This window comes from Streptomyces sp. CB00455 (assembly GCF_001905445.1).
GTDB lineage: Bacteria > Actinomycetota > Actinomycetes > Streptomycetales > Streptomycetaceae > Streptomyces.
In genome coordinates this window covers 1-115067 of the sequence record NZ_LIVQ01000009.1, presented here as the reverse complement: position 1 = coordinate 115067, position 115067 = coordinate 1, and the positions used below count along the sequence as shown (strand labels likewise).

Here is a 115067-nt window from a genome sequence, read left to right as displayed (position 1 = left end):
CATCAACAAGGGCGAGGACCGCGACCTCTTCAAGGGCGTCGTCGAAGCCGTCAAGGCCAAGATCGGCTACGGCGAGTCCGCGCGCTCCGTCATCTGCCACTCGATGGACGACGTCATCGCGGGCGTCGAGACCCTCGGCGGCTACCCCGTCGTCGTGCGCCCCTCCTTCACCATGGGCGGCGCCGGCTCCGGCTTCGCCCACGACGAGGACGAGCTGCGCCGCATCGCCGGCCAGGGCCTCACGCTCTCCCCGACCACCGAGGTGCTCCTGGAGGAGTCCATCCTCGGCTGGAAGGAGTACGAGCTGGAGCTGATGCGCGACACCAAGGACAACGTCGTCGTCGTCTGCTCCATCGAGAACTTCGACCCGATGGGCGTCCACACCGGCGACTCGATCACCGTCGCCCCCGCGATGACCCTGACCGACCGCGAGTACCAGCGGCTGCGCGACATCGGCATCGCGATCATCCGCGAGGTCGGCGTCGACACCGGCGGCTGCAACATCCAGTTCGCGATCGACCCGGTCGACGGCCGCGTCATCGTCATCGAGATGAACCCGCGCGTCTCGCGCTCCTCGGCGCTCGCCTCCAAGGCCACCGGCTTCCCCATCGCGAAGATCGCGGCGAAGCTGGCCATCGGCTACACGCTCGACGAGGTCCCCAACGACATCACCGAGAAGACGCCGGCCTCCTTCGAGCCGTCCCTCGACTACGTCGTCGTCAAGGCCCCGCGCTTCGCCTTCGAGAAGTTCCCGCTCGCCGACGCCACCCTCACCACCACCATGAAGTCGGTGGGCGAGGCCATGGCCATCGGCCGCAACTTCACCGAAGCCCTCCAGAAGGCCCTGCGCTCCCTGGAGAAGAAGGGCTCGCAGTTCACCTTCGTCGGCGAGCCCGGCGACAAGCAGGAACTGCTGGCCACCGCCGTCCGCCCGACCGACGGCCGCATCAACACCGTCATGCAGGCCATCCGCGCCGGCGCCACCCAGGAAGAGGTCTTCGAATCCACGAAGATCGACCCCTGGTTCGTCGACCAGCTCTTCCTCATCAAGGAAGTCGCCGACGACCTGGCCGCCGCCGACAAGCTCCACCCCGAGCTGCTCGCGGAAGCCAAGCGCCACGGCTTCTCCGACGTCCAGATCGCCGAGATCCGCGGCCTGCGCGAGGACGTCGTACGCGAGGTCCGCCACGCGCTCGGCGTCCGCCCGGTCTACAAGACGGTCGACACCTGCGCCGCCGAGTTCGCCGCCAAGACCCCGTACTTCTACTCGTCCTACGACGAGGAGAGCGAGGTCGCCCCGCGCGAGAAGCCCGCGGTCATCATCCTGGGCTCCGGCCCGAACCGCATCGGCCAGGGCATCGAGTTCGACTACTCCTGCGTCCACGCCTCCTTCGCCCTCAGCGACGCCGGCTACGAGACCGTGATGGTCAACTGCAACCCGGAGACCGTCTCCACCGACTACGACACCTCCGACCGCCTGTACTTCGAGCCGCTCACGCTCGAAGACGTCCTGGAGATCTTCCACGCCGAGTCGCTGGCGGGCCCCATCGCCGGCGTCATCGTCCAGCTCGGCGGCCAGACCCCGCTCGGTCTCGCCCAGGCGCTCAAGGACAACGGCGTGCCCGTCGTCGGCACCTCGCCCGAGGCCATCCACGCCGCCGAGGACCGCGGCGCCTTCGGCCAGGTCCTCGCCGAGGCCGGACTGCCCGCCCCCAAGCACGGCACCGCCACCACCTTCACCGGTGCGAAGGCCATCGCCGACGAGATCGGCTACCCGGTCCTGGTCCGCCCGTCCTACGTGCTCGGCGGCCGCGGCATGGAGATCGTCTACGACGAGACCCGGCTGGAGTCCTACATCGCCGAGTCCACCGAGATCTCCCCGACCCGCCCCGTGCTGGTCGACCGCTTCCTCGACGACGCCATCGAGATCGACGTCGACGCGCTCTACGACGGCACCGAGCTCTACCTCGGCGGCGTCATGGAACACATCGAGGAAGCCGGCATCCACTCCGGCGACTCCGCCTGCGCCCTGCCCCCGATCACCCTCGGCGGCTACGACATCAAGCGCCTGCGCGCCTCCACCGAGGCCATCGCCAAGGGCGTCGGCGTCCGCGGCCTGATCAACATCCAGTTCGCGATGGCGGGCGACATCCTCTACGTCCTGGAGGCCAACCCGCGCGCCTCCCGGACCGTCCCCTTCACCTCGAAGGCGACCGCCGTCCCGCTCGCCAAGGCCGCCGCCCGCATCTCGCTCGGCACCACCATCGCCGAGCTGCGCGCCGAGGGCCTGCTGCCCAAGACCGGCGACGGCGGCACCCTGCCGCTCGACGCGCCGATCTCCGTCAAGGAAGCCGTCATGCCCTGGTCGCGCTTCCGCGACATCCAGGGCCGCGGCGTGGACACCGTCCTCGGCCCGGAGATGCGCTCCACCGGCGAGGTCATGGGCATCGACTCCGTCTTCGGCACGGCCTACGCCAAGTCGCAGGCCGGCGCCTACGGCCCGCTGCCCACCAAGGGCCGCGCCTTCATCTCCGTCGCCAACCGCGACAAGCGCTCGATGATCTTCCCGGCGCGCGAGCTCGTCGCCCACGGCTTCGAGCTGCTCGCCACCTCCGGCACCGCCGAGGTGCTGCGCCGCAACGGCATCAACGCCACCGTGGTGCGCAAGCTCAGCGAGGGCGAGGGCCCGAACGGCGAGAAGACCATCGTCCAGCTGATCCACGACGGCCAGGTCGACCTGATCGTCAACACCCCGTACGGCACCGGCGGCCGCCTCGACGGCTACGAGATCCGCACGGCGGCCGTGGCGCGCAGCGTCCCGTGCCTGACCACGGTCCAGGCGCTCGCCGCGGCCGTCCAGGGCATCGAGGCGCTCGGCCACGGCGACGTGGGCGTGCGCTCCCTCCAGGAGCACGCGGAGCACCTGACCGCCGCCCGCGACTAACAGCTGCCCGAACAGCCCGGACACGGGGAGGGGGACACCGGTTGCACACCGGGTGTCCCCCTTTCCATGAGCGCAGAGGGACCCTCCACGACGATGTACAAACTCTTCTTCAACCTGGTCTTCAAGCGGATGGACCCGGAGCAGGCCCACCACCTGGCCTTCCGCTGGATCCGCCTCGCAGCCCGCACCCCGGTGCTGCGCACGTTCCTCGCGGCCTGGCTCGCCCCCCGCCACAAGGAGCTGCGCACCGAGGCCCTGGGCCTGCGGATGCACGGCCCCTTCGGCCTGGCCGCCGGCTTCGACAAGAACGCCGTCGCCATCGACGGCATGTCGATGCTCGGCTTCGACCACGTCGAGATCGGCACGGTCACGGCGCAGCCCCAGCCCGGCAACCCCAGGAAGCGGCTCTTCAGGCTCGTACCGGACCGCGCGCTGATCAACCGGATGGGCTTCAACAACGAGGGCTCGGCGGCCGTGGCCCGCCGGCTGGCCGCCCGTACGCCCGTCTTCCGCACCGTCGTCGGCGTCAACATCGGCAAGACCAAGATCGTCCCCGAGGAAGAAGCCGTGGCGGACTACGTCGCCTCGACCGAGCGCCTCGCCCGGCACGCCGACTACCTCGTGGTCAACGTCTCCTCTCCGAACACGCCCGGCCTGCGCAACCTCCAGGCCACCGAATCCCTGCGCCCGCTCCTGACGGCCGTGCGCGAGGCCGCGGACCGGGTCGTCACCGACCGCCGGGTCCCGCTGCTCGTCAAGATCGCCCCGGACCTGGCGGACGAGGACGTCGACGCGGTCGCGGACCTCGCCCTGGAACTCGGCCTGGACGGCATCATCGCCACGAACACCACCATCGCGCGGGAGGGGCTGGGCCTGAAGTCCGCCCCGGCCCTCGTGAAGGAGACCGGCGGCCTGTCGGGCGCGCCGGTCAAGGAGCGCTCGCTGGAGGTCCTGCGCCGCCTGTACGCCCGTGTGGGGGACCGGCTGCTCCTCGTCGGCGTCGGGGGCATCGAGAACGCCGAAGACGCCTGGCAGCGCATCCTGGCGGGCGCCGGCCTGATCCAGGGCTACAGCGCCTTCGTCTACGAGGGCCCCTTCTACGCCCGCGCCATCCACAAGGGCCTGGCCGCGCGCCTGGCCGACAGCCCGTACGCGACGCTCGCCGAAGCCGTGGGCGCCGAGACCCGAAAGGCCGCGCAGTGACCGTGACCCCCTTTGGCACCCGTCTGCGCGAGGCGATGGACGCCCGCGGCCCGCTCTGCGTGGGCATCGACCCCCACGCGGCCCTGCTGGCCTCCTGGGGCCTGGAGGACGACATCGCGGGCCTGGAACGCTTCTCGCGCACCGTGGTCGAGGCGCTCGCCGACCAGGTGGCCGTCTTCAAGCCGCAGGCCGCCTTCTTCGAGCGGTTCGGCTCCAAGGGCGTCGCGGTGCTGGAGCGGACCGTCGCGGACGCGCGGGCGGCCGGCACGCTCGTCCTGATGGACGCCAAGCGCGGCGACATCGGCTCGACGATGGCGGCCTACGCCGCGGCCTTCCTGGATCCGTCCTCGCCGCTCTTCTCGGACGCGCTGACGGTCTCCCCCTACCTCGGCTACGGCTCGCTGAAGCCGGCCGTCGACCTCGCCCGCGCATCGGGCGCGGGGCTCTTCGTGCTCGCCCTGACCTCGAACCCGGAAGGCGCGGAGGTCCAGCGCGCGGTGCGGGAGGACGGCCGCACGATCGGCGCGACCATGCTGGCGCACCTGGCGGCGGAGAACGCGGGCGCGGCGCCGATGGGTTCCTTCGGCGCGGTGGTCGGCGCCACGCTGGGCGACCTCTCCTCCTTCGACCTGGAGATCAACGGACCGCTCCTCGCCCCCGGCATCGGGGCGCAGGGCGCGGCGGCGGCGGACCTGCCGGGGGTGTTCGGCAAGGCCGTGCGCAACGTCGTCCCGAACGTGTCGCGCGGCGTGCTCGCGCACGGACCGGACGTCGCGGCGCTGCGCGCCTCGGCGCGGGAGTTCGCGGACGGGATCCGCGAGGCCGTCAGCGGCTAGTGCTCGTGACCGGAACGGTTCGCAGCACCGGAGGATCGTTCGGGCGGGCCGCCGGAGGGGCACTTCGCGCGGCCTGACGAAATTCGACCGGCCTTCACCGGACAAAACCGGGGTATTTTGTCCGTGATGTACGTTTCAGTGGAGGCTGACCAGGACTTTTCGTCCGTTCTCGCTGACTGGAGCCGTGATGGCCGCTAGTCTCCGACCAGAGTGAACGCGCAGCGAAGGAGTTCCATCGCTGTTCGGGAGCTCGCCTGGTGTGGTGCCCTTGGGTTCCCCACCGGTCCGTATCCGACAGTTCGACATCCGAGGTGACGTAGGCGTGGCTCTTCCGCCCCTTACCCCTGAACAGCGCGCAGCCGCGCTCGAAAAGGCCGCCGCGGCTCGCCGGGAGCGGGCCGAGGTGAAGAATCGACTCAAGCACTCCGGCGCCTCGCTCCAAGAGGTCATCAAGACAGGCCAGGAGAACGACGTCATCGGCAAGATGAAGGTCTCCGCCCTGCTGGAGTCCCTGCCTGGCGTGGGCAAGGTGCGCGCCAAGCAGATCATGGAGCGCCTCGGCATCTCCGAGTCCCGGCGTGTCCGAGGTCTCGGTTCCAACCAGATCGCCTCTCTGGAGCGCGAGTTCGGCAGTACCGGCGCCTGAGGCGCCGCCTGAAGTTCTCCCGGCGTTCTCAGGCAGTCCTGGGAACCTGGATAATCGCTCTATGGCAGCAGAGGTTCGTCCGCGGCTGACCGTGCTCTCCGGCCCCTCGGGGGTCGGCAAGAGCACGGTCGTCGCGCATATGCGCAAGGTCCACCCCGAGGTCTGGCTCTCGGTGTCGGCCACCACCCGCAAGCCGCGGCCCGGTGAGCGACACGGAGTCCACTACTTCTTCGTCGGCGACGACGAGTTCGACAAGCTGATCGCCAACGGCGAGCTGCTGGAGTGGGCCGAATTCGCGGGCAACCGCTACGGCACACCGCGCAGCGCGGTGCTGGAGCGCCTGGACAAGGGCGAGCCGGTACTGCTGGAGATCGACCTCCAGGGCGCACGGCTCGTCCGCGAGTCCATGCCCGACGCCCAGCTCGTCTTCCTGGCCCCGCCGAGCTGGGACGAGCTGGTCCGGCGCCTGACCGGCCGGGGCACCGAATCGGCCGAGGTCATCGCGCGCCGGCTGGAGACTGCCAAGGTCGAACTGGCTGCCGAATCCGAGTTCGACACCACCCTTGTCAACACCTCCGTCGAGGATGTAGCGCGTGAGCTGCTAGCCTTGGTGGAAGTTGTCTGATCGTTTGGTCGATGTTTTTGAATCGTCCGATCAACACCTGATCGTCTCAGTTTTTCCCCCATCTTCGGAAGGTAGAGCGTGTCCTCTTCCATTACTGCGCCCGAGGGCATCATCAACCCGCCGATCGACGAGCTGCTCGAGGCTACTGACTCGAAGTACAGCCTCGTGATCTACGCGGCAAAGCGCGCGCGTCAGATCAACGCGTACTACTCGCAGCTCGGTGAGGGCCTGCTCGAGTACGTCGGCCCGCTGGTGGACACCCACGTCCACGAGAAGCCGCTTTCGATCGCGCTGCGCGAGATCAACGCGGGTCTGCTGACCTCCGAGGCCATCGAGGCCCCGGCTCAGTAAGGCACCGAGAATTCCTTTCACCACAGGCCCGGCAGAAGATCTGCCGGGCCTGTGGTGTGTCATGGGTGAGTACGACGATCAGAGCCGAACGCGTCGGACGTGTCGAAGGGGAGTGCGTGGTGGGTAAGCCGAAGGTCGTGCTGGGGGTCAGCGGCGGCATCGCCGCATACAAGGCGTGCGAGCTGCTGCGCCGGCTGACCGAGTCCGGGCACGAGGTGCGGGTGGTGCCCACGGCGGCCTCCCTGAACTTCGTGGGCGAGGCCACCTGGTCCGCCCTGTCGGGGAACCCGGCCTCCACCGCGGTCTGGGAGAGCGTCCACGAGGTGCCGCACGTGCGCATCGGACAGTCCGCCGACCTCGTCGTGGTCGCCCCGGCCACCGCCGACATGCTGGCCAAGGCCGCCCACGGGCTCGCCGACGACCTGCTCACGAACACCCTGCTCACCGCCCGCTGCCCGGTGGTCTTCGCGCCCGCCATGCACACCGAGATGTGGGAGCACCCCGCCACCCAGGAGAACGTCGCCACGCTGCGGCGCCGCGGAGCGGTCGTCATCGAGCCCGCCGTGGGCCGGCTCACCGGCAAGGACACCGGCAAGGGGCGGCTGCCCGACCCGGAGGAGATCTTCGAGGTGTGCCGCCACGTCCTGCGCCGGGGCGCCCCCTCGGGCGCAACGGCCGGACCGGACCTCGCCGGCCGGCACGTGGTGGTCAGCGCGGGCGGCACACGCGAGCCCCTGGACCCCGTCCGCTTCCTCGGCAACCGCTCCTCCGGCAAGCAGGGCTACGCGCTGGCCCGCACGGCCGTCGCGCGTGGCGCCCGGGTCACCCTCGTGGCCGCGAACACCGCGCTGGCCGACCCGGCCGGGGTGGACGTCGTACGGGTGGGCACCGCCCTGCAGCTGCGGGAGGCGGTACGGGAAGCGGCGGCCGGGGCCGACGCCGTGGTGATGGCCGCGGCCGTCGCGGACTTCCGGCCCGCCGAGTACGCGAGCGGCAAGATCAAGAAGAAGGACGGGGAGGAGCCCGCGCCGGTCGCCCTCGTACGCAACCCCGATGTCCTCGCCGAGATCTCGGCGAGCCGGGCCGGAGAGGGCCGGATCGTGGTCGGATTCGCCGCCGAGACCGACGACGTCCTCGCCAACGGGCGCGCGAAGCTCCGGCGCAAGGGCTGTGATCTCCTCGTCGTGAACGAGGTCGGCGAGGCCAAGACTTTCGGATCGGAGGAGAACGAGGCCGTCGTCCTTGGCTCCGATGGGACCGAGACCCACGTGCCCCATGGTCCGAAGGAAGTGCTGGCGGACGTCATTTGGGACCAGGTGGTGGCCCGCCTTCCCGCGCGACGCGCCTGAGCAGGTCCCTATCCATGGTCACATCCGTGCGCCAGAATGGAGTGCCGCAGGTCACACGGCTCCCACAAGGCGAGACGGGTGGTCCGGCAAACGGTGGCGACCGATAAACTGCAGTCGGAACGTGACCGGGCGCAGCCCCCGGTGTGGTTCCGCCAAATGATCAGCCAGCAGCCGCTGCAACCCCAGGGAGCGTTGTGTCCCGTCGTCTGTTTACCTCGGAGTCCGTGACCGAGGGCCACCCTGACAAGATCGCTGACCAGATCAGCGACACGATCCTCGACGCGCTCCTCACCGAGGACCCGACCTCGCGCGTGGCCGTGGAGACCCTGATCACCACGGGTCTGGTGCACATCGCGGGCGAGGTGACGACGAAGGCCTACGCGCCGATCGCCCAGCTCGTGCGCGACAAGATCCTCGAAATCGGCTACGACTCCTCGAAGAAGGGCTTCGACGGTGCCTCCTGCGGCGTGTCGGTGTCCATCGGCGCGCAGTCCCCGGACATCGCCCAGGGCGTCGACACGGCCTACGAGAAGCGGGTCGAAGGCGACGAGGACGAGCTCGACAAGCAGGGCGCCGGCGACCAGGGCCTGATGTTCGGCTACGCCTGCGACGAGACGCCCGAGCTGATGCCGCTGCCGATCCACCTCGCGCACCGGCTCTCCAAGCGCCTGTCCGAGGTCCGCAAGAACGGGACCATCCCCTACCTGCGCCCCGACGGAAAGACCCAGGTCACCATCGAGTACGACGGCGACAAGGCCGTCCGCCTGGACACGGTCGTCGTCTCGACCCAGCACGCGGCGGACATCGACCTGGACTCGCTGCTCGCTCCCGACATCCGCGAGTTCGTCGTCGAGCACGTGCTGGCCCAGCTCATCGAGGACGGCATCAAGCTCGACACCGAGGGCTACCGGCTGCTGGTCAACCCGACCGGGCGTTTCGAGATCGGCGGCCCGATGGGCGACGCCGGCCTGACCGGCCGCAAGATCATCATCGACACCTACGGCGGGATGGCCCGTCACGGTGGCGGCGCCTTCTCCGGCAAGGACCCCTCCAAGGTCGACCGCTCCGCGGCGTACGCGATGCGCTGGGTCGCCAAGAACGTGGTCGCCGCCGGGCTGGCCTCGCGCTGCGAGGTCCAGGTCGCCTACGCGATCGGCAAGGCCGAGCCCGTCGGCCTGTTCGTCGAGACCTTCGGCACCGCCAAGGTCGAGGTCCAGAAGATCGAGGACGCCATCGGCGAGGTCTTCGACCTGCGCCCGGCCGCCATCATCCGCGACCTCGACCTCCTGCGCCCCATCTACGCCCAGACCGCCGCTTACGGCCACTTCGGCCGCGAGCTGCCCGACTTCACCTGGGAACGCACCGACCGCGTCGACGCCCTGCGCGCCGCCGCCGGCCTGTAGGACCGCGCCCGCCCGCGCGAACGGCTCCGGACCAGCTGGTCCGGAGCCGTTCGCGCGCCCGCGCCGCCCTCGTGCCGCAGGAACCCCACCGGCGCCGGCCAGGGGCGGGGGAGCGCCGCCGGGCCCCGCCGCTGTCGGTGGCATTTGGTAAGAATGCTGATGTGAGCAGCGCGAACGATTCCCCGCCGGAGCAGCTGGCNCCGGCCGCCATCATCCGCGACCTCGACCTCCTGCGCCCCATCTACGCCCAGACCGCCGCTTACGGCCACTTCGGCCGCGAGCTGCCCGACTTCACCTGGGAACGCACCGACCGCGTCGACGCCCTGCGCGCCGCCGCCGGCCTGTAGGACCGCGCCCGCCCGCGCGAACGGCTCCGGACCAGCTGGTCCGGAGCCGTTCGCGCGCCCGCGCCGCCCTCGTGCCGCAGGAACCCCACCGGCGCCGGCCAGGGGCGGGGGAGCGCCGCCGGGCCCCGCCGCTGTCGGTGGCATTTGGTAAGAATGCTGATGTGAGCAGCGCGAACGATTCCCCGCCGGAGCAGCTGGCGCTGATCCGGGAGATGGTCGCCGAGGCGAAGGCCAAGGCGCCCAAGGCAAAGCCCCGCACCTGGCGCGGGGCCGCGCTCGCCGACGAGCTGCCTGTCGCCCGCGTCCTCGTGAACAAGGGCGTGCTCCACCTCGACCAGCTGTGGGACTACGCCGTCCCCGCCGACCTCTCCGAGGCCGCCCAGCCCGGCGTCCGCGTCCGGGTCCGCTTCGGGGCCGGATCCCACCAGGTGCACGGCGGCCGCCGCGAGGGCGGCGGTCTCATCGACGGCTTCATCGTGGAGCGCCGGGCCGAATCGGACTACGCCGGAGCGCTCGCCGCGCTCGCCCACGTCGTCTCGCCCGAGGTGGTGCTCGGTCCCCGGATGCTGGCCCTGGCCCGGGCCGTGGCCGACCGGTACGCCGGCAGCCTCGCCGACGTCCTCCAGCTCGCGCTGCCGCCGCGCAACGCCCGCGCCGAGGCCAAGCCCTCGCCCGAACCGCTGCCCGCGCCCGCCGCGCCCGAGCCGGGCGGCTGGGAGCGGTACGGCGCCGGGCCCGCCTTCCTGCGCGCCCTGGCCGGCGGCGGTACCCCGCGCGCCGTCTGGACGGCACTGCCGGGCCCCGGCTGGGCCGACGAACTCGCCCGCGCCGTGGCCGCCACCCTCGCTTCCGGCCGCGGCGCCCTCGCCGTGCTCCCGGACGGGCGCACCGCCGCCCGCGTGGACGCCGCGCTCACCGCCCTCCTCGGGGAAGGGCGGCACGCCCTGCTGACCGCCGAGTCCGGTCCCGAGAAGCGCTACCGCGAGTGGCTCGCCGTGAACCGGGGCTCGGTGCGGGCCGTCGTCGGCACCCGGGCCGCGATGTTCGCCCCCGTGCGGGACCTCGGGCTCGTCGTCATCTGGGACGACGGGGACTCCAGCCACAGCGACGACCGCGCCCCCTTCCCGCACGTACGGGAGGTGCTGGAGCTGCGCGCCGTCAGCGACGGCTGCGGGTTCCTCGCCGGCAGCACCAGCTGCACCGTGGAGGCCGCCCAGCTGGTCGAGTCGGGCTGGGCGCGGCCGCTGGTCGCCGCCCGGGAGACGGTGCGGGAGCACGCTCCGCGGATCCGGACCGTCGGCGACGAACTGCTGGCCCGCGACGGGGCCGCCCGGGCCGCCCGGCTGCCGAGCCTGGCGTGGGAGACCGTACGGGAGGGACTCAAGACCGGGCCCGTACTGGTCCAGGTGCCGCGGCGGGGCTACGTACCCAGGCTGGCGTGCGAGCGGTGCCGCACCCCGGCCCGCTGCACCGCCTGCGCGGGGCCCCTGGAGGCTCCCGACGCGCGGGACCTCCAGTGCGGGTGGTGCGGGCGGCCCGAGCCGTCCTGGCACTGCGAGGAGTGCGGTTCGTTCCGGCTGCGGGCCCAGGTGGTCGGCGCCCGAAGGACGGCCGAGGAGCTGGGACGGGCGTTCCCGGCCGTGGCCGTACGGACCTCCGGGCGCGACCACGTCCTGGACAAGGTCCCCGACCGGCCGGCGCTGGTGGTGTGCACCCCCGGGGCGGAGCCCGTCGCGGCGGGCGCCGGCTACGCGGCGGCGCTGCTGCTCGACGGCTGGGCGATGCTGAGCCGGCCCGACCTGCGGGCCGGGGAGGACGCGTTGCGCCGGTGGATCGCCGCCGCGTCGCTGGTCCGGGCGGACGGACAGGTGGTCGTGGTGGCCGAGCCGACGCTGCGGCCGGTCCAGGCGCTGGTGCGCTGGGACCCGGTGGGGCATGCCGTACGGGAACTCGCCGAGCGGTCCCAGCTCGGCTTCCCGCCGGTCTCCCGGATGGCCGCGGTGGCCGGCCGGGGGGAGGCGGTGGAGGCGTTCCTGGCGGGGGCCGGGCTGCCGCCGGATGCGGAGATCCTGGGCCCGGTGCCGATGGCGGGGCGGCGGGGGGAGGCGTCTGCCGGCGAGCGGGCGCTGGTGCGGGTCCCGCCCGGCAGTGGGGCGGCGCTGGCGGCGGCGCTGAAGGCGGCGCAGGCGGCGCGCATGGCCCGGGGCGGGCCGGCGTCGGAGTCCGTGCGGGTCCGGATCGACCCGCTGGACATCGGCTGACGCTCCCGCTGCGCGGGGCTCGTCCCCGGGAAGCCGCCGCCCCCGCGTGGGGCGCGCCCTTGTGCCCTCAAGCGCCGGGCGGGCTGGGTCGGCGGCGGCGGCGGCTCGGCCCCGGGCCCCCGCGTGGGCCGGGCCCCTGTGCCCTCAAGCGCCGGGCGGGCTGGGTCGGCGCGGCGGCTCGGCCCCGGACTGCCGGGTGGGTGGCGCGTCTGACGGCTCAAGTGCCGGGCGGGCTGGTTCGGCGGCGGCGGCTCGGCCCCGCTCTCCCGGGTGGGCGGGGCCCCTGTGCCCTCAAGCGCCGGGCAGGCTGGGTGTCGTGGCGCGGCCTGGGCCCTCAGGGGCCGGGTGGGCCGGGGCTGGACGCCGGACGACCCCGGCGGGGGCCCTGGGGCTTGTCCGGCGCGGTCGGGGGGCCGTGGGGCCGTCGGGGGTCGGCGTCCCGGCGGAGGATCCTGGTCAGCCGCCCCGCGGGCCCGGAAAGGCCGGTGAGCGGGGGGCCGAGACGGGGGGCGGGACGGCGACCTGCGACTCCTCGCGCGGCGGCTGCGGCGGCGCCGAGCGCGCCGCCGGGACCGTCGGGAGCGGGCCCAGGGGCCGGGTGGTCGTCCCGTCGGCCGGCTGCTCCGCCGGTTCGGCGGCCTGCGCGCGCCGGGCACCGTAACGCCGGTGCACGGCCTGCTTGGTGACGCCCAGCGCCGATCCGACGGCGTCCCACGAGAAACCGAGCGAGCGGTCGAAGTCCACGGCGGCGGTGACCAGGGTCTCGACGCTGTCCCGCAGCTCCTGCGCGAGGCGGACGGTCGGCGCGGGCGCCCGGCCGTAGACGACGAAGCCCGTGGAGGGACCGGAGCGGCGCGGGCGGTACACGTTGCCGAGCTGGGCGGTGAGCGTACGCAGAGCATCCACCTGCCGGCGAACCCGCTCGATGTCCCGCACCAGCAGGTGCAGGCTGGCCCGGGCTTGGGCGTCGTGGGTGGCGTGGTCGGCCATGAAGAAGCCTCTCGAACCGGTGCTGAAGGGCGGATCGGGCCGCAGACACCGTTCACGACGCGGCCCGTTTCGGTCAATCTCTCTTGACCAACGCGTCACCCGGCGCCCAGGTCACGCTCGGGGGGCGTGTCGGCATATGCGAGAGGCGCGCGCGTGTACGTACGCCCCCTCGACACCGCCGGAGGCCGCCCCGGTGCCCGCCCCATAGACTGGTGCGCTGCTGACAGCCGAGAGAGCGAGGTAGGACCCAGTGAAGCTCGTCTTCGCAGGCACCCCCGAGGTCGCCGTGCCCGCCTTGGACGCCCTGATCGCCTCCGGGCGGCACGAGGTCGCCGCCGTCGTCACCCGGCCCGACGCTCCGGCCGGCCGCGGCCGCAGGCTCGTCGCCAGCCCGGTCGCCGAGCGCGCCGAGGAGGCCGGGATCGAAGTCCTCAAGCCCGTCCGGCCGCGCGACCCGGACTTCCAGGCCCGGCTGCGCGAGATCGACCCGGACTGCTGCCCGGTCGTGGCGTACGGGGCGCTGCTGCCCAAGAGCGCCCTGGACATCCCCCGCCGCGGATGGGTCAACCTGCACTTCTCCCTGCTGCCCGCCTGGCGCGGCGCCGCCCCGGTACAGCACTCGATCATGGCGGGGGACCAGCTCACGGGAGCCTCCACCTTCCAGATCGAGGAGGGCCTGGACTCAGGTCCCGTCTACGGCGTCCTCACCGAGGAGATCCGCCCGACCGACACCAGCGGCGACCTGCTGACCCGGCTCGCCTTCGCCGGGGCCGGACTGCTCTGCGCGACCATGGACGGCATCGAGGACGGCACCCTGCGCGCCGTCCCGCAGGCCCCCGAGGGGGTCTCGATCGCCCCCAAGATCACTGTCGAGGGCGCCCGGATCGACTGGACGGCCCCGGCGATGCGCGCCGACCGGGTCGTCCGCGGCTGCACCCCCGCCCCGGGCGCCTGGACCGTCTTCCGCGGCGAGCGGCTCAAGCTGATCTCGGTGGGCCTGGTGTCCGACCGTACGGACCTGGCGCCCGGCGTGCTCGCCCCCGCGAAGAACAACGTCCACGTCGGCACCGGCTCGCACGCCCTGGAGCTGCTGTGGGTACAGCCGCAGGGCAAGAAGCCGATGCGCGGCGCCGACTGGGCCCGCGGGGTGCGGATCGCGCCCGGCGAGCGTCTCGGCGGGACCGACGTAGGCTGAGGCGTCCGGTCTCCTCCACGGACCGGCGACACCGCAGCACGCACTCCCCGCCCCCCAGCACTCCCGGCCCCCGCGGGACCACGTACCCGCGGGACCGCGCGACCACAGCCCCGGGCGCCCCGCGCAGGCGTGGCGTCCGCCCTACTCGTCGTACCCGAAGCACTCGTACATCCGGAGCACCTTTCACGTGAGCGAACAGCCCCGCCAGCCCCGTCGCAAGCCCGCCGCCGAAGGCGCGGGCGGCCGGCAGTCCAAGCCGGCCAAGCCGTACCGCCGGCCCCAGAAGGACCCCGTCCGGATGCTGGCCTTCGAGGTGCTGCGGGCGGTGGACGAGCGCGACGCCTACGCGAACCTGGTCCTGCCGCCGCTGCTGCGCAAGGCGCGCCAGGACGAGAGCTTCCAGGCGCGCGACGCGGCGCTGGCCACCGAGCTGGTCTACGGGACGCTGCGCCGCCAGGGCACTTACGACGCCGTCATCAAGGCCTGCATCGACCGCCCGCTGCGCGAGGTCGACCCGCCGGTGCTGGACGTGCTCTCGCTCGGCGCGCACCAGCTGCTCGGCACCCGGATCCCCACGCACGCGGCCGTCTCGGCGAGCGTGGAGCTGGCCCGGGTGGTGCTCGGTGACGGGCGCGCGAAGTTCGTGAACGCCGTCCTGCGCAAGATCGCCGCGCACGACATGGACGGCTGGCTGGAGCGGGTCGCGCCTCCCTACGAGGACGACGCCGAGGAACACCTCGCGGTGTACCACTCGCATCCGCGCTGGGTGGTCAGCGCACTGTGGGACTCGCTGGGCGGCGGCCGCGCCGGGATCGAGGACCTGCTGGAGGCCGACAACGAGCGTCCCGAGGTCACCCTGGTGGCGCGGCCCGGGCGGTCCACGCCGCAGGAGCTGCTGGAGGCGGTCGGCGAGGACTCGGCGCTGCCGGGCCGCTGGTCGCCGTACGCCGTGCGGATGGCCGAGGGCGGCGAGCCGGGCGCTCTGGAGGCCGTGCGCGAGGGGCGCGCCGGGGTCCAGGACGAGGGCAGCCAGCTGGTGGCGATGGCCCTGGCGGCCGCACCGGTCGAGGGCCGCGACCAGCGCTGGCTGGACGGCTGCGCGGGCCCCGGCGGCAAGGCGGCCCTGCTGGCCGCGCTGGCCGCGGACCGGGGCGCCTTCCTGCTGGCCTCCGAGAAGCAGCCGCACCGGGCGCGCCTGGTGGAGAAGGCGCTGGCCGGCAACCCGGGGCCGTATCAGGTCATCACGGCGGACGGCACGCGGCCGCCGTGGCTGCCGGGCTCCTTCGACCGCGTCCTGATGGACGTGCCGTGCACCGGTCTGGGCGCCCTGCGGCGCCGGCCGGAGGCCCGCTGGCGGCGCCGCCCGGAGGACCTGGACGGCTTCGCCCCGCTCCAGCGCGGCCTGCTGCGCGAGGCGCTGTCGGCGGTCCGGGTGGGCGGTGTCGTGGGCTACGCGACGTGCTCGCCGCACCTGGCGGAGACGCGGGTGGTCGTGGACGACGTGCTCAAGGGCCGCGGCGCCGGCGCGGAGCCGGTCTCGGCGGAACTGATCGACGCGCGGCCGTTCATGTCCGGCGTCCCGGCCCTCGGGGACGGCCCTGACGTCCAGTTGTGGCCGCACCTGCACGGGACGGACGCGATGTACCTGGCGCTGCTGCGGCGCACGGCGTAGCGGCGGGCCCCCGGCGCGGGGGCCGGGGGGTGCCCTGCCGCGCGGGTCGGGCTCCGGCCGCGCCTGCACGACCGGTGGGACACCCCCGGGCGGAGTCCCCGGCCCCGCTTGTGTGGCCGGGGCGCCGGGCTTCCGGGGCCATGGCCTGAACCAGGCGGCGGCATGGCAGTCTTGGGGCATGGCCGCTCAGATTTCCCCCAGCATCCTGTCCGCCGACTTCGCCCGCCTCGCCGAGGAGGCGAAGGCCGTCGAGGGAGCCGACTGGCTGCACGTCGACGTCATGGACAACCACTTCGTCCCCAACCTGACCCTCGGCGTGCCGGTCGTGGAGTCCCTGAGCCGGGCCACCGACATCCCGCTCGACCTGCACCTGATGATCGAGGACCCGGACCGCTGGGCCCCGCAGTACGTGGAGGCCGGCGCGGGCTCGGTCACCTTCCACGCCGAGGCCGCGGCCGCGCCCGTGCGCCTCGCCCGGGAGATCCGCGCCATGGGGGCGCGGGCGTCCATGGCACTCAAGCCCGCCACCCCGATCGAGCCGTACGAGGACCTCCTCCCCGAGCTCGACATGCTGCTGATCATGACCGTCGAGCCGGGCTTCGGCGGACAGCCCTTCCTCGACATCATGCTGCCCAAGATCCGCCGCACCCGCGAGCTGATCGCCAAGCACGGCCTGGAACTGTGGCTCCAGGTGGACGGCGGCGTCTCGGCCTCCACCATCGAACGCTGCGCGGAGGCCGGCGCGGACGTCTTCGTGGCGGGCAGCGCCGTCTACGGCGCCGTCGACCCGGCCGCGGCCGTGCGCACGCTGCGCGAGCAGGCGGGTACGGCGATCGCCGCGGCGCCGTGGGCTTGCGACCACTGAGCCAAGGGTTGGTGAACAGCTGGGTGAAGGGGAGCCGTCCGGGCTGATCAACGGCCCTCGGATCTGACAGGATGAACGGCGAGTCGAGAGTGTGAACACGAGAGTGTGAACAGCAGTGAGGAGAACGCGGTGTCTGCAATGTCGGCGGGACGGTCAGCCCTGCGGATGGGACCCGCGGAGCTGGTTCAGGCGGCGGCCATGGCCCGCCGTTTCTACCTGGAGGGCAAGTCCAAGATCCAGATCGCCGAGGAGTTCGGCGTGAGCCGCTTCAAGGTGGCCCGGGTCCTGGAGACCGCCCTCGAACGCGACCTCGTGCGCATCGAGATCCGGGTGCCGGCCGAACTGGACGCGGAGCGCTCGGACGCGCTCAGGGCCCGGTACGGGCTCCGGCACGCCGTCGTGGTGGAGTCACCCGCCGACGCCACCGAGGACGCGCCCGATCCGGAGAACCTGGGCGCCGTGGCCGCCGATCTGCTGGGCGAGCTCGTCAACGAGGGCGACGTACTGGGCCTGGCGTGGGGGCGCTCGACCATCCACATGGCCGCCTCCCTGCACCGGCTGCCGCCCTGCACCGTGGTGCAGCTGACGGGCGTGTACGACGCGGGGACCGCCGAGCGCGGCTCCGTGGAGGCGGTACGCCGCGCGGCGCAGGTCTCGGGCGGGGACGCGCACCCCATCTACGCACCGATGCTGCTGCCCGATCCCGCCACGGCGGCCGCGCTGCGCGGCCAGACGGGGATCGCACGCGCCTTCGAGTACTTCGACAAGGTGACGGTCGCGGCCGTCTCCATCGGCTCCTGGGAGCCGGGCATCTCGACCGTCCACGACATGCTCACGGACGAGGAGCGGGCGCACTACGCCTCGCTCGGCGTCGCGGCCGAGATGTCGGCCCACCTGTTCGACGCAGAGGGGCGGCGGGTCGGCCGGGACCTCGGCGAGCGGTGCATCACCGTCGAGGCGGACCGGCTCCGGCGGATCCCCGAGGTCGTGGCGATCGCGGGCGGGCTGCGCAAGGCGTCCGCGATCGGTGCGGTGCTGCGGTCGGGCCTGGTGACCAGCCTGGTCACGGACACCGCGGTCGCCGACTACCTGCTCACGGAGTCGGCGCCCGGGCTGCGGCCGGCGCTGGACCGGGCCGACCCCGACGACTGACTCATCGGGCGAATGGCTGCAAACGCCGCCGGACGCCCGCCTCCGCGACGGATGGTGCCGGAATTGAGATCCGAGCGGCGGCCCGCGGGGCGCCCCGCGGGGCGCATACTGGTCTCAATGACAAAGTCCGCAGTACCTCGCCGCCATTTGCCGTCCAGCCCGTTCAAGGCCCCCGTGGAACCGCCGCTCCGGCAGTTCAGCGTCGGCGACCGGGTCTCTCACGACGAGCACGGCCTCGGCCGTGTCGTCGGTATTGAGGAGGGGATCGCTGTCCTCGTCGACTTCGGATCGGTCCAGAAACGCATTCTGAGTCCCTACACCAAGATGTCGGCGCTCTGAAACCGCCGTCAGGCGATTCGCGAGCGCGTCTGATGTCCGGCACGATCGGTGCATGATCCTTCGGAGCGTGCCCCGATCGTTGCTGCGTCTGCTGGGGGCTCTGTTCCTGTGCACCGCGCTGGTCGGTGCGGCGGGCTGCGGCGGTAAGCAGCCCGCGCCTGCCGGCGGTGACCGCGACAGCGGGCGGCCGAGCGCCGCCGCCTCCGGTGCCGCCGTCCCCAGCGACGCCCCCGGCTGGGCGAAGGGCATGGCCACCGTACGGGCCGACGCGCTGCCGCAGCAGGCGCGCGAGGTGCTCGCACTGATCGACAAGGGCGGGCCGTACGCGTACCGACAGGACGGGACCGTCTTCGGGAACTTCGAGAAGGTCCTGCCGCAGCACGAGCGCGGCTACTACCACGAGTTCACTGTGCGGACGCCGGGTGAGCGGGACCGCGGGGCCCGGCGGATCGTGACGGGCGGGGGCGGGGAGTTCTTCTACTCGGACGACCACTACGAGACCTTCAGGGCGGTTCTCCGATGAGCCTGGACCCGCAGCCCCTCGCGCCCGCCCTCGGCGCCGCCGAAGAGGCGGGCTGGACGGTCCTCCGGCTGGACCTGCGCGGCGTAGCGGGCAAGGCCGGGCTGATGCGGCGGTGCGGGGAAGCCTTCCGGCTGCCGCAGTGGTTCGGCGGGAACTGGGACGCGCTGGCGGACGCGCTGGGCGACCTGTCCTGGCTGCCGGAGGCACCGGGGCGGCTGGTGGCCGTGACGTCGTGGCGTGAGTACGCCGACGCGCAGCCGGGCGAGTGGGAGACCCTCCGGGACGTGCTGGAGGGGGCCGTGGACTCCTGGCGCGAGGAGGAGCCCACATTCGCGGTGGTGCTGGCGGAGCCGGCGCGCGGACCGCGGCCGGGCCACCGGGCGGGGCCGGACGGGGCCGCGCCCCCTGCCCCGCACACCGGACGCCGCCCGGGCTGAACGGGGCGGGGCCGGGGCGGGAACGTCACGTCCCGCAGGGCGTGGGCGGGCGTAGAAGGCGCCGATGGGGCGCTCCAGCGCCCGTGGCCAACGCCTTCGGCCCACCATTCACGCGCATCCACGCGCATCCACGCGCATCCACGCGCATCCACTCGCTCCAGTCGTCGACGGTGGAGTGGTGCGGAGCGTCAGCCGGCTGCCATTCCGGGGTCCGTCCCCGCGGCCCCCTCCGTCCCCCCGGATCCCTCCGTCCCCCCGGCCGCGAAGCCGGTTCCACCGGCCACGTCCGGGCCCTGCGCACGGACCTGGTGGACCTTGTCCAGGGAATCGCGCAGTTCGGCCAGCCAGGCGTCGGTGTTGCGGCCCACCAGGCGGACGCACCAGGCGAGGGCGTCGGCCCGGCTGCGGGCGACGCCGCCCGCGACCAGGGTGTCGAGGACCTGGCGTTCGGACTGGCGCAGCCGGGTCATGACCGGGACGGCGAGGTGGGTGAAGAGGACCGTCTGCCCACCCGCGAGCACGCCCCAGGCCACCTTGCGCCGGTAGAGTTCCTCGGCCTCGCGGGCCACCTCGATGCGCTGCGCGCGGGTGCGCTCGCGGAAGTCCTTGACGGACTCGTCCGCCGGGAGGGCCCCCACGACCGTGATCTCCTCGCGGTCGGCCGTGACCGAGACGAGGGACTCGTAGACGTCCGCCGGCAGACGCTCGGCGAACCAGGCGCGGAGCTGTTCGCTCTGTTCGGCTGTAATCATGTAATCAACGTTGCATCCGCTCCCTGCTTGATCGCAAGACTCCGGCTCCGGGAACCGGAGCACGCGGCCGGGACGCGCGTCGTCCGCGGCGGCAGGATCCGGCGGCCGGATCCGGCAGCAGGGCCGCCCGCCGGGACCAAGGTCCCGTAGGAAAGGACCAGGCGGCCCGGAATGTCCTGGACGTTCGGCCGGGGCGGCATGAACCCCGGGTCATGGGAGAATGAAGTACGTGCGTTTCCTCGGCTGCCCTGTCAGCCATCTAGAAGGATCCTTCGATCGACTGGGATGTTCAGCACGTGCGTTTCCTCAATGACCTGAAGCCGCCGTACGACCTGACGTACGACGACGTGTTCATGGTGCCGAGCCGCTCCGCGGTCGGTTCCCGCCAGGCCGTCGACCTCTCCTCGCCCGACGGGACCGGTACCACCGTCCCCCTCGTCGTCGCGAACATGACCGCCATCGCCGGGCGCCGGATGGCCGAGACGGTCGCGCGCCGCGGCGGCATCGTCGTCATTCCGCAGGACATTCCGATCGAGGTCGTCACCGACGTCATCTCCTGGGTCAAGACCCGCCACCTCGTGCTCGACACCCCGATCACCCTGGCGCCCACCCAGACCGTCGCCGACGCGCTGTCCCTGCTGCCCAAGCGCGCCCACGGCGCCGGCGTCGTCGTCGACGACGAGGGCCGCCCGATCGGCGTCGTCACCGACCACGACCTCACCGGCGTGGACCGATTCACCCAGCTCTCCGAGGTCATGTCGAAGGAGCTCCTGCTCATCGACGCCGACATCGACCCCCGCGAGGCCTTCAACAAGCTCGACGCCGGCCACCGCAAGACGGCCCCGGCCGTCGACGCGGACGGCAGGCTCGCCGGCATCCTCACCCGCAAGGGTGCCCTGCGCGCCACCCTGTACACCCCGGCGACGGACGCCAACGGCAAACTGCGCATCGCGGCCGCCGTCGGCATCAACGGCGACTTCGCGCAGAAGGCCAAGCAGCTGCTCGACGCGGGCGTGGACACGCTCGTCATCGACACCGCGCACGGCCACCAGGAGTCGATGATCAATGCGATCAAGGCCGTCCGCGCGCTGGACCCGCAGGTCCCGATCGTCGCCGGCAACATCGTCGCCGCCGAGGGCGTCAAGGACCTCGTCGAGGCCGGCGCCGACATCATCAAGGTCGGCGTGGGCCCCGGCGCCATGTGCACCACCCGCATGATGACCGGCGTGGGCCGCCCGCAGTTCTCCGCTGTACTGGAGTGCGCCGCGGAGGCCAAGAAGTACGGCAAGCACGTCTGGGCCGACGGTGGCGTCCGCCACCCGCGCGACGTGGCGATGGCGCTGGCCGCCGGCGCCTCGAACGTCATGATCGGCTCCTGGTTCGCCGGTACGTACGAATCCCCGGGCGACCTCCAGCAGTCCGCCGACGGCCGCTTCTACAAGGAGTCCTTCGGCATGGCCTCGGCGCGTGCCGTGCGCAACCGCACCTCCGAGGAGTCGGCCTACGACCGGGCCCGCAAGGCACTGTTCGAGGAGGGCATCTCCACCTCGCGCATGTTCCTCGACCCCACCCGCCCGGGCGTCGAGGACCTGATCGACTCGATCATCGCCGGTGTCCGCTCCTCCTGCACCTACGCCGGTGCCGGCTCCCTCGCGGAGTTCGAGGAGAAGGCCGTGGTCGGCATCCAGTCCGCCGCCGGCTACGCCGAGGGCAAGCCGCTGCACGCCAGCTGGAGCTAGCCGAATCGACCCCGGTGACCCCCGGGACCGTCTCTCACGGACGGTCCCGGGGGTCATGGCGTCCCGGCGGTGAACTGTGTACACCCGCGCGGAACTTCGGGATCCGCAGGGTCACCTTCATGCCGGCGCCCACACCCGTCTCCATCACCGGCCCGTACGCGTCCCCGTACACCTGCCGGATCCGCTCGTCGACATTGGTCAGCCCGATGCCCGAGGACGAGCCGACGGCCTCGCCGGCCAGGATCCGGCGCAGCACGGCCGGATCCATCCCGATCCCGTTGTCCTCGACGGTGATCACCGCCTCCGCGCCCGCGTCCCGCGCCGTGATGGTGATCCGGCACTCCTGCGCGGAGTCCTCCAGCCCGTGCCGGACGGCGTTCTCCACCAGCGGCTGCAGGCACAGGAACGGCAGCGCCACCGGCAGCACCTCCGGTGCCACCTGGAGCGTCACCTCCAGACGGTCCCCGAACCGCGCCCCGGCCAGCGCCAGGTACTGCTCGACGGACCGCAACTCCTCGGCCAGCGTCGTGAAATCACCGTGCCGCCGAAAGGAGTACCGGGTGAAGTCCGCGAACTCCAGCAGCAGGTCCCGGGCCCGCTCCGGATCCGTCCGGACGAAGGAGGCGATGGCGGCCAGCGAGTTGTAGATGAAGTGCGGGGAGATCTGCGCCCGCAACGCCTTGATCTCCGCCTCCATCAGCCGGGTCCGCGACCGGTCCAGCTCCGAGAGCTCCAGCTGGACCGACACCCACCGCGCGACCTCCGTGGCGGCCCGCACCAGCACCGCCGACTCCCGCGACCCGTAGGCCACCAAGGCGCCCAGCACCCCGTCCTCGCCCGTCAGCGGCGCCACCACCGCCCACCTCAGCGGGCAGCCCGGCCGCCGGCACCCGGTCCGCACGCTCTGGCTGCGTCCCGACTCCAGCGGCACCGCCACCCGGGCCATCACCCCCGGCTGGTGGTGGTCGCCGCCCGGCCCGTCCCAGGCCAGCACCGCCTCCCGGTCGGTCAGACACAGCGCCTCGGTGCCCAGCAGCGACCGCAGCCGCCGGGCGGCCTTGCGGGCGGTGTCCTGCGTCAGCCCGGCCCGCAGCGGGGGAGCGGCCAGCGACGCCGTGTGCAGGGTGTGGAAGGTGGCCCGTTCCACCGGGCTCCCCAGATCCGGGCCGTGGTCACGGTCCCCGCGCCGGGCGTGCCACCGGCCCGCCGCCCAGCCCGCCGCCGGCAGCAGCGCGGCGGCCGCCACCGCCAGGACCGCCGGCACGGCCGCCCCCGCGCCGCTCACCGCGGCCCTCCGGCCCGGCCCCCGGTCACCGTGCTCCTGCGCCCCGTCACCGCACACCTCCGGCCCGGGGCCCGGCGACGCTCTCCGGCAGGTGCAGCCGGGCCAGCGTGGCCGCCGTCCCACCCGGGATCCGCGCCGGCGTGGCCAGCGACACCAGCACCATCGTCAAGAAGCCGAGCGGCACCGACCAGACCGCCGGCCACGCCAGCACCGTGTGCACCCAGCCCGCCGGGGCCAGAGCGCCCCGGGTCGCCAGGACCGCGCTCAGCGCCGCCCCGCCGCCCGTCACCAGCCCTGCCACCGCGCCCGGCGCAGTCAGCCGGCGCCACCAGATGCCCAGCACCAGCAGCGGACAGAACGACGACGCCGACACCGCGAAGGCAAGCCCCACGGCATCCGCCACCGGCACGTCACGGGCCGCCACGCTCCCCGCCAGCGGCACCAGGACCGCCACCAGTACCGCGAAGCGGAAACTGCGCACCCCGCGCGCCCGCAGCACGTCCTGGTGGAGCACTCCGGCCACCGCCACGGTCAGCCCCGAGGCCGTCGACAGGAACGCCGCGAAGGCGCCCCCCGCCAGCAGCGCCCCCAGAAGCTCCCCGAGCAGCCCGCCCAGCACCCGTTCGGGCAGCACCAGCACGGCCGCGTCCGCATGGCCGGTGAGGGCCAGTTCGGGAGCGTAGATCCGGCCCAGTGCCCCGTACACCGGGGGCAGCAGGTAGAAGACGCCGACCAGCCCCAGCACGACCAGCGTGGTGCGCCGGGCCGCCCGGCCGTCGGGGCTGGTGTAGAACCGCACCGCCACGTGGGGCAGGCCCATCGTGCCGAGGAACGTGGCCAGGATCAGCCCGTAGGTCGTGTACAGCCGGTACTCCCGGCGGTCCCCGGACAGCGGCTCCGACCAGCCGAAGGCCCCGGCCCCGGCCGCCGCCCGGGTGTCCGGGACGGGCACCCGCGGTTCGAACTCCAGCCGCGTACGGGCCCCTACGGAGTGCTGCCCGGCCGTGAGCATCAGCGGCGCCGCATCGTAGGCCCGCCCGTCCACCTGCCCGCTCACCGTCAGGACGAGCGGCGCTCCCACCGACAGGCGTACGTCCTCGGCCAGGGTCACCGAGGTGTGCTCGCGGAAGACGGCTGGAGCGTCGAGCCCCGCCCGCGGCGCGCCGTCCCCGGCCCAGGCCGCAAGCAGGAAGAAGGCCGGCACCAGCAGGGCGGTCAGCTTGAGCCAGTACTGGAACGCCTGCACGAAGGTGATGCTGCGCATCCCGCCGGCGGCCACGACCGCACCCACCACAGCGGTGACGAGCATTCCGCCCGCCCAGTGCGGGGCCCCCGTCAGGATCTCCAGGGTCAGCCCCGCGCCCTGCAACTGCGGCAGCAGGTACAGCCAGCCGACGCCGACCACGAACAGCACCGCGATCCTGCGCACGGCCCGGGACTCCAGCCGGTCCTCGGCGAAATCGGGCAGCGTGTAGGCGCCCGAGCGGCGCAGCGGGGCGGCCACCAGGACGAGCAGCACCAGGTACCCGGCCGTGTAACCCACCGGGTACCAGAGCATCTCGGGCCCCTGGAGCAGCACCAGCCCCGCGACGCCGAGGAAGGAGGCTGCGGAGAGGTACTCCCCGCTGACGGCCGCCGCGTTCAGGCGGGGCCCCACCGTGCGGGAGGCGACGTAGAAGTCGGAGGTGGTCCGGGATATCCGCAGCCCCAGCGCCCCGAGCAGCACGGTGACCAGGACGACGACGGTGACGGCGGTCAGCGCGTACGTCTGGTTCACCGGTGCCGGTCCTTCGCCAGGGGTGGGGTGAGCGGAGTCTATGCACGTCCGCGGACCGGGCAACAGGCATTGCGCGCGGCAGTGGTGGGACGGCCGGGCCGCGGGAGGCCGACGAGGCTCGGGGGCGGCCCCCCCCGGGGGCGGGGCGCCGGCCGGCCGGGACCGTCCCGCGCCCGGCCCCGGTGTCAGCCGGTCGCCCGGCGCATCAGCAGGTCCCGCAGCTCCCTCGCGTGCCTGCGGCTCACCTGGAGTTCCACCGCACCGACCCGGACGCTGGTGGTGCCCGCCTCCAGCCGCAGCTCGTCGATCCGGGACAGCGCTACCAGGTGACGGCGGTGGATCCGTACGAACCCGTGCGCCGCCCAGCGCTCCTCCAGCGTGGACAGCGGGATCCGCACCAGGTGGCTGCCCTCGCCGGTGTGCAGGCGGGCGTAGTCGCCCTGGGCCTCGACGTACGCGATGTCGGCGATCGCCACGAACCGTGTGACACCGCCCAGTTCGACGGCGATCCGGTCGGGCACCCGGTCGCGGCGGCCGGCCCCGACGGGTCCGCCCGGCAGCCCTCCGGCGGACACCGCCGCCTCCCCGGGCCGGCCCAGCAGCGCGTACGCCCGCCGTACGGCCTCGGCCAGCCGCTCCGGCCGGACGGGCTTGAGCACGTAGTCCACGGCCTTGAGGTCGAAGGCCTGTACGGCGAAGTCCTCGTGGGCGGTGACGAAGACGATCAGCGGCGGCCGGGCGAACCCGGCCAGCAGCCGGGCGATGTCCAGCCCGGTCAGCCCGGGCATGTGGATGTCGAGGAAGACGACGTCGATCCCGTCGGCGCCGTCCGGACCGGCCTCCAGCGCCCGGGTGATCCGGCGCAGGGCCCCGGTCGCGTCCGAGGCGCCCTCCGCGCTGCGCACCCGGGGATCGGAGCGCAGCAGGTAGAGGAGCTCCTCCAGGAGCGGCTTCTCGTCGTCGACGGCCAGTACGCGCATGCGGCGACTCTAGGGGGTGTCCTGCCGGCCGGGCGGGGCCCGGGGCGTGCTGATCGGGCCGGCCCGGCAGGACACCCTCAGGGGGCCGCTCCGCCGCGGTGGGGTGGTGCGGGGTGGTGCGCGGCCCCCGCCCGGGGGGAAGGGGGCGGGGGCCGCGCGGTCCGGGTGGGGGTTACCGGGCGGTGATCAGCTTGCCGTCGGGGGACACGGCGTACCAGGTGCCGCCCACGCCCTGGCCGTTGACGTCGCCGGGCTTCTTGTCGCCGGTGAAGGTGTAGACGGGCCAGCAGTCGACCGTCTGCTGCTTCTTGCCGTCGGGCCGGTCCAGCACCAGGTAGTTCCGCTCGGTGATGCCCTTCGCGGCGGCCTTGTCGACCGGGGGGACGACCGGCCACTTGGCCACGCAGTCGCCGGCGCACTGGGAGACCATCGGCCATGCCGTGTCCGGCTTGAACCGGTAGACGGTCATGCCCTTGCCGTCGACGATGTGGTCGCCGAGTGCGGGATCCTTCGCCACGGACAGACCCGCCCCGGCCTCCGCGGCCCCGGCCTCCGCAGCCCCGGACGGCGCGCCCCCGGCCTCCGTGGCCCCGGACGGCGCCGGGGCGGCAGAGGCCGCCTTCGCCGCCTTCTTTCCGTCGGGGGCGAAGGCGAACCACACCCCGCCGACGCCCTGGCCGTTGAGATCGCCCGCCCTGGCGTCCTTGGCGTAGCGGTAGACCGGCCAGCCCGCCACCGTCAGCTGCTTGGTGCCGTCACCGCGCACCACCTCGCCCAGCAGCGCCGGGTTCGTGCCCGCCGCCGCGGCGGCGTCTTGGGCCGCGACCGCCGGCCAGGTCTTGGCGCAGTCCCCTTCGCAGTTCGACTTCGGCGGCTTGGCGGTGTCCTTGTCGAAGCGGTAGAGGGTGAGCCCGGCGCTGTCGGTCAGGACCGGCCCCAGCTGCTCGCTCGCGGCCACCGCCAGCTGCCCTGCGGGACCGGCCGCGGTGGTGCCGTCCGCCGCTGCGTAGGGGGCGGGGGCGGAGGCGCCCCCGGCCGGCTCGGCCGCGCCCGCGGCCTTGTAGTCGGTCGGGCCGCAGGCGCTCGCCGCCAGGACGACGGCGATCGCGGCCGCGGCGAGGGTGGTTGCGCGCTTCATGCCCATCTTGATCTCTCCCACGTGTGGTGTCTGCTGTGCCGTCGCCCCGGCGGCGGCAACTGTGCCCAGGACACGCCCTGGTGGGAGAAGGTCGTTCAAGGCGAATGGTGTGGGCTGTTTCACTCACCCCGCGGCGAACCCGGCGCGCCGCAGCGCCGTGACCACAGCGAGGCCGAGCACCCGGTGTCCGGCGTCGTCGGGGTGCAGTCCGTCCGCCAGGTGCTCGGGTCCCAGCAGGTCCCGGCCCGGGAGCAGGGCCAGGTGCCCGTCCCCGGCGGCGATGCGGTCGCGGGTGGCGCGTTCCATGGCGTCGCGCAGAGCGCCGAGGGTCGCGCCGATCCGGTTCGGGGTGCGCTCGGCGTCGGGCCGCAGGACGGGGGAGACCAGCAGGAGCGGGGTCCGCGGGTGGCCCTGGCGGACGAGGTCGAGGAACGTGCGCGTGGTCTCGTACAGCAGGGGCGCGGAATAGGGCACCTGGGACCAGCAGTTGGTGCCGAAGGCGAGGGTGAGGACGTCGGCGGGCAGGCCGGCGAGCTGTTCGGCCGTGGCCAGCTCGCCGCGGGCGCCGCCGGCGTAGCCGAGGTTGACGACGTCCCAGCCGAGGGCCCGGGCCGCCACCGCGGGCCATCCGTGGGCGGGCCGGGTGGACCACCAGCCCTCGGTGATGGAGTCCCCGTGCACGACCCACCGCGGCGCGGGCGGGGCCGGTGCGAGGGGGCCGCCGATCCCGCGCAGGCCGAGGATCCGCGGCGACCGGCCCTCCGGCGGGTACACGGTGAAGGGGCCGGTTCCGCCGCGCAGTTCGATGCGTACGACGGCTTCCTCGGCCGGTTCGGTGAACTCCTCGGCCACCACCCCGTGCCGGTCCCAGAGCGCGAAGCCGTGTGCGAGGCCGTTCAGGGCGTCGGCGGGCTCGGGTACGGCGGCCCGGTAGCGGATCTCCACCGCCCGAGCGGTCCCGGTGGTGAATTCGAGCCGGACCCCGATGGGCAGGGCGGCCCGCTCGCGCGAGTCCCAGGGCAGCCTCATCGTGTCGGCAGGGTCCGCCCGGACGGGACGCCCCCCGTCCAGCCAGGCGACCCCGCGCAGGAAGGGCTGCGGGTCCTGCCACCGCTCGTCCGCTTCGGGTGGTCTCACTGTCGGCCTCCGGTCGTCGGATACGGGCTCCCTGGCGGCACGCTGCGGCAGATCTGGCGAGGTGTCAAGAACAATGATCACGGACGCCTGCGCAGCGATCGATCATCCGTACGCAACAAAGGACCATCCGGGACAGATCCGCGCAACGATCGTGCGCCAATGTGCAAGGATGGTGCATTACGGGCACTATCACTCAGCTCGTAGGCTCACTCGCTGTACGTGGAGTGGCGTGGACCGCCTGCTCGGCGGTCCCCCATGCCCAGGCTCATGCCTGCTCCTGCTCCGGACCGCTGCGGTCGATGCCTGACAGTCCCCATCCGCAGTGAAGAAGGAGTTCCCTCGTGCTCGACCAAGGCCAGGCGCCACCCGTCACGACCGAGCCCCGCAGGCCCGCAAGCCCCCTGCTCCGCCGCAAGCCGGTCGAGCAGCTGGTCGCCGAGGGCGGCCAGGGCGAGGGCGGCTCGCTGCGCCGCTCGCTCACCATGTGGCAGCTGACCATGATCAGCATCGGCGCCACCCTGGGCACCGGCATCTTCGTCGTCCTCGGCACCGCCGCCCCCAAGGCGGGCCCGGCCGTGACGATCTCCTTCGTGATCGCGGGCCTGACCGCCCTGTTCTCCGCCCTGTCCTACGCGGAGCTGGCCGGCTCCGTCCCGGTCTCCGGGTCCTCGTACTCCTATTCCTACGCCACCATGGGCGAGCTCGTCGCCTGGGTCTGCGGCTGGTGCCTGGTCCTGGAGTACGGCGTGTCCGTCGCGGCGGTCGCCGTCGGCTGGGGCGAGTACCTCAACGAGCTCCTCGACGGGACGATAGGGATCACCATCCCCGACGCCGTCGCCGCCCCGCTCGGCGAAGGCGGCTTCATCAACCTGCCGGCGCTCGTCGTCGTCCTGCTCGCCATGGTCTTCCTGATGCGCGGCGCCAAGGAGAGCGCCCGGGTCAACACGATCATGGTCGGCGTGAAGATCGTCACCCTGATGCTCTTCATCGGCATCGGCTTCATGGGCATCAAGGCCGGCAACTACGCCCCGCTCGCCCCGCTGGGCGTCACCGGCATCAGCGCCGCCGCCTCCACGCTCTTCTTCTCCTACATCGGCTTCGACGCCGCCTCCACCGCCGGTGAAGAGGCCAAGAACCCCAAGCGCGACCTGCCCCGCGCGATCATGCTCTCGCTGGCGATCGTCACCGTGCTCTACGTCCTCGTCGCCTTCGTCGCCGTCGGCGCCATGCCGTGGCAGGACTTCGAGGGCACCGAGGCCGCGCTCGCGCAGATCATGACCGACGTCTCCGGCCACTCCTTCTGGGGCGTCGTCCTCGCCGCCGGCGCCGTCGTCGCCATCGCCTCGGTCGTCTTCGCCGTGCTCTACGGCCAGACCCGCATCCTCTTCGCCATGTCCCGCGACGGCCTCGTCCCCAAGGTCTTCGCCAAGGTCCACCCGAAGACCGGCGCCCCCCGCGCCAACGTGGTGATCGTCTCGCTCTTCTGCGGCGCCCTCGCGGCCTTCATCCCGCTCGGCAAGCTGGCCGACGCCACCAGCATCGGCACGCTCTTCGCCTTCGGCCTCGTCAACGTCGCCGTCATCATCCTGCGCAGGACCCGCCCCGACATGCCGCGCACCTTCAAGGTGGCGCTCTTCCCCGTCACCCCGATTCTGGGCGTCCTCGCCTGCGGCTACATGATGTTCAGCCTGGACACCGCCACGTGGATCGTTTTCGGTGGCTGGATGGCCGCGGGCCTCGTGTTCTACTTCCTGTACGGCATCCGCCGATCCCGACTGGCCACAGCAGAGAAGTGATCCGCCCGCAGTGCGACTGAACGATCTCGACGAACGCATCGTGCACGCCCTCGCCGAGGACGCCCGCCGCTCCTACGCCGACATCGGCTCCGAGGTCGGGCTCTCCGCCCCCGCCGTGAAGCGGCGCGTGGACCGGCTCCGCGCCGAGGGGGCCATCACCGGCTTCACGGTCCGGGTGGACCCCGCCGCGATGGGCTGGGAGACCGAGGGCTTCATCGAGATCTACTGCCGCCACAACACCTCGCCGGACGACATCCGGCGAGGGTTGGGGCGGTACCCAGAGGTGGTGTCCGCGTCGACCGTCACCGGCGACGCGGACGCCCTCGTCCAGATCTTCGCCTCCGACATGCGCCACTTCGAGCGGGTGCTGGAGCGGATCGCGGGCGAGCCCTTCGTGGAACGCACCAAATCGGTACTCGTGCTCTCGCCGCTGCTGCGCCGCTTCACCTCGGGCGCGCCGGCCTAGTGCTGTGACCGTCCCGTCCCCGCCCCCGCGGTGCAGGGCGCCGGGGCCGGGCCTCCGGGATCTCAGGGCCGGGCTTTCAGGGCCGGGACCCGGGACCGGCGGCCACTCAGGGCGCCGGGCTTTCAGGGCCGGGACGCGAGGGCCGACTCCGCCGGGGCGAGGAGCGCACGGCGCTCCTCCTCCGTCAGACCGCCCCAGACGCCGAAGGTCTCCCGGGTGCGCAGCGCGTGCTCCAGGCAGGCCGCGCGCACCGGGCACGCGGCGCACACGCGCTTGGCCGCCGCGTCCCGCTCCTCCCGGTCCTCACCCCGCTCCCCGGCGGGATGGAAGAACCGGCCGGACCCCAGATCGCGGCAGGCCGCCCGGCTCTGCCACTGCCAGGAGTGGTGGGCGGCGCCGGGCAGGCGCGAGACGTCGGTCATGGCAGTTCCTCTCCGTGGGTTGTCCCGCGTCTGGCCGCTCGGCGGCCCCCGAAACCCGCCGGGCACCCGCGGCCACCCGACTCCGCCCGGTTCAGGCCTCCTTGGCCGGCGTGCGCAGCCCCAGGAAGTCCGGATTGCGCCGCAGCGTGAAACCCATCGACGCGTACAGCCGCAGGGCGCCGGTGTTGTCCGCCGCCGCGTGCAGGAAGGGGACGTCCCCGCGCTCGCGGACCGCTTCGGCGACCGCGCGGATCAGGCGGTCGGCCAGCCCCCTTCCCCGGTGCTCCGGATGCGTGCACACCGCGCTGATCTCCGACCAGCCCTCCGGACGCATCCGCTCCCCGGCCATCGCGACGAGCCGGCCCTCCTGCCGGATCCCGAGGTACGTGCCCAGCTCGACCGTCCGGTCCAGGAACGGGCCCGGCCGGGTCAGCGCCACCAGCTCCAGCATCTCCGGTACGTCGCCGGGCCCCAGCGCGACGGCCTCGGGCGCCGCCCCGACCCGTACCGTCCGGCCGTCCAGCTGTACGCCCGGCACCGTCATCACCGTTTCCCACCCCGGCGGCGGGGTCAGCAGTCCGGTCACCCAGACGCCCTCGCCGGGCCCGGCCAGTGCCGCCAGGTCCGCCCAGGCGCGCGGGTCCCGGGGATCGGCGAGCGCGGCGAAGGGGCTGGTGTCCCCGGTGTAGCGGGCGGCCAGGCCGGCGGGTCCGTGCTCGGCGAAACCGCGGTGCGGCCCGGTCAGCGCGGACCAGACCGGATTGTCGAGTACCTCGGCGGACATGGGTGGGGCGCTCCTTCCCTCGGCGCGGCGGCGAACCGGTCGCTGCCGCCTTCTTGACGGCCTCCGGCGCCGCCACGAGACTGCGGGGAACGGCCACGATGGCCGGCGCCCGCCGCGGGAAGCGTAACCACCGCGCAGCGGGCCGCCGATGACGGGACGGGGGGACGGGTGCCGGTGGACGAAGCCCGTACGGCTGGCCCGGGGGCACCGACCCTGCGCCGCTGGTGGCTGACCCGACGCCTGCACATCGACCTCCTGCGGGTGTGCAGCGCATTCGGCCCGCGCGGCTGACCCCGTACACGTCCCCGGACGGCTCCCCGGACGCCTCCCCGCACCGCTCGCCGTACCGGACCGCGTGACCCGTACCGGACGCGTGCACCGCGCCGCCCGGGCCGCTTCCCCGGCCGCCCGGGACACCGCGTTGCCCCGGCCGCCCCGCCCGCCCTTCCCCTGCCCGCCGTGCCTGCCCCGACCGCCCCCTGCCGCGAACCGCCCCTGCTCCTGCCCTGGCCGCCCCCGCCCCGCCCGTCCTGCCCCGACCGCCCCCTGCTCCTGTCCCGGCCGCCCCCGCCCCGACCCGCTCTGCGTCCGCCGCGAACCGGCCGCCGGCCGTTCCGCGGCGGACGCCGCCCTGCCCCGCCGCAAGCACGCGCCCGGCCGCCGCCTGCCGCGCCGCCACATCGCACCCGCCCCAGGAGAGCCATGTCGCACAGCGTCCTGCCCCGCACCGCCCCCGCGCCCGCCCTGCGCGGCCGCCTCGGGACCGGGTTCTCGCCCGCCCCGCACCGCTACCACCTCTACCTCTCCGCCGCCTGTCCGCGCTCCCGGGGGGTGGGCGCCGCCCTCACCCTGCTCGGCCTGGAGCGCTCCGTCGCCACCACCGTCCTCGCCGCCGACACCGCGGCCCCGGACCCGGAGCACACCGCCCTGCGCCTGGCGTACGAGGCCGCCGGCCACCACTTCGACGCCCCGCTGACCGTCCCCGCCCTCGTCGACACCTGGAGCGGCCGCGTGGTCTCCAACCACACCCCCGACATCCTGGACGGCCTGCGCCTGCTGGCCGCCCACGCGGCCATGCGCACGGCTCCGTAACGGGCCCCGGCAGGGGCGGCCGCGGGGGCCGCCGCAGGGGCCGCGGGAGCTCCGCGGACCCCGCGCCACCCCCCGCGCAACGAATCACCGGACAGCCCGTACAACACGCAACGAATCGGTGCGCCCAGCGCAACGGTCACGGCTTGTCCGGGTCGAACGCGCGAACGTACCGTCTAATGACCCCACCCCTCCTGCCCCAGAGGTAGTCCATGCCCCCGCTGCGCACCGCCCTCCTCCAGAGCTCCGGACGACTCGGTGACACCGCCGAGAACCTCAAGGCGCTCGACGAGGCCGCGGCGCGCGCCGCACAGGGCGGGGCCGGGCTCCTCGTGACCTCGGAGATGTTCCTCACCGGCTACGCCCTGGACCTCCCCGACGTCGCCGCCCTCGCCGAACCGGCCGACGGCCCGTCCGCCGCCGCCATCGGCGAGATCGCCCGCCGCCACGGGGTCGCCGTCCTGTACGGCTATCCCGAGCGCGCCGGCGACGCGGTGTACAACGCGGCCCGGCTCGTCGGGCCCGACGGAAACCCGCTCGCGAACTACCGCAAGACCCACCTCTTCGGCTGCTTCGAGCAGGACGCCTTCACCCCCGGCGACGCCCCCGTCGTCCAGGCGGACCTCGGCGGCCTCCGCGTCGGCATCATGATCTGCTACGACGTGGAGTTCCCCGAGAACGTCCGGGCCCACGCGCTGGCCGGCACCGACCTCCTCCTGGTGCCGACCGCGCAGATGCACCCCTTCCAGTTCGTCGCCGAACAGCTCGTCCCCGTACGGGCCTTCGAGAACCAGATGTACATCGCGTACGTCAACCGCACCGGTCCGGAAGGCGAGTTCGAGTTCGTCGGACTCAGCTGCCTGGCGAGCCCCGACGGGGTCACCCGCACCCGGGCCGGCCGCGGCGAGGAGCTGGTGATCGGCGAGGCCGACCCCGAGCTGCTGCACGCGTCGCGCACCACCAATCCCTACCTGCGTGACCGCCGCCCCGGGCTCTACGCCTCGCTCGTCTAAGACCTCCGCTTCCCCCCAGTCCCGCCGCAAGGCCGCAAGGAGACGTACCCCCATGACGTCCACGGTGCCCACCACCGCCGTCCCGCACAGCGACGGACAGCCGCCGATCACCATGTTCGGCCCGGACTTCCCGTACGCGTACGACGATTTCCTCGCCCACCCGGCGGGCCTGGGCCAGATACCGGCGACCGAGCACGGCACCGAGGTCGCCGTCATCGGCGGCGGTCTGTCCGGCATCATCTCGGCCTACGAGCTGATGAAGATGGGCCTCAAGCCCGTCGTGTACGAAGCGGACCAGATCGGCGGCCGGCTGCGCACCGTCGGCTTCGAGGGCGCCGGCACCGAGGAGCTGACCGCGGAGATGGGCGCCATGCGCTTCCCGCCCTCCTCCACGGCCCTGCAGCACTACATCGACCTCGTGGGCCTGGTCACCGAGCCCTTCCCGAACCCGCTGTCCGAGGCCACCCCCTCGACGGTCGTGGACCTCAAGGGCGAGTCGCACTACGCCGAGACCATCGCCGACCTCCCGCAGGTCTACCGCGACGTCGCCGACGCCTGGAACGCCTGTCTCGACGAGGGCGCCGACTTCTCCGACATGAACACCGCGATGCGCGAGCGGGACGTCCCGCGCATCCGCGAGATCTGGGCCAAGCTCGTCGAGAAGCTCGACGACGAGACCTTCTACGGGTTCCTCTGCAAGTCCGAGGCCTTCCAGTCCTTCCGCAAGCGCGAGATCTTCGGCCAGGTCGGCTTCGGCACGGGCGGCTGGGACACCGACTTCCCGAACTCCATCCTGGAGATCCTGCGCGTCGTCTACACCGAGGCCGACGACCACCACCGCGGCATCGTGGGCGGCTCGCAGCAGCTGCCGCTGCGGCTGTGGGAGCGCGAGCCGGAGAAGATCGTCCACTGGGCGCAGGGCACCTCGCTGTCCTCCCTGCACGAGGGCGCCCCGCGCCCGGCCGTGACCCGCCTGCACCGTACGGCCGGCAACCGCATCACGGTCACCGACTCGACCGGCGACATCCGCACCTACCGCGCGGCGATCTTCACCGCCCAGTCCTGGATGCTGCTGTCCAAGATCGAGTGCGACGACACGCTCTTCCCGATCGACCACTGGACGGCGATCGAGCGCACCCACTACATGGAGTCCAGCAAGCTGTTCGTCCCGGTGGACCGGCCGTTCTGGCTGGACAAGGACGAGGAGACGGGCCGCGACCTCATGTCGATGACCCTGACCGACCGCATGACCCGCGGTACCTACCTGCTGGACAACGGTCCGGACAAGCCCGCCGTCATCTGCCTCTCGTACACCTGGTGCGACGACAGCCTCAAGTGGCTGCCGCTGTCCGCGAACGAGCGGATGGAGGTCATGCTGAAGTCCCTGGGCGAGATCTACCCGAAGGTGGACATCCGCCGCCACGTCATCGGCAACCCGGTGACCGTGTCGTGGGAGAACGAGCCCTACTTCATGGGCGCGTTCAAGGCCAACCTGCCGGGCCACTACCGCTACCAGCGGCGCCTGTTCACCCACTTCATGCAGGACCGCCTCCCCGAGGACAAGCGCGGCATCTTCCTCGCGGGCGACGACATCTCCTGGACGGCCGGCTGGGCCGAGGGCGCCGTCCAGACCGCCCTGAACGCGGTCTGGGGCGTCATGCACCACCTCGGCGGCTCCACGGACGCCACCAACCCCGGTCCGGGCGACCGCTACGACGACATCGCCCCGGTCGAGCTCCCGGAGGACTGACCTCCCGCAGGACCGCTCTTCCGCAGGACCGCCCTTTCCGCAGGACGGCCTTCCGGCGGGCCGGTCCCCCCAAGGCCACGGGCCGCCCCCGCGCACGAACGCGGCGGCGGCCCGTACTCATACCCGCAGCGCGGCCGGACGGCAGAGGGAGAGCGCGGGCACGACCGTCGGGGTGAGCAGACAGCGGCCGACCAGGCCGACGCCCGCGTCCAGCGACTCCCGGAACTCCTCGGCCAGTTCGGGGGAGCGGCGCAGCGTCCACAACAGGCGGGCCGCCGCCCACGCGCCCGCGCGGGCGCGTTCCAGGCTCCACGAGCCGACCAGGTGGGTCAGCGGGTCGGCGATCTCCAGCAGGTCCGGGCCGGGCATCAGGTCCTCCCGGATGTGCTCCTCCAGCGCGACGAGGGTCTCGCCGATCCGGTCGAAGTCGGCTTCGAGCGCCGCCGGTTCGCACTCCAGGGCGCGGCAGGCCGACACCACCGCCAGCGCCAGGTCGTGGCCGATGTGCGCGTTGATCCCGGCCAGGGCGTGCTGGAGCGGGCGGATCCCGGGATGGCGCCGGTACTGGATCAACGGCCGCCAGCAGGCCGGGGGCCGGTCCGCCTCCACCGCCGCCAGGTACCGCTCCGCGAACCGCACGCCGAGGGTCTGCGCCCGCCGCGGCGCCGGGAACTCCCCGCGCGCGATCCGCCGGTGCAGGGTCTGCGTCACGGTCAGGTAGACCCGGTTGAAGACGGCGACACCGTCCTGCGGCGGGAGCCGTTCGTCCAGGGCGCGCATCCGCGCCAGCACCGCTTCCATGGGGGCAGGGTCGCAGGCGACGGCGCCGAACAGGGGAACTTGGCCGTACGCGTCGCCGGTTCGGGCGAACCGTCGTCAACGCGGCGTGTCGTCGCCGTCCCGATCATCGTAGGCGGAGGTGCCCGCGTCGAGCAGGGGCCCCTGCTCCTTCATGTGCGCGGGGGCGAAGTACCGCAGCGTGTGATAGCCGGTGATCACCACGATCGTGCCGAGCGCGATCCCGCCGAGTTCGAAGCTGTCGGTGATGTCCAGCTTGACCCCGCCGATGCCGATGATGATGCCCGCCGCGGCCGGTACCAGGTTCAGCGGATTGCGCAGGTCCACTCCGCCGTTGATCCAGATCTGCGCGCCGAGCAGGCCAATCATGCCGTACAGGATGACGGTGATGCCGCCGAGCACCCCGCCGGGGATCGCGGCGACGACCGCGCCGAACTTGGGGCACAGGCCGAAGAGCAGCGCGAAACCCGCCGCGGCCCAGTACGCCGCCGTGGAGTAGACCCGCGTCGCCGCCATGACGCCGATGTTCTCGGAGTACGTGGTGTTCGGCGGGCCGCCGACCGCCGTGGAGAGCATCGAGGCGGCGCCGTCCGCCGCGATGGCGGTGCCGAGCTTGTCGTCCAGGGAGTCCCCGGTCATCTCGCCGACGGCCTTGATGTGGCCGGCGTTCTCGGCGATCAGCGCGATCACCACGGGCAGGGCGGTCAGGATCGCCGTCCACTCGAAGGACGGGGCGTGGAAGGCGGGCAGCCCGACCCAGTCCGCCCCGGCCACCCCGGAGAGGTCCAGACGCCAGTGGTCCACGGCCTGCGCCCCGCCCGCCGGGGAGTGGATCTTCCCAAAGACCAGGTCGAGGACCCAGGACAGCGCGTACCCGAAGATCAGCCCCAGGAAGATCGCGATCCGAGACCAGAAGCCGGGCAGGCACACCACCGCGAGACCGGTGAACGCCATCACCAGCAGTGCCGTCCACTGGTCCTGCGGCCAGTACGTCGAAGCCGTCACCGGCGCCAGGTTGAAACCGATCAGCATCACGACCGCGCCCGTCACCACCGGCGGCATCGCCGCGTGGATGATCCGCGCACCGAAGCGCTGGACGGCGACGCCCGCCAGGAACAGCGCCACGCCGACGACGAAGACGGCGCCGGTCACGACCGCGCTGTCACCGCCCGAGGCGCGGATCGCCGCCGCGACGCCGACGAAGGAGAGCGAGCAGCCCAGGTACGAGGGGACCCGACCGCGCGTCGCCAAGAGGAAGATCACCGTCGCGACGCCGGACATCATGATGGCCAGGTTCGGGTCCAGGCCCATCAGGACCGGAGCGACGAAGCTCGCGCCGAACATCGCGACGACGTGCTGGGCGCCGAGCCCCGCGGTCCGCGGCCACGAGAGCCGTTCGTCCGGCCGCACCACCGCGCCGGGAGCGGGCGTCCGCCCGTCTCCGTGCAGGGTCCAGCGCACGCCGAGGCCCATGTCCCACCACTTTCCGTTCCACCGTCTGATCGAGCGTCCGGGCCGCACCGCGGCCAGCGATATGTTACGGGCGGATTCCGGCAGTTTCGTCCCGGTTGACCTTGGAGGCCCCGGGCGCTGCCGGCTTCTGCCGCAGTACGGCGGCCCCCGCCACCAGAGCGAACGCCAGCAAGGTCACCAAGCCGAAGGAGACCACGAGCGACGTCGCGTCCGCCACCGCACCGATCGCCGACGGGGCGATCAGTCCCGATGTGTACGTGATCGTCGCGACGCCCGCGATGGCCTGCGCCGGCTCCGGCCCGCTGCGCGCGGCGGCCGCGAAGGCCAGCGGCACCACCACCGCGATGCCGAGCCCCAGCAGTCCGAACCCGGCCATGGCCGCCACCGGATGGCCGGCCGTGACCACGAGCAGCCCGCCCCCGGTCGCCAGTACGCCCCCCGCCCGGACGGTTCCCACGGCTCCGAACCGGTCCACCACCCGGTCCCCGACCAGCCGGACCGCCGTCATGGTCAGGGCGAACGCGGTGGTGGAGGCGGCGGCCAGACCGGCGTCCGTGTCCAGCACGTCCCGCAGGTACACCGCCGACCAGTCCATGCTCGCGCCCTCCGCGAACACCGCGCAGAACCCGATCGCGCCGATGAGCAGCGCCGACCTGGGAGGCAGGGCGAAGTGGGCCGGCGCCTGCGCGCCGTCGGCGGCCTTCAGGTCGAGCACTCCGCGCGCGGCCACCAGGCCCGCCGCCGTGAGGGCCAGCGCGGCCGCCAGGTGGTGCAGCCGGGCGTCGGCCCCCGCGTGCGCGGCGACCGTGCCGGCGGCCGAGCCGAGCAGTGCGCCCATGCTCCACATGCCGTGCAGCGAGGACATGATCGAACGGCCCAGCCGGTTCTCGGTCTCGACGCCCAGCGCGTTCATCGCCACGTCCGCCATTCCGGAGGTGGCCCCGTAGGTGAAGAGCGCCAGGCAGAGGGCGGCCAGGTTCGGCGCCAGGCTCGGCAGGACGAGGGACAGGGTCCAGAGCGCCAACAGCGCCCGCAGGGCGGTGCGGGCGCCGAAGCGGTGGTTGATCCGGCCCGCCAGCGGCATGGCGAGCGCCGCGCCGAGGGCGGGGAAGGCGAGCGCCACCCCCAGGGTGCCCGCGCCCAGCCCGGCATGGTCCTGGATCCAGGGGATACGGGTGGCGAAGGAACCCGTGACCGCGCCATGGGTGCAGAAGACGGCCGCTATCGCGAAACGGGCATGGCGCAGGCGCGCCGGGCTGAGGTCGGTTTCCCCTGTCATGACAGATAAACTATCAGGGACCCTGCCTGATGGTTGGCGGGCTCGACTTCCTAGGATGAGCACCGTGACTCCCGCCCGTACTCCGCTGCCGTCCCCGGCCTCACCCAGTACCGCACGCGCCATCAACGACCGCCTGGCCCTCCAACTGCTCCAGGAAGCCGGGCCGCTGACAGCCACCCAGCTCAAGACCCGGACCGGCCTCTCCCGCCCCTCCGTCGCCGACCTCGTCGAGCGGCTCACCGCAGCCGGGCTGATCGAGGTCGTCGGGGAATCCGGCGAACAGCGGCGCGGCCCCAACGCCAAGCTGTACGGGATCGTCGCCCGCCGCGCCCACCTCGCGGCCCTGGACGTGCGGACCGACAGCGTCACCGCCGTCGTCACCGACCTCCTCGGCCACCCCCTGGCCGAGACGGCACTGCCCGTCGGGGCCCCTGAGCAGGCGGTGTCGGCGCTGCTGCACGCCGCCCGGGAGGCGGGCGCCGGGCCGCTGCACACCGTTGTCGTCGGCGCCCCCGGTCTCGTCGACCCGGCCACCGGCGAACTCCGGGGCAACAGCGGCCTGCCGGCCTGGCACCGGGACCTGGTCGCCGCCCTGCGCCGGAGCCTGCCCGCCGACGTGGTCGTCGAGAACGAGACCAACCTGGCCGCCCTGGCCGAACAACGCCTGGGAGTCGCCCGCGACCTGGACTCCTTCGTCCTCCTGTGGCTCGGCGCGGGGGTGGGCGCGGCCGTGGTCCTGGACGGCCGGCTGCGCCGGGGCGCATCCGGCGGGGCGGGCGAGATCGGTTTCCTCCCGGTGCCGGGCACCGGCGGCCTGCCCTCGGCCACCGACTGCGGGGGCGGCTTCCACGCTCTGGTCGGCCGGGAAGCCGTGCTGGCGCTGGCGCGCGACCACGGCTTCCCGGGCCGGGCGGAGGAGGCGGTGGCGGGGGCCGCGGGGGAGCCCTTCCTCGGAGCCCTGGCCGAGCGCCTGGCCCTGGGCGCGGCGGCGGTCGCCTCGGTCCTGGACCCGGGATGCGTGGTCCTGGCGGGTGAACTGGGCCGCGCGGGCGGCCCCGCCCTGGCCGCCCGGGTCTCCCACCGCCTGGCCACCCTGACCCCCCTCCCGACACAGGTCCGCGCCACCACCCTGGGCGACCCGGCGGTCCTGTCGGGAGCCCGTCTGGCGGCACGCGAGGCGGCGCAGGAGGTGCTGTTCGGGGGGTAGGGGGCGGTACCTGGGGGGTGGGCGGGGTCTGTGCTGGTCGGGATCAGGGACAGTCGGGGTGGCTTCGGGGGCGGGGTCTGTGCTGCTCGGGAGCGGACGCTGGGGCGGGGGCTCCGGGGGCGGGAGCCGATGACTCGGTATCAGGGAAGGGTTGGGGGGTTCCCGTCAGTCTCATCGTCTCTCCGTGTCGGGCCGGGCCCTCAAGGGCGCTCCCTGCGGTCGCGTCGCTTCGCGATGTCGTTGCGCTCCACCCTTGACCGCCCGTCCCGCCCCGGACATACGAAGACTGCCGGGAACCCCCCAAAGGAACGGGCCGGGGGACAGAGAGGCATACGGGGAGATCAGAGAGCGGACTGTCCGCTTCGGCGGGCATGTTCCGGCCCGGGCCCGATAAGCAGGCACGCCCCGGGTCGGGGGGCGCATCAGTTCGCTACACGCTTGCTCTCAGCTCAGCGACTGCCACTCGCTTGGGGCTGGGCATAAGCGTCACGGCCCGCCCACTGCCCTCACCTGTCCCTCATCGACCGCGACAGCGGGTAGTTGGGAGCAGGAAAAGCAGAGGAAAGGGGCCGCTAGGCCCCGGAGAGGGCCTGGGAGGGGTGGGAGGGGCATTTGAGCGCCCTTCGGGCGGCTCAGCGAGCCCTGCCGGAGCCTGGCGTTGAACTTTTCAATGTCACACTCCACCAACCGGCTTTCCCGGCCCCAACCAGGCATCAAACAGGTCTAAACCACCCAAAGTCGCTCCGTCCCGGAGACCGGTCGGCGGCAAGGGCCAGGGGCTGCTGGAAGGGCCACCCCTGGAACGGGGCGTGCGGACGCTACCGTCCGGTGTAGGTGAACTCGTCGGCCGGGCTGGTGGGAGAGGTGGCGTGGCCGACCGTCACGGTGAGGTTCACCGTCTGGTGGTCGTCGAGCTGACCGGGCGCGGTTGCGGTGATCTGTCCGGTGGAGACGAACGTGACCGAATCGGATGCCTTGTCCTTGAAGTGCACGGTGGCGCCATCGGCGAAACCCGAGCCGCTGATGGTGACCAGGGTGCCCGCCTTTCCGCTGGTCGGGCTGACGGCACTGACCACCACAGGTGCGGGTCCGCCATAGGCGAACTGCCCCGTCGCGACAGCCGGGGAGGTGCCGAGGGTGTTGGTGACGCGGACGTGGACGACGCCGGTTCCGTCGGGGACCTTGGCGGTGATCCTGCTGTCGGAGTCGATGTTGTGCGTGGGGCAGGCGAAGTGGCCGAAGTCGACCATGCTGTCCTTACTGAAACCGGAGCCCTTGATGGTCACCGTGGCGCCTGGTTCACCGAAGGTGGGGGTCACGTCGGTCACCACCGGTGCGGAAGGGACCGCAGGCGCTCCCACCAGGTCCAGGTAGGTGGAGTTGGCGTGCTGGAAGGCGACCTGGCCGAGGAAGTCCTGGGTGGTCTTGTTGACCAGGTTCTTGGCTAGGCTCGTGTAGCTGGTGTTCATCGGGCAGAGCGTGCCGGGCTGGACGTAGACGTTGCCCTTGGTGCGCTTGGAGATCGCCCCGATGAGCAGCTGCACTTCCTCGGTTGCCTGCGGTCCCGGGCTGGGGTACCAGCCGGCGGTGGTGTCGAGATCGGCCCACGCGTGCGGCACCAGGTCGTAGGCGTTGTTGTGGCGCTCGTCGATGACCCACGGCACGGAGTTGAAGTAGTCGACGAAGCTCTGTACGCCGGCGGTGGGAGCGGCATAGGTGATCACTGCGAACTTCGGCTGTTTCGGCCAGGTCTGTGCCTGCAGGTACGGCGCGAGCATGGTGGCGATGCAACCGCCCAGGCTGTGACCGGTCAGATAGACGGTCGGCTGCGGCGCGGAGGGCGCCGAGTTGAGTGCGGCGGTGAGCGCCTGGGTGAGCGTGACGTTCGGGGAGGGGGAGGCGATCGAGCGGGCGTTGACAACCTGTTTGAACGCATCCATCGCCCCCTTGGAAACGGCGATGGGCTTCGGCGATCCGCTTTCGGGGAACGGGACGACTGTGCCGACATCGAGGTCCTCAAGGATGTCGGTCACATCGGCGTCCGTTCCGCGAGCGACCACGGCGAACTCGTTCGAGCCGTTGGTGCTCTGTGCGATGTAGGCCATATTCGCGTTGGCCTCGCTCAGCGCGAGCCACACCAGCCTCCACCCGCCCTGCGTCGCAAGGCCGGGATCGTTCAGTTGCGCGTTGATGCCGGTGATGATTCGTTCGGTCTGTTGTTGCAGGGTTTCCCCGGACGGACGCGGGGTGGCCCCGGTGGCTGCAAGGGCAGCCAGGGTCATGGTCACCTGGGCGGTTGTCGGATCGGGTGCCATCGTCGTTCCTGCTCCTCGGATGTCTTGCCGGTGCGGAGGCGGGGTGGCCTTTCGGCAGCATCAGGGCAGATCTGTGCCGAACCGGCCGGCAGAATGGATCGCACACAATCAGACCTCCCCTCTGCGTTGTCCGGTGCGTTTCGTGCCTGCAGGTTGGCCAGGTTCACCTTGTTGGCCGTTCGGCGTACGTGTGTGCGGTTCGCCGAGCCCGGTGCGCAGCGCGGTCGCCAGAGCTGCGGTGTCTGCGGCCAGGCCCCGGGGCGGCGGACCATGCGACGATGCCGTCGGGGCGGATGAGCGCGGCCGAGAGATCGCCGCGGTCGACAGGCGCTTCCGCCATCCGGCCGCATCCTCGAAGCGGGGCACAGGTCTCCCCAGTGATCACAGAACGTCGCAACTGCCTGATCACCGAGACCTGTGCCCGTACTGTTGCCGAGGTCCCCGACCGCGCCTATCCGCGCGACCTCTTATGCCCGGCCCCAAGCACGTGGCAGCCGCCAAACAGGAGACGTGTGTAGGAATCTGTGGCGGCTTATGCCCGGCCACGAGCAGGTGGCAGCCGCTATGCAGGAGAACTGTGTAGCGATCTGATGCGCCCCCCGACCCGGGGCGTGCCTGCTTATCGGGCCCGGGCTGGAACATGGCCGCCGAAGCGGGCAGTCCGCTCTCTGATCTCCCCGAATGTCTCTCTGTCCCCCGGCCCGTTCCTTTGGGGGGTTCCCGGCAGTCTTCGTATGTCCGGGGCGGGACGGGCGGTCAAGGGTGGAGCGCAGCGACATCGCGAAGCGACGCGACCGCAGGGAGCGCCCTTGAGGGCCCGGCCCGACACGGAGAGACGATGAGACTGACGGGAAACCCCCAACCCTTCCCCGACGCCGACCGGCACAGACCCCGCCCCCCGAAGCCACCCCGCCCCCTACCGCCCCCGCCCCGCCAGATATTCCGCGAACGTCACGTGGCCCGACGAGTGGGACGGGGTCAGGTTGCCTCCCCGGCGGAAGCCCGCGTACGCCTTGCCCCACAGCGGCAGGGGGACCACCCGGCGGCGGCGGCCCGTCGCCGACAGGTAGGCGCGGCCCAGCTCCTGGAGGGTGCGGATCTGCGGGCCGCCCATGTCGGGGACCCGGCCCGACGGAGTCGGGACCGCCAGTTCCGCCAGGCGGTCCGCCACCTCCTCCACGGCGATCGGCTGCACCCGGACCCCGGCCGGCAGCGGCACGAGCGGCAGCCTGGCCGCCATCCCCACCACCTGCGCCACCAGGTCGTGGAACTGGGTCGTGCGCAGGATCGTCACGCCCAGCCCGGACGCCTCCAGCAGCTGCTCCACCTTGCGCTTCGACTCGTAATAGCCGAAGGGGACCACGTCGACCCCGACAATGGAGATGTAGACGAGGTTCCCGACGGTCCCCGCTCGCCGGGCCGCGTCGATGAGGCGCTCCGCGGCCGCCTCGTCGCCCCCGCGCGGGCTGCTCGCGCAGTGCACGACCACCTCCGCGCCCGCCATCGCGGCGTCCAGCCCCTTGCCGTCCCGCAGGTCCACCGGGTGGTCGGGGGCGTGCCGGCTCAGGACGCGGACCTCGTGGCCCGCGTCCCGCAGCCGGGTGACGACCTGCCCGCCCAGGTTCCCCGTGCCGCCGGTGACCAGGATGGTGCTCATGATGTCCGTTCCTTCCGTGGAGAGATGCGCTCACCAGCGGAGACCGGACAGCACTCAGGAATGTGACAACTGCCTTCGGAGGAACGCCAGCTTCTCCGGGTTGACCACCGCCTGCACACCGCTGACCAGCCCGTTGTCGAACTGGACCAGGAGGACCGCCGTGTCGCCGAAGAGCAGCGCGGGCGCCCCGTTGACCTCGGCGACGCCGACGGGCAGACCCGCCGCGTACTTCCCCAGCGCCCCGATGACGAAGCGGGCCACCTTGTCCCGGCCCAGGATCGGCCGCCGGGCCGCGCCGACCACGCCGCCGCCGTCCGCCACGTACCGCACGTCCGCCGCCAGCAGGCCCTCCAGCCGGGTCAGGTCGCCCGTGCGCGCCGCCGACAGGAAGGTGTCCACCAAACTCCGCCACCGCTCGGGCTCCGGCTGGAAGCGAGGCTCCCGGGCGGCCCCGCCGTCCCGGCCGGTCCCGCCCTCCTGGTCCGCGCCGCCCTTGCCGTCCCCGGCGGTCTCCTGGCCCGCCGCCACCCGCGCCGCCGCCCGCCGGTAGAGCTGGCGGCAGTTGGGCTCGGAGAGGTCCAGGAGCGCGGCGATGTCCCGGTGACCGTAGGCGAAGGCCTCCCTCAGCACGTACACCGCCCGCTCCACGGGCGTGAGCTGCTCCAGCAGCACCAGCAGCGCCATGGACACGCTGTCGCGCTGCTGCGCCGACTCCATCGGTCCCAGGGCGCCGCCTCCGGTGAGGACCGGCTCGGGGAGCCAGGCGCCGACGTACTCCTCGCGCCGGGCCCGGGCCGAGGTGAGGTGGGTGAGGCACAGGCGGGTGACGACCTTGGCGAGCCATGCCCCCGGGTGCTCGATCGCACCCCGGTCGGCGGAGCTCCAGCGCAGGTATGCCTCCTGGACGGTGTCCTCGGCCTCGGCCGCGGAGCCGAGCATCCGGTAGGCGATGCCGAACATCCGGGGCCGGTGTTCCTCGAAGTCCGCTGCCGGCGCGGTGACGTGGGTACTCACCGCAGAATCGTACGAGGGACATGCACGGAGGGCACGTGCGCTCGCTGACCTGCGCGCCCTCACGTGCGAGGGAACACGTGCGAGCGAACACGTGTGAGGGAGGACGTGTGAGGGAGGACGGGCGAAGGACCCGGTGGCCGCCGGGCCACCGGGTCCTCGCGTTCATCGGCCTTCGGCCGGGGGCGTCCTCAGTCTCCGCCCGCCGGTGTCAGCAGGCGCCCTGGTCCTTCCAGACGCCCCATTCGCCCGTGGTGCCGGGCTCCTCGTTCTGCGTCCACCACTGGGCCTTCCAGGTGTGGCCCTTGTGCGAGACCGCGTTGCCGCTGTTGTAGACCTGGCCCGCGACGTACGGCGCAGCGCTGCACGCGCCGCCCGTCGGCGGCGGGGTCGTGGGAGGCTGAGTGGTCGGCGGGGTCGTCGGCGGCGGCGTCGTGGGCGGTGTGGTCGCGCCGCCCGGCTCCACCACGGTCGTGCCGCGGGCCAGGTCGCCGACGATGGCGTACGTCCGGCCCCCGAAATTCACCGTCCAGTTGGACGGGGTCGAGGTCGGCAGGTAGTAGACGAAGTCCAGCTCGACCGAGGCGCCCGGCGCCAGCGACTGCCAGGCCGGCAGCTTGAGCGACACGCGGTGGTAGTCGCCCTTCAGCCCGCCCACGTTGCTGCCCGTGTGGTCGCTGCGGATGATCGTGGTGTTCCAGCCGGACTGGTCCTTGGCGTTGGCCGGCGCGGAGGCCGAGTAGTCGAACTGGAACTCCGTGCCGCCCGGCAGTGTCGCCGCGGTGTTGTTGGTGATCTTCAGCTTCGGGCTGATCGGGTAGTTGGAGTCGCCGAGCGGGAACTGCCCGAACTCCGCGTCCACTTTGATCGCCTCGGTCGGCACGGCGGTCGTGGCACGCTTGGCGCCGTACGGGGAGGCCGACTTGAACTTCTGGTACATCGCGTCGGTGAGGGTGGAGCCCATCTCGTACTGGCCCTTGGCGGCGTTGTACGCGTAGTCGCCCGCGAGCTCCCACACCATGGTGCCGCCGATGCCCTTGTTCACCACGTAGTCGGCCTTGGCGTTGACCGACTGCTCGTCCTCCGTGGAGAGGAAGACCTTCTTCTGGGCGTTCCACAGCCACGGCGCCACCAGGGTGGAGTCGTACTTGCGGGCGTAGGTGCCGGTCAGTGTGGTGTTCGCCGGGAAGCCGTACGAGGTGACGTAGTCGCCGACGACGCCCTTCTCCAGGTTCTTGGCGTGCCACATCGGGTTGGAGCCCGCCGGGGACTCGGCGCCGTTGGTGTCCTTGTCGTGCCACAGGTTGTCGATGCCGACGGCGCCGTCACCGCACTTGGTCAGGCCCGCGCCGGCCGGGCAGGTGGTCGCGGGTGCCTTGCCCCACAGCCCGTCGGTGCCGCCCTGCACGTTCTTGAAGCCGCGGGTGTAGTACGGCAGGCCCATGTTGATGCGGCCCGACGGCATGGAGCCGCGGAAGTAGTGGTAGGCCCAGTCGGAGTTCAGGTAGCCGATGCCGCCGTACTGGGAGGTGGAGTAGACGCCGGCGGCGGCCAGTTCGCCGTCCTTGCCGTCGTCGAAGAGCGAGGCGTTGGGGCCGACGTATTCGTTCCAGGCGCCGTGCAGGTCGTAGGACATGATGTTGACGTAGTCCAGGTACTTCTGCATCTGGAACGTCTCCATGCCCCGCAGCAGGTAGCCGGAGGAGGGGGCGGCCACGGAGAGCAGGTAGTGCTTGCCGTCGGCGGCGCCCGCGCGGTCGAGCTTCTCGCGCAGCGACTTCATCAGGGCCGCGTAGCCTTTGACGAGACCGGCGCGGCGGGCGTTGGAGAGCTGCCAGTCGAGCGGATTGCCCGCGTCCTTCATGGTCGTCGGGTACTCGTAGTCGATGTCGACGCCGTTGAAGCCGTACTTCCGGATGAAGTCGACCGAGGAGTTTGCGAAGGTGTCGATGCCCGCCTGGTTGACCGAGCCGTCGGCGTTGGTGGCCATCGAGTAGAAGCCGCCGGAGGCGACGCGGTTGCCGTCGTCCCCGAAGTAGCCGCCGGTCTCCGCCCAGCCGCCGACCGAGATCAGTGTCTTGACGCCGGGGTACTGCTTCTTGAACTTGGTCAGCTGGTTGAAGTGGCCCTTGTAGGGGAGGGCCGGATCCATCTCGGCGCCCGCCACGCCCGGCCAGGTCATCCCCGTGGCGGCGTTGTTCGCGTTGTCCGCGCCGACCGAGATCTTGTTGTCGGCGCCCACGTGGGCAAAGGCGTAGTTCAGGTGGGTCACCTTGGACCACGGGATGTTGCCGGCGAGGTAGGCGGGGGTGCCGTCCTTGCCGGTGCGCCAGCCGGTGAAGTATCCGATGACGCGGCGCTGGTGGTCCGCGCCCATCTTCTCGCGGCCTTCGGAGTCGTAGACAGAGCAGTACGGGACGTCGACACCGGCGGTCTTGTACAGCCCGTCGGGGCGACAGCTCTCGTGGTCGGCGGCGTGTGAGACGCCCGTCGAGAGCCCTGCGACCAGCAGTCCGGCGATTGCGGCGCCGGATGCCAGGAGCATCGCTCTCGTACGTGTGGGGGACGGCATGATGCCTCCTGGGGAGGGGAGGATGGCAGGACACGGCAGGGCACGGCGTGGAGCAACGTGACGTGGGAAAAGGCGTGTTGGCCCGTGTGGTGCGCACATCTGACGGGCCGTTCCCGGGAAGATGAAGGGAACGTTAAGAGGACTAGACCACCGCGTCAATAGGTCTGGACCAACCGCGGTCCGGCGGGGCAGGGTGTCGCTGCCGATCTTCATGGTGTGATCCAGGCCACACCACTTCACCCGCATGGCCGTCGATCGCCCATGGCAAACTGGTACCAGTACCAGTAGCAGCGCACTCCGGGGTCGGTGTAATTCCGAACCGGCGGTTATAGTCCGCGACCCGTCCGCAGCCAGCGGCCGGTTGACCAGGTGAGATTCCTGGACCGACGGTTAAAGTCCGGATGGGAGGCAGTGCGCGGCGGGCCAGTCGCAGGTACGCCGCCGTCGGCGGTTCGTCGGCGCATCCTTGCGGATGTGCCGGATCGGACCGTTTTCCGGCCTCGGCGCCCCCGCGTGAGCTGTACCGCTTCATCTGTCGTATCCCGACAGGCCCCGGAGTCCGTTGCCCGATGAGGCAGGAGGACCCGGTGGCGGACCACGCCGAGCACGAAGAGCGCCATGCCGACGCAGCAGCGCGCGCCATGCGCCGAGCCGTCGAGCTCGCCGCCCGCGGCCTTGGCTCCACCAGCCCCAACCCGGTCGTCGGCTGCGTCATCACCGACCCGGCGGGCACCATCGTCGGCGAGGGCTGGCACCAGCGCGCCGGCGGCCCCCACGCCGAAGTCCACGCCCTGGCCGCGGCAGGCCGGGCCGCCCGCGGCGGCACCGCCTACGTCACCCTGGAACCCTGCAACCACACCGGACGCACCGGTCCCTGCGCCCAGGCCCTCCTCGACGCCGGTATCACCCGCGTCGTCTACGCCGTCCCCGACCCCGACCCGCAGGCCAGCGGCGGCGCCGCCACCCTGCGCGCCGCCGGAATCGAGACCGAGGGCGGCTTCCTGCAGGCCGAGGCCGAGGCGGGCAACGCCGCCTGGCTGACCTCCGTACGCCTGGGCCGCCCCCACGTGACCTGGAAGTACGCCGCCACCCTGGACGGCCGCAGCGCCGCCGCCGACGGCACCAGCCGCTGGATCACCTCCCCGCAATCCCGCGCGGACGTCCACCGGCTGCGCGCCGAGGCCGACGCCGTCCTCGTGGGCGGCGGCACCCTGCGCGCCGACGACCCGCACCTCGCCATCCGCGGCATCGAGGGAGCCACCCAGCCCCTGCGCGTCGCCCTCGACACGCACGCCGCGCTCCCGCCCGCGGCCCGCGTCCTCGACGACGCGGCGCCCACCCTGCTCGTCGTCGGCGAGGACGCGGACACCCGGCACCTGCCCGGCGTCGAGCTGCTCCGGATGCCCCTGCACGACGGCCGCATCCCCGTCCCCGGCCTGCTCACGCACCTGTACGACCGCGGAGTGCGCTCCCTCCTCCTCGAAGGCGGCCCCACCCTGGCCGGCGCCTTCCTCGCGGCCGGAGCCGTCGACCGCGTCGTCGCCTACCTCGCCCCCGCCCTCCTCGGCTCCGGCCCCCCGGCCCTCGCCGACGCCGGCGTCACCACCATCGCCGACGCGCTCCGCCTGGAGATCACCGAAGCCGTCCGCGTCGGCACCGACCTGCGCATCACCGCCGTCCCCACCACCGCCCCCAAGGAGCACTGAAGTGTTCACCGGAATCGTCGAAGAACTGGGCGAGGTCGCCGCCGTCGAGCAGCTGGCGCAAGCCTCCCGCTTCCGCCTGCGCGGCCCCCTCGTCACCGAGGGTGCCAAGCACGGCGACTCCATCGCCGTCAACGGCGTCTGCCTGACCGTCGTGGAGAGCGCCGACGGCGAATTCACCGCCGACGTGATGCAGGAGACCCTCGACCGCTCCAGCCTCGGCGCCCTCGTCAAGGGCTCCCGGGTCAACCTGGAGCGCCCGATGGCCCTCGGCGGACGGCTCGGCGGCCACCTGGTCCAGGGGCACGTGGACGGCACCGGCGAGATCCTCTCGCGGACCCCCTCCGAACACTGGGAGATCGTCAAGGTCGCCCTCCCCGCGAACCTCGCCCGCTACGTCGTGGAGAAGGGCTCCATCACGGTCGACGGCGTCAGCCTCACCGTGGTCGAGGCCGCCGCCGACTGGTTCACCGTCAGCCTCATCCCCACGACCCTCGCGCTGACCACGCTCGGCACCAAGCGGAGCGGCGACCCGGTCAACCTGGAGGTCGACGTCCTCGCCAAGTACGTCGAACGCCTGCTGGCGGCCGGCGTCGACCCGCTGCACACCGAAGGGGACCACCAGTGAGCGCCCTGACCTGGCTCAACGCCGAAGCCTTCAGCGTCTTCGGCCAGACGGTCATCTGGTCCGACATGATCGGCAACCTGATGGGCCTGGCCGCCCTCGCCCTCGGCTGGCGCCGCTCCATATGGACCTGGCCCGCCCAGCTCCTCTCCGGCCTGATCCTCATCGCCGCCTACGCCTCCGCCCACCTCTCCGGCGGCGTCGGCAAGCAGCTCCTGGTCATCGGCGTGGCCGTCTGGGGCTGGCGCGCCTGGCAGCGCGGCCGGCAGCAGGCCCAGGACGGCTCCCTCGCCGTACGCACCGCCACCTGGAAGGAGCGCGGACTGCTCCTCGCCGCAGCGGCGGCCGGCACCCTCGCCGTCGGCGGCCTCTTCACGCTCTTCCCGAACCTGTCGTGGAGCCCGTGGGCCGACGCCTACATCTTCGTCGGCACCATCGTCGCGATGGTCGCCCAGGCCCGCGGCCTCGTCGAGTTCTGGTTCGCCTGGCTCCTCGTCGACCTCGTCGGCGTCCCGCTCGCCTTCACCAACGGACTGGTCTTCTCCGGCCTCGTCTACGTCGTCTACTTCGCCCTCGTGCTGTGGGGCGCCCACGACTGGTACCAGCGTTCGCGCACCACCCCCGCCCCGGCCCTGGAAGGAGCAACGGCATGACCAGCCTCAAGCCCGTGCCCGACATCCCCGAAGAGACCTTCCGCCTCGACCCCGTCGAGCAGGCCGTCCGCGACATCGCGGCGGGCCGGCCCGTCGTCGTCGTCGACGACGAGGACCGCGAGAACGAGGGCGACCTCGTCATCGCCGCCGAGAAGGCCACCCCCGAGATCATTGCCTTCATGATGAGCGAGTGCCGCGGCCTGATCTGCGCCCCGATGGAGGGCCCCGAGCTGGACCGCCTCGAACTCCCCCAGATGGTCCAGAACAACACCGAGTCGATGAAGACCGCCTTCACCGTCTCCGTCGACGCGAGCGGCGCCCACGGCGTCACCACCGGCATCTCCGCCGCAGACCGCGCCACCACCCTGCGACTCCTGGCCGCGGGCGACTGCGAACCCTGCGACTTCGTACGCCCCGGACACGTCTTCCCGCTGCGCGCCAAGCCCGGCGGCGTCCTGGTCCGCAACGGCCACACCGAGGCCGCCGTCGACCTCGCCCGCCTCGCGGGCCTGCGCCCGGCCGGCGCGATCGTGGAGATCGCCGGTGAGGACGGCGTCATGCTGCGCCTGCCCGAGCTGATCCCCTTCGCCCGCAAGCACGGCCTGACGATCATCTCCATCGAGGACCTGATCGCCTACCGCCGCTCCGCCGAACCGACCGTACGCCGCGAGGCCGAGGTCAGCCTGCCCACCGCCTTCGGCGACTTCACCGCCTACGGCTACCGCTCCACCGTCGACGGGGTCGAGCACGTCGCCCTCGTCCACGGCGAGATCGGCGACGGCGAGGAGGTCCTGGTCCGGATGCACTCCGAGTGCCTGACCGGCGACATCTTCCAGTCCCAGCGCTGCGACTGCGGCCCCCAGCTGCACGCCTCCATGCAGCGGATCAAGGACGCCGGCCGCGGCGTCGTCGTCTACCTGCGCGGCCACGAGGGCCGCGGCATCGGACTGCTGTCCAAGCTGCGCGCCTACGAACTCCAGGAGCGCGGCCGCGACACCCTCGACGCCAACCTGGAGCTGGGCCTGCCCGCCGACGCCCGCGACTACGGGGCCGGCGCCCAGATCGTCGCCGACCTGGGCCTGCGCAGCGTCCGCCTGATGACCAACAACCCCGAGAAGGCCGCCGCCCTCGTACGGCACGGCATCACCGTCTCCGGCCGGGAGGCGATGCCCGTCGAGGCCGGCGAGCACAACCTGCACTACCTGCGCACCAAGCGGGACCGGATGGGCCACGACCTGCCCTGGCTGGACGCGGCCGCGCCCGTCTCCGCCTGCGGCAACCAGTAGCCGCGGCCCCCGCGACCCGTACCAAACCCCCCGTACGTCCCGCACTTCGCGGACGTCCGGAACAGAACACCTCCGTACACCCACGAACCACCGAGGAGCAGAGCTGTGAGCGGCAAGGGCGCACCCGAACTGAGCGTGAAGAACTGCGGAGACCTGCGCGTCGCCGTCATCGCGGCCCAGTGGCACGAGAAGGTCATGGACGGACTGGTCGACGGCGCCCTGCGGGCCCTGCACGAGCTGGGCATCGACGAGCCCACCGTGCTGCGCGTCCCCGGCAGCTTCGAGCTCCCCGTCGTGGCGAAGGTACTGGCCGGGCGCGGATACGATGCCATCGTCGCCCTCGGCGTGGTCATCCGGGGCGGCACCCCGCACTTCGAATACGTCTGCCAGGGAGTCACCCAGGGCCTGGTGCAGGTATCGATCGACACCGGAGTCCCCGTCGGCTTCGGCGTACTGACCTGCGACAACGACGAGCAGGCGCTGGACCGCGCCGGGCTCGAGGGGTCCAACGAGGACAAGGGGCACGAAGCGGTCACCGCCGCCGTCTCCACCGCCATGACCCTGCGCACCGTCAGCGAACCCTGGCGCCAGTAGGCAGCGCGGGACCCCTTATTCTGAGGACCATCATGGCGAACAAACCCCCCAAGACCTTCGAGGAGCTCTTCACCGAGCTCCAGCTCAAGGCCGCCACCGGCGACCCCAGCACGTCCCGCACCGCCGAGCTCGTCGGCAAGGGCGTCCATGCCATCGGCAAGAAGGTCGTCGAGGAGGCCGCCGAGGTCTGGATGGCCGCCGAGTACGAGGGCAAGGAAGCCGCCGCCGAGGAGATCTCCCAGCTGCTCTACCACGTCCAGGTGATGATGGTGGCGCGCGGGATCTCCCTCGACGACGTCTACGCCCACCTCTGACCCCAGGCACGTGCACCCGACCGATTCCCGCAATCCACGCACCCGAGGAAGCCCCATGCTGCGCATCGCCGTCCCCAACAAGGGTTCACTCTCCGGACCGGCGTCGGCGATGCTCCATGAGGCCGGCTACCGGATGCGCAAGGAGTCCAAGGAGCTCGTGGTCGTCGACCCCGAGAACGAGGTCGAGTTCTTCTACCTCCGCCCCAAGGACATCGCGATCTACGTCTCCTCGGGCCGGCTCGACATCGGCATCACCGGCCGCGACCTGCTGCTCGACTCGGGTGCCAGCGCCGAGGAGATCCTGCCGCTGAACTTCGGCCGGTCCACCTTCCGCTACGCCACCCTGCCCGGCACGGCGAAGGGCCCCGAGGACTTCACCGGGATGACCATCGCGACCTCGTACGAGGGAATCGTCGCCAAGCACCTCGCCGAGAAGGGCATCGACGCCTCCGTCGTCCACCTCGACGGAGCGGTGGAGACCGCCATCCAGCTCGGCGTCGCCCAGATCATCGCGGACGTCGTCGAGACCGGCACCAGCCTGCGCAACGCCGGCCTGGAGGTCATCGGCGAGCCGATCCTCACCTCCGAGGCCGTCGTCGTGCGAGGCAACTCCTCCGACCCCGACGACCCGCGGGCCCAGCAGTTCCTGCGCCGCCTCCAGGGCGTCCTGGTGGCCCGCAGCTACGTGATGATGGACTACGACTGCCGCGCCGAGCACCTGGAGCGGGCGGTCGCCCTCACCCCGGGCCTGGAGTCGCCGACCGTCTCCCCGCTGCACAACGAGGGCTGGGTCGCCGTCCGCGCCATGGTCCCCGCCAGGGAAGCGCAGCGGATCATGGACGACCTGTACGAGCTCGGCGCGCGCGCGATCCTCACCACCTCGATCCACGCCTGCCGACTCTGAGGGACTCCCTCCCGCCGGCCCGCACGACCACTCCAGAAGGCACCGCACGATGACCGAGCCCGCCGCCCAGTCCGCACCGCCCGCCCTCCCGGTCACCTTCCGGCCGACCCGGACCCGGGCCGTCCTGCTGGGCGTGGGGCTCGCCATGTTCGTCACCATCACGGCGATCGCGTTCCTCCTGGAGACCCTCAGCGCGGGGGAGCGGGCCAGCTTCGTCTTCACCGCCGTCCTGCTGAGCTCCGTCCTCGTCCTGCTCAGCCGCCCCAAGGTGGTTGCGGACGAGGCGGGGGTCACCGTCGTGAACCTCACCACCACCCGCCGCCTGGAGTGGGCGCAGATCCTGCGCGTCAACCTCCGCCCGGGTGACCCGTGGGTGTTCCTGGACCTCAGCGACGGCACCAGCCTGCCCGCCCTCGGCATCCAGCCCGGGATCGCCAAGGCGCAGGCGATCGGCGACGCCCGCGCCCTGCGCGCGCTGGCCGACGCCCGCGGAACCGGCGCGAACGAGCACTGAGCGCGCCGAGCCCCATGGCCGCGTACCGTTGCGGCCGCGATCTCAATGACTACCCTGGTGGGCGGGGCGCAACCCTGCGACCTCCCACCTGCCCCGGGACCCCCGGGGGCCGTGGACACCCTGCGACTCGAGGAGTGACTCCCTCCAGCAATGGACGGATCGTCCGGTAATACCCGCGCCGCCCTCCCCATGGAGGCGGCGGCATGACCATCCCGCTACTCCTGCTCGTGGCGGCATTCGTTCTGATCCTCGCCAACGGATTCTTCGTGGCAGCCGAATTCGGGCTCGTCACCGTGGAGAAGCCGGAGGCGGAACGCGCCGCAGCCGAAGGTGACCGCCGTGCCCGCACGGTGGTCAGGGCCCTGCGGGAGCTGTCCTTCCAGCTCTCCGGCACCCAGCTCGGCATCACCATCACCTCCCTCGTGGTCGGCATGCTCGCCGAGCCCGCCCTCGCCGCACTGCTGGCCGGGCCGCTCACCGCGACCGGCCTCCCCGAGGGAGCCGCCTCCGGCGTCTCCGTGGTCATCGGGATGCTGCTCGCCTCCGCCGTCCAGATGGTCGTCGGCGAGCTCGTCCCGAAGAACTGGGCGGTCTCCCGGCCGCTCCAGGTGGCCCGCTTCGTCGCCGGTCCCCAGCACGCCTTCTCCCGGGCGTTCCGGCCGGTCATCGCCGGCCTGAACGCCGTCGCCAACCGCCTCGTACGGGCGCTCGGCGTGGAGCCGACCGAGGAGATGGCCTCCGCCCGCACCCCCGGCGAACTGGTCTCCCTGGTCCGCCATTCGGCCCGGGCCGGCGCCCTCGAACAGGACACCGCCGACCTCTTCGTACGGACCCTCTCGCTGGGCGAGCTCACGGCCCAGCACGTCATGACGCCCCGGGTGAAGGTCAGCGCCCTGATGCACACGGCCACCGCCGCCGACGTGCTCAACCTGACCCGCGCCACCGGCCTGTCCCGCTTCCCGGTCTACCGCGACCGCATCGACGAGATCACCGGCGTGGTCCACCTCAAGGACGCCCTCGCCGTGCCCGAGCCGGAGCGCGCCCGCACCACCGTGAGCCGGATCTGCGTCGCCCCGCTGCTGGTGCCCGGCTCCCTGCCGGTGCAGCCGCTGCTGGAACGGCTGCGCAGCGAACAGCCGATGGCCGTGGTCGTCGACGAGTACGGCGGCACGGCCGGCGTGGTCACCCTGGAGGACATCGTGGAGGAACTCGTCGGCGAGGTCCGCGACGAGCACGACCTCGCCGAGGACGACAGCCCCGAGCTGGCCGCCGTACCCGCCGAGGACGGCCGCCCCTCCTGGGAGGCCGACGGCAGCTGCCGGGTGCAGACCCTGCGCCGGATAGGCCTGGAAGTGCCCGAAGGCCCGTACGAGACCGTCGCGGGCCTCGTCGCCGACCTCCTCGGCCGGATCCCCGCCCCCGGCGACCGCGCGGAACTGCCCGGCTGGAAGCTGTCCGTCCGCCGGGTCGGCCGCAACCGCGCCGAGCGGGTGCGCCTGGTCCGGCTGGCCGCCGCGGTCCCCGCGGCCGCTCACGGGCCCGGCCGGAGCCCCCGGCAGCAGACGGCCGCCCCGGCCGGGATCGGGCACGGCCGCCCGCGCGACCGGGCCCGGCAGTCCTCCGAGCTGGAAGGGGCCGCCCGGTGAACGCGCTCCAGCTCCTCTTCGCGGTGCTGCTGGTCCTCGCCAACGGCTTCTTCGTCGGCGCCGAGTTCGCACTCGTCTCCGTACGGCGCAGCCAGATCGAGCCCCTGGCGGCCAGCTCCAAGCGGGCCCGCCAGGTGCTCCACGGCCTGGAGAACCTGCCCCGCATGATGGCCGCGGCGCAGTTCGGCATCACCGTGTGCTCGCTCACCCTCGGCGCGGTCGCCGAGCCCACCGTGGCCCGGCTGCTGGAGCCCCTCTTCCACGCCGTCCACGTGCCGCAGGGGCTGATCCACCCCCTCGGCTACGCGTTCGCGCTGGCCGCCGTGGTCTTCCTGCACCTGGTCATCGGCGAAATGCTCCCCAAGAACCTCGCCATGGCCGCCCCCGAGAAGACCGCCCTGTGGTTCAGCCCGGGGCTGGTGGCCTTCGCCCGCCTGTGCGGGCCGGTCACCACCGCCCTCGGCGCCTGCGCCACGCTCATTCTGCGGCTCTTCAAGGTCGAACCCAAGGACGAGGTCGAGGCCGTCTACACCAGCGCCCAGCTCGGCCGGCTGGTCGAGGACTCCCGGCAGGCCGGGCTCCTGGAGCCGGGGGAGCAGGAACGCTTGGAGGACGCACTGGAACTGGGCAGCCGCCCGGTCACCGACGTCCTCCTCGCCCGGGACCGCATCGTCACGGTCGCTCCCTCGGTCACCCCGCGCCAGATCGAGCAGCTGACGGTGCGCACCGGCTACTCCCGGTTCCCCGTCCGCGCCGACAGCGGCGCCTTCATGGGCTATCTGCACGTCAAGGACGTCCTGGACCTGGAGGAGCGGGAGCGGGCCGTACCCCAGCGGGTCTGGCGCCGGATGACCACCGTGTCCGCCACGCTCCCGCTGGACGACGCGCTCAGCGTCATGCGCCGGGACGCCACCCACCTCGCCCAGGTCGCCGACGCGGCCGGGCGGGTACTGGGCCTGGTCGCCATGGAGGACGTCCTGGAGATGCTGGTGGGCGAGGTCCGCGACCCCGCCCACCGGTCGTACGCGCGGGGCGCGTAGCGGGTCCGCCGTCCGGCGGGGCCGGAGCGCGCCCGGAGCCGTTCCGGCCCCCGGCGAGCGCCGCATCCGGCGGGGCCGGCGGGGCGGTGGCCGCGGGTCCCGCCCCGGCCACCGCACGGCCGCCGGCCGCTACAGCGGCGGCGGTTCCGGCCGTTCCTGCGGCCCCCGCCCCGACAGGACCTCCCCGTAGGCCTGCATCAGGTCCGGCAGCCGCAGCGTCGCCAGGTCGTCGCGCGACGGCTCGCCCGCGAAGCCCGCCAGCCGCAGGTCCCGGTAGGCGCAGCTCTTCTCGTACAGGGTGCGCAGGAAGCGGCCGTTGCCCAGCTCGTCGATCCAGCCCTGCTCCACCACGTGCCCGCTGATGCTGCGCAGCTCCTCCAGGGCCTCCTCGTCCCAGCGGTCCCCGTTCGCGTCCGCCAGCACCCCGCCGATCGCGGTCAGTTCCGGCGGCCGGTAGCTCGGGAAGTCGACCCGGGTGGTGAACCGCGAGGACAGCCCCGGATTGGCCGCCAGCAGCCGGTCCATCCCGGCCGGATAGCCCGCCAGGATCACCACCAGATGGTCCCGGTTGTCCTCGGCCCGCTTCAGCAGCACCTGCAGTGCCTCGTCCCCGTACGCGTCGCCCTTGCTGTAGCCCGAATTGGACAGGCTGTACGCCTCGTCGACGAACAGCACCCCGCCGATCGCCGAGTCGATCAGCTCGTTCGCCTTCACCGCGGTCTGCCCCAGGAACTCGCCCACCAGGTCGGCCCGCTGCGCCTCCACCAGGTGGTCGCCGCCCAGCAGGCCCAGCGCGTAGAAAACCCGGCCCAGGATCCGCGCCACCGTCGTCTTGCCCGTGCCGGAGGGTCCCGAGAACACGAAGTGCCGCTTCGGCGGCTGCACCGGCAACCCCTGCGTCGCCCGCAGCCGCGCCATGTGGAGCTGCGCCGAGAGCGCTTTCACCTGGCGCTTGACGGGCTCCAGTCCCACCATCCGCTCCAGCTCCGCCAGCGCCTCGGCGAGCGCCTGCGGATCGGCCGGTCCGGCCGGCAGCCCCTCGGGCGCGCTCTGCGGCGGGACGGACACCTTGCGCCGCACACCCTCCACCCGGCCGGCCGGGGGTGGCGGCGCGGCCGGCGGGTCGGGCTCCACCTGGCCGTCGGCCGCGATGTCCTGGACGGGCCCGCCGCCCAGCGCCACCGCCGCGAAGTCCCCGCCGGCCGGGGAGGGTCCGTGGCCGCCGTAACCGCCGAAGCCGGAGTAGCTCGCCAGGGCGGCCATGCCGTCGGCGTCGTCCCCGTCGGCGATGGCCGTCAGCCGGGCCGCCGTGTCCATGAAGGAGGGGTCCACCCGGTGCACGGCCCGGTACAGCGGCAGCGCCGCCGCGCTGCGTCCGGTCCCCTCGTGGGCCCGCGCCAGCCAGTAGCGCAGCTCCTTGCGCTGCGGCTGTTCGCTGCGACACCGCATCAGCGCCGCCGACAGCAGTGGTTCGGCCTGCCCGTACATCTCCAGGCGGACCCGGGCCATCCCGCCGAAGAGGCCCGCCTCGATGCCCAGCAGCGGATCGTCCACCAGCGGTTCGGTGTGCCGCACCAACTGCTCCCAGTCCTTGACCAGGTAGGCCCGGCAGGCGTGCAGGAAACGCACCTGGGGGTCGGTGTCGACCGGCGGCAGGGCGGCCAGGGCCTGGTCCAGCTCGGGGACGTGGCGACCGTCCAGCCAGTGCGAGGCGTGGGCCAGCAGCAGGTCCCGTCCGCTCTCCAGGACCGGCTGTACCCACCAGCCCAGCCAGTACCAGGAGTTCAGCGTCCGCCGGTGGCGTGCCCGCTGTTCGCCGAAGCGGTCCCGGTGCGCGTACATGCGCAATAACGCGTTGGTGGTGTCGACACGCAGCGCGTGCAGGCCCAGCCAGGCGTCGGCCATCGCGGGATCGAGCCGCACGGCCGCCCGGAACTCCTCCTCGGCCTGCGGATAGGCGCCCATGGTGCAGGCGTCGACCCCGCGCAGCCAGGCGAGTTCGGCCGGGGCGTGGCTGCTGCCCGGCGTGCCGAAATCCATCACGTCCCCCACAAGCCTGCCCCCGTGGTGCGCGGCAACCCCCGCTTCGATCACGCGAGTTGCCCGGTGCCCCGACTGGCGTCGCTGAAATCAGGGCTGCATCGTACCTGCGCTTTCGCACCTTACGTAGGGCGCGACCGGCCCGGTTCGGGGGTGCGCCCCCGGCGCCGCCGGTGACGCTGGGTGAAGTGAGGGGGCCGGGCCGGGGCGTGCTGCGGCGCCGTGGAGGCGGCCGCGGGGGCAGAACGAAGCCCCCGATCACGGGGGAACAATCGGGGGCTTCGTCTCCGCGGCGGCCGGTAACGGCCCCGCATCCAGAACGTAAGGCTGTCGCGGCCGTCCGGTCAAGCGGGTCGCAGGGCAGCCTCGGGGGGAGGTTTCCAGCCTCCCTCAGGCCCGGGGGAGTCCGTGACCCTCGGTGACGGAAGCGGCCGTCCGTGCGGTCGCACCCGCCCCGGAAGACCACTCGTATCCCGTACTGCTCTCATGCACCAGGGTGTCGGCGAAGGGGCGCGAAGGGTCGTCCGAGAAGTGCGCGCGCTCCGCGCACTCCCATCCGTCCCAGAAGTCGGAAAGTTCACGCCCGTCCCGGTTTCGCCCGCGCCCCCAGGACTCCTCGCGGGGCGTCTCCATCCACAGCAGCCGCGCCAGGTGCGGGCGCAGCGCCCGGCGTCCGGCTCCCACCCCTTCGACGAGGAGCACCGGCGCCGGGTCCAGCACCCGGTCCGGTCCGAAGCGGCGCTCCACCCAGTCGTACGGGGCCCAGTGCGCGGGGCGGCCGGCGGCCAGCGGCTCCAGGACCTGCGTGCGCAGCCGCTCCTGCCAGCCGAAGAGCTCCTGGTGGGTTGCGATGTCGTCCAGGTGCAGCACCGGTACGGGGAGGGCGGGGCGCCCCGCCGGCCGGGCCGGACCGGCCGATGGGCCGGATCCCGCCGCCCGGGCCGGGGCCAGCGGTCCCGCAGGCTCCGGCGCCCCGCCGGGACCCCGCGCGATGACCTCCCCCAGCGCCTCGGCGAGCCGCCCGGCGAAGGTGCTCTTCCCGGAGCCGGCATGGCCGTCGATCCCGATCAGCCGCACCGGGCCGAGCGAGGGCGGCAGCGCGGCGAGTTCCCGGGCGAGTGACGCAAGTGACTGGTGTGGCTCCACACCCGTCACCCTACGACCGGACCGGTCGTCACCCCCGACACGGGCCCCCGGCTTCGCCCCCGGGCCGCCGGGAAATGGAAGGGTGAGCCCGTCGAAGCACCCACCCACCCTGGGGGAAACCGCGATGACCGCACCCACACCGCGCAGGGCCGTCCTCGTCGCCGCACTCGCGGTCGCCACCGCGGCCGGCGCCGCCGGCGTCTGCGCCGCCGACGCCGCGGCCTCGGCCCCGTCCCGGCCCAGGGGCCCCGGGCGGACCGTCGACAACCGCTTCTGGTTCTCGTACGAGGACTGGCGGGCCGGCTCCCACCAGGGAACCACCGCGGTGGGCGGGGCCCGCCCGGGCTTGCGGATCGGGACCCCGGCCGGCCGCACCGAGTACGCCGACCCGCACACCGGCAGGAAGAGCACCTGGGAGTACGCCACCTGGACCTCCCCCGTGCACCGCTCCAGCGTGCCCGCCACCGAGGCCGTCGCCTCCTGGAACGCCCGCACCCCCGCCGGTACCTGGATCCAGATCGAACTGCGCGGCACCTACGGCGACGGCGCCGCCACCCCCTGGTACGTCATGGGCCGCTGGGCCTCCGGGGACGGCGACATCCGCCGCACCTCCGTGGACGGCCAGAGCGACGGCCGGTCCACCGTCTGGACCGACACCCTCGCCGTCGACGCCCCCGCGAGCGGCCTGCGCATCACCGACTGGCAGCTGCGCCTGACCCTGCACCGCAAGCCCGGCGCCGACGGCGGTCCCACCGTCCGGCTCGCCGGCGCCATGGCCTCCGACGTCCCGGACCGGTTCACCGTCCCCGCCTCCCGGCCCTCGGGCCGGGCCCACGAGCTGAAGGTGCCGAGGTACTCGCAGGAAGTCCACGTCGGCCGCTACCCCGAGTACGACAACGGCGGCGAGGCGTGGTGCAGCCCCACCTCCTCGCAGATGGTCATCGAGTACTGGGGCCGCCGGGCCGGCGACGAGGCCCTGGCCTGGGTCAATCCGGAGTACTCCGACCCCCAGGTGTGCCACGCCGCCCGCTCCACCTACGACGCCGCCTACAAGGGATGCGGCAACTGGCCCTTCAACGCCGCCTACGCCGCCACCTATCCCGAGCTCGCCGCCGTCGTCACCCGCCTGGCCTCCCTCTCCGACCTGGAGACCCTGGTCCGGGCCGGCATTCCCGCCATCACCTCCCAGTCCTTCCGCGCCGAGGAACTCACCGGCGCCGGCTACGGCACCGCGGGCCACCTGATGACGGTCATCGGTTTCACGGCCTCCGGGGACGTCATCGCCAACGACCCCAACTCTCCGGACGACTCCGCCGTGCGCCGCGTATACGACCGCCGGCAGTGGGAAGACATCTGGCTGCGCACCAAGCGCCACAACGCGGCCGGCAAGGTCGTCCCGGGTACGGGGGGCGTCTGCTACCTCTACGTCCCCTCCCGTCCCAGCCGGGGTCAGGTGGCGGCCCTGCGGTCCGTCGGAGTCCTGTGAGATCCAGAAAATCCACCTTTTGACCCGGCTGGTCGGATAGGCGGAACATAATGGGGTAAATGGCACATAAAGGCTTCTCCAAGGGAGGCGGCCAGAGATGACCACCCATTCCAGCATCGAGACCCACCCCGACCTCGCAGAGATGCGCACCCGGTTCGAGCGGGTGACCAGCACTCCCGCCGCACAGGCCGTGGAGGCACTGGCCCTGATCACGGGCCTGTACCTCGCGGCCTCGCCGTGGATCGCGGGATTCAGCGTCCTGACCCCGCTGGCCGTCAACAACCTGATCACCGGCCTGGCCTTCTGCCTGTGCATGGGCGGCCTCGGCTCGGCCTATGAGCGCACCCACGCCATGGCGTGGACCGCGGTCGTCCTCGGCGCGTGGACGATCGTCGCCCCGTGGGTCATCGCCGGCGAGATGGACACGACCCGCACGGTGGTCAACAACGTGATCACCGGCGCCATGGCCCTGTGCCTCGGCCTTGCGATGGCTGCCATGGCCAACCGCTCCACCAAGAACCCCGCCCGCGACTCCCGTATGCGCGCCTCCCGCATCTGACCGCATTCCGGGAGGATCGCGCCGCCGGACCCCGGCCCCGCTGGAGCACACCAGCGGCCGGGGTCCGGCGGCGCGAGGCGCGCCACCGTGACGAGCATCTCCCTCCCAAACGGCGCGAACGCTGGCACATTGGACACCATGACTGCCGCCAGCGCCTCCGCCGCCGCCCCTGCCCGAAACCTCGTCCGCACCGGGGGCCCCGGGGACGATACCTCCTGGCTGGAGCACGTGCTCGGCTGGACGCTCGTGGTCGTGGTCGCCATGCTCGTCACGCAGATCGGCTGGCTGTAAGCGCCCTCGTACCCCCGTCCCCGGCTCGTGCCCGCGGTGCCGCGCTTGCCCGCCGCGCCGCGCCCCGCGCGCCCGCACCCCATCCCCGGCTCGGCGCCCGCCCCGCCGCGTCCCGCGCGCCCGCCGCGAGGGGCGCCGCGTACCCGCTGTGCGAGGAGATCGCGGCACGCAGGTCTGCCGTACTGCCGGCATCCTCTCCTGCGACAGTGCGAAGCCGGGACCGCATGTGAACGATGGTGAACAACGCGGTGCGACCGAGCGACCGCAGGTCCGCAGGGCCGAACTCATGGCGAGCGGGCGCCAGTTGTCCGCCGGCTCTCGTACGGCGCGCTCTCCATGGACGGCATCGCCCAGCACGCGGGCGTCGCCAAGGGGCTGAACTCCTCCCACGTCACGAGCAAGCGCGGCTACCGCGCCGCCACCGTCGAGGACTCGGTCGCCCTCGGTCGCCGGGCTCGTCGCCCGCGCCGGCGAGGAAGTCGGGCTCCCGCCACCCAACGGGTCCGGCGCACCATCGACGGCTACCTCCACTACGCCGAGCACCACCAGGGCGCCGCGGACCCCACCGGCCGGCCCGGCCGCAGCGAGCTGGGGCCCTGCCCGTACGCCGGCTGCGCGCGACCCTGAGCGCCATCGAGGAGTTCGTCCCGAAGTGCCCCGCTCCGCCCGCCGCCGACTGGGGGACCGGCCGCCGGGCGATCTTGCACCGGTGACGGGAAGCCCCTGATCGGGCATACTCAACCCGCCGCAGCCACTGAAGAGGCCCTTCCGCGATCCGGGAGGGCACCATCGGCTGTGAGAGCACCGAGACCCGGCGTCGCGTCCCACACCTCACGCGCCGCCGCCGTGCCCGAACAGGGAGGAGAGCGCCGCCATGACAGACCGCGCCCCGCAGCCGGTGGACCGTCAGCTGCCCACCGAGGAGTCCCGGGACCTCCTCGCCCTCGTACGCGAGATCGCCCAGCGGGAGATCCGCCCCCGGGCCGCCGAGGAGGAGGACTCCGGCCGCTTCCCCCGCGAGGTCTTCACGCTCCTGTCCGAGTCCGGCCTGCTCGGCCTCCCCTACGACGGCGCCTTCGGCGGCGGGGACCAGCCGTACGAGGTATACCTCCAGGTCCTGGAGGAGCTGGCCGCGGCCCGTCTGACCGTCGGGCTCGGCGTGAGCGTGCACTCCCTGGCCTGTCACGGCCTGGCCGGCTACGGCTCCAAGGAGCAGCAGTCCGCCCACCTGCCCGCCATGCTCGGCGGCGGCCTGCTCGGCGCCTACTGCCTCTCCGAACCGGCCGCCGGCTCGGACGCGGCGTCCCTCACCACCAAGGCGGTGCGCGACGGCGAAGACTGGATCATCACCGGCACCAAGGCCTGGATCACCCATGGCGGAGTCGCCGACTTCTACACCGTCCTCGCCCGCACCGGCGCCGAGGGACCCAAGGGCATCACGGCCTTCCTGGTCCCCGGTGACGCGCAGGGCCTGAGCGCGGCCGTACCCGAGAAGAAGATGGGCATGAAGGGCTCTCCCACCGCCCAGCTCCACTTCGACGGGGTACGCGTCCCCGACTCGCGCCGCATCGGCGAGGAGGGGCAGGGCTTCACCATCGCCCTGGCCGCGCTGGACGCGGGGCGCCTGGGCATTGCCGCCTGCGCCATCGGCGTCGCGCAGGCGGCGCTGGACGAGGCCCTGTCGTACGCACGGGACCGCAAGCAGTTCGGACACCCGATCGCGGACTTCCAGGGGCTGCGCTTCATGCTGGCCGACATGGCCACCAAGATCGAGGCGGGCCGCGCGCTCTACCTCGCGGCGGCCCGGCTGCGCGACGCCGGCAAGCCGTTCGCCCGCCAGGCCGCGATGGCCAAGCTCTTCTGCACCGACGCCGCGATGGCGGTCACCACGGACGCCGTCCAGGTCCTCGGCGGCTACGGCTACACCGCGGACTTCCCCGTCGAGCGGCTGATGCGGGAGGCCAAGGTGCTCCAGATCGTCGAAGGCACCAACCAGATCCAGCGCATGGTGATCGCCCGGCACCTGGCCGGCCCGGAGACCCGCTAGGGCCGGGGCCGGGGCCGGGCTGCAGACGTGCCAGGGCCTGGGGCGGATCGCAGGCGCGGCAGGGCCTGGGCCGGCCGGTACCTCAGCTCCCGAAGAGCGGACCGGTGGGCCAGACCGGCGAGGAGCTGACCCGGGACCACTCGGGATCCCGCCGCCCCGGCACGGTCCGGCCGTCTTCCGCCCAACGGGCCATCAGCGCACGGTAGATGGGCGGATCAGGCTGCCGCGGAAGGTGCCCCTGCGGAACCGATTCTTTGTAACCGGAGGGCAACTGCCGCCGCCACCGCCCCGTCCGTGACACGAAAGTCTCCACCGGAGTGGTCATGCCGGACCAACGCCCCACGGGGGCGGGGAGTAACCACCGCCGTGGCCCGGGGATCCGTTCGAAGGGTGGAGGCTTCGGGGGCGGGGGTCTGTGCTGGACGGGGTCAGGGACAGTCGGGGTGGCTTCGGGTGGCGGGGTCTGTGCTGGTCGGCTTCGGGTGGTGCGGCGGTGGCTTCGGGGGTCGGGAGCCGGTCACTCGGCATCAGGGAAGGGTTGGGGGTTTCCCGTCAGTCTCATCGTCTCTCCGTGTCGGGCCGGGCCCTCAAGGGCGCTCCCTGCGGTCGCGTCGCTTCGCGATGGCCTTCGGCCACCCTTGACCGCCCGTCCCGCCCCGGACATACGAAGACTGCCGGGAACCCCCCAAAGGAACGGGCCGGGGGACAGAGAGACATACGGGGAGATCAGAGAGCCGACTGCCCGCTTCGGCGGCCACGTTCCCGCCCGGGGCCCATAGACAGGCGCGTCCAGGTCGGGGGGCAGGCATCAGATCGCTACACCCTTGCTCTCAACTCACGGACGCGGATCAATTGCCCGGGCCCAGGGGCTCCAGGGGCCTCCAAAATATGTCCGCTCCCTTGACCAGGGCTTGCCGTCGCCTCCGACCACGGTGATCGTGGTATGGAATGGGCCGAGCGGGTTGCCGACGTATTCACTTTCGATGAAAACCTGGCTCTGGGCGATTCCATTCAAGGTTTCCCAGGCGGTCCAGTGGCCATGTTTCGTGTAGCGTGTCCACACCGCTTTGTCTGTTCCGATGACAAACTGCTCCAGGGACCTGTCAGGGAGGGGCCTTTCGGTAATCCCGTACTCGCAGATATATGCGGACTCCCCCTCCCCGTAGCAGGTTGCCGCCTGGGCTGGTGTTGAACTCGTAGCGAGTCCCGCCGCGCCAACAACCGCGACAACGGCTGCGGCAGCACTGGCTTTCATCTTCTTCATGCTGGCTCTCATGTTCGGCCGACCCTTTCGCTGACGCCAGTGAATTCTGGGACCTGCAATTTTTGTGCATGCATTTCCATTACGCGGCCCGAAATGAGCGGCGTTAGTGCGCACTAGCGGTCGAAGGCCTGCACGCGCAACGACTTGACCACATTGTTGTGTGAAGTTGTATTCTCGTAGATGTTCGTGATCCAAGCATGTTCCGAGCAGCCCGGCCGAGTCTTATTGCCCGTCGGCAGGGGATTCTTGCAGTTATAACCGTGGATGCTCATGGACAGAATACCGCGGGCTGAAACCTTCCCGTCCATTCCGTACGTAAATACGGAGCCGCCACTGTCTCCCGAGCCGGCGAGGGTCCTGCCGGCCACTTGCTCCACTTTGTTCACATGCCGCACATAGCCAGTAGCCTCTGATTTGACATACTGGTCGACTTTAGTGACCTTTGCACCGCACATCTCGCCGAGAAGGGCCCCGTTGGCGCAGAGCAGCTCACCCTCGAAGGGGCGGCCCTCCGACATCACCTTCCGCCCACTGGGGTCAAGCCCTACTCCGTATCCGGTAAAGACCCAGTCCACCGCCCCGACCTCGGGAAATAGCTCGACGAGAGCAGAGTCGGGCGACTGCTGCACGTCGATAACCCTTCCAATGGGAGTGCCAACGGCGTTCGTGATGGTGTCGCCGACCCCATTGACGCAGTGTGCGGCTGTGATCATGTAGTAGCGGTTAGTCGCAGGAGAAAACGCGGAAAAGCCACTGCTGCATACCGCTTTGCCCCTGATGACCATCCCTCCCGCGACCTTTTTTCCTTCAAATGAACCGGTGTACCGTGCGCCATAGCCGATGTCGGCCGGAGTTTCCTCCTCGGTCACCTTGACAGGAATACCGCCGGAGAGGGATTTCGGAAGAGAATCAGTCCCCGCCTCGTCGCGCAGATTATTTCTGGCAGGCAGACCGGAGGAGTCGACGCCGATGGTCAGTGAATTGCCATCACTGCTTGGCCCGGCACTCGCGATCGGAGCCCCGCCCGCCGTGGCGCCCGACTCCATAATGGCGCGTGCCCGTTCGTCCAGCTCCTTGAATGTGTATGTGGACGCTGTGACGGCAACTCGGATCCCCTTTCCGCGGTGGGCGGTGATCAGACGGGAGATCGCCTGGGGAAGTTCGCCCTTCCAGCTGAGGGTGTATCCGGCGTCCTGCGTGGACAGCACGATGCCGGCGTACCCCGTGCCCGGGTCTTCCTGGGCTGTCCGGTAGATCTCGTTGGCGGCTTCGGAGATCGGAGCCTGACCTCCCATGCCGGCATTCTGAGCCGTCATCGCAGTGCGCAACCCGACCGGCGCGGAAACCGGACCCTCTTCAGCGCGTGCCAGGTTAGGCAGGACGAGCAGGGACCCGGAAAGGGCGAGTGAGAGCCCCAGGGCCCTCTTCCCTCTGGAGATTTTGTACTTCACATTTCCGCCTTCGGATATGTATCAAGAGAATACGGTCGGCACAGGACGGCCGGGACGGGAGGATTCCCGTGCCGGCCGTTTCCTTGCTGCGGGCATGAGGCCGGCATATACCGACGTGAGCTGCCCTATGGGGCGCAGAGAGATCAGACTCCCACTCCCCGCTCACGCTTTGCTCACGTATTCCTGACGCGCCGCCCAGGCCGGCGCGTCCGCAGTGCCCGGGGCGGTGACCAGCGGGGGCACGTCGCGCAGGCGGGCCCCTTGAACCGGCAGCGAACACCACCGGCGTGGCCCGGACCATGCGCCGTCCCCGGCCCGGCGCGCGGACCGGCCTGCTGCCGTTCAGCCGGTGGAGTCCCCGGTTCCCCAAGGAGCGCAGCGACGCGCTGCGTGCTGCCGCCGTGCAGGGGCTGCCCGTCGGCCGCGCGCCAGGCGGCCGGGCCGCAGGCGACGGGTCAGGACCGCGTCGTGAGCCGCGCGACCGCCGCGTCGTACCGTCCCTGAAGTCCGGCATCCGCCGACACCCTCAGCAGCACACCGAGCACCCGTACCGCCCCGTCCTCGTAGCCGCACGCCTCCGCCTCCCGGGCCGCCCGGTCGAGCTGCCGGATGCCCTCGGCCTCGTCCCCGAGCCCCAGCAGCGCCTCTCCCTTCACCTGGAGCAGCAGGATCCGGGGCACGTCGGCGGCGCCGGGTCGGTCGTCGAAGGCGAGGGCCTCGGTTGCGGTGTCGAGGGCCTGGCGCCATTTCCCGGCGTCGGCCCGGTGCCGGGCGAGGTGCTGGAGGGCCAGTCGCTCGGTGGTCCGGTTGCCGGTCGTGCGCGCCAGTTCCACCGCGCGCTCGCATCCTTGCGCAGCCTTGTCCGGGCCGCCGAGCGCTGCTTGCGCTACGGCCAGGACGATCAGCGCGTTCGCCTCGGCTACCGGGTCGCCGGCCCGGGCGGCCAGCGCGGAGGCGGCTCCCAGGCGGGTCTGCGCCTCTGCGATGCGCCCTTCCTCGATCAGCACCCAGCCGAGCACGTTCAGCACCCGCGCCTCACCGTGCGCATCGGCGTCGGCCCGTGCCGCCGCGAGCGCGGTCTCCAGGAGCGGGACCCAGCCGTCCCGCACGCGCCACACGATCAGCGGCCACAGTGTCAGGACGATCCGCCAGGTCCTGCCGTGCAGTCCGGCGGCGTGTGCCGCGGCCACTGCCAGCGTGAGGTCGTCCCGCTCGGCGGCGTACCAGGCCACGGCGGCGGACCGGTCGCCGAACTCCTGCACGGCGGCGGGCGGCAGATAGTCCGCCGGCGGCGGGAAGTCCCCTTCGTTGCCGGGCTCGGCTGCCGCCATGGCCGCGAGGGCCGTGGCGATGTAGTGGTCGAGCAGACGCTTGAGCGCGTGGGGCCCGGCGTCCAGACTCCGCGCATAGAGCCGTACGAGATCGTGCAGCGTCCAGCGGCCGGACGCCGTCTCCGTGGCCAGGTGCGCGGCGGCCAGGTGCTCCAGGCAACTTTCGGCGGCCGCCGGATTCGTGCCGGCCAGGGCCGCCGCCGTATACCGGTCGACGTGCGTGCCGGGATGGCGGCCGAGATGGGCGAACTGATGCGACACGTCCCAAGGGAGCTGTTGCAGCGTCAGGTGCAGCGCCGCCCGCACGCCGGTGTCCTCCACGTCCAGCAAGCCCAGCCGGCCCGTTTCGTCGGACAGCTCGTCGGCCATCGCGCCCAGCGGCCAGCCGGGCCGTTGCGCCAGCCTGGCGGCGGTCACCCGCAGCGCGAGCGGCAGCCCGCCGCACAACTCGGCCAGCCGGCGCGCGGCCTCCGGCTCTGCGCGCACCCGGTCCGTGCCGAGCACCCCGGCCAGGAGCATCGTGCCGTCCTGCGGCCCGAGCACATCCACGGCAACAGGCCGGGCAGCATCGGTGACGATCAGCCCCGGCAGCCGGTGTCTGCTGGTGACGACGGTGACGCAGCGGCGGCCGCCCGGCAGGAGCGGCCGGACCTGCCCGGAATCCCGCGCGTTGTCGAGCACCACGAGCAGCTGGCGGTCGGCAGCCAGCGACCGAAACAACGCGGCCGCACCGTTCGCCGACTCCGGTATCCGGTTCTGCGCGACACCCAGCGCCAGCAGGAACTCGCGCAGCACCTCCACGAGGGGCGGCTCGCCCGTGTCACCGAACCCGCGCAGGTCGGCGTAGAGCCGCCCGTCGGGGAAACCGGCGCGGCCTCGGTGTGCCCAGTGCAGCGCCAGGGCCGTCTTCCCCACCCCGGCCGGCCCGGTGACCAGACAGATCGCCGCCTCACCTTCGGCGGCCTGGGACAAGGCGACGAGCTCCGCCGCCCGCCCGTGGAAGCCACGCGGCGCGCGCGGCAGCAGATCGGGCACACCAGGCCGAGCGGCGACATCCGGTACGGCGGCAGGAAGTGCAACGTCCGTCATGGTGACCGGGCAAGGAAGCCGAACCGCGGCGGCCTTCGTCCTGTCCCCTGCGGTGGCCTGCGCCACGTCACCTTCCGCACCGTGCAAGGCCGCAGTATAGGCATCCGCCAGTTCCCGGCCCGGATCCACACCCAGCTCGTCGGCGAGCAACCGCCGCGTGCGATGAAACCAGTCAAGGGCCTCCGAACGACGGCCTGCCCTGTGGAGCGCCCCCATGAGCGCAGCGGACAGCGATTCACGCAGCGGATAGGCAACCGTCTCCGCACGCAGGACCGCGACCGCCCCGGCATGTTCGCCCAACCGCGCGTACCGCGCCGCCAGCTGCTCCACCGCCGCCAGCCGCACCTCCTCCAACGCCTGCGCCGCGGCCAGCAGCGGCGGGCTCGCGCAGACATCGGCCAGCGCAGGCCCCTGCCACAGCGACAACGCCTCCCGGTACATCGCCACCGCCTCACCCGGGCCACGCTGCCCACGGGCCCCAGCCACCAGCTCCTCGAAACGGTGCACGTCCAGCAAGGCCCTGGGCATTCGCAGGACGTACCCCCCGCCCTGGGTCACCAACTGCACGCCATGCGCCCGGGCGCCAGCACCCGTCAGCAACTCCCGCAATTGCGATACATGCCCCTGAATGACACCGCGGGCGCGCGCCGGCGGCTCCTGTTCCCATAACGCAGCCATCAGGTGCTCAACCTGCACCGGGCAATTGGGCCGCAGTAGCAAGGCGGCCAGCAGACTGCGCCGTTTGACAGGGCCGAGCGACAGACCACCGGCCTCGGTGACAACTGACACCGCTCCGAGCAACCGGAACTCCATCTACCCAATGCCTCCCAGCAAAAGACCTCAGAATAACGCCACGGCCCCCCCACCCTCAAGCACCCGCCATCCAGCGCTGCATGCCGCATCCGACCATGCCAAGCCCGACCACCTGCCCCTTGGCGCCCCGCGAGACCGCGCCGTGGCCTACGGCAGGCCTCATGAGCCCCACGGACAGCGCGGCGGCACAGAACGCCTTGTTCTGGGCCGCACTGGCGAGCGGGGCAACGACTATGTCGTCGCGGTCCGCTGGAATCTCATGGCCCATCCGGCCGATGCCGTGCCGACGGCCCCGGCGCAGCCGGGCACCGGCAGCAGGGCCCAGCCCCACTATCGGACCGAGCCCCAGTCGATGTGCGGGCTTGGGGAAGCCGTTGCTGGGCGAGGAAGGCGTGGGCGGCCGTGACGGGGACTATGGGTTCATCCCCGTGGATGTGGGGAGCAGTCTTGCTGACCAGCCACTTTAGGCTGGCAGAAGTCTGTCTGAACCACTGTCACTTAAACCGGCACATCGGAAAAGCGCACGGCAGGCCATAACCCGGCCGGGCAACCACACTCGAAGTCACGCCCACCATGCTCGATAGAGCAACAGCTACTAAGCCGCCCACGGCTGTCACCTGTTTCTCTTTGCCCGCGACAGCGGCTAGTTGGAGGCGGGAAAAAGCAAAGGAAAGTGCCGAGAGGCCGGGGGAGTGGGGCGGCGAGGAGCGGGAGGGGCGCTTGAGCGCGCTTCCGTCGGCTCAGCGAGCCCTGCCGGAGCCTGACGCTGAACTTTCCAACGCCACACTCCACCAACCGGCTTTCCCGGCCCCAACCAGGCGCCAAACAAGGACAAAATACCCGCAGTCGCCGTCCCGGAGATGTGCGTAGCGATCCGAGGCGGCTTATGCCCGGCCACAAGCAGGTGGCAGCCGCCAAACAGGAGACGTCTGTAGCGATCTGAGGCGGCTCATGCCCAGCCACAAGCGAGTGGCAGTCGCTGAGCTGAGAGCAAGTGTGTAGCGATCGGATGCGCCCCCCGACCCGGAGCGGCCTGCCTATCGGCCCGGGCCGGAACATGCCCGCCGAAGCGGGCAGTCGGCTCTCTGATCTCCCCGGTCCCCGTGTCTATGTCTTACAGCCGGCCCGTTCCTTTGGGGGGTTCCCGGCAGTCTTCGTATGTCCGGGGCGGGAGGGGCGGTCACGGCCACCGTTCCGCGCCCGCGCACCTCCACCCGGGAGCCCGGGGAGCTCGGCCGGCGGCTCGCCGTCTGGCTGGACACCCGGCTTCCCGGGGCGCGGGTCAGCAACATCTCCGTGCCCGCGTCCAACGGCATGTCCAGCGAGACCCTGCTCTTCGACATAGACCATCCCGACACCCCGTTGCGCGCCTGCGCGCTGCGCCTCGCCGCCGACCCGGCCGCCCACACCGTCTTCCCCTCCTATGACATGCCCCGCCAGCACCGGGTGATGAGCCTGGTGGCCCGGCACACCGACGTGCCCGTCCCGCGCGTGCAGTGGCTGGAGGAGGACCCGGAGCCGCTGGGGGCGCCGTTCTTCGTGATGGCCCGCGCCGAGGGCCGGGTCCCGCCCGACGTCATGCCCTACACCTACGAGGGCAACTGGCTCCACGACGCCACCGATGCCGAGCGCGCCGCGCTCCAGGAGGCCAGCATCGGCCTGCTGGCCCGGCTGCACGACCAGTTTCCCGCCGCGGAGGCGCGGTTCCTGCTCCCGGAGGGCGAGGGCAGTGCGCTGCGCCGGCACGTGGACGCCCAGCGCGCCTACTACGCCTGGGTGGTGGACGGGATCGCCCCCTCCCCGCTCATCGAGCGGGCGTTCGCCCGGCTGGAGGAGCTGTGGCCGCAGGACGAGGGCCCGGCGGTCCTCAACTGGGGTGACGCCCGCATCGGCAATGTCGTCTACGACGGCTTCACGCCCGTCGCCGTCCTGGACTGGGAGATGGCGGCCTGCGCCCCGCGCGAGGTGGACCTCGGCTGGACGGTCTACCTCCACCGGTTCTTCCAGGACCTCACCGTCGGCTTCGGACAGCGCGGCCTGCCGGACTTCCTGCGCCGCGAGGACCTGGAGTGCCGGTACGCCGAACTCACCGGGCACACCCCGCGGGACATGGAGTTCCACACCCTCTACGCGGCGCTGCGGCACGCGATGGTGATGCTGCGCATCGCCTGCCGGCAGGCGCACTTCGGCGAGAGCGCGAGCCCCGCAGTCGCCGGCGATACGGACGGCCTGATCCTGCACCACGCCAGTCTGGCCGCCATGGTGCAGGGAACGTACTGGTAGCCGGGCGGGTCAGGCCGCCTGCGCGTGCTGCCGGCGCGTCTGCGGCAGCAAGGGGCTCACGACGCGCACCGGACGCGAGCCCGGACCGCCGACGTGCGAGAAGGGCTGCGTCCGCCAGTCGAGCCCCTGGGGCAGGCTCAGGAGCACCACGGGCTCCAACTCCTGCACCGTCACGGGCTGGATCGCGCCGACGGTGGGCAGCGCGTCGCCGACGGGCCGCCCGGTGCCGGCGCACACGGTCAGGCCGAAGGGGTTCCACGGGGTCAGGCAGAGCGCGTGCTGGGGCAGGTACTCCTCGTCGGCGACGAGGGCGATCGACTGCCCGCAATCGGGGCAGACCGCGTGGTGGATCTCGAAGCCCTCGCCGTCGTCGAGGTATTCGGCGTACTCGGCGTACGCGCCTTCCCCGGCGTCGAGCGGTTCGAGTGGCTCCGGTTCGGTGCGACCGGCGCGCTTGGTGTTCAGCATGGATGTACTCCCCCTCGGGTGGGCCGGGCGGGCAGGTTCTGCGGCCTCGGCCACACCAAGCACTTCCCGTCGCGCGGCACGAGTAACCACAACAGCCGTCCGTACGCCTGCATACCCCTGTGGCCTTGGTCACATGCCCGCCGCAGATGCCGCCAGTGGGTGGACAGCACTGTGCCTGGAGTGCCGTTGGGCCGTAGGTTGAGCGGCTATGAGCGCAATGGAGGAGCTGGACCGCCAGATCGTGGATCTGCTCGTGCGGGACGGGCGGATGAGCTACACGGACCTCGGCAAGGCCACCGGGCTGTCCACGTCGGCGGTCCACCAGCGAGTACGCCGCCTGGAACAGCGCGGTGTGATCCGCGGCTACGCCGCCGTGGTCGACCCCGAGGCCGTCGGCCTGCCGCTGACGGCCTTCATCTCGGTCAAGCCGTTCGACCCCAGCGCCCCGGACGACATCGCCGACCGGCTGGCCGGGGTGCCCGAGATCGAGGCATGCCACAGCGTCGCGGGCGACGAGAACTACATCCTCAAGGTCCGCGTCGCGACCCCGCTGGAGCTGGAGGACCTCCTGGGCCGCCTGCGGGCCCTCGCGCACGTCGCGACGCGCACCACGGTGGTCCTGTCCACCCCCTACGAGGCCCGCCCGCCCCGCGTGTAGCGGCCCGGGGGACCCGCCGGTCATCCGGTGCGGGGCGACGCGGGAGACTGGTCACCATGACTGACCGCACCGCCCACTCCGCCGACGCCGCCGGAGCACCGACAAGGACCGTCCTGCTGCGCGGGGGCGAGGTACACAGCCCCGCCGATCCCTTCGCCACCGCCATGGTGGTGGAGCGCGGACACATCGCGTGGGTCGGCTCCGAGGGCGCCGCCGACGCCTTCGCGCCGGGCGTGGACGAGGTCGTCGACCTCGGCGGGGCGCTCGTCACCCCCGCCTTCACCGACGCGCACGTCCACACCACCTCCGCCGGCCTCGCCCTCACCGGCCTGGACCTCTCCGCGGCGCCCTCCCTCTCTGCGGCCCTGGACCTGGTACGCGCCCACGCCGCCGGCCGGCCCGGCGACCGGGTACTCCTCGGCCACGGCTGGGACGCCTCCCGCTGGCCCGAACGCCGGGCGCCGCGCCGCGCCGAGCTCGACGAGGCAGCGGGCGGCCGTCCGCTCTACCTCAGCCGGATCGACGTGCATTCGGCCGTCGTCACCACCGCCCTGCTGGACCTGGTCCCGGGCGTGGGCGCCGACGGCGACGAGCCGCTGACCCGCGACGCCCACCACGCCGTGCGCGCCGCCGCCCTGGCGGCCGTGACCCCGGCCCAGCGCGCCGAGGCCCAGCGGGCCGCCCTGGACCGGGCGGCCTCGCTCGGCATCGGGTCCGTCCACGAGTGCGGCGGGCCGGCCATCTCCTCCGCCGAGGACTTCACCGCGTTGCTGGCGCTGGCCGCCGAGCGGCCGGGGCCCCGCGTCTTCGGGTACTGGGCCGACCGGGACCTCGGCCAGGCGGCGGCGCTCGGGGCCGTGGGCGCGGCGGGCGACCTCTTCGTCGACGGCGCGCTCGGCTCGCACACCGCCTGCCTGCACGCCCCGTACGCCGACGCCGCGCACACCGGCACGGGGTATCTGGACGCGGGGGACGTCGCCGGGCACGTCGCCGCCTGCACCGAGGCGGGCCTCCAGGCCGGCTTCCACGCCATCGGCGACGCGGCCCTCACCGCCGTCGTGGAGGGCGTCCGCGCGGCCGCGGAGAAGGTCGGCCTGGCGCGGGTGCGCGCGGCCCGGCACCGCGTGGAGCACGCCGAGATGATGACGCCCGCCACGATCGCCGCCTTCGCCGAGCTCGGCCTCACCGCCTCCGTGCAGCCCGCCTTCGACGCGGCCTGGGGAGGCGAGGACGGCATGTACGCCGACCGGCTCGGCGCGGAGCGGGCACGCACCCTCAATCCGTACGCGGCCATGCTCAAGGCCGGTGTTCCGCTGGCCTTCGGCTCGGACGCGCCCGTCACGCCGCTCGACCCCTGGGGTACCGTCCGGGCGGCCGCCTTCCACCGGACCCCCGAGCACCGGATCTCCGTACGCGCCGCCTTCACCGCTCACACCCGGGGCGGCTGGCGGGCGCTGGGCCGCGACGACGCGGGCGTCCTGGTGCCCGGCGCTCCGGCCGACTACGCGGTCTGGGAGACCGCCGAGCTGGTCGTCCAGGCCCCCGACGACCGGGTCGCCCGCTGGTCCACCGACCCCCGCTCCGGGACCCCGGGGCTGCCCGACCTGAGCCCCGGTGCGGCCCTTCCGGTGTGCCTGTCCACCGTCGTCGGCGGGCGGGAGGTATTCGTACGCCCACAGGGGTGATCCGGCGGGCCTCGGTTCGGTGCGGGCGCCCGGACCCGGATAGGTTCGGCCGGGTCCACCACAGGACGTCCGTGCCGGACGGATCCGTCCGCTCAGCGCGCCCGCGCCTCGGGGGCGGGGGAAGGTTTCGCCGGTGGGGGCGCGTTCCCGGCGGGAGCCGGGGGAGGGTGGCCCCGGTTCGGGGCCCGGCGGTCCAGTAGACAACGGTCACGGCGACCCGCAGCCAGCGGGAGTCCGACCGGCCCGAAGGACCGCTGGCCCCGAGCACTGTTCTAAAGTCATGTCCTGCGACCAGACGTACAGGACGTGCAAGAGCACAAAAGGGGACTCAGTGAGCGACGGCGGACAGCGGACCTACGGCCCGCTCGGTACGGCCTTGGTGATCATTCCGACCTACAACGAGGCGGAGAACATCGGGCTGATCGTCGGGCGGGTCCGCGCGGCGGTCCCGGACGCCCACGTCCTCGTCGCCGACGACAACAGCCCCGACGGGACGGGCAAGCTCGCCGACGAGCTGGCGGCCGGTGACGACCACGTGCACGTCCTGCACCGCAAGGGCAAGGAGGGGCTCGGCGCCGCCTACCTGGCGGGTTTCGTGTGGGCCCTGGAGGCGGGCTACGGCGTGATCGTCGAGATGGACGCCGACGGCTCCCACCAGCCGGAGGAGCTGCCCCGCCTGCTGACCGCGCTGGCCGGCGCCGACCTGGTCCTGGGGTCCCGCTGGGTGCCGGGCGGCCGCGTCGTGAACTGGCCCAAGAGCCGGGAGATCCTCTCGCGCGGCGGTTCGACGTACTCCCGGCTGATGCTGGACGTCCCGATCCGCGACGTGACGGGCGGCTACCGGGCCTTTCGCCGCGAGACCCTGGAGGGGCTCGGCCTGGACGAGGTGGCCTCGGCGGGCTACTGCTTCCAGGTCGACCTGGCGCGCAGGGCCGTGCAGAAGGGCTTCCGCGTGGTGGAGGTGCCGATCACGTTCGTCGAGCGTGAGTTCGGCGACAGCAAGATGAGCAAGGACATCGTGGTGGAGGCCCTGTGGCGGGTCACCCAGTGGGGCCTGAAGGCCCAGGCGGCCAAGTTGCTGCCGGGCCGGGGCGACGACGCGCCCCGGGACTCCGGCCGGGCCTGACCGCCCGGACACCCGAGGGGATGTCCGGTACCTCCGGCTGAGGCTGCTTTTACACCGGGCCGGGCACACTGGGGGTATGACGACCGGCGCTCCCACCCAGACGGCCCCCCGGCGGCGCTCACCCGCCCGTACGATCCTTCCCCTGGCAGTCGCCGCCTGGCTGATCCTGGAGATCTGGCTGCTCAGCCTGGTCGCCGGAGCGGCCGGCGGGCTCACCGTCGCCGCGTTGCTGGCGGGCGGGATGGTCCTGGGCGTGGTGGTCGTCAAGCGGGCCGGGCGGCGCGCCTTCAAGAACCTCGCGGACACCTTCCAGCAGGCCCAGCAGGGCCGGCAGCCCACGCCGCAGGAGCCCGGCCGGGGCAACGGGCTCACCATGCTGGCGGGCCTGCTCCTGATCGTGCCGGGGCTGCTCTCGGACGTCGCGGGGCTGCTGTGCCTGCTCCCGCCCGTCCGGGCGTGGATCGGCCGCCGGGCCGCCCGCTCGCTGGACCGGAAGATGGCCTCGGCCCCCGCGGGCTCCTTCGGGGGCGTCCTGCGGCAGGCCCGTATCCATCAGCCCGACGGCAAGGTCGTGCAGGGCGAGGTCATCCGCGGGGACGGGCCGGGGCAGCACCCCGGGCCGGACGCGGCGTACCGCCCCCCGCTCACCCCGTAACCGGGACCGCGTCCGTCCGGCTGAGCCGGGCGGACGCGACACGCCTGCGTCCCGAAGCCGCGACACGTCTGCGTACCAAAGCCGAGGGGCCCCGCCACACTGTGGCGGGGCCCCTCGGCTTGTATCTGCGTCCGGGTGTCAGGCGGACTTGCGGCTGTCCCGCGGATGCACGGCAATGTTCATGGCGCCGGAACGGAGGACCGCGAGCCTTTCGGCCAGCACTTCCTCCAGCTCCTCGCGGGTGCGTCGCTCCATGAGCATGTCCCAGTGCGTTCGCGCAGGCTTGCCCTTCTTCTCTTCGGGCCCGTCCCCGTCCACCAGGAGTGCCATGGCGCCGCACGCCTTGCACTCCCACTCCGGCGGAATGTCTGCCTCAACCGAGAACGGCATCTCAAATCGATGTCCGTTCTGGCATGCGTACTCCACCGCCTGGCGCGGGGCCAGATCGATGCCGCGGTCCGTCTCGTAGCTGGTCACCACGAGGCGCGTACCGCGGAGAGCTCGCTCACTCATGAATCGTGCCTCCCGGGCTTGTCGCCCACAGGACAGGTGTCGCTGTCGTCGTCATCCGGTCAACGTCCGGTCGGCGGTATAGATTCCCGCTCCGGGTCGTGCGTCGCCCGTCGTGCCGCCCCTTGTTGTACCCACCGGTGCCCGTTTTGTCACATCTGGCAGCAGATGTCACCCAACGTCTGCGCTTTTGGAACGCGCAGTAACGGTCCGGCTGGCAGGCCAAAGGCGTACACTACCGGCCCTTTGCTTCAACGTCTAAATTCGTTCGGAATTCGTTCGTGGATGCGAGCCGCGCGCGCCTGCGGACCCGTGTCAGATCCGCTCGGGTACAGGATTGCCTGCGGCCTCCACCGCGCGCCGCACCGGCACTCTGGCCAGCAGCACGAATCCCAGTGCGAAGAAGACCACCAGCGAGATGATGGCGTCCCGGTAGCTGCCCGTGACCTGGTACGTCAGGCCGAAGACCAGGGGTCCGACCCAGCTCAGCCCGCGGTCGCTCATCTCGTACGCGGAGAAGTACTCGGCCTCCTTGCCCGCCGGCACCAGGTGGGAGAACAGCGAGCGTGACAGCGCCTGGCTCCCGCCCAGCACCAGTCCGATCATCGCGGCCAGCGCGAAGAACCACGCCGGGGTCCGGGCCGGCAGGAAGTAGCCGGCCGCCAGCGTCACCCCCCAGGCCGCCAGCGAGCCGAGGATCGTCCGCTTGGCGCCGTAGGCGCGGGCCAGCCGCCCCATCCCCAGCGCGCCCGCCACGGCCAGGACCTGCACCAGCAGCACGGCCCCGATCAGCGTGGACTGCTCCAGCTCCAACTCCTGCGAGCCGTAGACGGAGGCCTGGGAGATCACCGTCTGCACCCCGTCGTTGTAGATCAGGTAGGCCAGCAGGAACGACAGGGTCAGCGGGTAGCGCCGCATGTCCTTCAGCGTGGCGACGAGCTGCTTCCAGCCGCTCACGGCCGGACCCGCCTGCGGCGCCCGGGCCGCCGTCCGGTCGCGCAGCCGGCGCAGCGGCACCAGCGCGAAGGCCCCCCACCACACGCCCGCCGATGCCAGGCAGATCCGGACCGCCTCGCCCTCGGTCAGGCCGAAGGAGTCGTGGCCCAGGTAGAGGACCAGGTTCAGCACGAGCATCAGCGAACCCGCGGTGTAGCCGAAGGCCCAGCCCCGGGAGGAGACGGTGTCGCGCTCGTCCGGCGTGGAGATCTGCGGCAGGTAGGCGTTGTAGACCACCATCGAGACCGACAGCGAGGCGTTGGCCACGATCAGCAGGAGCCCGCCCAGCAGGTAGCGCTCACCCTCCAGGAAGAACATCCCGGCGGTCGCCGCGGCGCCGGTGTACGCGGCCACCGCGAGCAGCGGCTTCTTGCGGCCGGTCCGGTCGGCGAGCGCCCCGGCCAGCGGCATGATCAGCACGGCGAGGATCACCGAGGCCGAGACCGAGTAGGCGAAGAAGGAGCCGGCCCGCACGGGGACGCCCAGCGGGTGGACGAAACCCTCGGCATCGGCGGCGGCCTTGGCCACGGACGTCAGGTAGGGGCCGAGGAACACCGTGAGGACGCTCGCGGAGTACACCGAGACGGCGAAGTCGTAGAAGTACCAGCCCCGCTGCTCGCGCTTGCGGGCGGCCGCGGCCACGGCCGCCCCGGGCGCCGGTCTGCCGTCCCCGGCCCCCGGTTCCGCTTCGTCCGCCGTCCGCACACTCATCGGTGCCCCCTCGCTGGTCCCCGTACCGCGCGGCCCCCGGCGCCCGCGGCGGAACCAGCGGCCGCGTCAGGCCCAGGCCCCGCGCCGGTCCAGCACCGTGCGCAAGATGTCGATCCGGTCGGTCATGATGCCATCGACGCCCAGGTCGAGGAGAGCCTCCATGCGTTCCGGTTCGTTCACGGTCCAGACGTGCACCTGGAGGCCCCGGGCGTGGGCGGTCCGCACGAAGCGCCGGTCGACGACGCGGATGCCCGCCTGGGTCTCCGGGACCTGCGCCGCCACCGCCCCCACGCGCAGCGCGGCGGGGATCGCGTAGGAACGCAGCCGCAGGCCCACCACCCCGCGCACGCCGTACGAGGTCGCCAGCCTGGGCCCGGCGATCCTCTGGGCCCGGGCCACCCGGCCCTCGGAGAAGGAACCCACGCAGACCCGGTCCCAGACGCGGGTCCGCGCGACCAGGTCGATCAGCGGGTGCAGCGCCGACTCGGCCTTCACGTCGATGTTCCAGCGGGCGTCGGGGAACTCCTCCAGCAGGTCCTCGAACAGCGCCAGCGGCTCGGTGCCGCCCACCCGGGCCTCGCGGACCCGCTCCCAGGGCAGCTCGGAGATCCGGCCCCGCCCGTCGGTGATCCGGTCGAGCGTGGAGTCGTGGAAGGCCACGAGCCTGCCGTCGGCCGTGGCGTGCACATCGGTCTCGAAGTACCGGTAGCCCGTCCCGGCGGCCCGGCGGAAGGCGGCGGCGGTGTTCTCCAGCCCGTCCGCGGCCCCTCCCCGGTGCGCGAAGGGGATCGGAGCCGGGTGGTCCAGATAGGGGTGGCGAAGGCGTACGTGCGTCACAGCGGCAGTATCCCCCGCCCGCGGCGGACGCGGCGGTCGGGCGGGTGGACGGGGGACGGGCGGCGGCGGGCAAGACCGGAAGGCGCGGAGGTGGGGGGCGACGGCCCGGCCTGGTGCGGGTGGCCCGGCCCGTGACACCCTGGGTGCGCAGACTTCGATCCAATCCAGGTGCCGGGCCGCTCCGGCCGGGCCAATCCGACGAAGGTGGACCGGACGCAATGGCCGAATGGACCTCGGCGGTCGGTGCCGCTCAGCTCGCCCGCCTCATCGCCTCCCAGCAGGACCGGGCCCCCATCCCGGGCGGCTCCCGCAAGCCGCCCGCGTACCGCACCCTCGCCGACGGGATCCGCCTCCTCGTCCTCGAAGGCCGCGTACCGGTCGCCGCCCGGCTCCCCGCCGAGCGGGAACTGGCCGTCGCCCTCTCCCTGAGCCGCACCACCGTGGCCGCCGCCTACGAGGCCCTGCGCGGTGAGGGGTTCCTGGAGTCCCGCCGCGGCGCCGGCAGCTGGACCTCGGTACCGGCCGGGAACCCGCTGCCCGCCCGGGGCCTGGAGCCCCTGCCGCCGGAATCCCTCGGCTCGATGATCGACCTGGGCTGCGCCGCCCTGCCGGCCCCCGAGCCCTGGCTCACCAAGGCCGTACAAGGCGCCCTGGAGGAACTGCCCCCCTACGCGCACACCCACGGCGACTATCCCGCCGGCCTGCCCGCGCTGCGCCGGATGCTCGCCGACCGCTACACCGAACAGGGCATCCCGACCATGCCCGAGCAGATCATGGTCACCACCGGCGCGATGGGCGCGATCGACGCGATCTGCAGCCTCTTCGCCGGGCGCGGGGAGCGGATCGCCGTGGAGTCCCCCTCCTACGCGAACATCCTCCAGCTCATGCGCGCGGCCGGGGTGCGTCTGGTACCCGTCGCGATGGCGCAGGGGCTGACCGGGTGGGACATGGACGTCTGGCGGCAGGTGCTGCGCGACTCCGCCCCCCGCCTCGCCTATGTCGTCGCCGACTTCCACAACCCGACCGGCGCGCTGGCCTCGCAGGAGCAGCGCCGGGCCATGGTGGAGGCCGCCCGGTCGGCGGGCACGGTCCTGGTCGTGGACGAGACCATGCTGGAACTCCAGCTGGACCCGGATCCGGCGATGCCCCGACCGGTCTGCTCCTTCGACCCGGCCGGGAGCACCGTGGTCACCGTGGGCTCCGCCAGCAAGGCGTTCTGGGCCGGCATGCGCATCGGCTGGGTCCGCGCGGCCCCCGACGTGATCCGCAGCCTGGTCGCCGCCCGCGCCTACGCGGACCTGGGCACGCCGGTGCTGGAACAGCTGGCGGTCAACTGGCTGATGCGGACCGGAGGCTGGCAGGAAGCCGTCGGGATCCGCCGGGAGCAGGCCCGGGACAACCGGGACGCACTGGTCGCGGCGGTGCGCCGGCAGCTTCCCGACTGGGAGTTCGAGGTGCCCCGGGGCGGGCTGACCCTGTGGGCCCGGGCGGGCGGACTCTCGGGCTCGCGGCTGGCCGAGGTGGGGGAGCGGGTCGGCGTACGGGTCCCCTCGGGGCCCCGGTTCGGCGTCGACGGGGCCTTCGAGGGGTACGTCCGGCTGCCGTTCACCGTCGGCGGGCCGGTGGCCGAGGAGGCCGCCTCCCGGCTGGCCGCGGCCGCCGCGCTGGTCGGCACGGGGGCGGGCGGCAGCGGGGCGGAGCCGCCGCGCACCTTCGTGGCGTGAGACCGGCACCGGCCGGCACCGGGTGAGTGTCGCCGGCGCCCGCCCGGCCGGACGCGGTGTGACGCGGAGTCGCGGGCGGGCGCCGGTCCCGCCGGATCAGGGGGCGCCGGGTCAGGGGGCGTCGGCCGGGACCTCGGGGACCTCCGACGCGTCGGCGTCCGGGCCCTGGGCCTGGGCCGGGGGGCCGTGGTGCGCTTTGGCCAGGGCGGGGCGGTCCTTCCCGCCGGCGGGCTGCTGCCGCTCGGGCAGCAGCCCCAGCACGGCCTGGCGGTACGCCGGGTGTGCGGCGTCGTCGTACGGGTCCGGGGTGGCGGGCACCTGGAGCCGGTGGACGGGACCCGAGCCGAGCCGGGCGTACCCGCGGCCCGGCGGCACCTGTGAGGGCGCGGTGGTGTGCGGCGCCGCGCCCAGGACGTCGCAGACCTGCTGGACCGCGGCGGCCCCGAGGACGACGCGGGCCCGGGTGTGCTGCCAGACGGCGTCGTGCAACAGCTCCAGATGGTCGAACTGCTCGGCGACCACCACCGTGATGTGCGCGGCCCGGCCGTGGCGCAGCGGCACCTGTAGCCGGCCGAGCGGATCGGGTGCGCCCTCGGCGGCCGCGAGGTGGGCCAGCACGCTCGGCCGGTCCAGCAGGATCCACAGGGGGCGCCGCGTGTCCTTTGGTGCGGGGAGCCCCGCTTCGCGGGCCCGGTGCGCGGCGACCAGGCGCCGCTCGGTCTCCTGCGCGGCCCACTCCAGTGTGGCCTGCGCGCCGGCCGGGCCGCATTCCACGGCCAGGACGCCGGTGCGGCCGGTCAGACAGGAGTACTCGCCGCTGCCGCCGCCCTCGACGACCATGACCTCGCCCCCGTGGCGCAGCGCCTGGAGAGCGACGGAGCGCAGCAGGGTGGAGGTGCCGCTGCCGGGCTGGCCGACGGCCAGCAGGTGGGGTTCGGTGGAGCGCGGTCCGGTGCGCCAGATCACCGGCGGGACGTCCCGGGGCTCGTCGCCCTCCAGGACGGGCAGGGTGCGTGCGACGCCGCGGGCGTCGGTGAAGCCGAGGACGGTCTCGCCGGGGGAAGTGACGAAGGGCTGGGCGGCGATGCCCGTCGGCAGCGCCGCCAGCACACTGAGGTCGAGCTGGTTGCCCTCCTCGTCCCAGTCGAAGAGGTACTCCCGTCCGCGCCCGGACTTGGCGTGGAGCAGCGCCTCGATCCGGGCCCGCGAGGTGGCCTCGCCGTCCGTGAAGTAGGCCGGGTAGCGGATGTGGAGCCGGGTGACGCGGCCCGCCCCGTCGAACTCGTAACCGCTGAAGGCCCGGTCCCAGTTCCCGCCGTGGGCGAAGAGGGGGTTCGGGTCCTCCGGGAGGGAGAAGTACGGCACGAGGGCTTCGTAGAGGGAGCCGAGCCGTTCGGCCTCGGCGTCGCCGGGTCCGGTCTTCGCCGGTGTGCGGTCGCGCCCCTGCCAGGCCGCTGCCGCCATGACCGTGATCAAAGTGACGAGCGGGCCGTAGGGGACGAGGACGAGCACGAGGACGCCGGCGGCCCCCAGGAACAGCGCGGGACCACGCTTGTCCTTGGGGGTGTCGGACCATCTGCGCCGCCCGGCCGAGGCCAGGATGCGCAGGCCGCGCCCGATGGTGAGGAGCGGATGGAGGACGTCCGTGGCGCTGTCGGCGGCCGTGCGAGCGAAGTCGCGGCCCCGGGCCAGCGACGCGGTGCCGCTGCTGAGGATGCGGGGGAGTGGGCGCCGGGCCACGGGCGTCTCCTGGAGTTGTGGAGGTTCGGGTGCTTCGGGTGCGTGGGGTGCAGCCGGCTGCGGCCGTGTCTCGGCCGGCTAGAGCTTGATCCCGCCGAGGAGGCTCGCGAGGCTCGCGGTGCTCGCTGTGATGCTCGGGGCGATGGCGGAGCCGGCGAGGAAGAAGCCGAAGAGCGAACAGACGAACGCGTGGCTCAGCTTCATCCCGTCCTTCTTGAAGAACAGGAAGCAGATGATGCCGAGGAGGACGACGCCTGAGATGGACAGGACCATGGGAATCTCTCCTGGTGGGTGGGGACAGTCACCATCAGTACTTCCAGGCTCACAGGAAGTATCAATGCGACAAAAGGTGCATACGGGTGAATCCAGGAGTTTTTCACTGGACCGGCGCACTCCGGCTGGCGCGCCCGGCGTGATGGGGGGCAAGGGGGATCATTGCCTCGGCCGCGCCCGGACATGTGCAGGTCGGGGCGCTACCCTGTCGATTCACCCGTACGGACGCAGTGCCGTCCGTCGCCCTGCCCGCCCGGCCGGGGGCGGGCCGCCGGGACGGGTCCTGCCAGCAGCCAGCGAAAGGCGGTACGAACGATGAGCGAGCACACCGAAGGCGGCTCCGGTTCCCAAAACGGCCCCGACGAGGACGTCATCGAACTGGCCACCAAGATCTTCGACCTCGCCCGCCAGGGCGAGACCGAGACGCTCGCCGCGTACCTCGACGCCGGCGTCCCGGCCAACCTCACCAACGACCGCGGCGACACCCTCGTCATGCTCGCCGCCTACCACGGCCACGCCGACGCCGTCTCCGCCCTGCTGGCCCGCGGCGCCGAAGCCGACCGCGCCAACGACCGCGGCCAGACCCCGCTCGCGGGCGCCGTCTTCAAGGGCGAGGGGGACGTCATCCGCGCGCTGCTCGCCGGCGGGGCCGATCCGACGGCCGGTACGCCCTCCGCCGTGGACACGGCGCGCATGTTCGCCAAGGCCGACCTGCTGGAACTCTTCGGAGCCGAGTAGTCCGCTTTTGCCGGGGATCCGGCCGCGCCGGACGGCGCCCCGAACTCACAGGTTGGTCACGGCCCCCGTAAATGTGGTCGCGGTGCACAAACCGGCTGGGTCATCATGGCGACGGATTCGATTCGCGAGCACGGCGGACGGGCAGGACGGGCAGGACACGACGGGTGTCCGGCCCGGCCCGGCCACCCGGCCCACGAAGCACCGACGAGAGTGAGAAGTCAATGGTCTACATCGAGCGGAACATGACGGCGGACGTCCTCACATGCTGTTACGCGGCCCTGTGAATCCCGATTCCCGGTTGCGTCCCCAGCTTGATTTGAGGCCTTTCCCATGTTCGAACCAGTCATAGCGCCAAGCGGCACCCTGCTCGGCATGCTCCAGCGGGGCCGCGGCGACGGCACGCTGCACGCCCTCGCGGCACCCAGGACGCAGGCCCTGCGGGCCCTCGACCAGTGCGTGCTCCGGGACCCGCGCCAGGACTGGCAGGTCGAGAACCGCTCCCTGTACTACGCCCGGCTCTACCTGGACCTCGACGGTCCCCTCGGCGAGATCGAGGCCCACCTCTTCAGCGCCGACGACCTCGTCGACGAGGAGGACCACCGCACCGGCCTCGCCCTGTCCGTCCTCGGCCACCTGGCCTCCTACGGCCGCGACGACGCCCTGATGCTGCTGCGCAGGTACGCCGCCTCCGGAGCCAACTGGGCCTGGGCGCTCGACGAGCTCGCCCTGCGCGACGACGACGAGGGGCTGCGGTCCCTGGCCGGCTCCGTCATCGCCCGCTTCCCCGTCTCGGCGCAGGGCGAGGCCGAGCTGGCCGCCGCCGTCCGCGACGCCTACGAGCCCCGGCCCTGGTGCCTGTGGGAGGAGTCCCCCCAGCACGGCGAGCGCCTGCGCGCCGCCCGCCAACAGGGCTCCTTCGACCGCTGGCAGCGCCAGCTGACGCCCAGCGGGCCCCGGCCCGACTGGGGGGTCCAGGCCGTCTTCGACTGGGCTGCCGACGGACTGCGCCGCGGCACGCCGCTGCACGTCCCCGCCGCGCGCTGCCTGGCCGCCGTGGCCGGGGCCGAGGACCGGTCCGCCATCCTCGCGGCCGCCGCCGGTGCATCCGGCGAGGCCGCCCGCGCCACCGCCCTGCACCACCTGGTCCTCGCCGAACCGGACAACCCGGCCGTGCTGGACCTCATCGAAGCCGCCGCCGACGAGCCCGCCATCGCCGCCTACGAGCGCATGTGCGGCCCCGCCGCCGTCGAACGCGCCCGCCGCTGGGTCCTGCGTCCCGACGCCCTGGGCGCGGCCGCCGCGGCCACCCTGGCCACCCGCGGCGGAGCCGAGGACGCGAGCCTGGTCCTGGCGGCCCTGCGCTCCACGGTCCGCGGCGACGGTCCCGACACCCCGCGGCTGTACGCCCTCGTGGACGGAGCCGGCCGCCTCGCGATCAACTGCGCCGCCCCCGTGCTGCGGCACATCTACCGGGAGACCGCCTCCTCGCACCTGCGCGGCCGCGCCGCACGCGCCCTGGCCGAAACCGACCCCCGCTTCGCGGCCGGATTCGCCGTCGAATGCCTGTGGGACTGCGAGGAGACCACCCGCGAGGTGGCCGCCCGGCACGCGGAGACGGCCGACGCCCGGGTGGCGCCCCGGCTGCGCCGCCTCGCCGCGGATCCCGCCGAGGAGGAAGACGTACAGTCGGCCGTGCGGAGCCGGATCACGCCGGAGTCCGCGGTGTAGCCGGTAGATGAGGCCGCTGCGGATCCTGGCCGTCTGGGAGACGAAGTCCTCTGCGGGGACGACGACAGGCACCTGGGTTTCCGCGTCTCGTTCACGGTGCGGCCGATCGCCGCTGCGGCGGGTACGGCGGGTACGGCGGGTACGGCGGGTACGGGACCGAGGGCCCGACCGGGGGCCGGACCGAGGGCGTGTGCACGACCGCCGTACGGTCCCTCCGGCCGGCCGGAGGCTTGTACTTCCGGGCCGTCGAGCCCTTCCAGCACCTCGTCGTCGCCGCCCTCGCCGCGGGCGCCCGCCGGCCCCGGCCCTCACGCCCCGCCGCTCGCGGGCGCCGGGCGGGGGTCAGCCGGCGCGGATGAAGCGCACCGGGGTCCCCGGCCGGGCCTGCGCCGCCGCGTCCAGTGCCGGTCCCACCGGGACCACCCCGACCACCGGGTAGCCGCCCGTGACCGGGTGGTCGGCGAGGAAGACCACCGGCAGGCCGTCCGGGGGCACCTGGACCGCGCCCAGCACCATGCCCTCGCTCGGCAGCTCGCCCTCCCGGGCGCGGGCCAGCGGGGCTCCCGCCTCCGTGCGCAGGCCGATCCGGTTGGACGCCGCCGAGACCCGGAACACCGAGCGCCACAGCCCCACCAGGGAGGCCTCCGTGAACCAGTCCGCCCGCGGGCCCGGCCGCAGCGGGAGCCGCAGTTCCTCCGGCGCCCCGGGCAGCGGGCAGAGGTTCCCGGCCGGCAAGCGGTCCGGACCCGGCGGGCCCACCGGCAGCGGCATCCCGGCCGACAGGGCAGGGGGCCCCAGGCCCGACAGCAGGTCCGTCGAGCGACTGCCCAGGACCGGCGGGACGGCCAGGCCGCCCCTGACCGCGACGTAGCTGCGCAACCCCCACTCCGCCCGGCCCACCTCCAGCTCCGCACCGGCCGGCAGCCGGACCGGCGCCCCCCAGGCCACCGGCCGGCCGGACACCCGTACCGCACAGGGCGCGCCCGTGACCGCCACCGTGGTCGCGGCGAGGGCCAGGAGGCCGACCCCGTCCACGGTCGTCTCCAGCGCCGCCGCGCCCGGGGCATTGCCGAGCAGCCGGTTCGCCAGCGCGTACGCCGCCGTGTCCAGGGCCCCCGAGCGCGGGACCCCCAGGTGCGCGTACCCCGCCCGGCCGCCGTCCTGGACCGTGGTCAGCGCACCCGGCCGCACCACCAGCAGGCCGCTCATCCGGCCGCCTCCGTGAACCGCACCCGCACGCCCGGGGCGAACAGCGCCGCCGGTTCCCGCTCCGGGTCCCACAGCACCGCGTCCGTCGACCCGATCAACTGCCAGCCGCCGGGGGAGGAGCGCGGGTACACCCCCGCGTACTCGCCGGCCAGGGCCAGCGAGCCGGCCGGCACCGCCGTACGGGGCGTGGCCCGGCGGGGCGGGTGGAAACGCTCGGCGAGCCCCGTCAGGTAGCCGAAGCCGGGGGCGAAGCCGCAGAAGGCCACCCGGAAGACCGTGCCGCCGACGATGCCCGGTACGGCTCCCGGGTCCACCCCCCACAGACGCGCGACATCCACCAGGTCCGGCCCGTCGTAGCGGACCGCAACGGTGACCAGCGGACCCTGCGACCGGGCGAGCGGCGCCACCTCCCAGCGCGCGATCCGGTCGCCCAGCGCGGCCGGATCCCGTACGCCGTCCAGCAGCACCGTCCGCGCCGCCGGCACGATGTCCCGTACGGCTCCCAGCTCGCCCGCGTCCCGGCGCCGCAGCAGCTCGGCGTGGAGCGCCGCCACCTCCGCGGCCGACTCCAGCTCGATCAGCAGGGCCTGCGTCCCGACCGCGAGGGTCCTCACGCGAAGGCCTCCACGCGGACGCCGGCCGCGCCCAGCGCCGCGCGGACGCGACGGGCGAGATCCGCGGCCCCCGGCGTGTCGCCGTGCAGGCACAGCGAGCGCGCGGCCACCGCGACCCGGGAGCCGTCCGCCGCCGTCACCGCACCCTCGGCGGCCATCCGCACCGCCCGCGCCACCACCGCCTCCGGGTCGTGCACCACCGCCCCGGGCTCGCCGCGCGGCACCAGCCTGCCGCCGGGCGTGTAGGCGCGGTCCGCGAAGGCCTCCGGGACGGCGGTCAGCCCAGCCCCGGCCGCCGCCGAGAGCAGCAGCGAGCCGGGCAGCCCGAGCACGGGCAGGGAGCCCCCGGCCGTCAGGATCCCGGCGACGACCGCGCCGGCCTGGTCGGCGTCGTGCACCGTGCGGTTGTAGAGCGCGCCGTGCGGCTTCACGTACGACACCCGGGAGCCCGCCGCGCGGGCGAACACCTCCAGGGCCCCGATCTGGTAGGCCACCTCGTCCGCCAGCTCGGCGGCCGGCACGTCCATCGACCGGCGGCCGAAGCCCGCCAGGTCGCGGTAGGACACCTGCGCGCCGATCCGCACCCCCCGCGCGGCCGCCAGCTCGCAGACCCGGCGCATGGTGGACGGGTCCCCGGCGTGGAAGCCGCAGGCGACGTTGGCGCTCGTGACGACGCAGAGCAGCGCCTCGTCGTCGGTGAGCGTCCATCGCCCGAATCCCTCGCCGAGGTCGGCGTTGAGGTCGATCGCCGCCTCGGAGGGTGTGATCATGGAAGCCATGCGGTGAGCGTAGAACAGCGCACGCCCCCGCCCCCCGATGGCCGGGGACGATCCGGCCGCGGCGGCCGGGGACGATCCGGTCCTGGCGGCCGGGGACGATCCGGCCGAACCATGCCGTTTGGGATGTTGTCGGGGTCAGCGCCTAGTCTTTGCCCGTGACTCTCCCCGCCCCGGCGAAGACCCTTCCGTCCCCGGCGCCGGGCCCGGCCGCCGACGAGGGCCTGGCCCGGCGGCTGCGCGCCCTCGCCTGCACCGCCCCGCTCCACGACCTCGACGTGCGCAAGGCCAATCTGGCCGGCGAGTACGGGGTCTACGCGATGGCGGAGGTAGCGCTGGCCGCGATCGACCTGGTCACGCTGAACATGGACTTCGACACCGGCGCCGACCACGAGCAGATAGTGGCCAGGCTGCTGCCCCGTGTCGCCGCCCAGGCCCCGGGCCGGCCGGCGGCCGAGCACGAGCGGGTGGCCCGCTGGGTGCTGGAGAACCTGATCAACGTCGGCAGCGTGGACCGCGGCTTCCGCGCGCGGTACGGCACCTTCGGGCCGGACGGCGTCTACATCCGCCGCGACTACGACTTCAAGCTGATCGAAGAGGTGCCGGGCTACGGCGGCGCGGTCTACCTGCGCACCACCGACGAAGCGGTGAACGTGCTGGTCGGCGCCCTCGACACGGACGTCACCAGCGCCCAGATCGCCGCCGAGGTGAAGCTGGAGGTCCTCATCAGCCGAGGCCGTCTCGCCGACGCCCAGCTCGCCGCCGAACAGGCCCGCTACCGCACCGTGCAGTACGCCGAGACGCTGCGCCGCACGCTGGACGCCACCCGGCGCAACGTACGCGCCGTGGACTGGCTGGTCGCCGTCCCGGACATGATCGCCGAAGCGCTCGACCACGTCGCCGACCGCTACCGCCACGAGAACGCGATCCTCACCAACATCCGCAAGGCACGGGACGAGGCGGAGGAGCCGGAGAACAAGCGGCGCGCCGCCGAGCTGGTGGACATCGTCAAGGACTGCATCCGGCGCCACACCCAGCTCCAGTCCAGGCTCCTGGACGCCGGACCGCTCTTCCGCGCCGAGCAGGACCGCCAGGCCTTCGCCGCCCCCGCGACGCGCACTGGCATCGACCTGTACGGCCAGCTGGTGGCCCCGCTGCTGCCGCTGCCGCTCGAAGGGGCGATCCGGGTCACGGACGCGTTCTTCGCCTCCGGGGCGGGACTGCGCACGCCGGTGTCGGTACGGGTGGGCGACCTGGTCGACATCCTGCTCACCCCGCCCGTGGAGCGGGAGCACCTCGGGGCGCAGATGCCGGAACCGGACCTCATCGCCACCCCGGACGACAGCCGCTTCAGCGAGGAGCAGCTCGCCGCCGCGATGCGGCTCCTCGATCTTCCGCACGACGCCCCGCGCCGGCTGTCCGGCCTGCTGGCCGAGGCCCGCCGCAGTGACCCCGAACTGCCGTACCTGGTGGCCCTGCTGGCCGTCCACGCGGCGAGCCCGGCCGTCGGGACGGCCTACCGCCAGGGTGAGGAGCGGCTGCTGTTCGCGGTGGACGACGGCACGCAGCTCGACGACCCCGAGTTCGGCGGCGCGGACCTGATCGTCGGCACCGCCCTCCTCGACGCGGCCGGCATGGCCGCAGCCCGCGCGGAGGCGGCATGAGCCGCACCCGGCACGACACCGCCGGCGGGGCCCCGGCCCCGGCTTCCGGGTGCCACCCGGCCCCGGCTCCGGCTTCCCGCCGCCCGGCCCCGGCTCCCGCTTCCCGCCGCCGCCCGCTTCGCGGTGCCGGCACGGGATCCGCACCCGCGGACGGGCCGTGCAGGGACCGCCGCGTGAGCACCGCACACCGTGACCACACCACCCGTGACCACACCACCGTCGAGGAGATCCGCCCGTGAGCGACCACCACGCCGAGCACCCCGCGTGGAGCGAGCCCGACGCGGCGCCGGCTCCCGTCGCGCCCGCCTCCGGCGGCGCCCTCACCCCCGCCGACGCCGCGGACGCGGCCCGGCTCGTCGCGCTCGGGCTGCAGCCCAAGCTGCTGCCCGCCCGCGACGCCGAGTACGCCGAACTGCTGCGCCGCTACCGCGAGGACCCCGCCTTCGGCCGCCTCGCCGACGCCGTCGCCACCGGCCTCGGCCTCGTCGTCCTGGAGGTGTCCCCGCGCGCCGGCATGGCCGTGGCCGCCGGGGAGGACTCCGTCTTCGCCGTCCGCATGGGCGACTACGCCCGCCGTACCGCCGCCGAATCCGCCGACCGCTTCCTGCACGGCCTCGCCCACCTCGCCGTCGCCGCCCTTGCCTTCCCCCGCCCGGAGGACCTCGCCGACGACGGCTACATCGGCCGCATCACCGTCAACGGCGTCGACGCCTTCGTCCGGCAGACCTGCCGCCGCCTGGAGGAGCGCGCCGAGCAGACCGGCGAGAACACCGACCCCGCCTCCGACGCGCCCGGCCTGGAGGCCGCCTGGCGCGTCTACGCCCGCCGCAGCGCGACCGGCGCCACCAAGGACGCCCGCCGTCTGGCCGGCTCCACCACCGGCATCGTCGGCAAGGCCGCCGCCTTCCTCACCGAATCCGGCTTCCTCCAGCGGACCGGGGACGAGTCGGGCGGCACCTACCGCACCACCCCCCGCTACCAGCTCCAGGTCCGCGACATGGCGGCCGGCGCGGCCATGGCCGAGCTCCTGGAACTGGGTGTGGTCCCCGTCAGCGACGGCTCCGCCACCCTGCTGCCGCCGCCCGAGGGCGACGACCTCGAACTCGCCGCCGACGCCGGCCTGCCCTTCCACGCCTGAGCCCGGCCTGCCCTTCCACGCCTGCGCCCCGGCCCCCGACCCCGCACCACCGCCCGCCCCGCACCCCGCAGACCTACGAGAGACCACGAGAGTCCGCCGCCATGTACGAGCTGTCCCGGATCCGCCTCTACTCCATCGGGCCCGCCGGCGCGCGCTACGCCGACACCGTGCTCGACCTGCGCGGAGTCGGGGAACCGGTGCCCCATCCGGCGCCGGCCCAGGCGGAGTTCTTCGAGGACGAGCCCACCGGGCCGCCGCGCCGCCCCGCGCCCGCCGGCGTGCTCTTCCTGGAGAACGGCGGCGGCAAGTCCGTCCTGCTCAAGCTGATCTTCTCGGTGATGCTCCCCGGCCACCGCAACACCCTCGGCGGCGCCAGCTCCGGCGTCCTGCGCAAGTTCCTGCTCGCAGACGACTGCGGCCACGTCGCCCTGGAGTGGCAGCACACCCGGACCGGCGAGTGCGTGGTCGTCGGCAAGGTCAGCGAGTGGCGCGGCCGCCAGGTCTCCAGCGACCCGCGCAAGTTCGCCGAGGCCTGGTACTCCTTCCGCCCCGGGCCCGGACTGAGCCTGGACAACCTGCCGGTCGCCGAGGCCACTTCCGTACGGCCGCCCGGCGAAGGCGTCTCCGGCGCCCGCGGCCGCCGCCGCACCATGAAGGGCTTCCGCGACGCCCTCACCGAGGCCGGCAAGGCCTACCCGCACCTGGAGGTGTACTTCGAGGAGATCCACGACCGCTGGAACGAACACCTCACCGAACTCGGCCTCGACCCCGAACTCTTCCGCTACCAGCGCGAGATGAACGCCGACGAGGGCGAGGCCGCCGGCCTCTTCGCCGTCAAGAAGGACTCCGACTTCACCGACCTGCTGCTGCGGGCCGTCACCGACACCCGTGACACGGACGGCCTCGCCGACCTCGTCCACGGCTTCGGCAACAAGCTCGGCCGGCGCGCCGAGCTGATGGCCGAGCGGGACTTCACCGCCGGATCGGTGGACCTGCTCACCCGGATCGTGGAGGCCGCCGAGACCCGCACCCGGCTGCGCGACGTCCACGCGGGCGCCGAGCGCCGCACCCGCACCCTCGCCCGGCGGCTGTCCGCCCGCGCCACCGACGAGCGCGGGCGGGCCGCCGACCTCGCCCAGCGCGTCACCGGCGCCGCCCACGAGGTCACCGCCGCCGAGTCCGCACGGGCCCGCAGCGCCGCCGTCTCCGCCGAACTCGCCTACCGGCACGCCTCGCTGGCCCTGGCCGTCGCCGACAAGGCCGCCGCCGCCCAGCGCCGCGAACTCCTCGAAGCGCGCACGCTGCACTCCGCCTGGCAGGCCGCCGAGACCGTCCTGCGCCACCGGGCCGCCGCCGACCGCTCCGCCCGGGTCGCCGCCGCCATCCGCGAGGCCGAGCGGGATGCCGCCCCGGCGCTGGCCGCCCGCGCCACGGCCGCCGCCGACCTCGTACGGGCCCTGCACACCGCCGCCGAGCACGGCGAGCGGCTGGCCAACGAGGAGGAGGAGCGCTCCGCCGAGCTCCAGGCCACCGGCGAGGCCGCGCACCGCGACGCCACCGCCGCCGCCACCGCGGCCCAGCGCGCCCGCAGCGAGGCCGAGCACCTGCGCTCGCGGCTCGGCGAAGTCCAGCAGGAGACCGCCGAAGCCGTCCGCGCCGGCTGGCTCGACGACTCGGCGCCCGACGCCGACCCCGCCCGCGCCGCCCTGGCCGCCGCCGACGCGGAGAAGACCGCCGTCGCCGCCTGGGACGAAGCCCGCGAGACCGCCCGCGCCACGGCCGAAGCCGCCCGTGAGGCCGCTGCCGCCGAATCCCGCGCCGAGCTGCACGCCGCCCGCGCCGCGGACGCCGCCGACGCCGCCGGATCGGCCTACGACGCCGAGCGCCGCACCGCCGCCTCGCTCGCCGAAGCGCCGCGTCTGGCCGCGCTGCTGGGCCTGCCGGGCGCCGCCGGACCCGCCCGCACCCCGGGCATTCCCGGGCCCCGCGGCCAGGTTCCCGCCGTAGCCGGTGACCGGGACGGACACGCCGCCCGGACCTTGGCCGCACAGGGCGAGGCCCGGACGGGCACTGCCGGAGCCGGGGACGACGCCACCACCGGCGGGCTGAGCGCCGAGGACCTCGACCGCAACGCCGACGACCTGCGCGCCCTGCTGAGCGACGGGGTCGCCTCCGCGGAACGGCAGCTGTTCGAGCTGCGCACCGCCGCCGCCGAAGACGCCCGCATCCTCGGCGCCCTCGGCGACGGCGGACTGCTCCCGCCCGGCCCCGACGTCCTGGCCACCGTCGAGTACCTCGGCGAGCACGGCATCCCCGCCCTCCCCGGCTGGCGCTACCTCGCCCAGTCCGTGGACCCCGCCGACCACGCGGCCGTCCTGGCCGCCCGCCCCGAACTCGTCGACGGCGTCGTCATCACCGACCCCGACACCCACAGCCGCGCCCGCGAGGTCCTCTCCGGCGCCGCGCTGCTGCCCCGCTCCACCGTCGCCGTCGGCACGGCCGCCGCCCTGCTGGCCCCCCTCCCCCCGGCCGCCGACGCCGATTCCGCCCTCTCCAGCATTTTCATCGTCTCGCCGAACCCGGCCATGCACGACGAGCACGCCGCCGACGAGGAGCGCCGGGCGCTGCGCACCCGCGCCACCGCCCGCGACACCGAGATCCGCGACCTGGCCGCCCGCCTCGCCGGGGACCGCGAACTGGCCGCCCGCCTCGCCTCCTGGCGCACCGGCTGCCCGCCCGGCCGTCTGGCCGAGCTGGCGCAGCAGGCCGCGGCCGCCCGTGCGTTCGCCGAGGAGGCCGACGCCGAGCTCGCGGAGGCCCGTACCGTACGCGCCGAGGCCGACGAGGCCGCCGCCGACGCCGCCCGCGTGCGCGACGAGCGGCAGGACACCGCCCAGCGGGCCCGCCGCACCGCCGACGCCCTCGCCGGCCTCGCCTTCCGTCTGCGCGAACGCTCCGGCTGGCAGGCCCGCCTGCGCGAACTGGCCGACGAGGCCGCCGAGTCCGAGGCCCGCGCCGAGGTCTGCCTGGACCGGGCCCGCGCCGCCGACGAGGACCGGCGTGCCGCCCAACGGGCCGCCGACGACGCCCGCCGCACCGCCCGCGCCCTGCGCGCCGAACGCGCCGAGATCGCGGGAGCCCCCGAGCCGCTCCCCGAGGCCGACGGCGCCCCCAAGGCCCCCCTCCCCGACCTGCGCGAGGCCTACCGTGCGGCCTCCCGGCTCTACGAGAAGGTCGGGGTCGGCGCCGACCTGCGCGCCGAACAGGCCCGCGCCGAGAGCGAGGAGAGCGCCGCCCTCGCCGAACTCGACCGCCTCAGCAACAAGGTCCGCACCCGCGCCGCCCAGCTCCTCGAAGGCACCGACGGAGCCGACGGCCCCTCCCGGCAGGCCGCGGCCGCCCGCGCCGAGTCCCTCGTACAGATGCTGGAGACCCGGGCGTCCACCGCCAGCGAGCAGCTCGGCCGGCTGCGCGGCGAGGCCGAACGCCACGCCCCCGCCGAGGGCGCGGCGCACACCGAACTGCCCGAGGAGCTGATCCCCGAGCACGTCGAGCACGCGCAGGCCCTCCTGCGCACGGCCACCGCCCAGCTCGCCGCCCACACCGCGGCCGTGGAGAGCGCCCGCGCCGCCCACGCGGACCTGCTGCGGGCCCACCGCACCGCCGAGGACGGCGCCGGCGGCTTCGAGGAGACCGCCGCCCTGCTGCGCGACCTCCTGCGCGACCACGCCCACGCGGAGGACGAGCAGGAGCCGGATCCCCACCCGGGCACCCTCGACGAGGCCCGCCGGTCGGCCACCGAGGCCCGCCGCTCCCTGCGCTCCTGCGCGGCCGACCTCTCCGCCGCCGAGTCCGCCGTGCGCGAGGCCAGCGACATCCTGGTCCGGCACGCCAACGCCACCCGCTACGAACAGGTGCGCACCCCCGCGCGCCAGCAGATCCGCGAACTGCCCGCCTCCGCCCTGCCCGAGCACGCGGCGGCCTGGGCCGCCGCCTTCGCGCCGCGCCTGCGCGTCCTCACCGACGAACTGGCGCAGCTGGAACGCAACCGCGACAGCATCGTCGACCGGCTGCGCGGGCTGGTGGAGTCCGCCCTGGCCACGCTCCGCTCGGCGCAGCGCCTGTCCCAGCTGCCGGAGGGCCTGGGGGAGTGGTCGGGCCAGGAGTTCCTGCGGATCCGCTTCGAGGAACCGGACCAGGCCACGCTCACCGGGCGTCTCGGCGAGGTCATCGACGAGGCCACCCGCGCCGCCCTGAAGAAGAACAGCGCCGCCACCTTCGGCGAGGGGCGCCGCGACGGCATGTCCCTGCTGCTGCGGGGCGTACAGGCGGCACTGGAACCCAAGGGCATCTCCGTGGAGATCCTCAAGCCGGACGCGGTGCTGCGCGCCGAACGCGTGCCCGTGGGCCAGATGGGCGACGTCTTCTCCGGCGGGCAGCTGCTCACCGCCGCGATCGCGCTGTACTGCACGATGGCGGCGCTGCGCAGCAACGACCGTGGCCGCGACAGGCACCGCCACGCCGGGACGCTGTTCCTCGACAATCCGATCGGCCGCGCGAACGCCACCTACCTGCTGGAGCTCCAGCGGGCCGTCTCCGACGCGCTGGGTGTCCAGCTGCTGTACACGACGGGCCTCTTCGACACCACGGCCCTCGCCGAGTTCCCGCTGGTCATCCGCCTGCGCAACGACGCGGACCTGCGGGCGGGCCTGAAGTACATCAGCGTGGAGGAGCACCTGCGCCCCGGGCTGCCGCAGCAGTCCCCGGAGGAGGAGACCATCCACGGCGAGATCACGGCGACCCGCATGTACCGCCGCAACACCACCCCCGCCTGACCCGGGCGGTGGCCCGCCCCGCCGGGCGCGGGCTACCGCCGGCCGAAGGCCGTCAGCGGCCCGTCGTCGCGGCGGATCCGGGCCGGGGCCGAAGCGCGCGCGGTGCGGGAGGCCCGGCGGGCCTCCCGGCGGTGGCTGTGCGCCGTGCTGCTCGGCGCCGAGACGACGCCGTGGCGCTGGTTCCAGGCCTGCCGGGTGATCCACACGTCCAGGACACCCCAGGTGGCCGCGACGGTCGCCGCTATCGCGCCCAGCGCCATCGGCAGGGCCAGCCAGGAGGCGGCCAGCGTCAGGTAGAAGGCGATCGTCGCCTGTATGAGGGTCAGGGACACGATCAGCACCGACCGCACCGCGGACTCCCGCACCGGATCCGGCATCCGGCGCCGGAGGGCCGGCTCCTCGATCCACAGGCCGCGCCGCCCGGCGCCGCCGGCGGCCGCCTCGTCGTCCTCGTATCCGCTCATGTCCGCTCACTCCCCGCCGCGCGGTTCGCCGTGCCTACTCCACGACGTCTACCCCAACGCGCTCCCCTGAACAGAAAGACGTCCGGCGGCGCCGGGAGATTCCCGCATCACCGACTTCACCACACCCCGATGATCGCGGAACGAACAATTCCAGCCATCCATCCTGTTGCGGTAATCGACACCCCACCAGGTGTCATCTGCCGCATATCGGGCCGGACGTGACCGGAAGTACCGGACAACTCGTGATCTTCACCCTGAGGCCCGGCCGAAAATGCCCGGACATGCCTTCGAAGGCGCTCCCCGTCAGTAGTAGGCTCACGCCGTTTGAAATGACAGAACACCCATTCCCGGCAACGGGGTTGAGCTGGGGGAGGCTGGGGAGGCCATGCGCTTTCGCGGGAAGTCGATCCGCCGGAAGATCGTGGCGTTGCTCCTTGTGCCGCTCATCTCCCTGACCGGCCTCTGGGCCTTCGCGACGGTCATCACCGGCCGCCAGGCCGTCCAACTCCTCGACGTCGCCTATGTCATCGACAAGGTCGGCTACCCCATCGAGGACGTCGTCCGCGTCATCCAGAAGGAGCGCCGCCAGACCCTCGTCGTCCTCGGCGACCCCCGCGCCTCCACCGCCACCACCGAGCTCGCCAAACGCCGCGCCGCCACCGACGAAGCCGTCGGACAGATCACCGCGAGCGCCCGCGACCCCGAGGTCGCCGACGAGCTGAGCCCCCAGAACGCCCGTCGCCTGCGCTCCATCCTCGCCGCCTTCCACGGCATCGGAGCCCTGCGCCGCTCCGTCGACCAGAACGCCCTCGACCCCGGCCAGGCACTGGACCTCTACGGCCGCCTCGTCGACCCCTGCTACGAGTTCCTCGCCAACCTCCACGCGCTGGAGAACGTCGAGATGGACAAACAGGGCCGCGCCCTCGTCGGCATCACCCGTGCCCGCGAGGTCCTCTCCCGCGAGGACGCCGTCGTCGCCTCCGCGCTCGCCGCCCGCAACGTCAGCCCCGCCGACGTCCGCCACGTGTCCGACTTCGCTGCGAACCGCACCCTGCTCTACGAGCTGAACCTCGCGGTCCTCCCGCCCGCCGAACGCGAACGCTTCCAGCAGTACTGGGCGGGCGCCGACACCAAGCCACTGCGCGACGCGGAGGAGCGCTTCCTCGCCGGCGGCGCGGGCAAGAACCCGCGCGGCGTCACCGCCGCCCAGTGGGACGAGGCCGCCACCAAGGTCCTCGACGACCTCGCCGCCATGGGCACCGACGCCGGTGACCGCTACCAAAAACGCGTCGAGCCCGTCGCCATGGGCGTCCTGCTCCAGGCCGCCGTCGCCGGGATCCTCGGCTTCATCGCCCTGATCGTCTCCCTGATCCTCTCCGTGCGCATCGGCCGCGACCTGATCCGCGACCTCTCCCGCCTCCGCAAGGAGGCCCACGAGGCCTCCGGCGTCCGGCTGCCGGGCGTGATGCGCCGGCTCGCCGCCGGCGAGCACATCGACGTGGAGACCGAGGCCCCGCGCCTGGAATACGAGAAGGACGAGGTCGGCCAGGTCGGCCAGGCCCTCAACACCCTCCAGCGCGCCGCCGTCGAGGCCGCCGTCAAACAGGCCGAGCTGCGCCGCGGCGTCGCCGAGGTGTTCGTCAACCTGGCCCGCCGCAACCAGGTGCTCCTGCACCGCCAGCTGACGCTCCTCGACACCATGGAACGCCGCACGGAGGACACCGAGGAGCTCGCCGACCTCTTCCGCCTCGACCACATGACCACCCGCATGCGCCGCCACGCCGAGGGCCTGGTGATCCTCTCCGGAGCCGCCCCCTCCCGCCAGTGGCGCAAACCCGTCCAGCTGATGGACGTCGTACGGGCCGCTGTCGCCGAGGTCGAGGACTACGAGCGCATCGAGGTGCGCCGGCTGCCCCGCATCGGCATAGCGGGCCCCGCCGTCGCCGACGTCACCCACCTCATAGCCGAACTCCTGGAGAACGCCACCGTGTTCTCCCCGCCGCACACCGCCGTCCAGGTGCACGGCGAACGCGTCGCCAACGGCTTCACCCTGGAGATCCACGACCGCGGCCTCGGCATGAACCCGGAGGCGCTGCTCGACGCCAACCTCCGGCTCGCCGAAACCCCCGAGTTCGAACTCTCCGACACCGACCGCCTCGGCCTGTTCGTCGTCAGCCGCCTCGCCCAGCGCCACCACGTCAAGGTCGTCCTCCAGCCCAGCCCGTACGGCGGCACCACCGCGGTGGTCTTCCTCCCGGTGGCCCTGCTGACGGACGCTCCCGAGACCAACGGCACGGGCCTGCGCCTGGACGGCCCCCAGGCGGGGCGGCCCGGCCGGACCACCTCGGCGCGGCCCGCGCCCGCCGCCGTCGGGCGGCCCCCCTCTGCCCGCCCGCTGCCTGCTGCCGAACTGCGCGGTCCGGCCGAACTGCGCGGTCCCGTCGAGCTCGAAGCCCCGGTCGACGTCCTCGGCCTGGACCCGGCCGACCCCCTGGAGGCCGGCCCCGCCACCCCGGCCGGGCCCGCCGCCGGCAGCCCCGGCATCACCGGGACCGGCGCCCGCCCGGCCATGGCCACGCTCGACGACGAGACCCCGCCGAGCGGCACCCCGCGCAGCGCCCTGCTCGGCCTGCGCCCCGCCGACCGGATGCCGCACAACGACCGCCACCGCGAACGGGACCGCGACCGGGATCGCCGCGCCGACCGGCACACGGAGCGGGGCGGCCCGCGCGGCGGCGAACGCGAGCCGCTCGCCCCCACCGGCCCGGTCCGCCTCGACACCCAGCGCCCGGCCCCCGAGGCGCCCCGCCCCGACGGCGTGCGCTCCCCGGGCGCCATCCCCCTGCCTCGCCGCCGCCCCACCCCGACCCTGGTCGCCGAACACGGCCGCCGGGTGGAGCCGCGCCCGGCCCCCGAGGCCCCCCGGCCCGCCTCCGCGCCCGCCTCCGCGACGGCGTCCGGCGCCCGGCCCGCGGTCAGGGCCGCGGCGCCCGCCGCCCCTGCCGCGCCCGCCCCGGGCAGCGGCGCGCTGCCCCGCCGGGTCCGCCAGGCCAGCCTGGCCCCCCAGCTCAAGAACGTCGCGGCGCCCGCACCCGACGCCCCGGCCACCGACCCGGTGGCCGACCGGGACGCGGACGACGTACGCACGCGCATGTCCGCACTCCAGCGCGGCTGGACGGCCGGCCGCAACCAGCACGCACAGCAGCAGTCCGAGACCGAGGCAGGCACCCCCGCCGCCGGCGGCCTGGCGAACAAGAACGAAGGGGACGGTCGATGACCGCACCGCAGACCGGGAACGACACCAGGAGCCGCGGCTCCGGCCCGCTCAACTGGCTCCTCGACGAACTCGTCGACAAGGTCGGCTCCATCCGCAAGGCGGTGGTCCTCTCCGGTGACGGCCTGCCCACCGGCAGCTCCAAGGACCTCACCCGCGAGGACAGCGAGCACCTGGCGGCGGTCGCCTCCGGCTTCCACAGCCTGGCCAAGGGCGTCGGCCGGCACTTCGAAGCGGGCACGGTCCGCCAGACCGTGGTCGAACTCGACGAGGCGTTCCTCTTCGTCATGGCCGCCGGCGACGGCAGCTGCCTGGCCGTCCTGGCCGACGCCGAGTCCGACGTCGGCCAGGTCGCGTACGAGATGACCCTCATGGTCAAGCGAGTGGGCGACCACCTGGCCATCGCCCCGCGCACCGGGCTGCCAGCCGGAGGGTGAGACGGACGGCATGAGCGATCCAGGCCAGGACCACCACGCCCCCACCGCGGCCGGGGACCGAGCCCCCGCCCCCGACCCGGGGCACTGGTTCGACGACGAAGCGGGTCCCGTCGTCCGCCCGTACGCGATGACCCGCGGCCGGACCAGCCACGCGGGGCAGCACCGGCTCGACCTGATCGCCCTGGTCGTCGCCGAGACGGCGGCCGAGGACCCGGTCTGGGACATGACCCTGTCCCCGGAGCACGCCCACATCCTGGGGATGTGCCGCGACAAGCCCCAGTCGGTCGCCGAACTGGCGGCGGAGCTCGACCTCGCGGTCGGTGTCGTCCGTGTCCTGATAGGGGATCTGGTCGACGACGAACTGGTCCGCGTGACCCGGCCGGTACCCCCGGCCGAACTGCCCGATGAATCCATTCTGCGTGAGGTGATCGATGGCCTTCGGGCGCTCTAGTCGCACCGGTGCCATGCACGCCGTGTCGCCGGTCGAGCCGCTGACCCTGAAGATCCTGGTCGCGGGCGGCTTCGGGGTGGGCAAGACCACCCTGGTCAGTGCGGTCAGCGAGATCAGACCGCTGCGGACCGAGGAACGGCTCTCGGAGCCGGGCATCGGCATCGACGACACAGAAGGGGTGGAGGGCAAGAACACCACGACCGTGGCCATGGACTTCGGGCGCATCACACTGCGCGAGGACCTGGTCCTGTACCTCTTCGGCACGCCCGGCCAGGACCGTTTCTGGTTCCTGTGGGACGAGCTGGCCCAGGGCTCGCTCGGCGCCGTGGTCCTTGCGGACACCCGCCGCCTCGCCGACTGCTTCGCCGCCGTCGACTACTTCGAACGGCGCGGGATCCCCTTCGTCGTCGCGGTCAACTGCTTCGACGGGGCGGACCGGCACCCCGTGGTGACCGTACGGGAGGCACTCGACCTCGATCCCGGGGTGCCCGTGCTGCTGTGCGACGCCCGGGACCGGGAATCCGTGAAGGACGTGCTCGTCGGCGTCGTGGAGCACGCGATGTCGCTGGCACGGGCGCGGCGCCGGAGCCTGACGGCGGACGCCTGAACCGGTCCCTTCGCGGTCGCGGGCCCGTCCCACCCGCCGGCGGGGCGGACACGGAGGCGGCCCGTACCCCCGCCGACTGGGGTACGGACCGCAGCTCTCGTGGGGGGTTCGGGTGTCCCGTAACGGCGCGCGCGGGACCGTGGAGCGAGTGTGAACCCGCCGCCGGAGGCCGTCAAGCGTCCGGACAACACCCGCTGGTCACCGCGGCTCAGCGCACCACGACGACCGCCGAGCCGTGTCCGAACAAGCCCTGGTTGGCGGTGATCCCGGTTCGCGCGCCGGGCACCTGCCGGTCCCCGGCCGTACCGCGCAGCTGCCACGTCAGCTCACAGACCTGGGCGATGGCCTGGGCCGGTACCGCCTCCCCGAACGAGGCCAGGCCGCCGCTGGTGTTGACGGGGATCCGCCCTGCGAGGGCGGTCGCGCCCTCGCGGAGGAGCTCGGCGCCCGCGCCCTCGCCGCACAGGCCGATGTCCTCGTACCACTCCAGCTCCAAGGCGGTGGACAGGTCGTACACCTCGGCGAGCGAGAGGTCCTCCGGGCCCAGCCCCGCCTCCTCGTAGGCGGCGCGCGCGATCGAGGACCGGAACGAACGGGTGGCCGTGCCGGAGCCCGCGCCGGGGAGCGCTCCGGAACCCGGCCCGCAACTGGCACCGGCTCCGCAATCGGCACCCGCACCGGCACCGGCAGCCGCATCGAAACCGGTACCGGCACCCGCACCACCGGCTGAGTCTGCCCGGGCGCCCACCGTCGAGTCGGTCGCGATGTCCGGCAGGTCCAGCACCGTCCGCGGATAGGTCGGCGTCACCGTCGAGACGGCCCGGATCCGCACCGGAGCCGTCACGCCGCGCGCCCGCGCGAAGTCCATGCTCGTCAGCACCAGCGCCGCGCCCCCGTCGGAGGTGGCACAGATGTCGAGCAGCCGCAGCGGATCGGCGACGACCGCCGACGCCGCGACCTCCCCGGGGGTGACGGCCTTGCGGTAGCGGGCGTTCGGGTTGAGCGCCCCGGCCGCCGCGTTCTTCACCTTGACCCGGGCGAAGTCCTCGGTGGTGTCCCCGTACACGGCCATCCGGCGGCGCGCGTACAACGCGAAGTACGCCGGGTTGGTGGCGCCCAGCACGCGGAAGCGAAGCCAGTCCGGATCGTCCGGCCGCTCGCCTCCCGCCGGGGCGAAGAACCCCTTGGGCGCCGCGTCCGCGCCCACCACCAGGACGACGTCGGCCAGACCGGCCAGGATCTGCGCCCGGGCCGCGCCGATGGCCTGCGCACCGGACGCGCAGGCCGCGTACACGCTGGTCACCCGTGCTCCCTGCCAGCCGAGCGCCCGGGCGAAGGTCGCACCGGCCACGTAGCCGGGGTATCCCGAGCGCACGGTGTCGGCACCCACGATCGACTGCACGTCAGCCCAGCCCAGCCCGGCATCGGCCAGCGCCTCCCGCGCGGCGGCCCGCCCGTACTCCACGAAGCTGCGCCCCCACTTGCCCCAGGGGTGCATCCCGGCGCCGAGGACGGCGACCTCGCCGCTCACCGGGCCCCTCCCACCGGCCGGAAGCGCCAGGTGGTCCAGGCCGTCCCGGCGTCCTCGTTCAGCACGCCGCCCACCACCTCGACCTCCATCCCGACCGCCAGGTCGCCGACGCCCACCCCGGGCGCCGCCTGCCCCAGCACGACCATCCCCTCGGCCTCCAGCTCCACCGCGACCAGCGTGTACGGCTCCCAGGGCGTATCCGGGTCGGACACGTAGGGCGCCGGCGGCCGGTAGTGCCCGTCGGTGTAGGACCACACCCGGCCGCGCCGGGACAGCGGGACCTCGGCGAGCTCACCGCCGCCCGGACAGTGCGGATTGCGGCAGTACGCGTCCTCCCGCGGGAAGAACACCGCGGCGCAGGCCGAACACCTGGTGCCGAGCAGCCGGAAGCCGCCGTCCGCCGCGCTCTCCGTGAACCACCCGCTCACGACGGGTGTACGTGTCTGTGCCAAGACCCCTCCCGAGCCGTATACCTGACGCATCGTCAGGAGTGTGTCACGGGTGGGGCACGGGGTCACCGGTTCTCGGCGAGCCACTTCCGGGCGATCTCGTCCAGCTCCGCGTCCCGGCCGGTCAGCATCATCCGGATCATCTGCGCGTCCCCGCGCAGCGACCACCCCGGATGGCCGAAGGTGGCAGGATTGTTCTTCTCGATCAGGAAGTGGGCCGGCCACGCGGTCCCGTACCCGATGAGCGGCAGCGCGGCCAGATACCGCTTGCGCCCGCGCACCACCCCGTAGGCGGTCACTGCGAGGCCGGTCAGGGTCCCGGCACAATGCACCCAGCGGGTGGCGGCGCGCGCGTGCATCGCGACGTAGTAGGGCCAGAATTCCTCGTACGAACCGAAAGTCATGCGGGCACGGTACTCACGGCCGGACGGCGCCGACAGCGACGGGAAAATCGAAATGCGTGCCGGGAAACGCCTCGGGGGTGAGGGTGAAGTGCCACCACTCCTCGGGCAGGTTCACGAAACCCTGCTCGGCCAGCGCCGATCTCAGGAGCCGGCGGTGGGCGCGGGCGGCGCCGGTCACCCGCGGATCATCCGTGTGCGAGAGGGGATCGAAGAAGTCGAAGGCCGTCCCCATGTCCACCGCCCGGCCGCGGACCTCCTCCAGGGTGACGTCGACCGTGCTCCCGCGGCTGTGCCCGGACCTCGCGGCGATGTACCCCTCGGGGATCAGCCGGCTCCGCTCCACGTGGGGATAGAACTCCGCCTTGGCTCTTCGTGATCCGGGCCCCTCCGGTTCACCGGCCCACCGCACGAACCGGTCGACCGCCCGCTGCGGCCGGTAGCAGTCGTACACGCGCAGGACGTACCCGCGCCGCAGCAAGCCCCGCTGCGCCCGCCGCAGTGCCTGGGCCGCGGGCCGGGCCAGCAGACAGACCGGCTCCTCGTACCCGTCCACGACCGCACCGGTGAAGTTCCGCTCCCCGGCGTACCGCATGTCCTGCCGAATGCTCGGATCCACTTCGCGCAGCGAGACGAATCCCCGCGGCGCCGCCGGCACCGGCCCCGGCGCGCGCGGCGCGGTGGACCGGGCCGCCGCTACCGGGGGCGGCCCCAGCCGGGGCTGCGCCGGGTGCCCGGCGACCGCCGTCCCGCCGGCCGCCACGGTCAGCAGAACCAGTACGCCCGCAACAGCAGTCATCCGCATACCCCTTGGCATACCATCGCCGGATGCCGGAACAGCTCAGCAACGCGCAACCGCACCAGGGCCCGCACGCGTACTGCTCCACCTGCGGGGCGCCGTACGCCACGGGCCCGTCCACGGGCACGGCCGCGGCTACCGGCACAGGTCCGTCCACGGCTACGGCTACGGCTACGGGCCCGGCCACGGCCGCGCCCGCCTGGCCCCGCACCTGCGCCTCCTGCGGGACCACCGCCTACCGCAACCCGCTTCCGGTGGCCGTCACCCTCCTCCCGGTAGAGGACGCGGAGGGCACCGGGCTCGTCGTCATCACCCGCGCCATCGAACCGGCCCTCGGCGGCACCGCGCTCCCCGGCGGCTTCATCGACTTCGGCGAGGACTGGCGCGACGCGGTCGTCCGCGAACTCCGCGAGGAGACCGGCATCACGGCCCCCGCGTCGGAGGTCACCCTCGCCGACGCCCTCAGCTCTCCGGCGGGTCACCTCCTCCTCTTCGGTCTCCTCCCGCTCCGGCCCACCGCCACCCTCCCCGCCCCGGCGCCCACGCACGAGACCACGGGCTGGCACATCCTGCGCACCCCGGCCGAACTGGCCTTCCCCCTCCACACCCAGGCCGCCGCGTCCTGGTTCGCAGGCCGCTACACCCCTTGAGGACCCGCGCACAGCCGGCCCCGCGGTGCCCCACCCCGCCGGCCACGGCCACCCCCGCGACCCGCCCGCCACCACACCACACGACCCCGCCCGAGGCCCCACCGTGCGCTCCCGCCGTGCGGCCTCGTCCGGCGTCCCGCCCCGCCGTGCGTTCGCGCCGGGCGAGCCCCGCCGGGCCTCGCGCGTTGGTCCGCCAGCCGACTGCCCGGCCGGGTCCGGCGATGCGGCCGGGGAAACCCGCCCATCCGGCTCCCCGGCCGCATCCGGGTGGCCCGGTGGCCTCCTACAGCCCCCGCACGACCACGTCCCCGGCCTCGGCCCCCGTCTCCGTCTCGACCCGCAGTGCGTCCCCGGCCCACCGCACGGTGTACCGCTCCACCTCGCCCGGTTCGAAGCCCGGGCCCGGATCCCGGACCACCACGCCGCCACCCGTGCGGCCCCGCGCCGGGGCCCACACTTCCAGCTCCACCCCGCCGTCCCCTCCGGCCGCCCGCACCGGCAGCACCGAGCCCGCCCGCGCCAGCACAGGGATCCGGCCCTGCGGGGCGTCCAGCAGGATCTGCCCCGGGCCCTCGTACGCCTCCCCGGTCGCCGTGTCGTACCACCGCCCCCTCGGCAGCCGCACCGCCCGCCGGTCCGCCCCGCGCTCCAGCACCGGCGCGACCAGCAGCGCGTCTCCCAGCAGGAAGGCGTCCTCGCAGTCCCGCAGCCGCCGCTCCTCCGGCGCACCCCACCACAGCGGCCGCACGTACGGGGCCCCCGTCCGCCGCGCCAGGTGTGCCAGCGACACGAAGTACGGCCGCAGCCGCTCCCGCTCCGCGATCACCGCGCGGGCCGCCTCCTCCACCTCCGGCCCGAACTCCCACGGCTCCCGCCGCCCGGCCCACAGCGCCGAGTGGGTCCGGAACAGCGGCAGGTACGCCCCCAGTTGCAGCCACCGCAGGTAGAGCTCGGGCGAAGGGGACCCGCCGAAACCCCCGACGTCCGGCCCCGAGTACGGCACCCCGCACAGCCCGAGTCCCAGCACCAGCGCCAGCGAGGCCCGCAGCCCCGCCCAGCTGCTGTCCACGTCTCCGGACCACGACCCCCCGTACCGCTGCATCCCCGCCCACCCCGACCGGGAGAACAGGAACGGCCGCTCGGCGGGCCGCAGCCGGACCAGCCCCTCCCAGCCCGCCCGTGCCATCCCCAGGGCGTAGACGTTGTGCCCGGCCCGGTGGTCCCCGCCCGCGCCGTCCATCGCGTGCCGCGCGGACCGCGGCAGCGTGGAGTCCCCGAAGGGCGCGAAGGACACCGGCTCGTTCATGTCGTGCCAGAAACCCGCGAAACCCTGTGCCAGCCGCTCCTCGTACAGCCCGCCCCACCACTCCCGTACCGCGGGATCCGTGAAGTCCGGGTACACGCACTCGCCCGGCCAGACCTCGCCGCGCACCTCCGCCCCCCGCGCGTCCCGTACGAAGGCCCCCGCCGCCCCCACCGCCCGCCCGGCCGTGTGCACCGCGTCGCCCGCCTTCACCGCCGGGTCCACGATGGACACGAGCCGCACCCCCCGCCCCGCCAGTTCCCGCGCCAATCCCGGCAGATCGGGGAAGTTGTCCCGGTCCACCGTGAACACCCGGTGCCCGTCGTAGTGGTCGATGTCCAGGTGTACGGCCGACAGCGCGAGCCCGCGCGCCGCATAGCCGTCCACCACCCGGCGCACCTCCGCCGCAGTCCCGAACCCCCACCGTGCGTGCTGGTACCCCAGGGCCCACTCCGGCGGCACCGCGGCCGCGCCCGTCAGCACCGACCAGCCCTGCAGCACCCGCGCCGGCGTTCCCACCAGCACCCAGCACCGGAGGGGCCCGCCCTCCATGCGCAGTTCGCTCGACCCGGGGCGGTCGGCCCCCGAGCCCGCGCCTTCCTCGCCCTCGCGCAACAGCACCCTGCCGTCCCAGGAGTTGTCGTGGAACACCAGGTGCGTGCCCGCGTCCGCCACGACCAGCTGCACCGGCATGGTGAGGTACAGCGGATCGTCGCCCGGTCCGAAGCCGCCCTTGGGGTCCGTGTTCCACAGCCGGTACACACCGTCCCGCAGCCGCGGGCCCGCCGACCGCGCGCCCAGCCCGAAGAACCGCGCGTCCGCCGCCACCTCACTGCGCTGCGACCACCGCCCCGCCCCGCCTGCGCCGCCCGCCCCACCGACGGCTCCGTCCCCGCCGACCGGCCCCACCCCGTCGCCTTCCCCGCCCGCCGCCGCCCCGCCCACGCCCGCCGCCGCCACGCCCGCCGCCGCCCCGCCCACGCCCACCGGCTCCGCGCCCGGGGCCACCGGCTGCACCGGCTCCCACCACCGCGGCGGCAGCTCCCGCCGCAGCACCGTCCCGCCCGGCGTGCGCACCTCGACCGCCCCGTGCCGGGACACCGCCACCGTCACCCGCTCCGACACCACCCGCCAGCCACCCCCGGTGTCCGGCTCCAGCACCGCCCGCGGGTCCGGCTCCGGCCCCGAGCCCACCACCGCGTACGACGGAGTCGGCGCCGCCCCGTCCCAGCCCCAGAAGACGGCGCCCCCGGCCGTGACCCGAACCAGCAGCTCCGAGCGCGCGAACCGCAGCACGCCCCCGCCCGGCCGCGGCTCCGTACCCCTCAGCAGCCCCGGCACCCGCGCCCGCTCCGCGCCCCGGCGCGCGAGCCCCGTCGCGTCCGCCCGCCGGTGGCGCCACGCCGAAAGCCAGGCGCGCCGCCCGCGCTCCGTACCCATGTCCTTCACCGCACGCACCAGATCGCGACCGTCCATGCGCCTCACCCTGCCACCGGGCCGCAGCCCGGGGGACGGCGTTCAACTGCCGTTCACCCTGGAGCGGCGCCCCTACGACGATCACCCCGCCGCCCGGGAACGGCTCTGGTGCGCAGGTCGATCACATGGCATCGTCCCAGTGAGCCGCCGCGCCCACACCCCCCGCGCGATGGCACCGTACGCACACGAAGCGCGAGCCGCAGACTTGACCGGGAGCCGACCCATGACCTCAGCCACGCAGCCGGAACCCCTCTGGGCCCCTGGCCCCGACCGGATCGCCGCGGCCCGGATCACCGCCTTCCACGCCTGGGCCGCCGACCGCTTCGGAGCCCCGGCCGACGGCGGCTACGCGGCCCTGCACCGCTGGTCCGTCGAGGAGCTCGACACCTTCTGGCAGGCCGTCGCCGAGTGGTTCGAGGTCCGCTTCACCACCCCGTACGCATCCGTCCTCGACGACCGCACCATGCCCGGCGCCCAGTGGTTCACCGGATCCACCCTCAACTACGCCGAGCACGCGCTGCGCGCCGCCGAGGACCCGGCCCGCGCCGAGGACCCCGCCCTCCTCCACGTGGACGAGACCCACGAGACCACCCCCGTCACCTGGGCCGGGCTCCGCCGCCAGGTCGGCTCCCTCGCCGCCGAGCTGCGCGCCCTCGGCGTGCGCCCCGGCGACCGCGTCAGCGGCTACCTCCCCAACATCCCCGAGGCCGTCGTCGCGCTCCTCGCCACCGCCGCCGTCGGAGGCGTATGGACCTCCTGCGCCCCCGACTTCGGCGCCCGCAGCGTCCTCGACCGCTTCCAGCAGGTCGAACCGGTCGTCCTGTTCACCGTGGACGGCTACCGCTACGGGGGCAAGGAACACGACCGCCGCGACACCGTGGCCGAGCTCCGCGCGGAGCTGCCCTCCCTGCGCGCCGTCGTCCACATCCCCCTCCTCGGCACGCCGGCCCCCGAGGGCGCCCTCGACTGGGCCGCCCTCACGGCCGCGGACACCGAGCCCGTCTTCGAGTCCGTCCCCTTCGACCACCCCCTGTGGGTCCTCTACTCCTCCGGTACGACCGGCCTGCCCAAGGCCATCGTCCAGTCCCAGGGCGGCATCCTCCTCGAACACCTCAAGCAGCTCGGCCTGCACTGCGACCTCGGCCCGCAGGACCGGTTCTTCTGGTACACCTCCACCGGCTGGATGATGTGGAACTTCCTCGTCTCCGGCCTGCTCACCGGCACCACCGTCGTCCTATACGACGGCAGCCCCGGCTTCCCCGACACCGGCGCCCAGTGGCGCATCGCCGAGCGCACCGGAGCCACCCTCTACGGAACCTCCGCCGCCTACGTCATGGCCTGCCGCAAGGCCGGGGTCCACCCGTCCCGCGACTTCGACCTCTCCGCCGTGAAGTGCGTGGCGACGACCGGCTCACCCCTCCCGCCCGACGGCTTCCGCTGGCTGCACGACGAGGTCGCCGAAGACCTCTGGATCGCCTCCGTCAGCGGCGGCACCGACGTCTGCAGCTGCTTCGCGGGCGCCGTCCCCACCCTCCCCGTCCACATCGGCGAGCTCCAGGCCGCCTGCCTCGGTACGGACCTCCAGGCATGGGACCCCTCAGGCAAGCCCGTCACCGGCGAGGTCGGCGAGCTCGTCGTCACCAACCCCATGCCGTCGATGCCGATCCGCTTCTGGAACGACCCCGACGGCAGCCGTTACCGCGACAGCTACTTCGAGATGTTCCCGGGCGTCTGGCGCCACGGGGACTGGATCACCATCACCGACCACGATTCGGTGATCATCCACGGCCGCTCCGACTCCACCCTCAACCGCCAGGGCGTCCGTATGGGCTCCGCCGACATCTACGAGGCCGTCGAGCGCCTCCCCGAGATCAGGGAATCCCTGGTCATCGGGCTGGAAGAGCCGAACGGCGGCTACTGGATGCCGCTCTTCGTCCACCTCGTCCCCGGAGCCGCCCTCGACGAAGGCCTCCGCGCCCGGATCAAGGCCACCATCCGCGAGGAACTCTCCCCGCGCCACGTCCCGGACGAGATCATCGAAGTCCCCGGCATCCCGCACACCCTCACCGGCAAGCGCATCGAGGTCCCCGTCAAGCGGCTCCTCCAGGGCGCGCCGCTGGCCAAGGCGGTCAACCCGGGCTCCGTCGACAACCTCGACCTCCTCCACTTCTACGAGGAGCTGGCCCGCACCCGCGGCTGAGGTCACTGTCAGTGGCGATGATTACTCTGAGTGAGCAAGTGATTGCGACACTCAGGGGGAGCCATGCCACCGAAGAACAACGCCGGGCACCGCACCACGGGCGCCGGTCCCACCGACCGCCGCCGCCGGCTGCGCCGCGAGGTCCCCAGCACCGTCGGCCTGCTGGCCGACGCCGGGGACTTCGCCGCCATGCGCGGCTACCGCAGCTTCGCCTTCGACGACCACCAGGACTACCTGCGCCACGTCGACGGCCTGCTGCGGTCCCTCGCCGCCCAGGGCATCCACACCACCGTCGTGCTCTTCGACCCCGAGGAATACGCCGACTACTGCGGGGAGCACGGCCTCGATCCCGACACCGCCGAAACCCGCACCCGCTTCACCGCGGAACTGGCCGGCGCCGGCGCCACCCTGCCCTACACCGGCCAGCCCATCGACGAACTCGTCCCGCTCCTCGTCGACGAAGCAGTCCGGCACGCCACCTGGGAATACGCCACCACCCTCCTCGCCGAGGCCGGCACCTGCGCGGACTGCGGTGAGGACATCGGCCACACCTCCTTCGAACGTGCCGCCGCCGCCCTCCGCAGGCTCGTGTCGGGCGCCGGCCCCGGCCGCCACCACCTCGTCTGCAGCGTCCCGACCCGGGCGGAGCAGCTCGTGGCGGTCCTCCACGCCGAGACCGGACCGGATCCGGAAGCCCCACCCCGCATCGAAGGCAGCGACGGCCTCGACTTCGTGACCGTCCTGGCCGCCGGCCTCGCCCTCGGCGGCCCCGGGGGACTGGTACTGCGGAGCACCACCGAGGGCCACCGGGACCGGGTCCACGGCTGGCGCCTGGACCGCGGCCGTCTCACCGCCCTCTCGGCAGCGGCCGTCTTCAACGCCTACTGCACGGATGCGGACACCGGGGAGCCCGTCGCCCCCGAGCCGGGCGTCGAGTACTGCCCCGGCTACGAGGTCGACGGCCCGGGCCCCCACCACTAGCGGGGCGCCCGGGCAGGAACGACAAGCGGGCAGGAACGACAAGCGGGCAGGAACGACAAGGGGAGCCGAGCGCCGTCACCACGCCCGGAGACGGCCGAGGGGCCCTCGCCACCGGCGAAGGCCCCTCGACTCGACAACCCGCCAGGTCGTGTCACTCGCCGGACAGCACCGCCCGGGCGGCCAGCCGGGCCTCCTCGGCGCTGTCGCACGCCCGCGCCGCGGCCGCGGCGCGCCGGCACTGCGCCAGCGTGTACTTCGCGAGGGTCGCCCGCACGTACGGAATCGAGGCGGCACCCATCGACAGGGAGGTGACGCCCAGACCCGTCAGCACACACGCCAGCAGCGGGTCCGAAGCAGCCTCGCCGCAGACACCGCAGCTCTTGCCCTCCGCCTTGGCGGCCTCGGCCGACACGGCGATCAGATCGAGCAGCGCCGGCTGCCAGGGGTCCTGGAGCCGGGACACCGCACCGACCTGACGGTCGGCGGCGAAGGCGTACTGCGCCAGGTCGTTGGTCCCCAGCGACAGGAACTCGACCTCCTGGAGGATCGAGCGCGCCCGCAGCGCGGCGGAGGGGATCTCCACCATCGCGCCGAACTTCGCCCGCAGCCCCGCCTCGCGGCACGCGTCCGCGAAAGCCTTGGCATCGGCCCGGTCCGCCACCATCGGGGCCATGACCTCCAGGTGGACGGGCAGCCCCTCGGACGCCTTGGCCAGCGCGGTCAGCTGCGTCCGCAGCACCTCGGGGTGGTCCAGCAGCGCGCGCAGCCCGCGTACGCCCAGCGCCGGGTTCGGCTCGTCGGACGGAGTCAGGAAGTCCAGCGGCTTGTCGGCGCCGGCGTCCAGGACGCGTACGACGACCCGACCCTCCGGGAAGGCCTCCAGCACCTTGCGGTAGGACTCGACCTGCTTCTCCTCGGACGGCGCCTTCTTGCTGTCGTCCAGGAACAGGAACTCGGTGCGGAACAGGCCCACGCCCTCCGCCCCGGCCTCGACCGCGGCCGGCACGTCGGACGGACCGCCGACGTTGGCCAGCAGTGGCACCTTGTGCCCGTCGGAGGTCGCGCCCGGACCGGACGACGCGGCGAGAGCGGCCCTGCGCTCGGCGGCCGACGCCTCCAGCTCGGCCCGCTTCTGCGCGGTCGGCTCGATCCACAGGTCACCGGTGCTGCCGTCGACGGCGATGACCGTGCCCTCGGCGATCTCGCCCGCACCCGGCAACGCCACGATCGCCGGCACCCCCAGGGCCCGCGCGAGGATCGCGCTGTGGCTGGTCGGACCGCCTTCCTCGGTGACGAAGCCGAGGACGAGCGCCGGGTCGAGCAGGGCCGTGTCGGCGGGGGCCAGGTCCCTCGCGATCAGTACGTACGGCTCGTCGCTGTCGGGGACACCCGGCATCGGCACGCCCAACAGGCGCGCCACGATCCGGTTCCGTACGTCGTCCAGGTCGGCCACGCGGCCGGCCATGTACTCACCGGCTCCCGCGAGCAGGTCGCGGTAGGAGGCGAACGCGTCGTACACGCCCCGCTCCGCGGTGCTGCCGACGGCGATCCGCCGGTCGACGTCCGCCATCAGCTCGGGGTCCGTGGCGATCATCGCCTGAGCCTCTAGCACGTGCTGGGCTTCGCCACCGGCCAGCTGGCCGCGTGCGATCAGGTCGGCCGACACGGCTCCCACGGCCTGACGGGCGCGCCCCTGTTCGCGCTCCGCCTCGTCCGCGGTGATCTGCTTGGCCGGCGGTTCGAGGACCGCCGTACCCATGTGCCGAACCTCGCCGATCGCCACACCGTGGCTCACGCCGACGCCTCGCAGCGTTGTCTCCATTTCACCCGTCTCCGATTGAGCGGCGGACCGAGCCGCCGCGGTGGATGTCCGACTCGCCCGTGCAGGCGGACGTATCACTTCCAGTTGAAGAGAACGTCCCCGGCCTTCATGTCGCCGCCCTCGGCCACATCGGAGAGGGACTCGGCAGACGCCTCCAGCGCCACCACGGGGCATACGGGGGACTTGCCCGCGGCCTCGACCGCGGCAGGGTTCCAGCGGATGACGGCCTGGCCGCGCGTCACGGTGTCGCCCTTGTTGACGAGCAGCTCGAAGCCCTCGCCGTTGAGCTGGACGGTGTCGATCCCCAGGTGCGTGAGCACACCGTGGCCTTCACCGTCGACGACGACGTACGCGTGCGGGTGCAGGGAGACGACCACACCCTCAACGGGGGACACCGCCTCCGAGGGCTCGCGCACGGGATCGATAGCGGTGCCCGGTCCCACCATCGCGCCGGAGAACACCGGATCGGGCACTGCCGCGAGTCCGATGGCGCGCCCGGCAAGTGGGGACGTCACGCTGGTCATGGGGGCCTCCCAGGGGTGGGGCTTCTCAGTGGCGCCGTCACTACCTGTCGCGAACGGCGCACTCTTCAGAAGGATAAGTCAGTAGATGTTCGGGTTCGCCTGATGTAGGTCCAGACCGAACTGGTCCCTCGGCAGGGAGACTAGTGGACTAGACCGGTGGACTAGACCATACGCCCGGAACGATTTGCCTGGGCACCGGTGGGTGTGTACTGTCGTGAGTCCCGCAGCGACGGATCGTGTGAACTTCTCGCGAACGTACGCCGGACGGGATCCCTCTCTTCAGTATCGATCTTCCTCTGGATCATCTTTCCGTATGCCTTCGGGCTGGCTGGTACGGCGGGTGGTCAGTCCGGCGGAGAATCGCTGCTAGAGTCGGAATCGCCGGAAAGGGAAAGCGCGAAAGCGCAGGACCTGGAAAGCACCGAGGAAATCGGGGCCGAAATGCTCTGATAGAGTCGGAAACGCAAGACAGCAGAACAGAACGAAGCCCGGAGGAAAGCCCCAGTAGTGATACTGCGGTGAGTACAAAGGAAGCGTCCGTTCCTTGAGAACTCAACAGCGTGCCAAAAATCAACGCCAAAAGTTGATACCCCGTCCATTTCGGTGGATGAGGTTCCTTTGAAAAAGACCTGTGGGGCTCCGGTTTCGGGGTGCTTGCAGGCGATTACACAGCGAGGACGTTGTGGCGCGTCGGTCTTATTCCGACTGGACGTGCCCGCTCTAAGTGATGTGTGCACCCGATTACGGGTAAACATTCATGGAGAGTTTGATCCTGGCTCAGGACGAACGCTGGCGGCGTGCTTAACACATGCAAGTCGAACGATGAAGCCCTTCGGGGTGGATTAGTGGCGAACGGGTGAGTAACACGTGGGCAATCTGCCCTTCACTCTGGGACAAGCCCTGGAAACGGGGTCTAATACCGGATAATACTCCTGCCTGCATGGGTGGGGGTTGAA

95 protein-coding genes, 1 rRNA gene and 1 riboswitch (1 of these 97 running past the window's edge) are annotated in these 115067 nt (G+C 73.1%); of the genes, 58 read left to right on the top strand and 38 right to left on the bottom strand.

Going from position 1 to position 115067, the window contains the following annotated elements:
- From carB to AMK16_RS28890, 10 genes are all read left to right on the top strand, one after another.
- Positions 1 to 2944, top strand: the 3' portion of a protein-coding gene (gene carB / locus AMK16_RS28935; protein WP_073920277.1) for a carbamoyl-phosphate synthase large subunit. 365 nt of this gene lie to the left of the window's left edge; only the last 2944 of its 3309 coding nucleotides appear in the window; its start codon lies off the left edge, out of view; the stop codon is at positions 2942 to 2944.
- Positions 2945 to 3037: 93 nt separating this feature from the next.
- Positions 3038 to 4147, top strand: coding sequence for a quinone-dependent dihydroorotate dehydrogenase (locus AMK16_RS28930; protein WP_073920276.1), 1110 nt, complete (start codon positions 3038 to 3040; stop codon positions 4145 to 4147).
- The gene (pyrF, locus tag AMK16_RS28925) at positions 4144 to 4983 is read left to right on the top strand and encodes an orotidine-5'-phosphate decarboxylase (protein WP_073920275.1); all 840 of its coding nucleotides are present in this window, start codon (positions 4144 to 4146) and stop codon (positions 4981 to 4983) included. Before AMK16_RS28930 ends, pyrF begins: the two co-directional genes overlap by 4 nt.
- A gap of 322 nt (positions 4984 to 5305) precedes the next feature.
- Positions 5306 to 5629: an integration host factor gene (locus AMK16_RS28920; protein ID WP_030008746.1), complete on the top strand. Its 324-nt coding sequence runs from the start codon at positions 5306 to 5308 to the stop codon at positions 5627 to 5629.
- A 61-nt stretch (positions 5630 to 5690) separates the two neighbouring features.
- Positions 5691 to 6254, top strand: coding sequence for a guanylate kinase (gene gmk, locus AMK16_RS28915; protein WP_073920274.1), 564 nt, complete (start codon positions 5691 to 5693; stop codon positions 6252 to 6254).
- Positions 6255 to 6332: 78 nt separating this feature from the next.
- Positions 6333 to 6605, top strand: a complete 273-nt coding sequence (gene rpoZ, locus AMK16_RS28910) for a DNA-directed RNA polymerase subunit omega (protein WP_004948662.1) — start codon at positions 6333 to 6335, stop codon at positions 6603 to 6605.
- A 119-nt stretch (positions 6606 to 6724) separates the two neighbouring features.
- Positions 6725 to 7954 carry a bifunctional phosphopantothenoylcysteine decarboxylase/phosphopantothenate--cysteine ligase CoaBC gene (gene coaBC, locus AMK16_RS28905; RefSeq protein ID WP_073920273.1) on the top strand — a complete coding sequence of 410 codons (1230 nt, stop codon included), beginning with the start codon at positions 6725 to 6727 and terminating at the stop codon, positions 7952 to 7954.
- A gap of 194 nt (positions 7955 to 8148) precedes the next feature.
- Entirely contained in the window at positions 8149 to 9357 is a 1209-nt protein-coding gene (metK, locus tag AMK16_RS28900) for a methionine adenosyltransferase (protein WP_073920272.1), read from the top strand.
- A gap of 200 nt (positions 9358 to 9557) precedes the next feature.
- Positions 9558 to 9704 (top strand): methionine adenosyltransferase domain-containing protein (locus AMK16_RS35470; RefSeq protein WP_242438988.1); only part of this gene is annotated, 147 nt, incomplete at its 5' end.
- Between the two features lie 161 nt (positions 9705 to 9865).
- Positions 9866 to 11965, top strand: a complete 2100-nt coding sequence (locus AMK16_RS28890) for a primosomal protein N' (RefSeq protein ID WP_073920270.1) — start codon at positions 9866 to 9868, stop codon at positions 11963 to 11965.
- 456 nt (positions 11966 to 12421) lie between these two features.
- Here the strand turns inward: AMK16_RS28890 and AMK16_RS28885 are convergent, their stop codons facing one another.
- Complete coding sequence (locus tag AMK16_RS28885) at positions 12422 to 12955, bottom strand: hypothetical protein (RefSeq protein ID WP_073920269.1); 534 nt, start codon at positions 12953 to 12955, stop codon at positions 12422 to 12424.
- Between the two features lie 250 nt (positions 12956 to 13205).
- Here AMK16_RS28885 and fmt point away from each other — a divergent pair, with 250 nt between their 5' ends.
- The 7 genes from fmt (at position 13206) to AMK16_RS28850 (ending at position 19138) form a co-directional block, all read left to right on the top strand.
- Entirely contained in the window at positions 13206 to 14150 is a 945-nt protein-coding gene (gene fmt, locus AMK16_RS28880; protein WP_073920268.1) for a methionyl-tRNA formyltransferase, read from the top strand.
- A gap of 187 nt (positions 14151 to 14337) precedes the next feature.
- Positions 14338 to 15822 carry an RsmB/NOP family class I SAM-dependent RNA methyltransferase gene (locus AMK16_RS28875; RefSeq protein ID WP_073920267.1) on the top strand — a complete coding sequence of 495 codons (1485 nt, stop codon included), beginning with the start codon at positions 14338 to 14340 and terminating at the stop codon, positions 15820 to 15822.
- A 178-nt stretch (positions 15823 to 16000) separates the two neighbouring features.
- Positions 16001 to 16687 carry a ribulose-phosphate 3-epimerase gene (gene rpe, locus AMK16_RS28870; protein WP_073920266.1) on the top strand — a complete coding sequence of 229 codons (687 nt, stop codon included), beginning with the start codon at positions 16001 to 16003 and terminating at the stop codon, positions 16685 to 16687.
- A 138-nt stretch (positions 16688 to 16825) separates the two neighbouring features.
- Positions 16826 to 17839 (top strand): sugar-binding transcriptional regulator, encoded by a 1014-nt coding sequence (locus AMK16_RS28865; RefSeq protein WP_073920265.1) that lies wholly within the window; start codon positions 16826 to 16828, stop codon positions 17837 to 17839.
- Positions 17840 to 17956: 117 nt separating this feature from the next.
- Positions 17957 to 18178, top strand: coding sequence for a CarD family transcriptional regulator (locus AMK16_RS28860; protein WP_030157491.1), 222 nt, complete (start codon positions 17957 to 17959; stop codon positions 18176 to 18178).
- A gap of 52 nt (positions 18179 to 18230) precedes the next feature.
- Positions 18231 to 18701, top strand: coding sequence for a ribonuclease domain-containing protein (locus tag AMK16_RS28855; protein WP_073920264.1), 471 nt, complete (start codon positions 18231 to 18233; stop codon positions 18699 to 18701).
- Complete coding sequence (locus AMK16_RS28850; RefSeq protein WP_079191801.1) at positions 18698 to 19138, top strand: barstar family protein; 441 nt, start codon at positions 18698 to 18700, stop codon at positions 19136 to 19138. Before AMK16_RS28855 ends, AMK16_RS28850 begins: the two co-directional genes overlap by 4 nt.
- A gap of 188 nt (positions 19139 to 19326) precedes the next feature.
- Here the strand turns inward: AMK16_RS28850 and AMK16_RS28845 are convergent, their stop codons facing one another.
- On the bottom strand, positions 19327 to 19890 hold the full coding sequence (locus AMK16_RS28845) for a hypothetical protein (protein ID WP_242438980.1): 564 nt from the start codon (positions 19888 to 19890) through the stop codon (positions 19327 to 19329).
- 296 nt (positions 19891 to 20186) lie between these two features.
- On the opposite strand from AMK16_RS28845, the gene AMK16_RS28840 reads away from it, so the two are divergent.
- The gene (locus AMK16_RS28840) at positions 20187 to 21629 is read left to right on the top strand and encodes a GuaB1 family IMP dehydrogenase-related protein (RefSeq protein ID WP_199885639.1); all 1443 of its coding nucleotides are present in this window, start codon (positions 20187 to 20189) and stop codon (positions 21627 to 21629) included.
- 34 nt (positions 21630 to 21663) lie between these two features.
- Here the strand turns inward: AMK16_RS28840 and AMK16_RS28835 are convergent, their stop codons facing one another.
- The 5 genes from AMK16_RS28835 to AMK16_RS28815 form a co-directional block, all read right to left on the bottom strand.
- Entirely contained in the window at positions 21664 to 22914 is a 1251-nt protein-coding gene (locus AMK16_RS28835) for a histidine kinase (protein ID WP_073920262.1), read from the bottom strand.
- Between the two features lie 46 nt (positions 22915 to 22960).
- On the bottom strand, positions 22961 to 24691 hold the full coding sequence (locus AMK16_RS28830; RefSeq protein WP_073920261.1) for a sodium/solute symporter: 1731 nt from the start codon (positions 24689 to 24691) through the stop codon (positions 22961 to 22963).
- 185 nt (positions 24692 to 24876) lie between these two features.
- Positions 24877 to 25671, bottom strand: a complete 795-nt coding sequence (locus AMK16_RS28825) for a LytR/AlgR family response regulator transcription factor (RefSeq protein ID WP_073920260.1) — start codon at positions 25669 to 25671, stop codon at positions 24877 to 24879.
- Between the two features lie 172 nt (positions 25672 to 25843).
- Positions 25844 to 26815, bottom strand: coding sequence for an SCO0930 family lipoprotein (locus AMK16_RS28820; RefSeq protein WP_073920436.1), 972 nt, complete (start codon positions 26813 to 26815; stop codon positions 25844 to 25846).
- Between the two features lie 117 nt (positions 26816 to 26932).
- A complete protein-coding gene (locus AMK16_RS28815) occupies positions 26933 to 27946 on the bottom strand; it encodes a GDSL-type esterase/lipase family protein (RefSeq protein ID WP_073920259.1) in 1014 nt (337 codons plus the stop codon).
- A gap of 341 nt (positions 27947 to 28287) precedes the next feature.
- On the opposite strand from AMK16_RS28815, the gene AMK16_RS28810 reads away from it, so the two are divergent.
- The gene (locus tag AMK16_RS28810; protein ID WP_073920258.1) at positions 28288 to 29742 is read left to right on the top strand and encodes an amino acid permease; all 1455 of its coding nucleotides are present in this window, start codon (positions 28288 to 28290) and stop codon (positions 29740 to 29742) included.
- A 10-nt stretch (positions 29743 to 29752) separates the two neighbouring features.
- Positions 29753 to 30208 carry an Lrp/AsnC family transcriptional regulator gene (locus AMK16_RS28805; protein ID WP_073920257.1) on the top strand — a complete coding sequence of 152 codons (456 nt, stop codon included), beginning with the start codon at positions 29753 to 29755 and terminating at the stop codon, positions 30206 to 30208.
- A gap of 122 nt (positions 30209 to 30330) precedes the next feature.
- On the opposite strand, the gene AMK16_RS28800 is transcribed toward AMK16_RS28805, so the two are convergent.
- Both AMK16_RS28800 and AMK16_RS28795 read right to left on the bottom strand, forming a co-directional pair.
- Complete coding sequence (locus AMK16_RS28800; RefSeq protein ID WP_073920256.1) at positions 30331 to 30630, bottom strand: WhiB family transcriptional regulator; 300 nt, start codon at positions 30628 to 30630, stop codon at positions 30331 to 30333.
- 91 nt (positions 30631 to 30721) lie between these two features.
- Positions 30722 to 31414, bottom strand: coding sequence for a GNAT family N-acetyltransferase (locus tag AMK16_RS28795; protein ID WP_073920255.1), 693 nt, complete (start codon positions 31412 to 31414; stop codon positions 30722 to 30724).
- Positions 31415 to 32116: 702 nt separating this feature from the next.
- Between AMK16_RS28795 and AMK16_RS28790 the strand changes: the two genes are divergently transcribed.
- From AMK16_RS28790 to AMK16_RS28780, 3 genes are all read left to right on the top strand, one after another.
- Positions 32117 to 32506 carry a hypothetical protein gene (locus tag AMK16_RS28790; protein WP_073920254.1) on the top strand — a complete coding sequence of 130 codons (390 nt, stop codon included), beginning with the start codon at positions 32117 to 32119 and terminating at the stop codon, positions 32504 to 32506.
- Between the two features lie 209 nt (positions 32507 to 32715).
- Positions 32716 to 33516 carry a carbon-nitrogen hydrolase family protein gene (locus AMK16_RS28785; RefSeq protein ID WP_073920253.1) on the top strand — a complete coding sequence of 267 codons (801 nt, stop codon included), beginning with the start codon at positions 32716 to 32718 and terminating at the stop codon, positions 33514 to 33516.
- Positions 33517 to 33568: 52 nt separating this feature from the next.
- A complete protein-coding gene (locus AMK16_RS28780) occupies positions 33569 to 35266 on the top strand; it encodes a flavin monoamine oxidase family protein (protein WP_073920252.1) in 1698 nt (565 codons plus the stop codon).
- A gap of 117 nt (positions 35267 to 35383) precedes the next feature.
- Here AMK16_RS28780 and AMK16_RS28775 read toward each other — a convergent pair whose 3' ends face one another.
- The 3 genes from AMK16_RS28775 to AMK16_RS28765 all read right to left on the bottom strand — a co-directional run bounded on the left by AMK16_RS28775 (position 35384) and on the right by AMK16_RS28765 (position 38816).
- Positions 35384 to 36067 (bottom strand): DUF5995 family protein, encoded by a 684-nt coding sequence (locus AMK16_RS28775; protein WP_073920251.1) that lies wholly within the window; start codon positions 36065 to 36067, stop codon positions 35384 to 35386.
- A gap of 75 nt (positions 36068 to 36142) precedes the next feature.
- The gene (locus AMK16_RS28770) at positions 36143 to 37537 is read right to left on the bottom strand and encodes a uracil-xanthine permease family protein (protein ID WP_073920250.1); all 1395 of its coding nucleotides are present in this window, start codon (positions 37535 to 37537) and stop codon (positions 36143 to 36145) included.
- Between the two features lie 64 nt (positions 37538 to 37601).
- Positions 37602 to 38816, bottom strand: coding sequence for an MFS transporter (locus tag AMK16_RS28765; RefSeq protein WP_073920249.1), 1215 nt, complete (start codon positions 38814 to 38816; stop codon positions 37602 to 37604).
- Positions 38817 to 38871: 55 nt separating this feature from the next.
- Between AMK16_RS28765 and AMK16_RS28760 the strand changes: the two genes are divergently transcribed.
- Positions 38872 to 40023, top strand: a complete 1152-nt coding sequence (locus AMK16_RS28760; RefSeq protein WP_073920248.1) for an ROK family transcriptional regulator — start codon at positions 38872 to 38874, stop codon at positions 40021 to 40023.
- A gap of 818 nt (positions 40024 to 40841) precedes the next feature.
- Here AMK16_RS28760 and AMK16_RS28755 read toward each other — a convergent pair.
- The 4 genes from AMK16_RS28755 to AMK16_RS28740 all read right to left on the bottom strand — a co-directional run bounded on the left by AMK16_RS28755 (position 40842) and on the right by AMK16_RS28740 (position 47578).
- Positions 40842 to 42338, bottom strand: coding sequence for an IPT/TIG domain-containing protein (locus AMK16_RS28755; RefSeq protein WP_073920247.1), 1497 nt, complete (start codon positions 42336 to 42338; stop codon positions 40842 to 40844).
- A 916-nt stretch (positions 42339 to 43254) separates the two neighbouring features.
- Positions 43255 to 43995 (bottom strand): SDR family oxidoreductase, encoded by a 741-nt coding sequence (locus tag AMK16_RS28750; protein ID WP_073920246.1) that lies wholly within the window; start codon positions 43993 to 43995, stop codon positions 43255 to 43257.
- A 54-nt stretch (positions 43996 to 44049) separates the two neighbouring features.
- Entirely contained in the window at positions 44050 to 45009 is a 960-nt protein-coding gene (locus AMK16_RS28745) for a sigma-70 family RNA polymerase sigma factor (RefSeq protein ID WP_274535392.1), read from the bottom strand.
- Between the two features lie 208 nt (positions 45010 to 45217).
- The gene (locus AMK16_RS28740; protein WP_073920244.1) at positions 45218 to 47578 is read right to left on the bottom strand and encodes a chitinase C-terminal domain-containing protein; all 2361 of its coding nucleotides are present in this window, start codon (positions 47576 to 47578) and stop codon (positions 45218 to 45220) included.
- Positions 47579 to 47866: 288 nt separating this feature from the next.
- A riboswitch (FMN riboswitch) is annotated at positions 47867 to 47997 on the top strand.
- Between the two features lie 150 nt (positions 47998 to 48147).
- On the opposite strand from AMK16_RS28740, the gene ribD reads away from it, so the two are divergent.
- From ribD to AMK16_RS28690, 10 genes are all read left to right on the top strand, one after another.
- Positions 48148 to 49284, top strand: a complete 1137-nt coding sequence (gene ribD, locus AMK16_RS28735; RefSeq protein ID WP_073920243.1) for a bifunctional diaminohydroxyphosphoribosylaminopyrimidine deaminase/5-amino-6-(5-phosphoribosylamino)uracil reductase RibD — start codon at positions 48148 to 48150, stop codon at positions 49282 to 49284.
- Between the two features lies 1 nt (position 49285).
- Positions 49286 to 49909 (top strand): riboflavin synthase, encoded by a 624-nt coding sequence (locus tag AMK16_RS28730; RefSeq protein WP_073920242.1) that lies wholly within the window; start codon positions 49286 to 49288, stop codon positions 49907 to 49909.
- Positions 49906 to 50559 carry a nicotinamide mononucleotide transporter family protein gene (locus AMK16_RS28725; protein ID WP_073920241.1) on the top strand — a complete coding sequence of 218 codons (654 nt, stop codon included), beginning with the start codon at positions 49906 to 49908 and terminating at the stop codon, positions 50557 to 50559. The genes AMK16_RS28730 and AMK16_RS28725 overlap by 4 nt, the downstream gene beginning before the upstream one ends.
- Complete coding sequence (locus AMK16_RS28720; RefSeq protein ID WP_073920240.1) at positions 50556 to 51845, top strand: bifunctional 3,4-dihydroxy-2-butanone-4-phosphate synthase/GTP cyclohydrolase II; 1290 nt, start codon at positions 50556 to 50558, stop codon at positions 51843 to 51845. The genes AMK16_RS28725 and AMK16_RS28720 overlap by 4 nt, the downstream gene beginning before the upstream one ends.
- A 105-nt stretch (positions 51846 to 51950) precedes the next feature.
- Entirely contained in the window at positions 51951 to 52439 is a 489-nt protein-coding gene (gene ribH / locus AMK16_RS28715; RefSeq protein ID WP_073920239.1) for a 6,7-dimethyl-8-ribityllumazine synthase, read from the top strand.
- A 32-nt stretch (positions 52440 to 52471) separates the two neighbouring features.
- Entirely contained in the window at positions 52472 to 52753 is a 282-nt protein-coding gene (locus AMK16_RS28710) for a phosphoribosyl-ATP diphosphatase (RefSeq protein ID WP_073920238.1), read from the top strand.
- Positions 52754 to 52808: 55 nt separating this feature from the next.
- On the top strand, positions 52809 to 53657 hold the full coding sequence (gene hisG, locus AMK16_RS28705; protein ID WP_073920237.1) for an ATP phosphoribosyltransferase: 849 nt from the start codon (positions 52809 to 52811) through the stop codon (positions 53655 to 53657).
- A 49-nt stretch (positions 53658 to 53706) separates the two neighbouring features.
- On the top strand, positions 53707 to 54171 hold the full coding sequence (locus tag AMK16_RS28700) for a PH domain-containing protein (RefSeq protein WP_073920236.1): 465 nt from the start codon (positions 53707 to 53709) through the stop codon (positions 54169 to 54171).
- Between the two features lie 203 nt (positions 54172 to 54374).
- Positions 54375 to 55817, top strand: coding sequence for a hemolysin family protein (locus AMK16_RS28695; RefSeq protein ID WP_242438979.1), 1443 nt, complete (start codon positions 54375 to 54377; stop codon positions 55815 to 55817).
- Positions 55814 to 56857, top strand: coding sequence for a hemolysin family protein (locus AMK16_RS28690; protein WP_073920235.1), 1044 nt, complete (start codon positions 55814 to 55816; stop codon positions 56855 to 56857). The genes AMK16_RS28695 and AMK16_RS28690 overlap by 4 nt, the downstream gene beginning before the upstream one ends.
- A gap of 129 nt (positions 56858 to 56986) precedes the next feature.
- On the opposite strand, the gene AMK16_RS28685 is transcribed toward AMK16_RS28690, so the two are convergent.
- A complete protein-coding gene (locus AMK16_RS28685) occupies positions 56987 to 58897 on the bottom strand; it encodes an AAA family ATPase (protein WP_073920234.1) in 1911 nt (636 codons plus the stop codon).
- A 390-nt stretch (positions 58898 to 59287) separates the two neighbouring features.
- Entirely contained in the window at positions 59288 to 60043 is a 756-nt protein-coding gene (locus tag AMK16_RS28680) for a uridine kinase family protein (protein WP_073920233.1), read from the bottom strand.
- A 124-nt stretch (positions 60044 to 60167) separates the two neighbouring features.
- Here AMK16_RS28680 and AMK16_RS28675 point away from each other — a divergent pair, with 124 nt between their 5' ends.
- The 5 genes from AMK16_RS28675 to AMK16_RS28660 all read left to right on the top strand — a co-directional run bounded on the left by AMK16_RS28675 (position 60168) and on the right by AMK16_RS28660 (position 64426).
- A complete protein-coding gene (locus AMK16_RS28675) occupies positions 60168 to 61529 on the top strand; it encodes a peptidase C39 family protein (protein WP_073920232.1) in 1362 nt (453 codons plus the stop codon).
- Positions 61530 to 61626: 97 nt separating this feature from the next.
- Positions 61627 to 62088, top strand: a complete 462-nt coding sequence (locus AMK16_RS28670) for an SPW repeat protein (RefSeq protein WP_079191800.1) — start codon at positions 61627 to 61629, stop codon at positions 62086 to 62088.
- A 138-nt stretch (positions 62089 to 62226) separates the two neighbouring features.
- Positions 62227 to 62379: an SCO1431 family membrane protein gene (locus tag AMK16_RS35465; RefSeq protein ID WP_107417284.1), complete on the top strand. Its 153-nt coding sequence runs from the start codon at positions 62227 to 62229 to the stop codon at positions 62377 to 62379.
- Positions 62380 to 62715: 336 nt separating this feature from the next.
- Positions 62716 to 63006 carry a hypothetical protein gene (locus tag AMK16_RS28665; protein WP_073920231.1) on the top strand — a complete coding sequence of 97 codons (291 nt, stop codon included), beginning with the start codon at positions 62716 to 62718 and terminating at the stop codon, positions 63004 to 63006.
- A 247-nt stretch (positions 63007 to 63253) separates the two neighbouring features.
- A complete protein-coding gene (locus tag AMK16_RS28660) occupies positions 63254 to 64426 on the top strand; it encodes an acyl-CoA dehydrogenase family protein (protein WP_073920230.1) in 1173 nt (390 codons plus the stop codon).
- A gap of 835 nt (positions 64427 to 65261) precedes the next feature.
- On the opposite strand, the gene AMK16_RS36010 is transcribed toward AMK16_RS28660, so the two are convergent.
- The 3 genes from AMK16_RS36010 to AMK16_RS28645 all read right to left on the bottom strand — a co-directional run bounded on the left by AMK16_RS36010 (position 65262) and on the right by AMK16_RS28645 (position 70374).
- The gene (locus AMK16_RS36010) at positions 65262 to 65690 is read right to left on the bottom strand and encodes a hypothetical protein (RefSeq protein ID WP_143196910.1); all 429 of its coding nucleotides are present in this window, start codon (positions 65688 to 65690) and stop codon (positions 65262 to 65264) included.
- Between the two features lie 113 nt (positions 65691 to 65803).
- Complete coding sequence (locus AMK16_RS28650) at positions 65804 to 67141, bottom strand: hypothetical protein (RefSeq protein WP_143196909.1); 1338 nt, start codon at positions 67139 to 67141, stop codon at positions 65804 to 65806.
- A 455-nt stretch (positions 67142 to 67596) separates the two neighbouring features.
- On the bottom strand, positions 67597 to 70374 hold the full coding sequence (locus AMK16_RS28645) for an AfsR/SARP family transcriptional regulator (protein ID WP_073920228.1): 2778 nt from the start codon (positions 70372 to 70374) through the stop codon (positions 67597 to 67599).
- 1158 nt (positions 70375 to 71532) lie between these two features.
- Here AMK16_RS28645 and AMK16_RS28635 point away from each other — a divergent pair.
- Positions 71533 to 72657 carry a phosphotransferase family protein gene (locus AMK16_RS28635; protein ID WP_073920226.1) on the top strand — a complete coding sequence of 375 codons (1125 nt, stop codon included), beginning with the start codon at positions 71533 to 71535 and terminating at the stop codon, positions 72655 to 72657.
- Between the two features lie 9 nt (positions 72658 to 72666).
- On the opposite strand, the gene AMK16_RS28630 is transcribed toward AMK16_RS28635, so the two are convergent.
- Positions 72667 to 73125 (bottom strand): hypothetical protein, encoded by a 459-nt coding sequence (locus AMK16_RS28630; RefSeq protein ID WP_073920225.1) that lies wholly within the window; start codon positions 73123 to 73125, stop codon positions 72667 to 72669.
- 217 nt (positions 73126 to 73342) lie between these two features.
- Between AMK16_RS28630 and AMK16_RS28625 the strand changes: the two genes are divergently transcribed.
- The 4 genes from AMK16_RS28625 (at position 73343) to fxsA (ending at position 77249) form a co-directional block, all read left to right on the top strand.
- Positions 73343 to 73783, top strand: a complete 441-nt coding sequence (locus AMK16_RS28625) for an Lrp/AsnC family transcriptional regulator (RefSeq protein WP_030030904.1) — start codon at positions 73343 to 73345, stop codon at positions 73781 to 73783.
- A 56-nt stretch (positions 73784 to 73839) separates the two neighbouring features.
- Positions 73840 to 75468 carry an amidohydrolase gene (locus AMK16_RS28620; RefSeq protein WP_073920224.1) on the top strand — a complete coding sequence of 543 codons (1629 nt, stop codon included), beginning with the start codon at positions 73840 to 73842 and terminating at the stop codon, positions 75466 to 75468.
- 331 nt (positions 75469 to 75799) lie between these two features.
- Positions 75800 to 76594, top strand: a complete 795-nt coding sequence (locus AMK16_RS28615; RefSeq protein ID WP_073920223.1) for a polyprenol monophosphomannose synthase — start codon at positions 75800 to 75802, stop codon at positions 76592 to 76594.
- A 76-nt stretch (positions 76595 to 76670) separates the two neighbouring features.
- Positions 76671 to 77249: an FxsA family membrane protein gene (gene fxsA, locus AMK16_RS28610; RefSeq protein ID WP_073920222.1), complete on the top strand. Its 579-nt coding sequence runs from the start codon at positions 76671 to 76673 to the stop codon at positions 77247 to 77249.
- 138 nt (positions 77250 to 77387) lie between these two features.
- On the opposite strand, the gene AMK16_RS28605 is transcribed toward fxsA, so the two are convergent.
- From AMK16_RS28605 to AMK16_RS28595, 3 genes are all read right to left on the bottom strand, one after another.
- The gene (locus AMK16_RS28605; RefSeq protein WP_031146696.1) at positions 77388 to 77762 is read right to left on the bottom strand and encodes an RNA polymerase-binding protein RbpA; all 375 of its coding nucleotides are present in this window, start codon (positions 77760 to 77762) and stop codon (positions 77388 to 77390) included.
- Between the two features lie 312 nt (positions 77763 to 78074).
- The gene (locus tag AMK16_RS28600; protein ID WP_199885637.1) at positions 78075 to 79466 is read right to left on the bottom strand and encodes an MFS transporter; all 1392 of its coding nucleotides are present in this window, start codon (positions 79464 to 79466) and stop codon (positions 78075 to 78077) included.
- 66 nt (positions 79467 to 79532) lie between these two features.
- Positions 79533 to 80303 (bottom strand): glycerophosphodiester phosphodiesterase, encoded by a 771-nt coding sequence (locus tag AMK16_RS28595; protein WP_073920221.1) that lies wholly within the window; start codon positions 80301 to 80303, stop codon positions 79533 to 79535.
- A gap of 218 nt (positions 80304 to 80521) precedes the next feature.
- Between AMK16_RS28595 and AMK16_RS28590 the strand changes: the two genes are divergently transcribed.
- The gene (locus AMK16_RS28590; protein ID WP_073920220.1) at positions 80522 to 82027 is read left to right on the top strand and encodes an SCO1417 family MocR-like transcription factor; all 1506 of its coding nucleotides are present in this window, start codon (positions 80522 to 80524) and stop codon (positions 82025 to 82027) included.
- 111 nt (positions 82028 to 82138) lie between these two features.
- Here AMK16_RS28590 and AMK16_RS28585 read toward each other — a convergent pair whose 3' ends face one another.
- Complete coding sequence (locus AMK16_RS28585; protein WP_073920219.1) at positions 82139 to 83767, bottom strand: hypothetical protein; 1629 nt, start codon at positions 83765 to 83767, stop codon at positions 82139 to 82141.
- 78 nt (positions 83768 to 83845) lie between these two features.
- Positions 83846 to 84040 (bottom strand): hypothetical protein, encoded by a 195-nt coding sequence (locus AMK16_RS28580; protein ID WP_030706611.1) that lies wholly within the window; start codon positions 84038 to 84040, stop codon positions 83846 to 83848.
- 315 nt (positions 84041 to 84355) lie between these two features.
- Here AMK16_RS28580 and AMK16_RS28575 point away from each other — a divergent pair, with 315 nt between their 5' ends.
- Positions 84356 to 84778 (top strand): ankyrin repeat domain-containing protein, encoded by a 423-nt coding sequence (locus AMK16_RS28575; protein WP_073920218.1) that lies wholly within the window; start codon positions 84356 to 84358, stop codon positions 84776 to 84778.
- Between the two features lie 330 nt (positions 84779 to 85108).
- On the top strand, positions 85109 to 86506 hold the full coding sequence (locus AMK16_RS28570) for a hypothetical protein (protein WP_073920217.1): 1398 nt from the start codon (positions 85109 to 85111) through the stop codon (positions 86504 to 86506).
- 342 nt (positions 86507 to 86848) lie between these two features.
- On the opposite strand, the gene AMK16_RS28565 is transcribed toward AMK16_RS28570, so the two are convergent.
- The 3 genes from AMK16_RS28565 to AMK16_RS28555 are packed head-to-tail and all read right to left on the bottom strand — an operon-like array spanning position 86849 to position 89108.
- The gene (locus AMK16_RS28565; RefSeq protein WP_073920216.1) at positions 86849 to 87715 is read right to left on the bottom strand and encodes a biotin-dependent carboxyltransferase family protein; all 867 of its coding nucleotides are present in this window, start codon (positions 87713 to 87715) and stop codon (positions 86849 to 86851) included.
- Positions 87712 to 88329 (bottom strand): 5-oxoprolinase subunit B family protein, encoded by a 618-nt coding sequence (locus tag AMK16_RS28560; RefSeq protein WP_073920215.1) that lies wholly within the window; start codon positions 88327 to 88329, stop codon positions 87712 to 87714. The genes AMK16_RS28565 and AMK16_RS28560 overlap by 4 nt, the downstream gene beginning before the upstream one ends.
- The gene (locus AMK16_RS28555) at positions 88326 to 89108 is read right to left on the bottom strand and encodes a LamB/YcsF family protein (protein ID WP_073920214.1); all 783 of its coding nucleotides are present in this window, start codon (positions 89106 to 89108) and stop codon (positions 88326 to 88328) included. Before AMK16_RS28555 ends, AMK16_RS28560 begins: the two co-directional genes overlap by 4 nt.
- 155 nt (positions 89109 to 89263) lie before the next feature.
- On the opposite strand from AMK16_RS28555, the gene AMK16_RS28550 reads away from it, so the two are divergent.
- The 3 genes from AMK16_RS28550 (at position 89264) to AMK16_RS28535 (ending at position 96742) form a co-directional block, all read left to right on the top strand.
- Positions 89264 to 90769: a hypothetical protein gene (locus AMK16_RS28550; protein ID WP_242438978.1), complete on the top strand. Its 1506-nt coding sequence runs from the start codon at positions 89264 to 89266 to the stop codon at positions 90767 to 90769.
- Positions 90770 to 91004: 235 nt separating this feature from the next.
- Positions 91005 to 91907: a hypothetical protein gene (locus tag AMK16_RS28540; protein WP_073920211.1), complete on the top strand. Its 903-nt coding sequence runs from the start codon at positions 91005 to 91007 to the stop codon at positions 91905 to 91907.
- A gap of 101 nt (positions 91908 to 92008) precedes the next feature.
- Positions 92009 to 96742: a hypothetical protein gene (locus AMK16_RS28535; protein WP_073920210.1), complete on the top strand. Its 4734-nt coding sequence runs from the start codon at positions 92009 to 92011 to the stop codon at positions 96740 to 96742.
- A gap of 32 nt (positions 96743 to 96774) precedes the next feature.
- On the opposite strand, the gene AMK16_RS28530 is transcribed toward AMK16_RS28535, so the two are convergent.
- A complete protein-coding gene (locus AMK16_RS28530) occupies positions 96775 to 97206 on the bottom strand; it encodes a hypothetical protein (RefSeq protein WP_073920209.1) in 432 nt (143 codons plus the stop codon).
- 385 nt (positions 97207 to 97591) lie between these two features.
- Here AMK16_RS28530 and AMK16_RS28525 point away from each other — a divergent pair, with 385 nt between their 5' ends.
- The 4 genes from AMK16_RS28525 to AMK16_RS28510 are packed head-to-tail and all read left to right on the top strand — an operon-like array spanning position 97592 to position 101975.
- Complete coding sequence (locus AMK16_RS28525) at positions 97592 to 100483, top strand: sensor histidine kinase (protein ID WP_073920208.1); 2892 nt, start codon at positions 97592 to 97594, stop codon at positions 100481 to 100483.
- Positions 100480 to 100917 (top strand): roadblock/LC7 domain-containing protein, encoded by a 438-nt coding sequence (locus AMK16_RS28520; RefSeq protein ID WP_073920207.1) that lies wholly within the window; start codon positions 100480 to 100482, stop codon positions 100915 to 100917. The genes AMK16_RS28525 and AMK16_RS28520 overlap by 4 nt, the downstream gene beginning before the upstream one ends.
- Before the next feature lie 10 nt (positions 100918 to 100927).
- Positions 100928 to 101368: a DUF742 domain-containing protein gene (locus tag AMK16_RS28515; protein ID WP_073920206.1), complete on the top strand. Its 441-nt coding sequence runs from the start codon at positions 100928 to 100930 to the stop codon at positions 101366 to 101368.
- A complete protein-coding gene (locus AMK16_RS28510; protein ID WP_073920205.1) occupies positions 101349 to 101975 on the top strand; it encodes a GTP-binding protein in 627 nt (208 codons plus the stop codon). The genes AMK16_RS28515 and AMK16_RS28510 overlap by 20 nt, the downstream gene beginning before the upstream one ends.
- Before the next feature lie 208 nt (positions 101976 to 102183).
- Here AMK16_RS28510 and AMK16_RS37785 read toward each other — a convergent pair whose 3' ends face one another.
- From AMK16_RS37785 to AMK16_RS28485, 4 genes are read right to left on the bottom strand one after another with little or no spacing between them, the layout of a single operon-like run.
- On the bottom strand, positions 102184 to 103506 hold the full coding sequence (locus tag AMK16_RS37785; protein WP_242438977.1) for a lipid-transfer protein: 1323 nt from the start codon (positions 103504 to 103506) through the stop codon (positions 102184 to 102186).
- Positions 103503 to 103988, bottom strand: a complete 486-nt coding sequence (locus AMK16_RS28495; protein ID WP_073920432.1) for a Zn-ribbon domain-containing OB-fold protein — start codon at positions 103986 to 103988, stop codon at positions 103503 to 103505. The genes AMK16_RS37785 and AMK16_RS28495 overlap by 4 nt, the downstream gene beginning before the upstream one ends.
- Before the next feature lie 32 nt (positions 103989 to 104020).
- Positions 104021 to 104359 carry a DUF962 domain-containing protein gene (locus tag AMK16_RS28490; RefSeq protein ID WP_073920204.1) on the bottom strand — a complete coding sequence of 113 codons (339 nt, stop codon included), beginning with the start codon at positions 104357 to 104359 and terminating at the stop codon, positions 104021 to 104023.
- Positions 104360 to 104372: 13 nt separating this feature from the next.
- On the bottom strand, positions 104373 to 105155 hold the full coding sequence (locus AMK16_RS28485; RefSeq protein ID WP_073920431.1) for a M15 family metallopeptidase: 783 nt from the start codon (positions 105153 to 105155) through the stop codon (positions 104373 to 104375).
- Between the two features lie 29 nt (positions 105156 to 105184).
- Between AMK16_RS28485 and AMK16_RS28480 the strand changes: the two genes are divergently transcribed.
- Complete coding sequence (locus AMK16_RS28480; protein ID WP_073920203.1) at positions 105185 to 105805, top strand: NUDIX domain-containing protein; 621 nt, start codon at positions 105185 to 105187, stop codon at positions 105803 to 105805.
- 283 nt (positions 105806 to 106088) lie between these two features.
- On the opposite strand, the gene AMK16_RS28475 is transcribed toward AMK16_RS28480, so the two are convergent.
- Positions 106089 to 108584 carry a glycoside hydrolase family 31 protein gene (locus AMK16_RS28475; RefSeq protein ID WP_073920202.1) on the bottom strand — a complete coding sequence of 832 codons (2496 nt, stop codon included), beginning with the start codon at positions 108582 to 108584 and terminating at the stop codon, positions 106089 to 106091.
- A gap of 223 nt (positions 108585 to 108807) precedes the next feature.
- Between AMK16_RS28475 and AMK16_RS28470 the strand changes: the two genes are divergently transcribed.
- Positions 108808 to 110784 (top strand): acetoacetate--CoA ligase, encoded by a 1977-nt coding sequence (locus AMK16_RS28470; protein WP_073920201.1) that lies wholly within the window; start codon positions 108808 to 108810, stop codon positions 110782 to 110784.
- Between the two features lie 63 nt (positions 110785 to 110847).
- Complete coding sequence (locus tag AMK16_RS28465; RefSeq protein ID WP_073920200.1) at positions 110848 to 111765, top strand: hypothetical protein; 918 nt, start codon at positions 110848 to 110850, stop codon at positions 111763 to 111765.
- Between the two features lie 151 nt (positions 111766 to 111916).
- Here the strand turns inward: AMK16_RS28465 and ptsP are convergent, their stop codons facing one another.
- Both ptsP and AMK16_RS28455 read right to left on the bottom strand, forming a co-directional pair.
- On the bottom strand, positions 111917 to 113587 hold the full coding sequence (gene ptsP / locus AMK16_RS28460) for a phosphoenolpyruvate--protein phosphotransferase (RefSeq protein ID WP_073920199.1): 1671 nt from the start codon (positions 113585 to 113587) through the stop codon (positions 111917 to 111919).
- Positions 113588 to 113661: 74 nt separating this feature from the next.
- On the bottom strand, positions 113662 to 114111 hold the full coding sequence (locus AMK16_RS28455; protein WP_073920198.1) for a PTS sugar transporter subunit IIA: 450 nt from the start codon (positions 114109 to 114111) through the stop codon (positions 113662 to 113664).
- A gap of 754 nt (positions 114112 to 114865) precedes the next feature.
- Here AMK16_RS28455 and AMK16_RS28445 point away from each other — a divergent pair.
- Positions 114866 to 115067 (top strand): 16S ribosomal RNA (locus tag AMK16_RS28445); the annotation flags it as partial.

Coding starts and splice junctions, on each gene's coding strand:
- AMK16_RS28930 (WP_073920276.1), top strand. CDS start 3,038: ATGTACAAACTCTTCTTCAACCTGGTCTTCAAGCGGATGGACCCGGAG.
- gmk (WP_073920274.1), top strand. CDS start 5,691: ATGGCAGCAGAGGTTCGTCCGCGGCTGACCGTGCTCTCCGGCCCCTCG.
- AMK16_RS28885 (WP_073920269.1), bottom strand. CDS start 12,955: ATGGCCGACCACGCCACCCACGACGCCCAAGCCCGGGCCAGCCTGCAC.
- rpe (WP_073920266.1), top strand. CDS start 16,001: ATGGCCGCTCAGATTTCCCCCAGCATCCTGTCCGCCGACTTCGCCCGC.
- AMK16_RS28865 (WP_073920265.1), top strand. CDS start 16,826: ATGTCGGCGGGACGGTCAGCCCTGCGGATGGGACCCGCGGAGCTGGTT.
- AMK16_RS28860 (WP_030157491.1), top strand. CDS start 17,957: ATGACAAAGTCCGCAGTACCTCGCCGCCATTTGCCGTCCAGCCCGTTC.
- AMK16_RS28855 (WP_073920264.1), top strand. CDS start 18,231: ATGATCCTTCGGAGCGTGCCCCGATCGTTGCTGCGTCTGCTGGGGGCT.
- AMK16_RS28850 (WP_079191801.1), top strand. CDS start 18,698: ATGAGCCTGGACCCGCAGCCCCTCGCGCCCGCCCTCGGCGCCGCCGAA.
- AMK16_RS28845 (WP_242438980.1), bottom strand. CDS start 19,890: ATGATTACAGCCGAACAGAGCGAACAGCTCCGCGCCTGGTTCGCCGAG.
- AMK16_RS28825 (WP_073920260.1), bottom strand. CDS start 25,671: ATGCGCGTACTGGCCGTCGACGACGAGAAGCCGCTCCTGGAGGAGCTC.
- AMK16_RS28820 (WP_073920436.1), bottom strand. CDS start 26,815: ATGGGCATGAAGCGCGCAACCACCCTCGCCGCGGCCGCGATCGCCGTC.
- AMK16_RS28800 (WP_073920256.1), bottom strand. CDS start 30,630: ATGACCGACGTCTCGCGCCTGCCCGGCGCCGCCCACCACTCCTGGCAG.
- AMK16_RS28795 (WP_073920255.1), bottom strand. CDS start 31,414: ATGTCCGCCGAGGTACTCGACAATCCGGTCTGGTCCGCGCTGACCGGG.
- AMK16_RS28790 (WP_073920254.1), top strand. CDS start 32,117: ATGTCGCACAGCGTCCTGCCCCGCACCGCCCCCGCGCCCGCCCTGCGC.
- AMK16_RS28785 (WP_073920253.1), top strand. CDS start 32,716: ATGCCCCCGCTGCGCACCGCCCTCCTCCAGAGCTCCGGACGACTCGGT.
- AMK16_RS28780 (WP_073920252.1), top strand. CDS start 33,569: ATGACGTCCACGGTGCCCACCACCGCCGTCCCGCACAGCGACGGACAG.
- AMK16_RS28775 (WP_073920251.1), bottom strand. CDS start 36,067: ATGGAAGCGGTGCTGGCGCGGATGCGCGCCCTGGACGAACGGCTCCCG.
- AMK16_RS28770 (WP_073920250.1), bottom strand. CDS start 37,537: ATGGGCCTCGGCGTGCGCTGGACCCTGCACGGAGACGGGCGGACGCCC.
- AMK16_RS28765 (WP_073920249.1), bottom strand. CDS start 38,816: ATGACAGGGGAAACCGACCTCAGCCCGGCGCGCCTGCGCCATGCCCGT.
- AMK16_RS28760 (WP_073920248.1), top strand. CDS start 38,872: ATGAGCACCGTGACTCCCGCCCGTACTCCGCTGCCGTCCCCGGCCTCA.
- AMK16_RS28755 (WP_073920247.1), bottom strand. CDS start 42,338: ATGGCACCCGATCCGACAACCGCCCAGGTGACCATGACCCTGGCTGCC.
- AMK16_RS28750 (WP_073920246.1), bottom strand. CDS start 43,995: ATGAGCACCATCCTGGTCACCGGCGGCACGGGGAACCTGGGCGGGCAG.
- AMK16_RS28740 (WP_073920244.1), bottom strand. CDS start 47,578: ATGCCGTCCCCCACACGTACGAGAGCGATGCTCCTGGCATCCGGCGCC.
- ribD (WP_073920243.1), top strand. CDS start 48,148: ATGAGGCAGGAGGACCCGGTGGCGGACCACGCCGAGCACGAAGAGCGC.
- AMK16_RS28720 (WP_073920240.1), top strand. CDS start 50,556: ATGACCAGCCTCAAGCCCGTGCCCGACATCCCCGAAGAGACCTTCCGC.
- AMK16_RS28710 (WP_073920238.1), top strand. CDS start 52,472: ATGGCGAACAAACCCCCCAAGACCTTCGAGGAGCTCTTCACCGAGCTC.
- hisG (WP_073920237.1), top strand. CDS start 52,809: ATGCTGCGCATCGCCGTCCCCAACAAGGGTTCACTCTCCGGACCGGCG.
- AMK16_RS28700 (WP_073920236.1), top strand. CDS start 53,707: ATGACCGAGCCCGCCGCCCAGTCCGCACCGCCCGCCCTCCCGGTCACC.
- AMK16_RS28695 (WP_242438979.1), top strand. CDS start 54,375: ATGACCATCCCGCTACTCCTGCTCGTGGCGGCATTCGTTCTGATCCTC.
- AMK16_RS28685 (WP_073920234.1), bottom strand. CDS start 58,897: ATGGATTTCGGCACGCCGGGCAGCAGCCACGCCCCGGCCGAACTCGCC.
- AMK16_RS28675 (WP_073920232.1), top strand. CDS start 60,168: ATGACCGCACCCACACCGCGCAGGGCCGTCCTCGTCGCCGCACTCGCG.
- AMK16_RS28670 (WP_079191800.1), top strand. CDS start 61,627: ATGACCACCCATTCCAGCATCGAGACCCACCCCGACCTCGCAGAGATG.
- AMK16_RS35465 (WP_107417284.1), top strand. CDS start 62,227: ATGACTGCCGCCAGCGCCTCCGCCGCCGCCCCTGCCCGAAACCTCGTC.
- AMK16_RS28665 (WP_073920231.1), top strand. CDS start 62,716: ATGGACGGCATCGCCCAGCACGCGGGCGTCGCCAAGGGGCTGAACTCC.
- AMK16_RS28660 (WP_073920230.1), top strand. CDS start 63,254: ATGACAGACCGCGCCCCGCAGCCGGTGGACCGTCAGCTGCCCACCGAG.
- AMK16_RS36010 (WP_143196910.1), bottom strand. CDS start 65,690: ATGAAGAAGATGAAAGCCAGTGCTGCCGCAGCCGTTGTCGCGGTTGTT.
- AMK16_RS28645 (WP_073920228.1), bottom strand. CDS start 70,374: ATGGAGTTCCGGTTGCTCGGAGCGGTGTCAGTTGTCACCGAGGCCGGT.
- AMK16_RS28635 (WP_073920226.1), top strand. CDS start 71,533: ATGTCCGGGGCGGGAGGGGCGGTCACGGCCACCGTTCCGCGCCCGCGC.
- AMK16_RS28630 (WP_073920225.1), bottom strand. CDS start 73,125: ATGCTGAACACCAAGCGCGCCGGTCGCACCGAACCGGAGCCACTCGAA.
- AMK16_RS28625 (WP_030030904.1), top strand. CDS start 73,343: ATGGAGGAGCTGGACCGCCAGATCGTGGATCTGCTCGTGCGGGACGGG.
- AMK16_RS28620 (WP_073920224.1), top strand. CDS start 73,840: ATGACTGACCGCACCGCCCACTCCGCCGACGCCGCCGGAGCACCGACA.
- fxsA (WP_073920222.1), top strand. CDS start 76,671: ATGACGACCGGCGCTCCCACCCAGACGGCCCCCCGGCGGCGCTCACCC.
- AMK16_RS28605 (WP_031146696.1), bottom strand. CDS start 77,762: ATGAGTGAGCGAGCTCTCCGCGGTACGCGCCTCGTGGTGACCAGCTAC.
- AMK16_RS28600 (WP_199885637.1), bottom strand. CDS start 79,466: ATGAGTGTGCGGACGGCGGACGAAGCGGAACCGGGGGCCGGGGACGGC.
- AMK16_RS28590 (WP_073920220.1), top strand. CDS start 80,522: ATGGCCGAATGGACCTCGGCGGTCGGTGCCGCTCAGCTCGCCCGCCTC.
- AMK16_RS28580 (WP_030706611.1), bottom strand. CDS start 84,040: ATGGTCCTGTCCATCTCAGGCGTCGTCCTCCTCGGCATCATCTGCTTC.
- AMK16_RS28575 (WP_073920218.1), top strand. CDS start 84,356: ATGAGCGAGCACACCGAAGGCGGCTCCGGTTCCCAAAACGGCCCCGAC.
- AMK16_RS28570 (WP_073920217.1), top strand. CDS start 85,109: ATGTTCGAACCAGTCATAGCGCCAAGCGGCACCCTGCTCGGCATGCTC.
- AMK16_RS28565 (WP_073920216.1), bottom strand. CDS start 87,715: ATGAGCGGCCTGCTGGTGGTGCGGCCGGGTGCGCTGACCACGGTCCAG.
- AMK16_RS28555 (WP_073920214.1), bottom strand. CDS start 89,108: ATGGCTTCCATGATCACACCCTCCGAGGCGGCGATCGACCTCAACGCC.
- AMK16_RS28535 (WP_073920210.1), top strand. CDS start 92,009: ATGTACGAGCTGTCCCGGATCCGCCTCTACTCCATCGGGCCCGCCGGC.
- AMK16_RS28530 (WP_073920209.1), bottom strand. CDS start 97,206: ATGAGCGGATACGAGGACGACGAGGCGGCCGCCGGCGGCGCCGGGCGG.
- AMK16_RS28525 (WP_073920208.1), top strand. CDS start 97,592: ATGCGCTTTCGCGGGAAGTCGATCCGCCGGAAGATCGTGGCGTTGCTC.
- AMK16_RS28520 (WP_073920207.1), top strand. CDS start 100,480: ATGACCGCACCGCAGACCGGGAACGACACCAGGAGCCGCGGCTCCGGC.
- AMK16_RS28515 (WP_073920206.1), top strand. CDS start 100,928: ATGAGCGATCCAGGCCAGGACCACCACGCCCCCACCGCGGCCGGGGAC.
- AMK16_RS28510 (WP_073920205.1), top strand. CDS start 101,349: ATGGCCTTCGGGCGCTCTAGTCGCACCGGTGCCATGCACGCCGTGTCG.
- AMK16_RS28495 (WP_073920432.1), bottom strand. CDS start 103,988: ATGCGTCAGGTATACGGCTCGGGAGGGGTCTTGGCACAGACACGTACA.
- AMK16_RS28490 (WP_073920204.1), bottom strand. CDS start 104,359: ATGACTTTCGGTTCGTACGAGGAATTCTGGCCCTACTACGTCGCGATG.
- AMK16_RS28485 (WP_073920431.1), bottom strand. CDS start 105,155: ATGACTGCTGTTGCGGGCGTACTGGTTCTGCTGACCGTGGCGGCCGGC.
- AMK16_RS28480 (WP_073920203.1), top strand. CDS start 105,185: ATGCCGGAACAGCTCAGCAACGCGCAACCGCACCAGGGCCCGCACGCG.
- AMK16_RS28475 (WP_073920202.1), bottom strand. CDS start 108,584: ATGGACGGTCGCGATCTGGTGCGTGCGGTGAAGGACATGGGTACGGAG.
- AMK16_RS28470 (WP_073920201.1), top strand. CDS start 108,808: ATGACCTCAGCCACGCAGCCGGAACCCCTCTGGGCCCCTGGCCCCGAC.
- AMK16_RS28465 (WP_073920200.1), top strand. CDS start 110,848: ATGCCACCGAAGAACAACGCCGGGCACCGCACCACGGGCGCCGGTCCC.
- ptsP (WP_073920199.1), bottom strand. CDS start 113,587: ATGGAGACAACGCTGCGAGGCGTCGGCGTGAGCCACGGTGTGGCGATC.
- AMK16_RS28455 (WP_073920198.1), bottom strand. CDS start 114,111: ATGACCAGCGTGACGTCCCCACTTGCCGGGCGCGCCATCGGACTCGCG.